This is a genomic window from Bradyrhizobium sp. dw_411 (assembly GCF_018449695.1).
Taxonomy (GTDB): Bacteria; Pseudomonadota; Alphaproteobacteria; order Rhizobiales; family Xanthobacteraceae; genus Bradyrhizobium.
This window is the reverse complement of sequence record NZ_JAAVUY010000020.1, coordinates 1-115,343: the sequence shown is the minus strand read 5'-3', so window position 1 is coordinate 115,343 and position 115,343 is coordinate 1. Positions and strand designations below refer to the sequence as shown.

Below are 115,343 nucleotides of genomic sequence, written 5' to 3'. Positions count from 1 at the left end.
TCGTGCGACTTCGAGTATCGCAAAACCGGCCGAAGACGCCGCGCCATCGGCGACCACATCGACGCCCTCGGTATCGAACCATCGGCGTGCGATCGATGCCGCTATATCGGGCTTGTTTTGGTGATCCGCGGAAATGACTTCGATCTTCTGCCCCAAAATTTCGCCGCCAAAATCTTCAGCCGCGAGTTTTGCGGCTGCCACCGAGCCGACACCACCATTGTCGGCAAACACGCCGGATTGGTCGTTCAGTACGCCAATCCTGATGGTTTCAGCGGCTGCCGCCGTTTGCATGAACAAAGCAAGCGCTGCACAAACGTAGATACCTCGCCCGAATACCCTCGCCATGGATCGCCCTTCCCTAAAATTTCTTTTGCCGGATTTTCTCGAGTACGGGTGCGATGTAGCGCCGGAACTGCATCGGATTTTCGCTCATGGGAAAATGACCGACTTGCTCCATGACCGTGACTTCAACACCGGAAATCTCGGCTGCGGTGCGCACAGTGTCTTCCGGCATGCAGGAAAAATCATATTCGCCGGTCAGAAGATAAAGTGGACAGACACTCGTATCGATCGCTTTCGTCCGCCCCCGCAGGTCGCCGTCGACGCGATAAAAATAGAGGTCGCCCTTGAACACGCCAGGGCCGCCTTGCTTGTAGGCCCACAGCGTTTCCATACGTGCTTCCGCCGGACTCTGCGGTGCGACAAGCCCGGAAACCAGCGCAGCACAGACTTCGCCACCATGAACATCCGGCCGATTGAGCCAGGTGGTGTCGTACCAGGGCGCCTGGAAATCTGCCGCCTCAAGTCCGACCAATGCGCGGAATTCGCTGGCATGATCGATCGCCAGGTTGAGCACGATACGACCGCCGATCGAACAGCCCATCACCACGGGCTTGTCGAGATCAAGCGCCGCGCAAAAGGCGCGGATCGTCTGCGTGTAGCGGGCGGTGGTGAGCTGATACTCAGTTCCGTCCCAGCTCGCAGGCGGATTGGACTTGCCATGCCATGGCATATCGAAGGCAATGATCCGGAAATATCTTGTGAACTCCTCATCTGCAAGAAGATGACGCCACTGCCGTCCGTCAGAGCCAGCGGTATGCAGACAGACAAGCGGAATGCCCTGCCCCGCTTCTTCGAAATAGATACGGTGCGGCGTGCCGTCGATCTCGACATGCACGTAGCGGCCGACCATTGGCTCGATCCGGCCGGTCATCTTGCACCTCCTGACATACGCGGTAGCGCGAGCAGGTCCTTGAAATATTGCAAGTTCGTGATGAAAGGCTGGATGTCGCCTTCCAGCATGGCTTCTCCACGCTTGGTGAGCGAGAGGAGATCATGCCACCCCGCTTTCGGCAGCGGCTGCCAAAACGCCGTCCAGGCTTGCGGCGTTGCGCGGTAGGCGAAGCGCCAAGAGCGCATCAGCACCGGCGCCGGCGCCGTGTCGATGATCCGGCCCGCGCGTATCGATATATGGAACGCCTGCTCCGTCGAGCCAAGCAGACAATCCACGTCGAGAAACCGTCCGCGCTGGATCAGAGCAGCATCCCTTTCAAGCAGCATCGCAAGCCGCGCAAAGGCCTCACTAACAGGATCAGATTTTTTCAAGGCCCGACTCCTTGATGAGGCGTCCCCACAACTCCGTCTGGGTTCGGACGTGCTCGGCAAGACCTTCGGGCGTGCTGGTATCGGGCTCGAGACCGATACCCTCGAAGAATTTCCTTGCCTCCGGCGTCGCCATCACAGCCACAAAAGCCTTGTTCAAGACCTGAACGACCTCGCCCGGCGTGTTCTTCGGAGCGAATAACCCGCTCCAGGCCGCGAAGTCGTAGCCAGGCAATCCAACCTCTGCGATGGGGGCCACGTTCGGAAGCGAAGCAATCGCTTTGGCGGTGGTGACGCCAAGCGCCCGCAGCCCGCCCTCATTGATGAAATCGCGCGTCACCGCGACATCAGTGATGACAAATTCGATGCGGCCTCCGAGGAGATCGGTGATCGCTTGTGGCGTGCCTGGATACGACACCCGCACTGCGTCGATGTTGGCCATCGATTTGACGAGCTGTGCGGCCGCCATACTTCCGGTATTGCCGGTCCCGTAGCTCAGCTTGCCCGGATTGGCTTTCGCGTAAGCGATGAATTCGGTCAGGCTCTTGGCCGGAAAGCCCTTGGCAACCACCATCACGAGCGGATTGCGCGTCAGCCGCGCGATCGGCGTGAAATCGGCCACCGGATCGAATGGCATCGTGTTGTAGAGATGTACATTTGCCGAGTGCGTCGAATTGGTGGCGAGATAGAGCGTGTAGCCGTCCGGCGCCGCGCGCGCGACCTCGGAGGCGCCGATATTGCCGTTCGCGCCCGCCTTGTTCTCGACGACAAATTTCTGGTTCAACAGCGCGCTGACTTTATCGACGAGGAAGCGTGCTTCAACGTCGGTTGCGCTTCCCGCCGGAAACGGCACCACCAGCCGGATGAGCCGGTTCGGATAGGCATCGGCGGCCCGTGCCGACGGCGTAAAGACGGTCATGCCAATCAGAAGCGTGGCCAAAACAGCGCGCCGAGCCATCGTCAGTGCCGCGGCCTTCCGGCTTTTCATGACTTCCTCCGCTCAACATTTTTGTTCGATATCGGACGGTTCGCCACGACAACGGGCCCAAAGGCTGCCATTTCGAGCATTCTGTCTGATAGAACGATTGTTCTATTAATTCGATCATATGGCCGGATGAGACGCAAGGGAAGCGGAGATGACTTAAACCCCGAGCGGCGTCTCGCTTCTCTGGTGGACCGACTTGCCGAGCGGCGAAAGCAATGGCTGCCACGACTTCGTCGAAAACCTCATGAGTCGGAAGTTGAGTCCGTTTTGCTGAAGCGCTTGCCTGTGACGACAACTGACAAGGAAAGACTGAAAACCTTATCGGTCGGCGCGCCAACTTGACCGAACATCGAAACGAGAAGAAAAAGCCCAATGGCAGGATTTGGCCGCATTTTAATCAGACTTCGTCAGTCCGCGAACTGCCGCGACGGAAGACTGTGACGATTATCGGTGAATTCCATCATGCGACGAGAAACAGGACCTCTGCAGGTCCAAAGCCATTTTAAACCGTTTATCCAGACAAAAGAAATTCAGTCGAGTGGCATTTGAATTTTCGACACGGACTTTCGTGCCCTCTCTTCAATTTGTTGCCATCTATTCAGCCGTATATCCTCCGCAGATGCGAGCCATGATCCGCCAACAGAAAGCACATTAGGCATAGCGAGATAGTTCGCGAAATCTTGTTCCCCGATGCCGCCGGTTGGACAAAAAAGAGCGTCAGGGAACGGGCCGGCCAACGCTTTAATGGCCGAGATTCCTCCGAGTTGTGCGGCTGGAAATAATTTCACGACATTGAAACCTCGATCTCTCGCAAACATCAATTCCGACGCCGTCGCAACACCGGGGATAAACGGATGATTTTCACGCGCCGCCGCGTCAAGTAGCTCCGGAGTCGCTCCCGGCGAAAAAGAAAAGGCACAGCCGATATCGCGGGCCAGTTGCAGATCCCGCACGGCGAGAACGGTGCCCAATCCGACAACAGCTCCCGGAACCGATGCCACGATTGCTTCAGCTGCTTTAGCCCCTGCCGCAGTCCTGAGCGTTATTTCGAGCGTGCAAATGCCCCCAGCGACAAGCGCCTGCGCCAACGGCACCGCGTGAACAAGTTCGTGTATGGTAAGAACCGGCACGATGCGCGCCGCGCGCATCAGGCCTTCGATTGAACTTGTTGGTGTCATGATTGATCCAAATTCGACGGCGTGCCAAACAAATCGGCCGGCATCGCATCTTGAGGAAGAATTGCGCCAGAATGACGAATGACCACACTGGCAAGTGCGTGGCCGGCAATTGCAGCCTTGGCTGGACGCATGCCCTTGAGACGAGCTGCCAGGTAAGCCGCGGCAAAGCTATCTCCGGCGGCAGTCGTGTCCAATGGCTGCACGACCGCAGCCACCGGCACGTCCGTGCGACTACCTTCGGCTAACACGACACAGCCGGGCTTCATCAACTTGACGACAACTTCTGGCAGTTCGTAACGCGCCAGGAAGTCGATCAAGGAAGCTCCCGTCGTTTGATTCAACAATTTGAAATCGTCTTCCCCGGCCAGCACCATATCCGCCATTCGGAGAATTTGATCGTAAGCCTCAAGTGCATCGGAAATATCCCGCCATCCACGAGGCCTGAAGTTGGAATCAAACACGATGCGCCGTCCACCCTGACGTAAACGTCCGAGTGATCCGAATAAACGACCCCGCGCCTCACCGCTGAAGAGCGAGAGACTGATCCCCGAAAGATATATGACACTGGCAGCAGCAAGTGCTTTTTCAGCCGCTTGGGCACTTGTCTCATCGAACAATTGCCGCACGGGCGCGCTGTCGCGCCAATAGGTGAAATGGCGCTCGCCCTCGGAATCCGTCCTGATCAAATAAAGACCAGGCACCCGCCCCGGAACGCGAAATACGCTCGACACATCGATACCTTCTCTCGACCAGGCAGCGAGCATCGCGTCACTGAGATCATCGTCTCCAAGCGCTGTAACATATCGAACAGGCACGTCCAGTCGAGCAAGATAGACCGCGGTATTTAGCGTATCGCCGCCATAGCCCCGGGCCAGCAATCCGTCGGGTCGCTCGACGAGTTCGACCATACACTCGCCGAGGCAGGCGACGTTACCTTGCCCAAGGCCCGCAAATATCTCGTTGCCGGCCATTAAATCCACACCCCGTCCACTGCACCGATTGCTGCCATCTACGCCGCCGGACAGCCCGACTTTTTACCGGAGGAAATGCCGCAGCAAACGATTTGCGATCATAACGCTCTTCTATCGCGTCTCCAAATCGTAAACCCAAGGCCTTCGGATTCTGTCGGCAGAGCGGAAGTCGCGTATCGCATCGATGGAAAGCATGCTCGTACCAATTTCGTCCAATCCCTGAAGCAGCGCGTCTCGTTTTCTGGGAGGCACATCGAAACCGATCTCCAACCCGCCGGCGCGAATGATTTGCGCGTCCAAATCGATTTCGATTTTAAAATTCGACAATTCAACTTCGGCGGCGAGCTTCTTGTGATCTGCGGCATTCAAAACGATCGGAAGAACACCGTTTTTGAAGCAGCTGTCATAAAAGATTTCGCCGAAACTCGGCGCGATGACGCAGCGAAAGCCGAAACGCTTCAGGGCCCATACCGCCTGCTCGCGCGAACTTCCGCAACCGAAGTTTAACCCTCCGATTAAAACCTTCGCCGAACTGAATGGCGCGCGATTTAGAATAAATTCTTCAATCGGCTTTCCATTTCCGTCAAATCTTCGATTGAAGAACAAGCCGTTCGCCAGGTTGAGCGAGGGGGATCGCAAGAACGGCGCCGGAATTATGGCGTCGGTATCGATATTCGGCTCGAGCAGCGGCGCTGCGATACTGACCAACTTGACAAATTTTTCCATTTTAGATGTACCTCCGCACATCGGCGATCTTGCCTTCGAGCGCCGCGGCCGCGACTGAAGCGGGGCTGGCGAGATGGGTTCTGCTGTTGGGTCCTTGCCGATGCTCGAAGTTGCGGTTGGACGACGAAATACAACGCTTTCCCGCGGGAACCTGATCGTCGTTGACCGCAAGGCACATCGAGCAACCGGACTCGCGCCATTCAAAGCCGGCGTCCTTGAATATCTGATGGAGGCCGAGCGCTTCCGCCTCGCGCTTCACCGTCGATGAGCCAGGCGCGACGAGGGCTCGAACATGCGGAGCCACTTTTCGTCCCTTGATGACGCTGGCGGCGGCCTGCAGATCGCTCAAGCGACTGTTGGTGCACGATCCGATAAAGGCGTAATCGATCGCGATATCGCTCAACATCTGGCCGGGCTTCAGATCCATATACTCCAGAGCTTTCTCGGCATTCTCGCGCTGCAGACTATCGGAAAAGGACGAGGGATCCGGAACTCTGCCTTCAACTCCGGTCACTTCAGCGGGCGTGATACCCCAGGTAATCTGAGGTGCAAGATGGCCGCAGTCGATTTTCATCGTCTTGTCGAACGTCGCGCCGGGATCACTCGGCAGCGTGCGCCAATAGTTGACCGCCTGTTCCCATAACGCGCCGGCGGGCACGAACGGCCGTCCGGCAAGATAGTCAAAGGTCTTTTGATCCGGCGCGATCATGCCGCACCGACTTCCGAGTTCGATCGACATGTTGCAAATCGTCATCCGGGCTTCGATGGGGAGACCTCGTATCAGCGAGCCGGAATATTCGACAAAGTAACCCCGGCCGAGCTGCGTGCCGCCTTGGCCGATGACATGAAGAATAACGTCCTTGGCGAAAACCCCAGGCGACAGGCTACCTTCGATGACAAGGTTCATGATCTTGGGCTTTTTCAGCAGCACGGCCTGCGTCGCCATAACGTGCTCGACATCGCTCGTGCCAAATCCCCAGCTCAACGTTCCGAACGCGCCGTTGGTCGCCGTATGACTGTCCGCGCAAACGATGGTGCAGCCCGGAAGGACAAAGCCTTGCTCGGCTGCAACCACATGCTCGATACCTTGCCGGGGATCAGTGATATCGAACAGGCGGATGCCGTTCTCAAGGCAGTTGCGGGACATCAGATCAAGGGCTTCGCGCCCACCTTCGAATGACCCGAAATTCCGGCCAGCCTTGGTCGATACGATGTGATCGGTAACTCCAAGCGTCAGTCCCGGACACTCGATTTTGCGGCCGGCTCTTTTCAGACCATCGAAAGCCTGCGAGCAAGCCATCTCCTGAATGATGTGCCGGTCAACCTGGAGAAGGTAGATGCCATCGCCGGTATCCCTGATGGCGTGCATATCCCAGATTTTTTCGAACATTGTTGCGGGTTGCGGCATCCTGCTTCTCCGACGCTAGTTATGATGCTGTGGCGATCTGCTCGAGAGGCCGATTTTTGGTTTCCACGCCAAAGATCAACACGACTATGCAAAGGAGAAGGTACATCGCTGAAAGCGAATAGACCACGCCTCCGATGCCGAATTCGGCGAACAGATAGACAATCAGATACGGACTGAAGATCGTCGCGACTCGTCCCGAAAACTGAGTAACGCCGGATGCCCGCAGGCGAATCTTGGTGGCAAACAATTCAGGCACATAGGTTCCGAGCCCGAGCGCAACGAGCAGCAGAATGGCCGACACCATGAAGAACCCGCAAATCGCCAATGCGGCCATGGAATGCACATTCGGATAAATCGCGCCTGCAATGGCCGCGAATGCAGCAACCAGCGCGATGCTATATTTTCGTCCGAACCGGTCGGAAATCCAGAAACCCACGATCGGACCGAACACGCCGCCGCCCGACATCAGCGTTGTGAACCAGAGCGACGAAACCATGTTGACGCCCTGCTTGACCATGAAGGACGGCACCCACGTGATGAATCCGTAAGTGCCAACCAGGGCAATGACGGTAATGAACATCCCCAGCAGCGTGCGTCCGACGAGGGGCGGCTGAAATAATTCGATAACCGATGATTTTTCTATTTTTGGCTCGGGGAGGACATCAAGAGGGACGTCGGCAAAGCCTGACTCCTCCTCGATCTTCTTCACGATAAGATCGGCTTCGTCGTACCTTCCGACCGATTCGAGCCAGCGCGGCGACTCCGGCATGTTTTTGCGGAGTATCCAGACAAAAACGGCCATCACGCCCGCGATCACGAACATCCATCGCCAGCCCAACGTTGGAATGACGATGAGACCTACCAGTGAAGACAGCATCACGGCAAAATTGCTTCCAAGTGCGACAATGGCGATACACCGGCCGCGCAACGGAGGTGGTGCGAACTCGGAGATAAATCCATATCCAATGACATACTCCGCGCCGAGCCCGATCCCCATGATGAAGCGCGCGGCAATCAACCACCACATGTCGGGCGCGAAGGCGGCAAGAATTGAGAACGAACCGAACAAAATCAGATTGAACTGATAAGACACCTTTCGGCCCAACCGGTCGCCGATCGCTCCGGCAAACAGCGCGCCGACCGAGAGGCCCGCAAACGTCGCGGAGATGAATTTGGCGTTCATCGCCATATCAGACATACCGGTCTGGACCAGCGCGCCGAGGACGCCAGCCATCAATGTGACTTCAAAGGAATCGAGAAATAGCCCCGCACCAATCAGAGCCAGCATGCGGCGGTGAAATCGGGACAGCGGAAGCCGATCCAATCGGGCGCCTATCGATGAAGCCGACATTTAGATATTCCCCCTGTAAGCGGCTTGTTGCTATTCTTGAATTGCCGTTCGCGGTCACCAGCTATCGCACCAAGCGTCTCATTTTCCATCTCACCTTGTTGTTGGATCAGACGAGTCCAATCTTTTTCCTGTCTCAGCATCGAACAAATGCATGAGTTTTGGATCGGGTTTGAGCCGGATCTTCTCGCCCGGCCTGAATTGGTGACGCTCACGGAATATGGCGACAACATCCTGGCCGCCCATTTTAGCGACGACGTGAGTTTCGGAGCCAGTCGGCTCAACGACTACAATCTCGGCCTCGGCGCCGTCATCCGCGATGGCGAAATTTTCGGGACGGATGCCGCAAACCACCGGTCTGTTGTCGGAGTTCGCCGGCACGTTGATCGCCGGCAGCTTGACACCGCCCGGTCCTGCGAATTCCGCGCTGCCATTGACGCGCAGGATTCCCTTCAACGTATTCATCGCCGGCGAACCGATGAAACCCGCGACAAACAGGTTGTGTGGCTTGTCATAGAGCGCCAGCGGCGCACCGATCTGCTCCACGACGCCGTCATGCATGACCACGATCTTGTCCGCCATGGTCATGGCTTCGATCTGGTCATGCGTGACGTAAACAGTCGTGGTCTTCAACCGTTGATGCAGTTCCTTGATCTCGGTGCGCATCTGGACGCGCAGTTGGGCGTCAAGGTTGGAGAGCGGCTCATCAAACAGGAAGACCTGCGGATCGCGCACGATCGCGCGGCCCATGGCAACGCGCTGGCGCTGCCCGCCGGAGAGCTGTCGCGGGTAGCGTTCGAGCAGCGGCACCAGGCCCAGGATCTCGGCGGCGCGATTAACGCTGGTCGAAATTTCGGATTTCGGTGCTCTGCGCAGTTTGAGCGAAAACGCCATATTATCGGCAACCGTCATGTGGGGATAGAGCGCGTAATTCTGAAACACCATCGCGATGTCGCGGTCCTTTGGCGCGACGTGATTCACAACGCGCGCGCCGATCCGGATCTCGCCGTCGCTGATGTTCTCCAGCCCCGCGATCATACGCAGCAAGGTCGACTTGCCGCAGCCGGAAGGGCCGACGAGCACGACGAATTCGCCATCGTTGATGGCGATATTAACGCCATGGAGCACATGCGTCGCGCCAAAGGCTTTGCGGACATTCTGGATTGCGACTGAAGCCACTGGCACTCCTTCGGATTTTTGCTCTGTATTTTCATCACTCGATCGCCTGCTTGATCAAGTCTACGAATGCGCGTTACGCCGCATGCAACTCATCACCGTCAAATATTTCTTCCGTGGTTACGCCGTACCTCATCCAAGGCTCGCCATACCCTTTCTGATGTCACCGGCATATCGATGCGCTTCACACCCAATGGTGCAAGCGCATCGTAAATCGCATTCATGATCGCAGGTAACGCGCCGACGCAGCCCGCTTCGCCAGCCCCTTTCACACCGAACGGATTGGCTTTAGTCAGAACTTCGTTGGTTTCGATGCGCATCGGGGGCATGTCACTCGCTCTGGGCATCGCGTAATCGGTGAACGACGCTGTGACCAATTGGCCCTCATCGTCATAAACTATTTTTTCCAACAGGATTTCTCCCAGACCCTGGGCAATGCCGCCATGTAACTGCCCATCCGCCAGAAGTGGATTGAGTACCTTGCCGATGTCATCGACCACCCAATAACCGACGACGCTGACCTCACCGGTCTGTTCGTCGATCTCAACTTCACAAACGTGGCAACCGTTCGGAAAAGTCGGCGCCGAAGGACGGGACACGACCATCGCGCCGAACCCGGGCTCGATTCCGGGCGGTAAGGCCATCAGTCGATAACTGGCTTTTGCCACATCACTGATCGACAATTTGCGATCCGTACCAACGACCGAAAATTCACCGGCCGAAAATTCGACATCGTCAGGCGACACCTCCATCAAATGCGACGCAATATCCTTCCCTTTTTTGATAAGTTTGTTGGCCACTTGCAGGATTGCGGTCGCCATGACGCTGGCTGAACGCGAACCGAATGTTCCTTTCCCGTGAAACACCAGGTCTGTATCGCCATAAACAACTTTCACATCCGACGGATTCACGCCAAGCGTCTCAACAATGACCTGCGTGAATGTCGTCTCATGTCCTTGCCCATGCGAATGCGTTCCGCTCAAAAGCGTAACTGAACCGCCGGGATCGAAACGAATTTCGGCAAATTCCTCGGCGGGCGCGGCCAACGGACCGCCTGCGATTTCGATGACGCTTGCGAGCCCGATTCCGCGCAACTTTCCCACTGTCCTGGACTGCGCACGCCGCCTCTCGAATCCTCTCCAATCGGAGATCTCGAGGACACGGTCAAGATTGCTTTCGAATTCTCCGCTGTCATACGTAAAGACCAGAGCGGTTTTATAAGGCATTGCACTGGACGGGATTAAGTTTCGCCGTCTAATTTCGGCGCGATCGACGCCCATTTCCCTGGCCGCAACATCGATGACCCGTTCGATCGCGAAGGAAGCCTCGGGACGACCGGCTCCGCGATACGAGCAGATCGGACTCGTGTTTGAAAAAACACCGGTAACTGCGGAATATATCGCGGGGGTCGTGTAGGTGCCGGCGAGCCCACCGAGATTGTTCGTCGAGGGATGCGGTCCATTGGCGTTGAGGTAGGCCCCCATGTTGGCGGTAGTGATCACGCGCAGCGCCAGAAAATGGCCCTCGGCGTCCAATGCGAGTTCGGCGGTCGTTTCATTATCGCGTGAATGATGATCGGCAGCGAATGCTTCGGTCCTTTCCGATTGCCAACGGACCGGCGTTCCGCAGCGTTTTGCAGCCCACAACACAAGCGCGGTCTCAGGGAAAATTCCGTCTTTCATGCCGAATGAACCGCCGACATCCGGCGAAATGACGCGGACACGGTTTTGTGGAACTTTCAGGACAAGTTCTGCCAATTCCGATCGGACCGCATGCGGCGCCTGTGTCCCGGAATATAGCGTGAAGCGATCCGCAGCCCGGTCGTAAAGGCCGATCGCATTGCGTGGCTCAAGGGCGTTGGTTGAAACTCTGGCTATCGTGAACTCTGTGCGAGCGACATGCGCTGCGCGGGAAAACGCCTCTTCGACCGCAGCGCTATCGCCGACTTCAAACACAAAACACACATTGTCCGGGCATTCATCCCAGACAGCCGGTGAACCGGGCTGGCTTGCAAGCGACGTTTCGGTCACCGACGGGAGCGGATCGTAAGCAATTTCGACAAGCTCACTCGCATCCTTGGCGATTGCCAGTGTATCGGCGATCAACGCGACGACTGCATCGCCGACGTGTCGAACACGGTCGATGGCAAGGGCATAATACGGTGGCTCGAAAGCGGGACTGCCGTCCACCTTGTGCCGTTTCACTCTGCACGGAAACGGTCCCAGGCCATCTGCGATAACATCCTTGCCGGTCAAGACAGCGCGGACGCCCGGCAACTCCAGCGCGGCAGTTATGTTGATCGAACGGATCTTTGCAGAGCCATGGGGTGAGCGGACAACGAACAGGTGCGACTGGTTCGGGAATGCAAAATCATCGGTATAGGACCCCATCCCCTGAGTTAGTCGAATATCTTCACTTCTCGGCACCGACTGGCCGATTCCGTATTCACGCATTGCCGTTCCAAAGCCGTTCAGGAAGCGAAGCAGTCATTGACTGCGGACTTCCCCGCATTCGCCTGCATGACGTCTGGACATAACTCGCCAAACCCATGTCTAGCGCACCCGCCCTAAAAATGTTCTGGCCCCAAGCCATTTAGTGTTATAACGATTAGAACATGGAGCGATTGACCGGTCAACATACGACGGATCAATGGCTTGTCATGTGAGTGGCAACACTCCGGCAAAAGATCCGGGATAATCACAACGGCAGATGACGGTCAGGTTTTGCTACAATCACCGCTTTAGCTCCGCAATTTACAAGCGTATGGTGGCTGGCAATTTCCCCTTCGCGATGAAGTTCTTACCGCATGAAGAGAATGAAGCATACCAAGCCCTCAAATGTCGCGATCCTGATTCCGCGGAAGCGGGCGTCCACTGAGCTTCGAACGAAAGAGGAGCAGGCATACGAGGACGTCAAGGCGATGATTTTGTCCGGCGGTCTACCAAAGGATGTTTTTCTTTCCCAGCGCATGTTGGCGGCCAAGGTCGACACCAATATTACGACCATTAGAACTGCCCTGCGGCAGCTTGAGAGAGATGGCCTGATTGAAAACGTCCCGCGATGGGGTGTCCGCATTCCGGTCGAAACTGAGGAAAGGCTGCGCGATTTATATTTTGTGCGGGATATTTTGGAAGTCGCCGCTGTTCGGCGCATCGTGCAATTGCGAGATACCGTGAATGCCGCCATCTTGCGTGAAAAGGCCAAGATAGCCGACGCGTTTGCGCGCAAACTGCCCGATAACGTCGTGGCTTTTTCGCAAGCGCATTTTGATTTTCATCTTGAAGTCGCAAAACAGAGCGGGTCGGAGCTACTTTTTCATAGTCTTAATCGCGTCCATTTCCGTAATTGGTTGTTATGGCACGACGTCAGACTTTGGAAGAATCGGCACCTGATCGATCACCAGAAACTCGTCGAAATCATTTTGAACGAATCCGAGGATGAGGTCATCAAATACATGCGCATCCATATCAATAACGGGCTCGAAAATGAACTTGCAGAGCTTCGGAAAGCTCAACTGCTCCCCTCCGGGAAAACGACATCAGCCGGCAACAAAGCCGGAAAAATATCGAAACCGCGTAGTGCCACGATGAAGGCCAGATAGGCCGCTTGGGCGTTAGAACCATTTCTCAAGCAACCTTCCTTCTCGCTCGTCCCGCCAACAAGAAACCGATCATGCCGACTTTACGTCAACTGCATCGCGAACAGCAGCCACTCATCAGCCCGCTTGCACACGATGCATTATCAGCGCGTGTCATTGAACGCGCCGGATTCAAGACCTTCAATATCGGCGGATCCTCTCTGCTCGCGGCGCGCCACGCATTGCCGGATCTCGGTCTCGCCGGGTTTGGGGAAATGGCGGCCGGCATCCGGGACATCGTTGAAGCGTGCAGAATTCCCTGTCTGGTCGATGGGGACGATGGGTATGGCGATGTCAAAAGCGTCACCCGCATGGTGCGGACCTATGAGTCCATGGGTGTTAGCGGCCTGCTGCTGGAAGATCAGGCGCGCGAGACAAAACAGCCTGGCGCCGCCTCGGCGCGCAACGTCATCCCGCTGGACATCATGGAGCAGAAACTGCGTGCGGCGCTTGAAGCTCGCAGCAACAGCGAATTTGTTATCATTGGTCGAACTGATGCTCTCGCCAGAGAAGGATTGGATGGGGCGATACGCCGCGCCGAACGATTCCTGAAGTTGGGAGCGGACGGCGTATTCGTCGCTGGACTGAAAACAGAACAACAATACGAGCGCGTAGGTGCGGCTTTTAAGGGCCACTGGAATGCTGCAGCGCTTTTCCAGAGTGCGCAAACGCCCTGGATTTCTCCGCAAATTCTCCATGCGATGGGTTTTTCGCAGGTTTGCTATCCAAATCTGCTTATTGGACGCATCGCGAAAGCGCTGCAGCAGGGTCTTGAGCGGCTGACGTCGCTCGCGAACGGAAATACCGGCGCGTTCGAAAACAGTGATAGCGAAATGGCGGTCGACGTTCTCAATGAAGCGATCGGCCTGAATCGCTGGAACGAGATAGAATCTCGCTTTCAGACCGTTTAGGAGCGCGCTTTCAATTCCCTTGCACCGAACTGAGTTCGCAACGGAGATCAAGAGCACGCTTTTCAGCTTGATGATCACTGGTTTGGCACAAGCCGAACTACAACCTGTTTGAACAACTTTTGCGCCGCAAAAAATCAAGCCTGACAAAGTCTGCCGTTTACGAACTGACTGACTGCGTGTTATAACAGTTCTTGCACACAAGCAGTTGAAGCTTGGAAGAAACAAGAAAACCCGGGAATAGCGCCGCAGATTTAACGAGAACGGCGTTTCCCGACCGACGATTGATCGAACGACATTACCGGACGACATCGTTTGGTACCCACGCTTTGGGCCGCGAAAGTTGATCTGCACGAAGGGGAGGAAACGCAATGAACCGCTACAGGCGATTGACGAAACGTGTACTGCCGCTGGCGATCGCGATCGGCTTTTGGACCGGCATGACCCTCTGCGCCTCCGCGCAGAAGGTGGTGAATATTTGGCACACCGAGCCGAACCCGGCCACCATTGCGGCGATGAACGAGATCATCGCGAAATTCGAAAAAGAGAATCCCGGCATCAAGGTTATTCAGGAAGCCGTCGGCTGGGCAGACCTCGATAAGAAGATGCAGACTGCCCTCGCTTCGGGCGCGCTACCCGAGGCCTCCCATGGACAAACCTATATTGAGCGCTCGCTCGCAGCGAAGGGATTGTTGCGTCCGCTGGACGATGTCGTTGCGTCGATCGGCGAGGACGATATTTTTGATGTGGTGAAGAAGCTCGACTACAACACGAAAGAGAAGAAATATTACGGTTTGGCTCACGCCGTGGGAGCGGACCTGATCGTCTATCGCAAAGATTTCCTGCGCGAAGCCGGTATTCCTGAACAAGCACCAAAAACCTGGCGTGAGTGGCTCGATCAGTTGAAAAAACTAACCGTCGATACACCCAAAGGCAAACGCTATGGACTGACGCTCGCCGGGCAAGGCTTCTGGGCGAACGAAGATTTGTATATGTGGGTTGGTTCGAATGGTGGACGCCTGTTCGCGGATAATGGCCGGCCAACCTTCACAGAAAAACCTGTTCTCGAAACGCTCGAGTTCTGGAAAGAACTCAGCGATTGCTGTGTTCCTCCCGATTGGCTCAGTCAGGACTATCTCGGCTCCGTCGCCGACGTTGCAGTTGGCAAGGCAGCGATGGTCATGAGTTGGGGCCGAGCCAGCGGCTACTTTGAGCAATACGCTCCGGACCAGGTCAAAAACAATGAATTCGGCGTGTTCAACGTCAAACCGCTGGGCCCGAACGGCAAGGAATTCCTGACACAATTCGATTGCGAGCCCTGGATGATTTTCAAGGACTCGAAAAATCCGGAAGAAGCCGCCGCGTTCCTGAAATTCTTTTTCCGGCCTGACAATTACCTGACCTACGTCAAGTCTGTGCCGATTCAACTTTTCCCGATCACGAAGTCGATGCAATCGAACCCCGGCTATCAGGCGCTTCCGGAAATTCAGAAATGGAAATTCTGGGTAGAAGCACAAAAGAATATTATTCAGAGTAATGAGCCGAAGCCGCTGTTGATCACGCGCTGGCAGGATCTGGATTTGCCATTCATTGCGGAAATTGCCGGCTCCGGCATTCTCTCGGACATGGTCATCGACGTCATGAAGAACGGCAAGACTCCGCTGGAATCGGCAACTCGCGCCCAGAAGCGCGCTGAAACGCTGATCGGCCAACTGGGCTACGCCAACTGGTAGACCTTCAGAACTACTCATCAGCGCCTCCGCGCTGATGAGTATCCTTGTTACGGCTCTTTTGACTTGAAGGCGAATAGCGCGTTGTCCGAGCGAATATCCCCAACCGCATCAGGGCTTGCACCTGACCGAAGGCGCATCCCCGAAAATTGGTGGGGTATCATTTTAATGGCTCCGGCGATCCTGCTGATCGCCGGTCTCGTTCTGTACCCGGTCCTTTATTCGATGTGGCTTAGCCTGCATGCCAAGCACGCCTATCTTCCGATCCAGCGCTTCATCGGATTCGAAAATTTCAAGTTTTTCCTGCTGGAAGACGAAGAATTCTGGCGCGCACTCAAGCTCGGATCCATTTTCACGTTCGGTTCTCTAACGCTCCAAATTGTGATTGGGATCGGCGCGGCGCTCGTTTTGAACGAAACATTTGTCGGGCGCGGCTTTGTTCGGGCGGTCACGCTGTTTCCCTATATGCTGCCAACGATCGTCGTCGTGATCCTGATGCGATGGATTTTCAACGATAGCTACGGGATCGCAAAATATCTCATTCAGTCCAGCGGACTGACCCAAACGCCAATCGTATGGTTCAGCTCCGGAATGGTGATGATCACCCTGATAATGGTCAGCACCTGGACCTTCTTTCCGTTTGTCGTCATCGGCACGCTATCAAGGTTGCAAACCATAGACCCCGAGCTTTACGCCGCCGCCAAGGTCGACGGCGCCGGAATATTTCGTCGTTTCTATCACATTACCCTGCCGCAACTCCGCAGCGTCATCTTTGTCGTCGTCCTGCTCCGCTTCATGTTCATGTTCACAAAATTCGACCTGGTCTGGCTTTTTGCCGGCGCCGGCGGCGTGGGATATTTCGTTCGGACGCTGCCGATTTACACCTATCTCAAGACATTCGGCGAAATGCAGGTGGGCGCAGGGGCCGCATTGTCCACAATGATGTTTGTGATGCTCGGAGTGTTCGCCTTTGCCTATTTTACTTTTTTCCGGCGGGAAGAGCACCTGTGATGGAGGACGGCGCACAAGAAGGCGACTGGGTCGTCAGAGCAGCGGTCTATGGTGCGGCGATAATGCTCGTCATCATCTGCGGATTTCCTCTTCTGTGGATGCTGCTGACTTCGATAAAGCCAGATCGGGAAATCCTGAGCCTCGTTCCCACCTTTTGGACCGACAGCCCCCATTTGCACGCTTACGAGCGTTTGTTCACAAAAACGAAATTCCTGACCTATTTTCGAAACAGCATCTTTGTTGCCGGCTGCACAACCATCCTGACAATCACCGTGGGTTCTCTTGCGGCCTATGGTCTGACTCGTTTTCGGTTCCGCGGAAAGGAATTCATCGCCGCGATCCTGCTGCTGACATATATGTTCGCGCCGATCATGATCGTTGTTCCGTTCTATATCATGATGCGCACCGCCGGCCTGTCTAATTCGCTGTTTGGCCTTATCCTGGCTTACACCGCATTCTCGCTGCCTTTTTGCCTCTGGCTGCTGCGCTCGTTTTTCCAATCCATTCCGATTGATCTCGAGGAGCAGGCAATGGTCGATGGTGCGACACGCCCGCAGGCCGTCCTTTTTGTAGTCATGCCCCTTGCGCTGCCCGGCATCATTGCGGTGTCCATCTTCACCTTTATCGTGGCCTGGAATGACTATCTTTTTGCGCGGGTGCTGATTGGTCTCGACGATCTCAAGACACTCCCTTTGGGTCTCCAGGACCTCTATGAGTCCTCCACGCTCGATTGGGGGATGATCATGGCCGCCGGCGTCATGATCACGATCCCGTCCCTGCTCTTCTTCCTCTTTGTCCAGCGTTACCTGATTGCGGGATGGGGCGCCGGCGGGGTCAAAGGCTAGAGCCTTATCGGTTCTGATTGAATCAGAACCGCGCTCCAGTCTTTTGTTTTGACGCATTTTCTTCACGCGAACCGGCATCCACCTCGCTCGAAAACGCTCTAGCGGCGCTGCCTCAAACCTGCGCCGGCTCAAGCATAGGCCGACCGCGAATTTGATCCGCAGCTTTTTCCGCGACCATGATGATAGTTGCGTTTGCTGCTCCAGCCAGATCCGGCAATACCGAACCGTCAACCACGCGCAATCCCTCTGTGCCTTTGACGCGCAGTTCACTATCCACAACGGCGCTCTCGTCGGAATCCGGTCCCATTTTACAGGTGCCGACGGGATGGTGCACCGTCAGCAGGCACGATCGGATATAGGCCTCTATCTCGGAATCCGAACTGCAATCGGGCCCGGGTGCAATCTCCTTTTCAATGAAAGGCGCAACGGCAGGCTGGCGCGCTAGATCGCGCAGCATGCGAAAGCCGGTTTTCATTGTGCGCCATTCTTCGTCAGTACCGAGGAAATTCTGACGAATTTGGACCGGCCTCGTCGGATCTGCGCTGCTAAGTTTAACTGAACCTCGGCTTGCGGGACGCAGCGGCATGATCCGGCAGGAGAACTGATCCTGAAATGCGCGCTTGAATGGCGGAAAGTAAGGTGCGGCCGTTCGCGTCGCGCCGAACCAGAAATGCATCTGGAGATCCGGCACATTCATTGTGCTATCGCTCTTGACGAAACCCGTGACACCAAGCGGTAGATCGGCAGCGAAACCTTTTCCCGAAATGAAGGCCTCCGCGAGCGCGACAACAATTCGGTCTGCCCGCATGTGTTTCAGGAACGGTCCCGGCGTCTTTCGGCGGTAGATAATGGTCGCGGCTGTATGATCCAGCAGATTTTTGCCGACACCTCTCAGAGGCACGTGTGACGCAATGCCATGCGATTGGAGTTCGTCGGGATCGCCGATGCCCGACAGCATCAAAAGTTGCGGCGAGTTGATCGATCCAGCAGTAAGAAGGACCTCTCGGCTTGCGTCGACTTCGGCTTTTTTTCCATTGTCGATATATTCGACACCGGTGACGCGGCGGCCATCAAATTTGAGCCGCGTAACAAGCGCTCCGGTTCTGATCGTCAGATTCGGGCGAGACTTGACCGGATGAAGATAAGCCACCGCCGCACTGCAACGGCGGCCATTCCGAATATTCATTTGCAGGGGTGTGAAACCGTCCTGCTTGGCCGCATTGTAGTCCGCGGTCGCGCCGTAACCCGCCGCGACGCCTGCCTCGACATAGGCCTGGCACAACTCATCCTGAAAACGATTATATTGCACGTGGAGCGGGCCGTCCCCGCCTCTGTATAACGTCTCCCCGTGCTCCCATTTTTCCTGACGGCGGAAATATGGAAGCACGTGAGCAAAGGACCAATCCGGCAGGCCCGACGCAGCCCAACGGTCATAATCGCTTCGATGCCAGCGGTAATGGGCCATCGCATTGATTGACGATGATCCGCCAATCACTTTGCCCCGCGCGCATTCGATCCAGCGATTGTTCATCTCAGGCGTTCGTTCAACGGAATAGCCCCAATCATGGAGCTCTTTCTGCATGATACGCCCCCATGCGAACGGGATATGAATCCAGGGATCTCGATCCCATCCTCCTGCTTCCAGGACAAGGACGGTCGCGGCGGGATCTTCGCTCAGTCGATGGGCAAGGACGCATCCCGCTGATCCCGCGCCGACGATTACGTAGTCAAACGTAGCCCGCTTCAACATTTTAAATTCCACGCAATGCCCACGACAGCGTAGTATCGAAAACTGAAAAGTCGAGTGATGCTTGCATCATATCGGCGGCCGTGATTTGCACCACTGACTTTACAAATCAAATGATGTTACCCTGCAGCGGCGAAGATGAAATGATATGTGTAGCGTCTACAAGACGCTTTGAGTTCGCTATCGTTAGAGCAAGGCGCAAAACGACGTTGGCCACCGCCTTGAGGCGTAAGTACTCTTTGCGTTCGATATCAAACCTAAAGCGATGCAATTTGCTGTTCTCGCGAAGAACGCGCAACGTATCGCGAAAACGCCAAGCGACTTGCGGAGCAGTCGATCGAGTTCGCGCTGGAAGTCTCCGACTTTGCGACCGTGCTCCAGGTCGGCAAGAGCGTGCCGTCAGGCACGGCCGCGGCGCTCGCTGAATATCCGCAGGTGCAGAAGGCCTATCTCGGGGTTGGCCGAGCCATTGCCATACGTGCCGAGACTAACATGCTACCGACAATCCGCGCGTCTATCGCCTCGTCGGGCCAAGCGCCTCGCTGTTCGCTCGCTTGACGACGATTCAAGCGCGTTTGGTCAACCGTGCCGTCCAAGGCACACATGTCACAAATGATCTGAATCAACGTGTCTTATTGTTGATAAGTGAAACGCATTGTTTACGAGTTCCCTCGGGCGCCTCATTTTTGATTCTGTTGCGTGAGGCAAGGTTTGGGTATCCCCTTCCGCAAGGACTATATCCCAAGGACTATATCCAGAGTGTTGTTGACCAGATCGAGGTCGACGGCCATGTCATCCGCATCGTCGGAGATAAAGCCACGCTGGAACAGGCCGTTGTGGGCCGCGTAGTGGCATCCGGCGGTGTTCGCAGATGTATACCGAAGTGGCGCTCCCTAGGGGAATTGAACCCCTGTTTCAGCCTTGAGAGGGCCGCGTCCTAACCGCTAGACGAAGGGAGCGTAGGGTTGAGGGAATAGCCTTGAAATCGGCTGGCTGCAAGAGAGGGTGGAGGGACGGAAAAGGGATGAATTGGCGCTGAACCTTAGGGTTCGTTGGCAAATTTCAGCTTTCCCGTGGGCTTGAGGGTATGGGCGTCGAAGGTGCGGATTTCCGTCATCCCACCTATATCCAGCGTCACCACCAGCCGGTCACCGGCGACGCCGGTCGAGACGATACGGGCCCCCTTCGGCAGGATCGACGTGGTATCGGTGGTGACGGCGCTTCCCTCGGCCCGGAAAAGACGATAGCCGATGGCGATCAGGACGGCCGCTACCGCCAGCGCCGTGGTAAGGCCCGCAATCATCATCATCCGCCGCACCCGCGCGAATAACGCGGCCTGCTCGGGGGTCTGTTCGGGCGCAACGGTCTCGGTCATCTCAAACTCTTGGCAAATTCTCGGTTGAAACAAAGGCTCTTCTTTGGAACAGGATTCACCCAGCGGTCAAACACTCGGCAGCCAAGCACTTGGCGCTCAGACCCTTGCCGTCACCGTTGCCGGCGACGAAGGGTCGGCCCGGCTCGACCGCGTGCTCGCTTTGCGCCTTGCGGAACTGTCGCGATCGCGGCTGAAAGCGCTGATCCTGGCCGGGCAAGTCACCGTCAAAGGCCTTCCCATTCGCGACCCCGCTTATCACGTCACATCAGGCGATACGATCACAATCGACGTGCCGGAGGCGGTCGCCGCGGAGCCCAAAGGCGAGGATATCGCGCTCGATATTGTCTATGAGGACGACGACCTTATCGTCATCGACAAGCCGAGCGGCCTTGTGGTGCATCCCGCCGCGGGCCATGAGACCGGCACGCTGGTTAACGCGCTGATCGCCCATTGCGGCGCGAGCCTGTCGGGGATCGGCGGCGTCAAGCGGCCGGGCATCGTGCACCGGCTGGACAAGGACACCACCGGCCTGATGGTGGTCGCGAAGAACGACCGGGCGCACCAATCGCTGAGCGCGCAATTCGCCGATCACGGCCGCACCGGCGCGATGCGGCGCGGCTATATAGCGTTCGCCTGGGAGGTGCCCGGCCGTGCGCGCGGCACAGTCGATGCGCCGATCGACCGGCATCCCTATGCACGGGAAAAGATGGCGGTGCGCGAAGGCGGCCGCGAGGCCATCACCCATTGGGAAATTCAGGAAGCGTTCAACGGGCGCGACGGCAAACCGGTCGCCGCGCTGTTGGCGTGTCAATTGGAGACTGGCCGCACCCATCAGATCCGGGTGCATCTGGCGCACATCGGTCATCCCCTGATGGGCGACAGCGTCTATGGCCCGCACTTCAAAACCAAGGCCAGCCACCTCGGCCCGGAAAGCCAGGCCGCCCTCGACGCCCTCGGACGCCAAGCGTTACACGCATACCTCTTGGCGCTTGAGCACCCCAAAACCGGAGAAATTCTGCATTGGGAACGCGGCCTGCCGGAGGATTTGCTTCTCCTGCAGAAAACCCTGCGAGCGACGCAATGACGCAGGCTCCTTAAGAAACTGTTGTTATGCCAACAGGTTATACCAGCCACACGGGGACGTGACGGCCGCTATCCTTCCAAATGCCCCTCGATTTGGTGTATGTTGCGCGTGCGTTGAATATCCAACGCGGAACATCGCAGAGCGAATGGCTTTAACTAAAGCTTCGTCTGCCTGGCCCGCCGCTATCGGGGGCCTGAACCACTGGAGGGCGCTACAATGGCCCGTACAGCTACCCTGCCGATTCTCAACGGAGAGTCCGGCCTTTCCCGTTACCTCGCCGAGATCCGCAAATTCCCGATGCTGGAACCCCAGCAGGAATACATGTTCGCCAAGCGTTGGCGCGAGCATGACGATCGCGACGCGGCACATCACCTTGTCACCAGCCATCTGCGGCTCGTGGCCAAGATCGCCATGGGCTATCGCGGCTACGGATTGCCGATCTCCGAGGTCGTCTCGGAAGGCAATGTCGGTCTGATGCAGGCGGTGAAGCGGTTCGAGCCCGAAAAGGGCTTCCGTCTCGCTACATACGCCATGTGGTGGATCAAGGCGTCGATACAAGAATATATCCTGCGTTCGTGGTCGCTCGTGAAGATGGGCACCACCGCGAACCAGAAGAAGCTGTTCTTCAACCTGCGCAAGGCGAAGAGCAAGATCTCCGCGCTGGACGAGGGCGACCTTCGCCCCGACCAGGTGAAGCTGATTGCCAAGCGCCTCGGCGTGACGGATCAGGACGTGGTCGACATGAACCGCCGTCTCGGCGGTGATGCGTCGCTGAACGCGCCGATCCGCGACGACGGTGAGGCCGGTGAATGGCAGGACTGGCTGGTCGATACTTCGCCCAACCAGGAAGCCATCATGGCCGAGCACGAGGAGTTCGATCATCGCCGGCAGGCGCTGAACGGTGCGATCGGCGTGCTCAACCCCAGGGAACGCCGCATCTTCGAAGCGCGGCGCCTGGCGGAAGAGCCGATGACGCTGGAAGACCTCGCCGCCGAATTCGGTGTGTCGCGCGAACGCGTGCGCCAGATCGAGGTTCGCGCCTTCGAGAAGGTGCAGTCGGCCGTCAAAGGCACGATTGCCCGGCAGGAACAGGCTGCCTTGGAAGCCGCATACTAATCAGCGGCTTCGAGATGAGACACGAAAGCCGGCGGCAACGCCGGCTTTTTTGTTGGGCGAAGCTGCGCGGGGACGTGTCGAGAGGCCTCAATAATAATCCCGGAAATATTCGGCGAGGCTGTCGGGATCGTTGAGCGAATAGAAGTCATAGGGATCGCCATACAGCAATGCGCTGGCCTGGGATTTGTAGTCCGGCGACACATCATCGGCCTGCGGCAATGGCCGCGAGAGAATGTCGCGGTAGTCTTCGTAATTCGCCTGCGTGCCGATGAAGACGCACACGCAATGGCTCGGCTCGGCATAGAGGTAGCGCACGTCATTGCCGAATTTGTGGATCACGAAACGATGCGCCGGCAGCGCGTGCATCGCTTTTTGCGCGGCGGGATCGTTGGCGAGCCGCACGCGAAATCCGGCCGACGACAGATAGAAGCTGTTCTTTTCGAGGAACGGCTTGCTCGGCGCCTCCAGCGCGACCAGCAGCGATGCCCCCAACAGCAGCACGGCAGCGGGAAGCATGCCGAGCGCCTTGGCGCCGCGACGACCAACTGAGACGAACATTTTTAACTTCCCCTGCCCAAGCACGCCTGCGGTCGAACGCCTTGCGGCGAAGGCTATAACGTCACTACCGGCCAGTCCAATGCGGAGCAGCGAGCCGGCGCCAGCCGCCCGGCAACAATGGCATTCTTGAACCTCCCGCCGCCGCCGTCCGACCAAACCAATGCGACACCATCCGGAGCATCCGATGGCCATCACCTTGCAATCAACCGTCGGCGGGTTTTCGCCGGAGTTCATCCGCAAACTGCCCGCGCTTGAGCAGGCCATGATCGCGCATGGGCTTGAGCCGTCGCAGTTCGTGATTTCAAAGGACTGGGCCACCCAGGCGGCGGTGCCCTACCCGTTCCTGAAACCGTTCTTCTATGACTATACGGTGTTCGTCGGCGATGAGAATTTTACGGTCACCGAGCCGAACGACATTCGCTTCCTGGAGTATCTCTACAATCGCTGTATCGCTGCAGATGACGAGAACCCGGAGCAGGCGCAGCGCGTCCGGCCGCCCAGCCTGATCAAGCGCTTCTTCACCTGGATGGCGCAACCGGCTTGAGCAGCGACGGGAATATGTAGTGTGGGCAAAGGCGCTCTTGCGCCGTGCCCACCATCGTCAACTCCGCAAAGAATGGTGGGCACGCTTCGCTTTGCCCACCCTACGGTCCAGAGAGACCACTACTCCCCCCATTGCTTCGCCAGCGTCGCGAGCGCGCAGCCTTCGCAATAACGCGCATCCTTGTAGTCGATCCAGTTGTGCGCATAGACCCGATCGAGCGGAATGCCGTAGCGCGCGCGCAGCACCTTGACCAGGATCCGCCACGCCGCGATCTGCTCTTGCGTGGCGCCGCGGGTGACATCGGGATAATTGCCGGCGAATTCCACCCCGATCGAGGTGACCGCGTTGACCTGATGAAAGGTCGGGCCGTTGTCGATGTATTTATTGTCGTTGCGGTCCGCGCCGTCGGTATGGGTCGGGACCAGTGTTTCGGATACCGCCCAATACACCGTGCCGTCGGTTTCCACCCAGACCGTGACGCCGCGCCGGGTCGGATTCTTCGCCTGCAGCGCCGCGCCGCCGCGGGCCGAGCCGGCCGGCCCCTCGGTCTGATGCACGATGATGTTACGCCACGGATGGGCTTTCGCGACGTCGCCCCACGGCGCCAGCCAGACGATCTTCAGACCGGGAATGTCAGGGGTGCCTGACGCGCGCGCGAGTGACGCGATGTCGGGCGATTGCGCAAGCGCCGGGGTCAGTAGCGCGAGCAGAACAAACGCTGCCGCGAGCAGGCGGGAATTCATCGATGGTGCGTCCCGTGAGAGAGTCTCGGATCGATCCGAAGGCGCACTCACAATATCATATTATCCCGCCAGCTTGCGCAGGGGCAGTTCGGCCACCGCATCGTGCCCGGGCACCAGCGGCGGGGAGAGCTCGTACACCGCATGGCGGTTACGGCCCTCCTTCTTGGCGACATAGAGCGCGTGGTCGGCGGCGGCGATCAGCCGGTCCGGAAAAATGCCGGTCTCCGAAGTCCATTGCGCGACGCCGATCGAGACCGAGATCGGGACGTCAGCCCCGACGCAGGCGGCGGCGTCTTCACGGCAGACGTCGATGATCCGGTGCGCGATCATGGAACCTTCGCGCAGCGTCGAGGCCGGCAGCACGACGCAGAACTCGTCGCCGCCGGTGCGCGCCAGCATATCGCCCGGCCGCAATCGGGTCTGCGCCATCAGCGTGAAATGCTGCAGGCAGGCGTCGCCCGCGGCGTGGCCATGGGTGTCGTTGATGGTCTTGAAGCCGTCGAGATCGATCACCAGCAGCGCGAACGCCTCGCGGTTGCGCTCGGACCGCGCGCATTCCTCGGTCAGGCGCTGCAACAGATGCCGCCGGTTGCCGACGCCGGTGAGATCGTCAAGCAGCGCCAGATCGGCGACCTCGTTGCGCAGCCGGTCGATCGCCATCAGCAGGAAGCCGAAATTCCAGGCCATCGACAGGAACATCAGCGCCAGGATCATGATCGACTGCGGCGCGTTGAAATGCGCGAACGAGACTTCGCCGCCGAACAGTTTCGACACCACGCGGGCGGCATAGATGGTGAGGATGATAATGCTGACCAGGCCGGCGAGCCGGGCGCCCGGACTGACCCGCCCCTCATGCTTCGACATCAATAGTTTCAGCGTCAGCGCCAGCGGCAGCGACTGGCCTAGCGAATAAATCACGACCCGCATCGTCTCGCTGTCATAGCCAAACAGGAACAACGCTGTGCCGGCAAACATCAACCCGGTGATCAGCGCGGTGCCGCGCCATTTCACTGGCTCATTGTAGAATTCCTTGATGCCCATCGCCGCCACGCAGGCGGCGAAAACCAGCATGGTGCCCCCGATCCACAGCGGCACCAGCGAATCCGTAGCCATCCGCAGCATCGCCGCCGCAGCACCGATCGCCGCCGCAAAGGCCGATCCGGTCCAGAACCGCGCCGCCGCGAAGGCAGGGTAGCTTCGCATGACATAGGCCCAGATCAGGCCCAGCGCGAGAAAATTAACGACGAACGCTGTCCAAAGCGTCGGAACGTTCAGCATCGTGAAACCAGCACACGCACGGTCCTGTCTCCCCTGTTACCCAACAACCCACCCATGACTATCCCCGTAGTCTTGCGGACAACATGCAGCCGCTTCGCTTAACGGACTCTCACCGCAGTCCCGACAATCCGCGCCGTGGTTTTGAATTAATGAAGACGGCGCATCGCAGCGCGCGATGAGGCAGAATGCGGCGATGATATTGGTGCATTGTTAACCCTGCCGGACCGGGCCTGGGGTGAGCGTGCCAGCGCGAGATTCGCCGGTGTGAGGGCGATCACAGCGCCGAAAACACGTCAAAACGCATAACACCTGTGGATAACGCGATGACGGCTATGTGACAGTGCGGGGCAGCGGCCTGCGAATCTGTTGGGATCGTAATCGAGGATGTTGCGAGGTCGGCCCTCCGCCAAGCATGCCTCGTGTCGCGTTTCCACCCATTAACCCAAAAGAGGATGCTATGGCTAAGAAAGCGAAGAAGGCGAAAAAGGCGAAGAAGGCCAAGAAGACAAAGAAGGCTAAGAAGTAGTCTTCAAGCCCGGGTGGAGTCTCAGCTCCGCCCGGGCACCCAACGACGTTTTTACAAAACAGCGGGCTTCGGTCCGCTTTTTGTTTTTGGGACTGGCGCAACGCGCAAGCTGTCATCGCCCGGCTTGACGATGCTCCTCATCCTGAGAGCCTGACTGATAATTCGCAGGAGCCACCGTGTGTGGCTTTAAGTACCGGTTCCCGCGCAACTTTAGAATCGATTGGCGTGTGGTTCTGAAATTTTAGAATCAAGAGAAGCGAAGCTAAATCGACTGCCGCAGGACAAAAATGCCAAAGTGCGGCCGTCCTGCGAATTATGAGTCAGACTCTGAGGAGCCGCGAAGCGGCGTCTCGAAGGATGGCGGCGGGATCGGGGCCTTCATGGTTCGAGACGGCGCAAGAGCGCCTCCTCACCATGAGGAATGGGCACCGTCCATCTTGCGCGAAACAGCGCGAACCCGCACAACGCAAACTCCCCTTCCCTATCAGGAGGTACCCCGCATGACCGAAATCCGTGGAGCCGCCGCCATCACCGGGGCGGCCAGTGGCATCGGCCGGGCGCTGGCACTGGAGCTGGCCGCGCGCGGCTGCGATCTGGCGCTGGCGGATCGTGACGAGGCCGGGTTGCAGGCGGTCGCTGCGGAAATTGCCAAGACTTCATCGCAAAACAAGGCTTCATCGCAGAAAGTCAGCGTCCACCGCGTCGATGTCAGCGAGCCCGCAGCTATTGCCGACTTTGCGCAGGCCGCCACCTCAACCCATCCCGGCCTTAACATCGTCATCAACAATGCCGGCGTCGCCCTGCTCGGCGCTTTCAGCGAGATCGACCAGGCGCAGATGGACTGGCTGATGAACATCAATTTCTGGGGCGTGGTGCATTCGACCCGCGCCTTCCTGCCGCATCTGGCGACTCAGCCCGAGGCGCACATCGTCAACCTCTCCAGCATTTTCGGTATCGTCGCGCCGCCCGGACAGACCGCCTATTCCGCGGCGAAATTCGCGGTGCGCGGCTTTTCGGAGGCGCTGCGCCATGAACTGCAGATGGCGAAGAGTCCGGTTCGATTATCGGTCGTGCATCCCGGCGGCGTGCTGACCAACATCGTGCGCAACTCCCGCGCCGGCGTCGGCGTTACCGACAATGCGCGCCGCGCGGAATCGATCGAACGCTTCGATAGCATCGCCAAGACCACGCCCAAGGCCGCGGCGCTGCGGATCATCGAGGGCATCGAGAAAAACCAGCCCCGCATCCTGATCGGCAACGACGCCCGCTTCATGGACCTGCTGCAACGGTTTCGGCCGGAGACTTATTGGGCCGTCATGGCGAAGCGGATCGAGAGGATGAGCAGGAAGGGGAAGTAGGCGCCGCCATACCCGCGCTCGCACGTCACACTCGATTGTCGTCCCGGCGAAGGCCGGGACCCATAACCACAGGCAGCAGGGGTCAGGCACAGTCGTCGAACAGCGAGTTTATAAGATAGGCCGCGGCGTATGGGTCCCGGCCTTCGCCGGGACGACGAGTTGTGGGTAGGTTACACAGCGCCATCCGCCAGCCACTTTAATGAAAGCAACCCAATGACAAGAAAATGGCTTCTGACCTTCCTGACCGGCGCGGCGATCGCGCTGGCGGCCTCGCCTGGCCGGGCCGAGATCGCGGCCAGCATCGAGTATGATTTCGTAGCCCCGCCGGCTTCGCTGCCGGCCGAGCTGCAGCCGCATGACGGGATGTCGCTGCGGTTTCTCGCGATCAAGGCGATCGACGGCTACGGCGTCGACGCCGCGCTGTGGCAGCCGGACGGCAAAGAACCAGCGGATACGACGCTGGTCGTGATGGTCCACGGCAGCGGCGACAATTACCAGCATGGGCCGCAAGGTGCGCTCGGCGTGTGGTTCGCCGCCAAAGGCTATGCCGCGCTGTCGATCTCGACGCGCCAGCATGACGCCAACATCAACACCGAGAACTTCTTCGATGTGCGCCGCGACATCGAGGCCGCCGTGCAAACCGGCCGCGCGCTAGGTTACAAAACGTTGGTCTTGCAGGGGCACAGCCTCGGCAATATTCAGGTGCAGTTTTATGCGGCGACCAATTGGGATGCGGATATCAAGGCGGTGATGCTGCTCGGGCCGTTCAGCAACCTGCCCTGGAAGACGCGCAACATTTTGGTCAAGAACGAAGACACTTTCAAAGCCTTGATCGATGCCGCGATGAAGTCGTTGCGCGACGGCACGCTCGACAAGGTGCTGCCGGTGAAGATGCATTATTTCACCGGCCAGGACGTGGCGGTCACCGGCCAGCATTTCCTCACCTACCGCTGGAGCGAGACCAGCGTCGCCGACGGCACGTTCTGGATTCGCCGCATTCCGAAACCGATCCTGATCGTCCGCGATCAATCCGACGCCCTGATCCAGCCGTTCGAACCGGAGCAACTGGTGGCCGCCGCCCACGCCGAGGGTTCGCTGGCACCTGTTATCGACTACGTGGTGTTATCAGATGCCCGACCGGTGAGCCTGAAAGCGCATTACTTCGACGGCAACGAGCAGCCGCTGGCGGATGTGATCACGAAGTGGCTGGCGGAACGGGGACTTTAGTTTTTCCCTCCCCCCGCGAAGCGGCGGGGAGGGATCAAGGGTGGGGGGTAGCGCCGCGAATACCGCTGTCCGCGAATATGCCGATAGACCCCCCACCCCCGACCCCTCCCCGCCACGCGCTACCGCGCGCGGAGGGAGGGGAGAAGAAGACGAATTCAAATTTCAAACAGCCACGCGCGGCATTTTCGATCGTCATTGCGAGGAGCGATAGCGACGAAGCAATCCATGGCGCCGCGCAAAGAAAGAATGGATTGCTTCGCTGCGCTCGCAATGACGGCAAGGCACACCTACGCCTTCCCGCGACGCAATCCGCCCGAGTTGTGCCAAAAACTCCCGCCCTCTTCCGAGGGCGCAGGGAATACCGGGCGCCTGGTGCGCCCGCCGCCGCATGTGCGAAGATCGTGGGTAGAAAGCACACGCGTTAAACAGGTCACACCGAAAACACCCGGCATTCCCCGCGCAATGGTTTACGGCTTACTTCGCGCTCTCCCCGGCGATCGGGCTGTTTTGCCACCGTCGCTCCGCAGGTAAACCCGCGAAACTTGACGCCAGCGTCGAGGCGTCAGGACCACACGACTTTGCCGTCCGCTTCAGTTGCTCTCGTCAGAAGCACCATCCGCGTCCACCGCATCCCGCCTCACGTCCGTGACGATCGCGAAACGCCCCTCAGGGAGGCGGGACGGCGGAATCAATATTCCTGTTTCTACCGGGGCGTCAAGTTTATTTCGGAAAATCGGAAATTATGGCGGCGCTGTCGCCGCCCCACCGGTCCGTAGGGTGGGCAAAGGCGCACTTGCGCCGTGCCCACCATGATGCGTCCGGTGCTTCTTGAGAGGGTGGGCACGCTTCGCTTTGCCCACCCTACGACGCGGCCTTCGCCGGGACGACGAGAACTACCGTCCCGTCAACTGATCCGCGAAATACCCGATCGTCTTGCGATAGATCACCGCGTGATTCCATTCGCGCATCGCTTCGAAATTCGCGGTGCCCTCGCCGTAGGGCGCACCCATCTTGAAGCCGTTGGTGTGCAGGAGGTTCGCGGTCGACGCCAGCACGTCGGGCACCGAGTGACGCAGATCGACGCGGCCGTCGCCGTCGAAATCGACGCCGTATTTGATGTAGGACGACGGCAAAAATTGCGTCTGGCCGATCTCGCCCGCGAACGCGCCGATCAGATCGCGCAGAGGCAGATCGCCGCGCTGCACGATCTTCAGCGCCGCGAGCAATTCGCCCTGAAACAATTCGGTGCGGCGGCAATCATGCGCCATGGTCGCGAGCGTGCGGATCACGGGCAGCTTGCCCATGTCGCCCTTGCCGAAATCGGTCTCCAGCCCCCAGATCGCCACGAGAATTTGCCGCGGCACGCCATACTTGGCCTCGATGCTCGCCAGCAGCGCCGCATGCCGCTGCAACATCGCCCGCCCGCCATTGATGCGGCCGGCGCCGACGCGGGTCGAGACATATTGCTCGAACGACTTGTTGAACGTGTAGCGCTGACGCCGATCGAAATTCAGCACCGTCATGTCCTCGCTCACGCCACCCAGCGCCTGCGACAGCACGCTTTGCGAGACGCCAGCCGCCGCAGCCTCCTGCGACATCGCCGCGACAAAGGTGTTGAAGTCGCCGCCGCAGCGGGCGGCGAAGGAGGGGGTGGAGAGGGTTAGGGCGGCGAGGAGGATTGTAGCGCGGAGCATCGGCGTTTCTTCCAAAAGTGCATGCGTTGAACGGTTGTCTTTAGCACCTTCCCACACATCATGATCCCCTTCCAACGTGCCTTAACCTAAGGGTGTCGCGTTATCTGTTAGCATCATTTTCGATTGGCTTTTGTTCTTATTTTGTTCTATGGTGATCAAATGGCATCCGCGACGCAAATCGAATGGACCGACGCGACATGGAACCCTGTTACGGGTTGCACGAAGATCACACGTGGCTGTGACTTCTGCTACGCGGAGCGTTTTTCAGAGCGGTTTCGAGGTGTACCCGGACATCCATTTGAAGACGGCTTCGACTTGAAACTGCGGCCAGACCGACTTGCGCAACCGTTAAATTGGCGGCAGCCGCGGCGCATCTTCGTCAATTCGATGAGCGACCTATTTCACAAAGAGATACCACGGTCGTTCATTGATTCCGTATTCGACACAATGGAAGCCGCCGACTGGCATACCTTTCAGGTCCTGACCAAACGTAGTTCGCTCATGGCCCGATATCTTCGCAATCGATATGGTATCGGCAAGGCGCCTTCGCATATCTGGATAGGCGTATCCGTCGAAGACGCGAAGAATGCAGTTCGACTGAAACATCTTCGCGTTGCACAGGCATCCGTTAGATTTGTCTCGTTCGAACCTCTGTTAGGTTCTGTGGGCAAGATTGATCTCAAGGGAATCGATTGGGCTATTGTAGGTGGCGAGAGCGGTCCCCACTCCCGACCGATGGCAGAAGAATGGGCGATTGAAATCCGGGATCAATGTCGGTCCGCCAAGGTCGCATTCTTCTTCAAGCAGTGGGGTGGTGTTCGGCCGAAGTCCGGCGGACGTCTTCTAAACGGACGCGAATGGAATCAATATCCTAAAATTCCACAAAAAGTGCATTTAGAGGCGGCGGAATAGAAAGGAAGAATTGTGACCGACCCATATTCTGGTCGCGAGCAAACGGGTGCCAAGCATTTTATTCTTAAGAGCTACCTTCAAGCGCTCGCGTTCAAAGTTCTAACGTTCTCGAATGTCACCTATATCGACGGGTTTTCGGGACCTTGAAAGGCTATTTCGAGAAACACTCAAGTCAGTAGGAAATTTCAACTACGTGATTTCAACTAGGATCGATAAAGCAACTGCCGAACGCCCTTATTTCTTCATCGCTTACGGAACGAAAAGCTCAGACGGCCTTAAAACATTTCGGCAGATCGAATATGACGCGCTGCGCAAGCATGCAAAAAACCGGGCCAATGCGATGGAGCAGAAACGAGAGCAGCGATTGAATACCGTCGACATGTTCGCAGGCCACCAAGCTTCGGTGCAAGAAGCTACAATCGATGAGATCGTTTCAGAACAAAAATCCCTAGCTTCAACTCGTCTGATGGAGGTACTTTCTCAGGGCCCCTTGAAGTTTTCTCGAGTTGTCGCCGGGCTACTTCAGCCCTTCATGCTGAGAGAAACTAACGTGAAAGACATCTGCGTTGATCTTGCTAAGACTGACAAAATTGAAAACACGTGGGGTAGCGGCAACCGAAAGCCTGCCGACGAAAATATTATAAAATTGAAAGTCAGTTAGTTTTAAAGATCACGTCAAATTCGGTTATGCCTACCTAAAAGCGATCCGCCTTACACCAATCACGCCTATCGCGCTGTATATTGCGTTCTGAGTTGAGTTCAGCAATTTGCTCATCTGCAATGCCGCATCGCAAAAACGAATCTTCATAACCATCGATTGCATTTGGAAGAGAATCGGTCACGATGAACGTGTACCGCTAATGGTATGCAACAAGTCTGGAGGGCGGTTATGACCCGCGAAAACCTCTCGGCTGTTGCGGATGCAGTGATAATCCTAACTGGAGCGCTCGCGTTAATCGAGGAGTTCCAAAGGTTATTTTAAAAATCCGCCCACTGGTTTTGCCAGGAAGGAAACTTGGAAACTTGCCGTTCGCAAACGGCCCAAGTTCTAGGGAGAGAAACGCTTCAAGAAGAAGTAGAGCCGAGGCATCGCTGCCTCGGCTCTTAAATTTCGTAGCCACCACCTATGTTCTGAAATCAGTTATCGAGAAAGCTCCGCAGCTTCCTCGACCTGCTCGGATGCTTCAGCTTGCGCAGCGCCTTCGCTTCGATCTGACGAATACGCTCTCTGGTCACCGAGAACTGCTGACCGACTTCTTCCAGGGTGTGATCGGTGTTCATGCCGATGCCGAAGCGCATGCGGAGCACGCGTTCTTCGCGCGGGGTAAGCGAGGCCAGCACGCGGGTGGTGGTTTCGCGCAGGTTGGACTGGATCGCGGCGTCAATGGGGAGGATCGCGTTCTTGTCCTCGATGAAATCGCCGAGATGCGAGTCTTCCTCGTCGCCCACGGGCGTTTCGAGCGACAGCGGCTCTTTGGCGATCTTGAGAACCTTGCGCACCTTCTCCAGCGGCATGCCGAGCTTTTCGGCGAGTTCTTCCGGGGTCGGTTCGCGGCCGATTTCATTCAACATCTGGCGCGAGGTGCGCACGATCTTGTTGATGGTCTCGATCATGTGCACGGGAATGCGGATGGTGCGGGCTTGATCTGCAATGCTTCGCGTGATCGCCTGCCGGATCCACCAGGTCGCATAGGTCGAGAATTTGTAGCCGCGGCGGTATTCGAATTTGTCGACCGCCTTCATCAGGCCGATATTACCTTCCTGGATCAGATCGAGGAATTGCAGGCCGCGGTTGGTGTATTTCTTGGCGATCGAAATCACGAGCCGCAGATTGGCCTCGACCATTTCCTTCTTGGCCTGGCGCGCCTCGCGCTCGCCCTTCTGCACGCCGTGCACGATCTTGCGGAATTCGCCGATCTCGAGCCCGGTCAGCGCCGCCAGCGACTGGATCTCGTGGCGCAGTTCCTTGATGCGGTCCTTTTCGTGATGCACGAAATTCTTCCAGCCTTTGGCCGAAAGCTTCGAGACACGGTTGAGCCAGCGCGGATCGAGCTCCGAGCCCTGATAGTTGCGCAGGAAGTCTTCGCGCGCGACGCCGTGGCTGTCGCCGAGACGCAGCAGGCGGCCCTCGAACGACACCAGCTTCTTGTTGATGTCATAGAGCTGCTCGACCAGTGAATCGATACGGGCCTGGTTGAGCCGCAGCGACTTCACCTCGACGATGATGTCGTCCTTCAGCTTCTTGTATTTGCGCTCCTGCGCCGGAGACAGCGTCTCGTTCTGGAGCTGGTTAGAAATGTCCTGTTCCTGGAGACGGCGCAGCTTCTTGTAGTTGTCGGCGATCTTGTCGAAAGTTTCGACCACCTTCGGCTTCAGCTCGGCCTCGATCGCCGCGAGCGACATCTGGTTTTCGAACTCGTCGTCATCCATGTCGCCGTCAGCGGCGCCTTCGGACGATTCCTTTTCGCCGCCTTCGGGCGCGGCCGCAGGCGCGGCGCGAAATGGCGTCGGCGACGGCGGGGCGGCCGGCGGCGCAATATGCGAAGGGGCTGCGGCAGCGGGCATCGCGCCGCCATTGCCGTTGGCCGCGCCGTTGGCATTGGGCAGCGGCTGGCCATCGGGGCCAAGAGGCGCCGCGAGCAGCGCGGGGTTCATGTTGTTCTTGGCGTCGGGGCCAGCATACGTGGCTTCGAGATCGATGATGTCGCGAAGGAAGATCTTTCCTTCGTTGAGTTCGTCGCGCCAGATGATGATGGCCTGGAATGTCAGCGGGCTTTCGCACAGGCCCGCGATCATCGCCTCGCGGCCGGCTTCGATGCGCTTGGCGATCGCGATTTCGCCCTCGCGCGACAGCAATTCGACCGTGCCCATCTCGCGCAGATACATGCGGACGGGATCGTCGGTGCGCTCGCCGGGTTCGGATTTCTTGACTTCGGTGACGGCCTTCTGCGTGACCTCGACCAACTCGTTGTCGGTCTCGTCCTCGGCCTCTTCCTTGTTTTCTTCCTCGCTGTCGGCGTCCTCGGCTTCGGAGACGTTGATGCCCATGTCGGACAGCATCGACATGATGTCTTCGATCTGCTCGGGCGAGGTGGTGTCGGACGGCAGGACTTCGTTGAGCTGATCGAAGGTCACGAAGCCGCGCTTCTTGGCCTGCTTGATCATCTTCTTGACGGCGGCATCGGACAGATCGAGCAACGGCGACGGTGCGTCCGGCGAATCCTTCTCAGGGGCGTCTGCTGCCTTGTCGTCTTTTTCCTTGTCTTTAACCTGCAGCGTCTTTGCCTTGGTGGCCATTCATTGCTCCTGAAACGCGCTCATGCAGGGTACGTCGCCGCGCCCGCCTTGGATTACTAAATGCCTTACGACGCGGAAAGGGCGGCGCAAACCCTCGCCACCCCCGAATCTTCGCTTGTTGGTTTCGAACTCGTAGCCCGCAGGCCCTTAAGCTTCGCTTAACCCTGTTTTTGCAGCCAAACCATGGATTTGGCGAGTCTTTTTGCGGTTCCGGCCCCCGCCATCCGCATCATTTTTTAATCAGACGCTGCGCTGGAACCGACCAGATGATTCTCCAAAACCCTCGATCAGGGCCTCGGTGCCATCCACTTCCGCCAGTCGTGCCTTGACGTCCCGAAGCCATGCCATGTTTGCCTCGCTCGGCTCGTCGCCCAGGGCGACCTCGGCATCCTTCAATTCCCTAAGTAAGGAGTGCCATTGGCGATGCAAGGAGACGAGCTGGTGCCAGGTGGAAAGAACGTCCTCCCGCGCCGCGCCGGTTTTCGTGCCCCACACCGCCGAGGTCGTGATCGCGCCTTCAACCCGTTGAAGTGACTGCGAAAATCCGCCCGCCTCCAGATCGGCCCGCATCTTCTCGCTCTGTTCTTCTGGGTCGGGGCTGTGGTGATGATCGTGGGCGAAAGCCGCGATGATGCCGGCGCGCAGCTTGTGGGCTTCCGGATGGGCCAATTCCAGGGCTGCTACTTCCTCCAGATGGTCGTGCAGCAGCCAGGGGTGATTGATCAGGGACTGCAGAATTAAGGCTTCCCGGCGCGACATCGCGCTGCGCTGGCCGCGCATAATCGGGCTGTTGGCGAGCTGGGAACTCGCGGCCTGATAGGGGCCGCGGTTGATGGTCTGGCTGCTGGCGGAGGCCTGGGACCGGCCGAATTTTGGTTCGATTCGGCCCGCCGCGCCCGGGGTGAATGAGGCCCGGGGGGTAAAAGCGCGGCCTGATTCGCGGCCGGAATTGCCGCCCTGGCCGCGAAAATTGCCGCGCGAAAAACCACCGCGACCGCCTTCCGGCGCGAAGGTGCGCTGCAGCCGCTCGGCCAAATCCTGGCGATAATAGCGCCGCACCACCTCGTCGCGGATCCCGTTCGACAATTCACCGATGCGCTTTTCCAGCGCCGCGCGCCGCTCCGGCGTCGCGTAGCTGCTGCCTTCGATTTCACGCGACCAGATCACGTCCGCGAGGCCGCGCGCGGCCGAGATCACTTCCTCGATCGCGGCACGGCCGCCGGAGCGCGCGAGATCGTCGGGGTCCTGGCCTTCGGGCAGCAATGCGAAGCGAAGGCTCTTGCCGGGCTGCAACAACGGCAGCGCCAGATCGGCGGCGCGCCACGCGGCTTTCTGGCCGGCCTTGTCGCCGTCGAAGCAAAGTATCGGCTCGTCCGCCATCTTCCAGAGCAGCATGAGCTGGTTTTCGGTCAGCGCGGTGCCAAGCGGCGCGACGCTGGCGGCAAAGCCGGCGCCGACCATCGCGATGACGTCGACATAGCCTTCGACCACCACCAGCGCCGCGCCGTTGTGGGTGGCGAGGCGCGCGGGGGCGAGGTTGTAGAGATTGTCGCCCTTGTGAAACAGCGGCGTTTCCGGCGAATTCAGGTATTTCGCGGCGACGTCCTTTTCCAGCGCGCGGCCGCCGAACGCGATGACGCGTCCGCGCAGATCGGCGATCGGAAACATCACGCGGTCACGGAAACGGTCGTAGGGAACCGGAATGTCGTCGCCGCCGATCAACAGCCCCGCCTCGACCATGTCGTCGACCGGAATGCCCTGCGCGCCGAGATATTCCTTGAGCGCGAAGCGTTCGCCGGGCGCATAGCCGATGCGAAACTGCAATTGCGTGGCCGGCGAAATCGCCCGGTCAGCAAGGTAGCCGCGCGCCTTGGCACCGTTGCGCGAAGCCAACGTGTCCGCAAAGAATTTCGCGGCGAGGTCCATCACATCATAGAGGGTCTTGCGGCGCTGCTCGTGCCGCGCCGCATCGGGCGTCACAGCAGGCAATGGCACCCCGGCCATCGATGCGAGACGCTCGACCGCTTCGGTAAAACCGACGCCTTCGGTCTCCATCAAAAACGAGATGATGTCGCCATGCTTGCCGGAAGAGAAGTCGTGGTAAAAACCCTTCTGGTCGTTGACCGTGAACGACGGCGACTTCTCCTGCTGAAACGGCGACAGCCCCTTCCACTCCCGCCCCGCTCTCTTCAACTTCACGCGCCGGCCCACGACTTCCGAAACCGGAAGCCGAGCCCGCAGTTCTTCGAGAAATTGAGGCGTAAAGCGCATGGGTTGGTTATGTGACCGAGTCGGGTTAACCGACCATCGATATAGTGAGTAAGGTCTCACTTCTCTAGGATTGACAGATTTCGCCCGCTATACACAGGGCTCACAACCGTCATTCCGGGGCGCGTCGAAGACGCGAACCCGGAATCTCGAGATTCCGGGCTCGATGCTGCGCATCGCCCCGGAATGACAGCATAGGGAACCTACCCCTCCAGAAACCGCCCCGACTCGATCCGCGCCAAATGCGCGACCGGCCAGTTGTAGACGTAGGTCCACACCTCGCTTACCGCGCCGCCTTCCAGCGTCACGGATAACATCTGCCGCACATACTCGGTCGGTTCGGGAAAGCCCTCGCCGCAGGCTTCGTACATGTCGAATTCACGCAGCAGCTCGACCGGCTGGCGCAAGCGATAGACTTCGCCGAACACGACGTCATTGGGGTCGTCCGACAGCACCAGCCCGGGATAATGCTTCACGCGGTAGAGCCGGCCGCGGCAACGGGCCTCGCCGATGAAATCGGCGCTGCGCGACAGCAGCTTCGCCATCGGATGGTCGAAACCGCGCATCAGGGTGCCGTAGACGAAGAGACGATCGGAGGTCATGGGCGGTGTATAATCGTCATTGCGAGCGAAGCGAAGCAATCCATCCTTGCTTCCGTCATTCCGGGATGGTGCGTTAGCACCAGACCCGGAATGACGACGTCAGATCAAGCCGCCACCACCTCATCGCTGATCACCAAAAACTTCACCAGGTCCATCCGCCCGAAGCTCGTGGTCAGCGCGACGTCGGCGGCGTCGCGGCCGGTGCCCATCAGGATGCGGCCGATGCGGGGATGATTGTGGCGCGCGTCGAAGGTGTACCATTGGCCGGAAAGATAGACCTGAAACCAGCCGGAAAAATCCATCGGCGCCGGATCCGGAGGAATGCCGATGTCGCCCATGTAACCCGTGCAATAGCGCGCCGGGATGCCCATGCAGCGGCAGAAGGTCAGCGCCAGATGCGCGAAATCACGGCAGACGCCGGTGCCCTGCTCGTAGACATCCTGCGCGGATTTCATGTGATGCGCGTGTTCATAACCGAACGTGACGTGGTTGTGCACAAACGTTGAGATCGCCGCGACCCGCTCCCAGCCGGGCTGCGTGTTGCCGAACAGCGACCAGGCGATATCGGTGAGCTTGTCGGTCTCGCAATAGCGGCTCGCCATCAGGTACATCAGCACTTCGTCGGGCAACTGCTCGATCGGCACTTGCTGTGCAGTCGGCATCACCACATCGGGCAATCCGGAATCGCGCACCAGCGCGTGGCCGCGAAACGTCACGCCGCCGGCGGGCGCTACCAGCCGGCCGCAGACATTGCCAAAACTGTCGCGGTAGAACCCGATGGGAACATTGGGATCGGCGACAATGCTTTCGGTGCCGACGATATCCGAAAAGCGCGAAGGATGAATGCTGAGCATGATCACCATCGGCGTCGGCTGCACCGCCGCATAGGTGATCTCGAAACCCACTTTGATTTCCATGATTACACCCTCACTTCTTCACCGGTTGCGACCACATCGATGCTGACATGCATGCCGACAAACGCATCGGCTGAACCCAGATACGTGCCGTGCAGCGGGATGGCCTGGCGTGGATCGCGCGCGACCGCGACGCGCACGAGGTCGCGGGTGCCGATAATGCCGTTGGTCGGATCGAATTCGATCCAGCCCGCGCTCGGCAGATAGACCTGCACCCAGGCGTGGGTGGAGCCGCCGCCGGCATAGCCGTGGGCGCGGTCGCCGGGAATGAACAGATAGCCCGATACGAAACGCGCGGCGATGCCGAGCCGGCGCAGCGCCTCGATCATGAACAGCGCATAGTCGCGGCAGGTGCCGGATTTGGTCTGCAGCGTATCCAGCGGGTGTTGGGTGCCGTGTTCATGTCGCTTGCGATAGCTGAACTGCTCGCGGATGCCATGGGTCATGCCGGAGAGAATGTTGAACGTTGGCGTCGGCCCCTCCGCATCGAGAAAAGTCCGCGCCCAGGCCGACAGCTCGCCGCCGGGATCGCCATATTGCGGCGAGATGTACTGCGCGAGGTCGGGAAACTCCTCCCGGTCGTACAGAAACGGATAGAAATAAGCCGGGTCGTCGGCGGTCAGCGCGAACTCCTCGGCCGGATTGTGCTCGACGACAGCGGTCGAGGAAAACGTCAGGGTTTGCGCCCGCGCGTCGAAGGTCGCGATCGCGACGCTGTTGCCGAACACGTCGTGAATCCAGCGCAGCGACATCGGCTCCGGCACGATGTCGAGATGGCCCGAAACCACGCGCAAATCGTGGCCGTCGCGCGGGCGCAGCATGATCCGATGTTCGCCGAACGCCACCGGGTGGGTATAGCGATATTCGGTCTTGTGATGGATCGTCAGCACAGGCATCGTCGGCGCAATCATCGTGATTTCCGGCAATCTAATCTATACCGTACCCTGCTTATTTATGGGTCGGCATGCTGCTTCGATAGGCAAAGAGTAAAGAAATGGCTTCAGACAATGCCGGCGGCTCATCTTTACTCCTGAGCCAACAAGATGTTCCGCCGGTCCATGAAGATAATACGCTGGGCGCCTCGCCCTTTCTGCTCACATCTGACCATTACGGCCGGCTGATTCCGGCCACGCTCGGCGATCTCGGACTAGCCGCCAGCGAGATGACGCGGCATATCGCCTGGGATGTCGGCATCGCCGGCGTCGCCGACGCGCTTTCGAAACATCTCGGCGCGCATCTGATCGCGCAGCGTTATTCGCGGCTCGTGATCGACTGCAATCGCCCGCCGGATGTGCCGAGTTCGATCCCGCGCATCAGCGAAGCGACGGTCATTCCCGGCAATGAGGCGATCACGCGCGAGGCCGCGCAGACCCGCAAGCAGACGATCTTCGATCCCTATCACCGCCGCATCGCCGAGGTGATCGAAACACGCCTGCGAAACTCCATTCCGACCGTGCTGGTGTCGCTGCATAGCTTCACGCCGGTTTATGCAGGGATCATCAGGCCCTGGCATATCGGCACGCTCTATCACCGCGACACGCGCCTGCCGCCGCTACTGTTGAAAATGTTGCGCGCGGAAGCCGATCTGGTGGTCGGCGACAACGAGCCCTATGCGGTCAGCGACGAGACCGACTACACCATCCCGGTGCATGGCGAAGCGCGCGGGCTGATGAACACCGGCATCGAAATCCGTCAGGATCTGATCACTGAACCCTCGGGGCAGATGGAATGGGCGGATCGATTGGCGCGCATTTTTGGTGAGATTGAAATTGCGATGCGCGCGCAGGGGCTGATTTAGTTCACCTTGGCCCGCGTCAGCGCCAGCCAGATGCCGCCGCCGATCATGAAACCGCCTGACACGCGCGACAACAACCGCGTCCGCCGCACCGAGAAAAAGCGCCGCACCCGGCCGGCCAGGATCGCATAGGTCGCATCCGTCATCGCCGCCGTGATCATGAAGGTGACTCCGAGCAGCGCGACCTGCGAGAGATGATCCTGATTCATGTCCATGAACTGCGGAATGAACGCCCCGAAAAATACCAGCACCTTGGGATTGCTCAGCGCGACCAGAAACCCCTGCAGGAAAAACCCGCCGCGCGGCGGCGGTGGCGGCGCCTCATCGCTGACGCCCTCGACCGGCGCGCGGATCAGCTTGATGCCGAGCCACACCAGATAGGCCGCGCCGGCGAAGCGCACCCAGTTGAACCAGTAGCCCATCGTGGCCATCAGCGTGGTCAACCCGATCGCCACGATGCCGATCACGATGGCAAGCCCGGCCTGCACGCCCAAAATATTGATCAGCGCCGCACGGGTGCCATAGCGCAGCCCGTTGGCGATCATCAGCGTAACGATCGGCCCCGGCAACAGCGCGAGCCCGATGCAGGCGGCGACAAAAGCGAGATAGAGTTGAAGGGACATGGGAGACGCTTTCGTGAATTAGCGGGCGACTGAATTATGCATCAAATGTAACAACAGAAAAGCCGCGCTCTTCCCCTCCCCTTGTGGGAGAGGGTGGCTTCGCGAAGCGAAGACGGGTGAGGGGTTCTCTCCGCGGATAGAGACCCCTCATCCGGCGCTGCGCGCCACCTTCTCCCACAAGGGGAGAAGGGAAGTAAAAACTCACCCGCCGTCGATCGCGGCGGTCATCCATTTCTTCATTGCGATGGATTTTAGAAACTCCAGCGCTGCGCGCTGAACGCCCCCCGCTTCGCCGCGGCCTTTCGCGACCGCCACCAGCAAATCGCAATGCTTCGACACCGCGATGCCCACTGCTGTATGCCGCGAACCGTCCTGCATTCGCAGATCGTAACTGCGCAGACGCCCGGCCATGTCGGCAACCTCGATAACGCCGCCCGGCGCCAGCGGCACGAAACGCTCGCTCATCAGATCGAGGTCGGCCACGCGGTCGACCTCGTCGTCATCGGCGACTCCAGAGTCGCAGTTGCAGAAGCCGATCTTGGGCCGCACGTAGACCTCGACCTCGCCGCCGCAGGCCTCAGTGGCGCAACGGAATGCGCGGCCCGCGGGCCATGCGTCGCGCGGAAACGGCCAGGCGATTTCTCGCCAGCCGTCACCGTTGGAGCGGACATGCTGATAGCCGGCGAGCGCCGATGCCGTGCAGATCGCAACAACTGAGGCGGTCAGCAGCCAGCGGCGCATCCGCATCACCTCATTGCGGCAAACCGGCCACGGCACGCGCCGGCCCGGTCAGTTCCAGAATGTGCAGGCCGGTGTTGGCGCGGTCGACGGCGTAGATATAGCCGCGCTCATCGGTCTCGACATTGTTGGTCTGAATCGCGACCTTGCAGCGGTCCTTGCCGTCGATCTTGACGCAGCGCTTGTCGGTCGCCGCCGTGATCGAGGGGATGAAATAGCCGACTTCGACCGGGTGGTAGGGATCGCGGATATCGAGCGCACGCACGCCGGCATTGAAGAAGGCGATGAAGGCCATCTTCTTGTAATAGACCGGCGCCATGCTCTCATTGGAGGAATGCGAGCCAAACCGCCCGCCACGGTCGCAGAACGCACCGGAGGCTTCCGGCACCGTGTAGCTCGAAATCACCATCGGGCGATTTTCCACGGTAACATCGGCGAACCACACCATCTGCCGCGGCTCGGCACATTCGTTGAGGATTTCCTCGTCGACGATCATGACGATGTCGCGTTCCTTGCCGTCCTTGTCCTTGGCGAATTCCGCGATCGGCATTTTCAGCATCGGGAACGTGGTGTGGGCGCCGTTGAACGCCGACATCGGCATCCGTGAGATTTCCGGGAAACGCAGATTGTCCGGCGTCGGCTCCTTCGGGCCGGTCAACAGCTTCTCGCGATCGATGATCTGCACGAAGCCGCCCTTGTCGGTGCCGTAGCCGAAATAGACCCGGTTGCCTTGCGGCCCGGCCGAGATCGGTCCGTGAACTTCAGTCGGCACAGCACCGGTCGCGCCCGGCTCCTGGCCCGGCAGGCCGAAATCCCTGATCTTCACGGGATGCGCGGGATCGCTGAGATCGTAAATCTGCGTCATCCGGCGCGTGCGCCAGTCGGGCGCACCCGACACCAGAAAGGCGATGCCGGTTTCGCATTCCCACCAGTTCTTGTGGGTGTCCTTGAGCCCGTCGATCCTGGTGATCAGCGACGGATTGGCGGGATCGGCGACGTTCCAGATTTCATGGGCTTCACTGCCGAAGGTGCGCAGCATGTACACCGCGTTCTTGTCACCCTTGGGCAGTTGCTTGCCGTCGCAGACGCGAACCATCTGCGCACCGCCGCTCTCGTATTTTCCTTCCTGCCCCGGAATGTGCCGCAGATATTTCGGATGCGCGGGATCGGTGACGTCGACAATCGAAGTCCCGTTCGGCTCAGCCTTGCCGGTCATCGGATTGACCGGATCTGGAATGTCATCGGTGCCGCCGTGATGGCCGATATAGGCGATCCAGCGATCGCCCTGATGATGGATGGTGGGCTGATAGGCGCTGCGCGCCTGCAGGTCGTTGCTGCCAACCAGCTTCATGTTGGACGCTTCCGGGGGAGCCCCGATCACCTGGCTCTTTATTATCTCGCTCTGGGCGTGGGCGCCGGAGCCGGCCGCGATCAAAATTACCGAGAAAGTCGAGAGAACTACTGAGACACTTTTTGCCAGTTTGAGACGACCGGTCATGTTTCTTCCACCCAGGTTTCCAAAACCAATCTGCGTTGGTCACAGCGACGCTAGCACGACAACATGACGCACCGAAACATCATCTTGGAAACACCCCCTTGCATGGAAACATCCGCTTGACATGCAACCATTTGGTTGCCTATTATGTTTGCTATGGATGAGGTCTTCAAAGCACTGGCGGATGCGTCGCGACGCTCTTTGCTGGACCGGCTTCACCTGAAAAACGGGCAGACCCTGAACGAGCTTTGCGAGGGCCTCGCGATGACGCGGCAGGCCGTGACCAAGCATCTGGTGATTCTCGAGGCCGCCAATCTCGTCACCGCGTTCAAGCATGGCCGCGAGAAGCTGCACTACCTCAACCCGGTGCCGATCCATCAGATCGGCGAGCGGTGGATCAGGAAATTCGAGCGCGGCAAGCTCACCGCGCTCAGCGAATTGAAACGGCAACTGGAGAAGCGTGATGAGTAAACCGGAATTCGTCTATGTCACCTATATCGAGACCACCCCAGAAAAACTCTGGCACGCGCTGACCGACGGCGACTTCACCCAGCGCTACTGGTTCGGCGCCCGGCTAAGATCAGATTGGAAGCCGGGATCGTCCTTCGAGATGGTGCGAAGCGACGGCAGCGTGTCCGATGCCGGCAAGGTCGTCGAATACGATCCGCCGCGACGGCTGGCCTATACGTTCGTGAATCAATCGGAAAAATATAAAAACGAACTCCCCGCACTCGCGACGTTCGTACTCGAGCCCTATGGCAAGCTGGTCAAGCTGACCTTGACGCATCAAGGCTTCGCCGACGGCAGCAAGTTCTTCCAGGGCATCTCCAAGGGATGGCCCGCGATCCTGTCCAGCCTCAAGAGCATCCTTGAAACCGGACAGCCGCTGGAGATTCCATATGCCGCGCTGAACATGTGATGCGTGAGAATTGAGGCGTCGCCGTCGTCCCGGCGAAGGCCGGGACGACGGTGTGGAGGCGATGTCGCTCGACATCTTCGGTCGTCATACGCGGGCTTGACCCGCGTATCCATCATGCTTCAAAAATCTTGTGAAGAGGATGGATTGCCGGGTCAAGCCCGGCAATGACGGATGAGGAAGGCGTTCGCCTCTCACCCCAGCTTCCGCAACTCCCGGCGCAACACTTTCCCCGTCGCGCCCATCGGCAAGCTTTCCGTGAACTGCACGAAGCGCGGATATTCATGCGCAGCGAGTTGTACTTTCACGAAGTCCTGGATCTCGCGTGCCAGGGCATCGCCGGGCGCAAAGCCCGGGCGCAGCACGATCCAGGCATTGATGGACTCGGTGCGGATCGGATCGGGAATGCCGACCACCGCCGACATCGCGACCGCCGGATGCTTCATCAGCGTGTGTTCGATCTCCGAAGGCCCGACACGGTAGCCGGCCGTGGTGATCACGTCGTCCTCGCGGCTGACATACCAGAAATAATCGTCCTCATCCTGGATGCCGAGATCGCCGGTTAACAGAAATGCACCGGCAAATTTTTTCGCAGTTGCTTCCGGGTTGCGCCAGTATTCGAGCATCGTGCACGGGTTCGGCTGGCGCACGCCGATGATGCCGCGCTGCCCGCGCGGCAATTCCTCGCCCGCTTCGTTGACAATGCGCACGTCGAAGCCCGGCGTCGCCTTGCCCATCGAGCCCGGACGGATCGGAAACAGATCGGCATTGTTGCCGACCACCAAATTGCACTCGGTCTGGCCATAGATCTCATGCGCATCGATGCCGAAAGTCGCGCGCACCCAATCGAGCAATTCACCGCCGAGCGACTCGCCGCCGGTCAGGATGCTGCGCAGCTTCACACCGGGATGCCTGACATCGGCCAGCCGCATCAGTTTGAGCGCGGTCGGCGGCAGAAACACATTGCGTACGCCGTGATCGGCCATCAACTGCATGGCCATCTGCGGTTCGAATTTCCGGGCGCGGTAGCCCACCACTGGAACGGCGTGATACCAGGCCGGAAACAGCGCATCGAACAGACCGCCGATCCAGGCCCAGTCGGCCGGTGTCCACATCACGTCATCCGGCTTCGGCAGGAAGCCATGCACCATCTCGACATTCGGCAGATGCCCGAGCAGCACGCGATGCGCATGCAGCGCGCCCTTCGGATTTCCCGTGGTGCCCGAGGTGTAGATGATGATGGCGGGATCGTCGGCCGAGGTATCGACCGTGGCGAATTCCGCGGAGGCTGATTTCAGCGACGACCAGAACGATTTGGCGCCGGCAGGAGCGCGATCGCCGGTGAGATAGATATTGGCGAGGTCCGGTAGCCGGTCGCGGATCTTTGCCAGTTTCTCCCAGCCGGTCTCGTCGGTGACGATGGCACGGGCGCCGGAATTCGATAACCTAAACTCCAGCGCGTCTTCGCCGAACAGCGTGAACAACGGCACCGACACCAGGCCGGAGCGAAACGCGGCCAGATGCGCGATAGGCAATTCCAGCGATTGCGACAGAAACACCGCGACGCGGTCGCCGTGCATGAGTCCATCGGCTTTCAGCACATTGGCAAAACGGCGCGACATCTCGCTGATGTCATCGAACGAGGTCCGCTGCGCCGTGCCGTCTTCATCGAGATAGATCAGCGCCGGACGTCCCGTGCCATCGGCATGGCGGTCGCAGCACGCGCTCGCGATGTTGAACCGCGCCGGGATGTCCCAGCGAAAGTCGTGGTAGAGCGCGTCGTAGTCGGTGGTTTCGGTGAGCATGTGTGGCCTTCGAGTTCTGCACCACCTCTGAGACGTCCTCGGTGTCCTCCCTGCGAACGCAGGGACCCATAACCACCGGCTTTAGTTATGGACCGTGACGCCTCAACATCCCGAACCAAATCGCGCTTTCACGGCGTATGGGTCCCTGCGTTCGCAGGGACGACGACCAACTTGAGTTGCGTCACCTCGAACTCGTTCACCCCGCCAGCGCCGCCTTCACCATTCCGCTGGCCTTGCCGAAATCCATTTGCCCCGCGTATTTCGCCTTCAGCGCGCCGATCACCTTGCCCATGTCCTTGATCCCGGCAGCACCGGTCTCGGTGATGATGGCCGAGATCGCGGCCGTGACTTCGGCTTCCGACATCTGCTTCGGCAGATAGGCCGAGATGATCGCGATCTCCTCGCGCTCCTGCGCGGCCAGTTCGGCGCGGCCGCCCTTGTCGTAGAGCTCGACCGATTCCTGGCGCTGCTTGATCATTTTCTGGAACACGCCGAGCAGGTCGGCGTCGCTGAGCGGCGGCTTGCCCTGCCCGCGCGCGTCGATGTCGGCATTCTTGATGGTCGAATTGACCATCCGCAGTGTGGAGAGCTTGCGCTCCTCCTTGGCTCGCATCGCGTCCTTGACCGCGTTGTTGATGTCATCGCGCAGCATTGCCGTATCCTTTATCTTTACGCTCCTGATCTAGGCGGTTCGCAGCCCCTTAACAACCAGTTCCGCAGCCGCTATGCCCGGCCAGGACGAAAGAAAACTGGTAAATATGCGGATTTTGCATGTGAATCCGCCACTTCCGGCTTTGACGCCCGAGGGGGCGACGACTATGTAATGCGCTCATGACAATACCTGAAAACAGCTCAGCCTGGCCGGATCACAAACCGACCGCGCTCCTCGTGCTCGCCGATGGCACCGTGCTGGAGGGCTTCGGCCTCGGCGCGGAAGGCCATGCGGTCGGCGAAGTCTGCTTCAACACCGCGATGACCGGCTATGAGGAGATCCTCACCGATCCCTCCTATGCCGGACAGCTCATCACCTTCACTTTCCCGCATATCGGCAATGTCGGCACCAACGACGAGGATGTCGAGACGGTGAACATGGCGGCGACGCCGGGCGCACGCGGCGTGATCCTTCGCGCGGCCATTACCGATCCGTCGAACTACCGCGCCTCCAAGCATCTCGACCAGTGGCTGAAGGCGCGCGGCATCATCGGCCTTTCCGGCATCGACACCCGCGCGCTGACCGCGCTGATCCGCAGCAAGGGCATGCCGAATGCCGTGATCGCGCATGCGCGCGACGGCCAGTTCGACCTGCATGGGTTAAAGGAAGAAGCCCGCGAATGGCCCGGCCTTGAAGGCATGGACCTGGTGCCGATGGTCACGTCTGGCCAGCGCTTTACCTGGGACGAGACGCCATGGGCCTGGGAAAAAGGCTTTGGCCGCCAGACCGCGCCCGAATTCAACGTGGTCGCGATCGACTACGGCATCAAGCGCAACATCCTGCGTTTGCTCGCCGGTGAAGGCTGCAAGGTCACGGTGGTGCCGGCGACCACGTCGGCGGAAGACATCCTGGCGATGAAGCCCGATGGCGTGTTTTTGTCTAACGGCCCCGGCGATCCCGCCGAGACCGGCAAATATGCCGTGCCGGTGATCCAGCAGGTGATCAATTCGGGCACGCCGACGTTTGGTATTTGTCTCGGCCATCAGATGCTCGGCCTCGCGGTCGGCGCCAGGACCATCAAGATGCATCAGGGCCATCACGGCGCCAATCATCCGGTCAAGGACGAGACCACCGGCAAGGTGGAAATCACCTCGATGAACCACGGCTTCGCGGTGGATCAGGCGACCTTGCCGAAAGGCGCGACCCAGACCCACATCTCGCTGTTCGACGGCTCTAATTGCGGCATCCAGCTCGAGGGCAAGCCGGTATTCTCGGTGCAATATCACCCCGAAGCATCCCCCGGCCCGCGCGACTCGCATTATCTGTTCAAGCGGTTCGCGGATTTGATGCGGGCGAAGAAGAGCGCGTAAGGCCACCTCCTCGCAGCGTCATTGCGAGGAGCGTTAGCGACGAAGCAATCCATTCTTTCTTTATGCCGCCGTGGATTGCTTCGCTACGCTCGCAATGACGTTGAAATATCGAGGTTCGAGGCGCTGGCAAAATAATGCGCCGCTTTGTATGATATTCGTCATTCTAAACAGGACCCCACCATGCCCGACACGTCAGCCCCCACGGTCGAATACGGCGTAACCCCGACGCAGGTCATGGCGTCGATGCCGGGCATCGATTTCGTCCGCGCCATTTTCGCGGGCAAATTGCCGACGCCACCGATCATGCAGACCGTCGAGCCGTTCGACTATGCGGCCGAACCCGGCGTGATCTCATTCCAGAGCGTTCCCGGTTTTCGGCATTACAACCCGATCGGGTCGGTCCATGGCAGCTATGCTGCGGCGTTGCTGGATTCGGCGATGGGGCTGGCGGTGCATTCGATGCTGCCGGCCGGGAGCGGCTACACCACGCTCGAATTCAAGATCAGCTTTATCCGCGGCATGACCAAGGATACCGGTCCGGTGCGGTCGGAAGGCCGCACGCTGAGCGTCGGCCGCCGCGCCGCCACCGCCGAGGGTCGCATCACCGACTCCAAAGGCCGCCTGCTCGCGCATGCGACCACGACGTGTCTGGTGTTCGAGATTCCGAAGGAAGGCTGACGCGGCCTTCTTCCCTTCTCCCCTTGTGGGAGAAGGTGCCCTCGCGAAGCGAGGGCGGATGAGGGGCCTGTATCCGCGGAAAGAACCCCTCACCCGTCCGCGATGCCCGGGGCATCGCGTCCACCCTCTCCCACAAGGGGCGAGGGGAAAAGGCGCTCGCGACCGCCGAACTACGCCTCGTTGCCGCCTTCCTGGCGGCTGGCTTCGAACAGGAACCAGGTGCGGCGTTCGGTTTCGTCGATGAAGGTTTCGAGCAATCCGGCGGTGCCGGAATCCTCGTGCTCATCCGCAAGCTTGTGGGCCTTTCGCATCGCAGCCGCGACATGCTTGTTGTCTTCCATCAATTCGCGCAGCATTTCGCGCGGCGGGACATAGGCCTCGTTATTGTCCTTGATGGTCTGGTGCTTGCCGATCTGCCCGATCGAGCGCAGCGTGGTGCCGCCGAGCTTGCGCACGCGCTCGGCCAACTGGTCCGTGGTCGCGAAGATCGCATCGGACTGCTCATCGAGCATCAGATGATAGTCGCGGAAATGCCGGCCGCTGACGTGCCAGTGGAAATTCTTGGTCTTTACATAGAGCGCGAAGGCGTCAGCCAATAGCGTATTGAGCGACGCCGAAATCTTCTCGACCGCCGCGGGCGGCAAGTCGGTCGGGGTATCGAGGTCGGGGGAAACTTTATCAGATTTGGCTTTGCTCACGATGCACCTTCCTGTTTGGACCCGGACACTTTAAGAACCGGAAGCGGCGGCAATGGACACGGCTCGCCGGACCCTCTAACGCATCATACGCGCACCGGTTCCATCCCCGGAACCCCTGTTTTACCGGACGCCTGAAATCATGGACGACTGGATCGATTATTACGATTCCACCCATACGATTTATGCCAGCAGGCTGCACCGTGACCTGCATTTCCAGCTCATCGCCAAGGATATCATCGGCTACATCACCTCCCCGGACGCCGTGGTGCTGGATTATGCCTGCGGCGAAGCGCTGTCGGCGGCAGAGGTCGCGGATGCCTGCGGCAAACTGTATCTGGCCGAACCCGCACCGGGCGTGCGCGGCCGGCTGATCGCGCGGTTTGCGCCGAACACCAAGATCAGGGTGCGCTCGCTGGATGATTTGCGGAAAATGGCGGAGAAATCGGTCGATCTCGCTGTCATGAATTCGGCCGCGCAATATATGACACCCGCGGAGCTGGATTCCGCCTTCGCGGTGATCCGGCGGCTGCTCAAGCCCAGCGGCCGGCTTGTTATAGGCGACATCCTGCGGCCGGAGGTCGGCATGGGCCGGGACGTCACAGCGCTGTTGCGGTTTGCGGGGACCCACGGCTTTCTTCGGGATGCGCTGATCGGGCTGGTCTCGACCGCGCTGTCGGATTACCGGCAATTGCGCGCACGCGTCGGCCTGCAGCGCTACGGCGAGGCCGAGATGATCGCGAAACTCGCCGCCAGCGGATTTTCCGCGACGCGCGCCCTTTCCAATATCGGCCACAATCCGTGGCGGATGACGTTTGTGGCGCGCCACGCGTTCTAAACTCATTAAAATTGGCCGCATTAGCGTTAATGCGCGGCAAGCGTGGCGCCTTGTCACAGGATCGGCGATGCTTGGATCGGCCCGGTGGCGGAAAGCGTCGACGCGGGAGCAGTGCATCGCTCTTTATCCTGGTTCAAATCCAGGCCGGGCCTCCAGCCTTCGCTGCTCCGCAGCTTCGGCTCGGCTGGCCATTAGCCGGCGAAGGCTGTCGCGCCGTAGCTCGAAGAGCGAAGGCGGACCCTGGCCCACCAATCCAGCCTCAAATATCGCTAAAATGCCGGTTGATGGGGCTTTTAAGCCCCTTTCGCGGTTGCGGAATCTGGTCTAAAGACCACCCGCGCGCAAGGGTAACCTGGCGCTTGCTGGTCAAGGGGACGCGCGGCTGCGCGCCCTTTTTTTGTGCCCAATTTCCTGTCCGTGAGACTTGATGCCTAAAAGAACCGACATCTCCACCATCCTGATCATCGGCGCCGGCCCGATCGTGATCGGCCAAGCCTGCGAATTCGACTATTCGGGCACCCAGGCGGTGAAAACGCTGAAGGACGAGGGCTACCGCATCGTCCTGGTCAATTCCAATCCGGCCACCATCATGACCGACCCGGAACTGGCGGACGCGACCTATATCGAGCCGATCACGCCGGAAATCGTCGCCAAGATCATCGAGAAAGAGCGCTACGTTATCCCGGGCGGTTTCGCGCTGTTGCCGACCATGGGCGGGCAGACTGCGCTGAACTGCGCGCTGTCGCTGCGCAAGCAGGGGACGCTGGCCAAATTCGACGTCGAGATGATCGGCGCTACCGCCGACGCGATCGACAAGGCCGAGGACCGCGGCCGCTTCCGCGAAGCCATGACCCGGATCGGGCTGGAGACGCCGCGCTCGATCCAGACCAAGAACCTGCCGGATGCACTGCGCGCGCTCGACGACATCGGCCTGCCCGCGATCATCCGCCCCTCCTTCACCATGGGCGGCACCGGCGGCGGCATCGCCTACACCAAGGCGGAATTCATCGAGATCGTCGAGCGCGGCATCGACGCCTCGCCCACCGACGAAGTGCTGATCGAGGAATCAGTGCTCGGGTGGAAAGAATTCGAGATGGAGGTGGTGCGCGACAAGAAAGACAATTGCATCATCATCTGCTCGATCGAGAACCTCGATCCGATGGGCGTGCATACCGGCGATTCCATCACGGTGGCGCCGGCGCTGACCCTGACCGACAAGGAATACCAGATCATGCGCGACGCCTCGCTGGCGGTGCTGCGCGAGATCGGCGTCGAGACCGGCGGCTCCAACGTGCAGTTCGGCGTCAATCCGGCCGACGGGCGCATGGTCGTGATCGAGATGAACCCGCGGGTGTCGCGCTCCTCGGCGCTGGCGTCAAAGGCGACCGGTTTCCCGATCGCGAAAGTCGCCGCCAAGCTCGCGGTCGGCTACACGCTGGACGAAATCGCCAACGACATCACCGGTGGCGCCACGCCGGCCTCGTTCGAGCCGACCATCGATTACGTCGTCACCAAGATTCCGCGCTTTGCGTTCGAGAAATTTCCCGGCGCCTCCACCACGCTGACCACGTCGATGAAGTCGGTCGGCGAAGTCATGGCGATCGGACGTACTTTCCAGGAAAGCCTGCAGAAAGCCTTGCGCGGCCTCGAGACCGGGCTGACCGGACTCGACGAGATCGAGATCGAGGGCCTCGGCCGCAGCGACGACAAGAACGCGATCCGCGCCGCTCTGGGCACGCCGACGCCGGACCGGCTGTTGCAGGTGGCGCAGGCGATGCGGCTCGGCTGGAGCAATGAAGAGATCTTCACCTCCTGCAAGATCGATCCGTGGTTCCTCGCCGAAATGCGCGGCATCGTCGAGATGGAGAGCAAGATCAAGGCGAATGGCCTGCCGTCGAACGCGTTCGGCATGCGCACGCTGAAAGCCATGGGCTTCTCCGACGCGCGCCTCGCGGTGCTGGCGCAGACCACCGAAGCCGAGGTAACTGCCAAGCGCCATGCGCTCGCGGTTCGCCCGGTGTTCAAGCGCATCGACACTTGTGCAGCCGAATTCGCCTCGCCGACCGCCTACATGTATTCGACCTACGAGTCGCCGTTCGCGGGCGCACTGGCGGACGAGAGCGCGCCGTCCGACAAGAAGAAGGTCATCATTCTCGGCGGTGGTCCCAACCGGATCGGCCAGGGCATCGAGTTCGACTATTGCTGCTGCCATGCCTGCTTCGCGCTGCATGACGCCGGCTATGAAACCATCATGATTAACTGCAATCCCGAAACCGTGTCGACCGATTACGACACCGCCGACCGATTGTACTTCGAGCCGCTAACGGCCGAGGACGTGCTCGAGATCATCGCGACCGAACGCAAGAACGGCACGCTGCATGGCGTGATCGTGCAGTTCGGCGGCCAGACCCCGCTCAAGCTCGCGCATGCGCTTGAGGATGCCGACGTGCCGATCCTCGGCACCTCGCCCGATGCGATCGATCTCGCCGAAGACCGCGACCGCTTCAAGCGCGTGCTCGACAAATTGCGGTTGAAGCAGCCCAAGAACGGCATCGCCTATTCGGTCGAGCAGGCGCGGCTGGTGGCCGCCGATCTCGGCCTGCCGCTGGTGGTGCGCCCGTCCTATGTACTCGGCGGCCGCGCGATGCAGATCATCCGCGAGGACAGCCAGCTCGGCGATTACCTGCTTGGCACCCTGCCCGAACTGGTGCCCGGCGACGTCAAGGCGCGCTACCCCAACGACAAGACCGGCCAGATCAACACCGTGCTCGGCACCAATCCCCTGTTGTTCGACCGTTATCTATCCGACGCGATCGAGATCGACGTCGACTGCCTGTGCGACGGCAAGGAGACTTTCATCGTCGGCATCATGGAGCATATCGAGGAAGCTGGCATTCACTCCGGCGACTCGGCCTGCTCGCTGCCGCCGCATTCGCTCGACGCGCAGATGATATCGGAGCTGGAGCGGCAGACCCGCGAACTCGCGCTCGGCCTCGACGTGGTCGGCTTGATGAACGTGCAATACGCCATCAAGGACGGCGACATCTACGTGCTCGAGGTCAATCCGCGCGCGTCGCGCACGGTGCCGTTCGTCGCCAAGGTGATGGGCATACCGGTGGCGAAGATCGCCGCCCGCCTGATGGCCGGCGAGAAACTCGCAGACTTTAATCTGACGAAGCGCAAGCCCGATCATGTTGGCGTCAAGGAATCGGTGTTCCCGTTCGCCCGCTTCCCCGGCGTCGATACCGTGCTGGGCCCGGAGATGCGCTCGACCGGCGAAGTCATGGGCATCGACCGTTCATTCGAAGTCGCCTTTGCCAAGAGCCAGCTCGGCGGCGGCACCCGCGTGCCGCGCAAGGGCACGGTGTTCGTCTCGGTCCGCGAGATCGACAAGACCCGTATCGTCGATGCGGTGCGGATGTTGCATTCACTGGGCTTCAAGGTGTTGGCAACCTCGGGCACGCAGCGCTTCCTGACCGACAACGGCGTGCCGACCGAAAAAGTCAACAAAGTGCTGGAAGGACGGCCGCATATTGTGGACGCCATCATGAACGGCGACATTCAGCTGGTCTTCAACACCACCGAAGGCCCGCAGGCACTGGCCGACAGCCGCTCGTTGCGCCGCGCTGCCCTCTTGCATAAAGTGCCATATTACACCACTCTTTCAGGGGCCGTGGCGGCCGCAAAAGGCATCCGCGCCTATCTGGGCGGGGACCTTGAGGTCCGCACCCTGCAGAGTTATTTTTCCGAAACCTGATCCCTGGGCCTGACGCAACGTCCGGCAATCGATCGGCAATGAAGCCCTCGTGACCGGAACTTCCCAGTCATGAGGGTATTCTGTTTCGGCCTTTGTGCGCGCTTCGAATTGCGCACTTGAACTGCTGACTTGGACTAAAGGACGAGAGCGATGATGGAAAAGGTTCCGATGACCGCGGGCGGCTATGCCGCCCTGGAGGTCGAGTTGAAGAAGCGCCAGTCGGAGGACCGTCCGCGCATCATTGAGCATATCGCCGAGGCGCGCTCGCATGGCGACCTCTCGGAGAACGCCGAATATCATGCCGCCAAGGAAGAGCAGTCGCATAATGAAGGCCGCATTGCCGAGCTCGAAGACAAGCTGGCGCGCGCCGACATTATCGACATCAGCAAGCTGTCCGGCGACACCGTCATGTTCGGCGCGACCGTGACGCTGGTCGACGAGGATACCGAGAAAAAAGCCGTGTGGCAGATCGTCGGTGAGCCCGAAGCCGATGCCAAAAGGGGCCGCATCTCCATCACCTCGCCGCTGGCGCGCGCGCTGATCGGCAAGAAGAAAGGCGCGTCGGTCGAAGTCGTCGCCCCTGGCGGCGCCAAGGCCTATGAGATCACCAAGGTCGAGTGGCGCTGATCCCGGCCATCAGGCGGCCGCACTGAACCCAGAATGATTGCATTGAAAGCCGCGCCGGTTGCGCGGCTTTTTGCTGCGCTGCGAGGAATATTTGTCGTGGAACAGTGTTTTCGTTGCTCGACAGCACCGCGCGTGCTGAGAATATAGCGGGCGCGGTTTGCCAAGCTCAATTTACCAACGGGGGATATGACGTGGATCAGACCTTTGCCAGATTTCAGCCGATCGCTTTAAGCTTGTTTCGGTTTATCACCGGCTTGCTGATGTTTCAGTTTGGCGTCGCCAAGATCCTGAAATTTCCGGCGGGAACACAGTTCGAAAAAGTCGAGCTGTTCTCGCTGATCGGGGCCGCCGGCACGCTCGAACTGGTGCTCGGCGCCATGCTGATGATCGGCCTGTGCACACGGATCGTCGCCTTCATCCTGGCGGGTGAAATGGCGTTCGCCTATTTCATCGGGCATTTTCCGCGCGGCTTTTATCCGGTGCTCAACAACGGCAGCCTCGCGATCGCCTTCTGCTTTGCCTGCCTGTATCTGGCGACCTCGGGCGGCGGACCGTACAGCGTCGATGCGGCGATGGGGAAGAAGAGTTAGTCTGGTTCGTCATTCCGGGACGCACGAAGTGCGAACCCGGAATCTCGAGATTCCCCGGTGCACAATTGTGCACCTGAGGTCTGGTGCTAACGCACCATCCCGGAATGACGGAGTGAACTTCACCCCGGCACTTTCAATTCCAGCGGCACCGCCGCCTCGTACTTCGAATTGTGCAGCACCAGCGACGTCCTGACATTGCGCACATGCGGTGCCGCTGTCAGGTGCGTCACGAAATCCTGAAACGTCGCCATGTCAGGCGCCACGCACTTCAAAATAAAATCCACCTCGCCCGACAGCATCCAGCATTCGCGCACCAGGGGCTCGGCGCGGACGAAATCCTCGAACGCGCGCAGATCCGCATCGGCCTGGCTGGACAGATGCACCGAGGCGAACACCGTGACGTCGAAACCCAGCCGGCGCGGATCGAGTAACCCGCGATAACCCTGGATATAGCCCGCTTCCTCCAGCGTCCGGACCCGCCGCAGGCAGGGCGGCGGCGAAATACCGACGCGTTTGGCCAGTTCGACATTGGTGATTCGGCCATCAGCCTGGATTTCGCTGAGAATTTTCAGGTCGATTTCGTCAAGATTCTTCGACACGCGGGGCTAGGTCCTGTCAATTTCCTGGGCTGAGGTAGCGGGGGCGGAATAACGGCAACACTCTTAGCGCAGCTAAGGTGCTGTGCGCAATTTTATTGCGCGTGCGGCGCGTCATTTATCGAACTCACGGGAAATTTTGCTGATTTGGATTGCAATTCTTGCATAGCTGGCCAGATACCTTAGACTTCGAAATGACACTTTCGGCGCCTCCGCGATGCCTTTCCGGGCGCCTTTCGCTCAAACACCGATCAAATTCCCTTAAGAGAGGGATCTACCCCATGGCTGCCCCCATTCACGCGAAGGTCGTCATCATCGGCTCCGGGCCGGCCGGTTACACCGCCGCGATCTACGCCGCCCGCGCGATGCTGGAGCCGGTGCTGATTCAGGGCATCCAGCCCGGCGGCCAGCTCACCATCACCACCGATGTCGAGAATTATCCGGGCTTCGCCGACGTCATCCAGGGCCCCTGGCTGATGGAGCAGATGGAGAAGCAGGCCGCCCATGTCGGCACGAAAATTGTCGTCGATCTCGTCACCACGCTAGATCTTTCACAGCGGCCGTTCCGGCTGAGCTGCGACAGCGGCGACGTCTATCTCGCCGAGACCGTCATTCTCGCCACCGGCGCGCAGGCGCGCTGGCTCGGCATGCCGTCGGAAGAAAAGTTCAAGGGCTTTGGCGTCTCGGCCTGCGCCACCTGCGACGGGTTCTTCTACCGCGGCAAGGAAGTCATGGTGGTCGGCGGCGGCAACACCGCGGTCGAGGAAGCGCTGTTTCTGACCAACTTCGCCTCGCAGGTGACGATCGTGCACCGCCGCGACCACTTCCGCGCCGAGCGTATCCTGCAGGAGCGCCTGTTCAAGCATCCCAAGGTCAAGGTGATCTGGGACAGCGCGATCGACGAAATCTGCGGCACCGAGAACCCGGGCAAGGTCACCCATGTCCGGCTGAAGAACGTCAAAACCGGCGCGCTCACCGATGTGCCGGCCGACGGCGTCTTCGTCGCGATCGGACATGCGCCCGCGACCGACCTCGTGCAGGGCCAGATCAAGCTGAAACCGTCGGGCTATGTCGAGGTGGCGCCGAACTCCACCGCGACTTCGGTGCCTGGCCTGTTTGCCGCCGGCGATGTCGCCGACGAAACCTACCGGCAGGCCGTTACGGCCGCGGGCCTCGGCTGCATGGCCGCGCTCGAAGCCGAACGCTTTATCGCCCTGCGCGCCAGCGACCGCGCGGCGGCGGAATAATCATGCCTCGAACCCGCGACGGATTTAAAGATATGGATTGGGATAAGCTGAAGGTGTTTCACGCAGCGGCCGAAGCAGGAAGCTTCACGCATGCCGGCGAGCAACTGGGCTTGTCGCAATCGGCCGTTTCCCGCCAGGTCAGCGCGCTGGAGCAGGAGCTCTCGGTGTCGCTGTTTCACCGCCATGCACGCGGGCTCATACTGACCGAACAGGGCGACCTGTTGTTTCGCACCGCGCATGACGTTTTCATGCAGTTGCAGGCGGCGCGCGCCAAGCTCACCGACAGCCGCGAGCGGCCAAGCGGCGACCTCAAGATCACGACCACGCCCGGCGTCGGTATCAACTGGCTGATCCCGCGGCTCGGCGAATTCACCGCGCTCTATCCTGAGATCAGGATCTCGCTGATCGTCACCGACGAAGAACTCGACCTTTCGATGCGCGAGGCCGATGTCGCGATCCGCACCCGCAAGCCGACCCAGCCTGATCTGATCCAGCGCAAGCTGTTCGCGATGGGCTTCCATGCCTATTGCTCGCCGGAATACATCAAGCGTTTCGGCACGCCGCGCACCCTCGACGAACTCGACGCGCATCGCATCATCACGCTGAGCGACGGGCAGGTCACGCCGCATCTGCAGAACCGCAACTGGCTGGTCGAGGCCGGCCGCAACGGATCGGGTCCGCGCGAGGCCTATTTCAAGGTCAACAATATCCTAGGCTTGGTGCGCGCGTGCCAGCAGGGATTGGGGATCGCCGCACTGCCCGACTATCTGGTCGAGGAGAACAATCGCCTGGTGCAACTGTTCGGCGAATCCGATTCGATCCAGCTCGACACGTATTTCGTCTATCCCGAAGAGCTGAAGACCGTGGCGCGGGTGCAGGTGTTCCGGGACTTCGTGGTGAGCAAGGCGCAGCGCTGGCCGTCTTAATTATCGCTCGATAAGCCCGCGGTACCCGCATGTCTGACATGCGGAGTGAACGGTTGCCGCAAGGCACCAACGCGGATCATACTATCTCTACGCTGAACATTCGGGTTGCGCATTTGTCCCCCTCCTCCAGCGGCGCGGGTGTTCAGTAATCCCTCTTGGAAGGTGATTGTGTCGGCCTCACGTGGCCAATACCTTAAGCCGGGCTCTTCTGAGCCCGGCTTTTTTTCTTCCTGTGAAAACCGCGGTTGAATCAGCGTCATTGCGAGGAGCGCAAGCGACCAAGCAATCCATCTTACTTGCCTACCTCGTGGCCCCGTGGATTGCTTCGCTGCGCTCGCAATGACGGCCGATTACGATTTGCTGCAGTGCGATTGCGTTGACAGAATCTGCATCAGCCACCATCATCGTTCCATGATCACGCAGCCGTGCACCGCAACATCGTCGAAAAAAGCCCCCCATCCGGGGGCCTCAGAGCGGCGCGCGCGATAGATTTCTCGCCTGATCCGACCTGCCAAAACCCCGCCGTCTGGACGGGGTTTTTTATTGCTCCGTCTCCGGCTCACCCCCTGAGGAGATGGACCATGACCGACAACAGAACTTCCGGCCTGCACTCTCTGCTGCACGGCCTGTGGCTGCCACTGATTACGCCGTTCTGCGACGGTGTCCTTGACGAGAACTCGCTGCGGCGGACGCTGCGGCACTATGCGACCCAGCCGATCGACGGATTGATCCTGGCCGCGACCTCTGGCGAAGGCCTGACATTGGGCATCGCCGAACTTGAATGGATCGTGACGCTGGCGCGGGACGAGATCACGCAAGGCAAGCGGTACATCCCGATCTGCCTCGGACTATCCGGCAGCGATACAAGAAAGATGTGCCACACCCTCGATGTGACGGCCGACTGGCCGATCGACGGCTACCTGATCTCGAGCCCTTATTATTCGCGCCCCTCGCAACGCGGCCTGCTGCAACATTTCACAGCACTCGCCGATCACGCTTCGTGGCCGGTTCTACTCTACAACATCCCCTACCGCACAGCGGTCAACCTGACCAACGACACATTGCTGGAGCTTGCGAAGCATCCGAACATCGTCGGCTTGAAGGATTGCGGCGCCGACCGCGCGCAGTCCATCGACCTGTTGCGCCGGCGGCCGGATGGTTTTCGGATCCTGACCGGCGAGGACGCGCTGTATTACGAAGCGCTGACCGACGGCGCGGATGGCGCCATCCTGCTCTCGGCCCATATCGAGACCGCGACGTTCGCCTCCGTGCGCACGCTGCTGCGAGAAGGCAAGCCTGACGCCGCGCGTGCACGTTGGGAAAGCGTTTCCGGTCTCACCAAGTTATTGTTTGCCGAACCTAGCCCGGCGGCGGCGAAGTACTGGCTGGCGCGCACCGGCCTGATCGACAGCGCCGAAGTCCGCCTGCCGATGGTGGAGGTGAGCGACGAACTGGCACGGCGGCTCGATGCGGAAATCGAGCGGCGGGTTTCGCTTTATGGAAGCCTAGGAGTCGAACGAACGCTCACCCGATGACGGGGCTCCGCGACGAAGCAGTGGTCTGCTTAACGGGGAAGATCGGAAATCATTCACGTAGCTCGGAATGCTGCGATTGTCCCAAAGCCGACATCGCGGCAGCCTTTTAGTCCGGCCAACGCTTGGCTTCTATCGCCGCGACCACATCACTCACTGTTAGACTTTCATATTGCGGGGGCTTTTTGCCAAATAATCTGCGGAGTGTCCGACGTAACCAAGGGAACGAATGTTCGGCCGGGGCATATCTGGTGAGATGAAAGTTTCCTTCCACACCGAATTCGCGTGTTGCCCAAATCACCACATCAAAAGCCAGATCGTCTCCATACATACCCAAGTCGCGATAGAGATTTGTCTCAGGCGTTAGCTGGCCGCCTCGCGCCCAAGGCCGCAGATGTTCCTCAACTCTGCGAAACACCTCGTTCATTGAGGTTAAGCCACCCAACCTAAATACTTGGTCGTTTGGAGAATCGGGCGGGCTATCCACGCCGCGTACTCCGGCATGAAGAAGAGAATAGCCTCCATTTCCAATTCACCGGTCATGTAAATTCCGATGTGCATGCCATTTTTAGGTCCATTGGGAATGCGGTTGAAGTCCATCTTGGATGCAGCCAGCCAGAGGCCGTAACCACCTTCCACAGCCTCATTTGTGTCGAAGTAAATACGATGCATGAAAAGGTCGCTTCGATTATCTGCCTCGATCATATCACACCAAGGCCGTGATGTGACGACATCCGATATCCCAGGTGGATCGGAAGTGGCTGGTACAGAGGCGCCTATCGCAGAAACCCGGAAATCATGACATCCAGTTCGCTCCGCACTCGCGCGACGACACTGCCGTAATCGCGTGTCGCGTCCTGCCTGAACAGGCGGACGGTCGGATACCACGGGCTGTCATCGCGACCCAGCAGCCAGCGCCAATCGGGCAAATAGGGCAGCAGGATCCAGGTCGGCCGTCCCAGCGCGCCGGCGAGATGCGCAACGCTGGTATCTACCGTGATCACGAGATCAAGCTGACTGAGCAGCGCGGCCGTCTCGGCGAAATCGGTGAGTTGCGCCGTCAGGTCGATGACGCCGGCCTGTTCGAGGATAACAGCATCATCGGGTTTCGGATTCTTCTGAAGGCTGACGAAGGCGGCATCGGCGCCAAGGAGGCCTGACAGCATTCGCAGTGGAAACGATCGGTTACGGTCGTTGACGTGGTTCGGATTACCGGACCAGACAAGACCGATCCGCAGTTTCCTTTCCGCGCCGAGGCGTTCGGAAAGCCGGGCTTCCCAAATCTGCCGGCGCGCTTCTTCCGGTTGCGGCAGATAACCCAATCCCGAAGGAATGGTATCGAGACGCGTCTCAAAGACCAGCGGCAGGGAAGTGATCGGGCAATGCAGGTCGTAAGCCGGCAGCGGCTTGACCGATCGCGAAACGCATTGCGCGACGCCAGGCATGCCCGCCAGCAAAGGAACGACGGGATCGGTCACGGATAGAATGACGCGGGCGCCGTGGGCCCTCAGCAGCAGCGGAACGTAACGCGCAAACTGAATGGTGTCGCCGGCGCCTTCATCCTCGAAAACCAGGATAGTCTTGCCCTCGATCGGTTCCTTTCCAAGCCACGGCGGCTGCGACAATCCGAAACGGTCGATCGGCAGACCAGGAACGGCCCAGCGAGCTTCCCGCCCCGCCCAACCCGCTTCGAAATTTCCGATCAACAGATGCACGAGCGACGCCTGAAAGACGCCTCTCATATTATTCGGATCGATCGTCCTGATCCTGTCGTAGATCGCCAGGCACTCGTCGAACCGGTGGAGATGATTGAGCGCAAACGCCCTGTTGCTCAAAGCGCCCACGGCATTGGGTTGCAACTGGAGTGACCGGTCGTACCACGACAGCGCCTTATCTTCTCTTCCAAGCCGCGCATGAAACATGCCGACAAAATTACAGATTTCGGCGTTCGTCGGATCAAGTGCGTGGGCATTGTTGATCTCGACCAGACCTTCCTCAAATCTGTTGAGAATGAACAAGGCAAGCGCGCGCATCAGCGGCTTGAGAGCGTTCCCATCCGGCATTCTCTCGTGCAGGCTAAAGCAGGCGAGCGCTTCCTCGATCTGCCCCCGTTCATGGAAAAGAAGGCCCGCTCTAAAAGCGGTGTCCCAATCGTCGGGATTGACCTTGAGCGCCTGCTGATAGCTCAGGGCCGCTTCTTGCCTCCGTCCGAGGCCGGCCTGGATGATGCCAAGAATCCTCCATGCGTTTGCGTCGTCCGGCTTCAGCTGCGCTGCCTTGCCAAACACCGCGAGGGCATCCGCGTGCCGCCCCAGGCTCGTAAGCGCCCCGCCGAGGGTCATGAAGTATTCGGCTTTCGGCTCTTGCTTGATCGCACGCGCGATCCACTCCGCCGCATGGTCGTATTGCCCGGCGTGAAGGCAGATTTGACCGGTCAGATGCAGTGTCTCTGCATGCGCAGAATCGAGCGCCAGCGCTTTCTCGCAGCACATCTGCGCGTCCAGATGCCGTCCTGCGGCAAAATGACGAAGTCCAGCCGCGTGCAGTGCGGCTGGTGTCGCAGCCGATGGCTCGGTCCCCGTACTTTCGGACTCTTTGGCAGCCAGCCTGCGCTCGTCAAGGTTCATCGGGATCTGACTTGGTTGATCGATCAACCGATAATTGATTCTGTTGCGAATTGACATGCGGCTTCATGCGGCAATCGAACCGCGGGTTTCCCGCCTAAAAAAGAGCACCGGCTACTTGTGCCAGCCAAACCAATAAGACTAGTTTTATCCCCAGCAAACGCGGTCGAAACAAAGAACCGCATCCCGGGGGAACAAACATGTCTTTTGTGATCAATCGCCGTGCGTTACTTCGCTCATCCTTCGCGCTCACTGCCAGCGGCCTCGCCGCGCCCGCGCTGATCGGCCGGGCGGAAGCGGCGGTTTTGAAACTCAAACTGTCGTCCTCGCAGGCCAACGACCCGAAATTTGCCAACGGCAGGGTCTATTACGACAACCTCGTCAAGCAAATCGCGGCCGGCCCCCTCGCCGGGCAGATCGAGGTGGCGTTCTTCCCCGACAACCAGCTCGGCCAAGAGATCGACGTCATCAACTCGGTCAAGCTCGGCGTGATCGACCTGATGGTGTCCGGCTCATCGATTGCGGCCAATCTGGTGCCGCTGGTTGGAACCTATGACCTCGGCTATCTCTTTTCATCGTTCCCGCAACAGACCAAGGCGTTCGACGCCGGCGCGGCCACGCCGATCGAACAGGCGCTGCTCAAGGGATCGAATATCCGCATCATCGCCTGGGCCTATAATTTCGGCGCGCGCTCGGTGCTGGCGCGCAAGGCAGTCAACACACCAGAAGACTTGGCCGGGCTGAAGATCCGCACCTTGCCTAATCCTGTGATCACCGAATGCCTGCGCCTGATGGGCGCGGCGGCGACGCCGATGGCGTTCGGCGAGATCTATACAGGCTTGCAGGCCGGCGTGCTCGACGGGATGGAGCACGATCCGCCGACCATCGTCGCCTCGAAATTCTACGAGACCGCGAAATTCTATTCGCTCACCCAGCATAATTTCTCGCCGCTGGCGATCTACTTTTCGGAAGCGACCTTCAACCGGATGTCGGCTTCGATGCGCGAGGGCTTCATCGACGCCGCGAAGAAAGCCGCCGCCGATACCCGCACCCATGGCCTCGATGTCGAAAAGGAAGCGCTGTCGCAGCTCAAGGACAAGGGCGTCACCGTGATCGATTGCGACCGTGAGGCGTTCCGCAAGCGCGTGCTTCCGCAGACCGACGCTTTCGTGAAAGCGCGGCCGGACGCCAAGCCCGTGATTGACCTGATCCGCGCCACTTCGGCCTGACGATGGCTGATGTCATCACCGGTGCGTACGGCGCCGATGCCGGCGAGCGGCGGGTGACCAGCATCCTGCTGCCGGTCACCGATGCCGTCGCGGCGGGTCTTCTCGCCGCCGATCTTGCGGTCGTGATCTATTCGGTGCTGGCGCGCTCGCTGTTCAATGCGCCGGTCGAATGGGCCGATGACATCGCGCGCGGGCTGATGGTGGCGTCGGCCTTTTTTGGCGCCGCGTCGGCGCTGGCACGTGGGGAAAATCCCGGCGTGGTGTTCTTCCGCTCATTGCTGCCGCCGGTCTGGCAGCGCTTCGCGGATGATGTCGGCGCGACGCTGGTGCTGGTGGTGGCGGCCTATGTCGCTTTCCACGCCATCGAACTCGGCACGATCACCGCAGGTCAGACCACCGGCTCCGGCCTGCCGCTTGAATTGACCTTCTATCCGATGGGGCTCGGCGCGGCGTGCATGACGGTGTTTGCCGCCGAAATTCTGCTTGGCCGAAGCTGGCGCAGTATTCTGCAAGCCATCGCTGCGCTGGCGGTCGTGTCCGGCATTTTTCTCGCAGGCATGAACTTTACCCCGGACGCGATGCCGTCCGCCGGCACGCTGATGCTGCTGGGCTTTGTCGTCACGCTCGCCGGCGGCCTGCCGATCGGCTTTGCGCTGGCGCTGGCCGCACTGATCTTCATCTGGGTCGAGGGCAATCTGCCCGGCGTGATCTTCGCCCAGCAGATGGCGCGCGGCATCGACAATTTCGTCCTGCTCGCGATCCCCTTCTTCATTCTGGTCGGCTATTTGATGGAAGCCAACGGCATGTCAGTGCGGCTGATCGAATTGCTGCAACGGCTGGTGGGGCGGATGCGCGGCGGCCTCAATGTGGTGATGGTCACCGCGATGGTGCTGTTCTCCGGCATCTCCGGCTCCAAGATGGCGGATGTCGCGGCGGTCGGCGCGGTATTAATTCCGGCGTCGCGCAAATCAGGCCAAAACCCCGGCGCAACGGTCGCACTGCTCGCCGCATCGGCGGTGATGGCGGAGACCATTCCGCCCTGCATCAACCTGATCATCCTCGGCTTCGTCGCCAACCTTTCGATCGGCGGCCTGTTCGCCGCTGGCTTACTACCCGCCGCACTGATGGCGGCAGCGCTCATTGCCGTGTCGATCCTGTTCGGCAAATCTTCGACCGCGCCGCCGCCGCCTCCCTTGGCCCACGCGGCGATGACGCGGATGTGGTTAGGGGCCGGTGTCTCGCTCGGCCTGATCGCGATGATCTTCATCGGCTTCAAATCGGGCTTTGCGACCGCGACCGAAATATCCGCCTTCGCGTCGCTCTATGCCATCGTGGTTGGATCGCTGATGTTCCGCGAGCTCAGTCCCGCCGCCGCGTGGCGCAGTTTCATCCATGCCGCCGCGCGTTCGGGCCTGGTGCTGTTTATCGTGGCCGCCGCGCAATCGCTGGCGTTTGTATTGACCTTGCAACAGGTGCCGCACGCAGTGGCCGAATTCATGGTGGGGCTGTCGCATGAGAGCGGCACATGGCTGTTCATCCTGCTCTCGGTCGGAATCCTGATCGTGATGGGCTCGGTGCTGGAAGGCGCCGCGGCGCTGATCATCTTCGGGCCGTTATTGGTGCCGGTGGCCGGCAAACTCGGGATCGCGCCGCTGCATTACGGCGTGGTGCTGGTGATCGCGATGGGCATCGGCCTGTTTGCCCCGCCGCTCGGGCTCGGGCTTTACGGCGCCTGCCTGATCGGCAAAGTGCCGGTGGAAGCCACGGTCCGGCCGATGCTCGGCTATCTTGGATTGCTGCTCGCCTGCCTGCTGGTGATCGCCTTCGTGCCCGCGATCAGCACGTTCCTGCCAAAGCTGATGGGATATTGAACGATGAAGATTCTGCTGACTCACACGCCGCATATGCGCGACAATTATTATGGCGCCCGCGCGCTGGCCGGGCTGCAGGCGCTCGGCGAGGTCGTGCTGCATCAGGGCCACGACACGCTGGAAGGACCGGCGCTGATCGCCGCCGCGCAAGGTTGCGATCTCATTGTCGCCGACCGCGCCACCGCATTGCCGGCGGCGATCTTCGATGGCCTCGGCACGCTGCGCGCGGCGCTGCGTTGCGCGGTCGACATCCGCAACATCGATGTGGCCACCGCCTCCTCGCACGGCATCCTCGTCACCCGGGCCAAGCCCGGCTTCGTCGAATCCGTCACTGAACTCGTGTTCGGCTTCCTGGTCGATCTCAACCGCGGCATCTCCGGCGCGACCGCTTCCTATCAGGCTGGCCGCGCGCCGGCCGCGCGGATGGGCCGGCAATTGGCCGGCACCACGATCGGCATTATCGGCTATGGCGCGATCGGCCGCGCCGTGGCGCCGTTGGCCGCCGCGATGGGGATGCGGGTGCTGATCTCCGATCCCCATGTGACCATCGATGATCCCAACTTCCGACAAGTCGATTTACCAACCCTGCTGGCGGAGTCCGATCATGTGGTCTGCCTTGCGATCGCGATCGAGGCGACCGAGAACCTGATCGATGCTAAAGCTTTGTCGCAAATGCGCCGCGACGCGGTTTTCATCAACGTCTCGCGCGGCAATCTGGTCGACGAGGCCGCGCTGGCTACCGCCCTCAAAGAAGGACGCATCGCCGGCGCCGCGCTCGATGTCGGCCGCGCGCCGGACCAGATGCCGACACCCGCGCTCGCGGCACTGCCCAACGTAATCGCGACGCCTCATGTCGGCGGTCTGACCCCGCCCGCGATCGAGGCGCAGGCGTTGCATACCGTGGAACAGGTTCGCGCGCTGGTGTCCGGCGCCGTGCCGGAAGGCGCCGTCAACACCGCGACATGGACGCGGCGGATGTGAGATAGCCGCTTAATAAGACCATGCGCTGATGGACGTACCGTAGCCGGAACCGCAGCGGTGGGAGCCGCAAGCGGCTGTTATCCCAAGCGGGCCGAGGCTGATAAAACCACCGTGATAACCTTGGCTGCTGCCGTCAGGGTACCAGCTCTCCGAGCCGCGGACGCCGGCAAGCCGACCGCCGCGCCTGACGTGATGCGTGTTGCCAAACGCGCCGGAGTGAAGACGTCCAACGTGAGCACCGCTCTTATAAGCTTTCCGGTCAGACGCGACAGCGCCAGTCGTCACCCCGGCGGCCAGCGCGAGCACTGTGCCCGCAAGAATAAGTCTTCTCATCATGGTCTCCTCCGCATTCCCTGGACCCCGCGACCGTAGCACAGGATTTAGATAGGCGTTGGGGTGCCGCGCGCAATGACGACAGTTCCACGCTAATCCAGCTTCGTCCGCGCCAACCGCAACGCGTTGCCGATCACGCTGACCGACGACAGCGCCATCGCGGCCGCGCCGACCATCGGCGACAGCAGGATGCCGAACACCGGATAGAGCACGCCCGCCGCGATCGGCACGCCGGCCGCATTGTACAAGAATGCAAAACCAAGGTTCTGGCGGATGTTGCGCATGGTCGCGACCGACAATCGCCGCGCCCGCAACAGGCCCGTCAGGTCCCCGGTCAGCAGCGTGACCCCGGCGCTTTCGATCGCCACGTCAGTTCCGCCGCCCATCGCGATGCCGACATCGGCCGCGGCCAGCGCCGGCGCGTCATTGACGCCGTCGCCGACCATCGCAACACGACGGCCTTCTTTGCGCAACCGTTGCACCACATCGCTCTTGCGCTCCGGCAACACGCCGGCCTCGATCTCCTCGATGCCGAGCGTCGCCGCCACCGCGCGCGCGGTGGTGATGTTGTCGCCGGTCAGCATCACGATACGCAGGCCATCGTCGCGCAACGCCTGCAGCGCCGCTTTTGCCGAGGGCTTGACGGGATCGGCGATCGCGAAGACGCCACAGGCGCGGCCATCGATCGCGACATAGATCACGGTCGCGCCGTTTTGGCGGGCGGCTTCCGCCGCGACATCGAGTTGCCCGGTCGCGATCTTCAGCTCGGCCATCAGCATCGCGTTGCCGAGCGCGACTGCCTTGCCGTCGATAATTCCCCGCGCGCCCTTGCCGGAGGGACTCGCAAAATCGCTGACCTCGCCGAGATCGAGTTTTCGCTCCGTCGCCGCATTGAGGATCGCCTGCGCCAGCGGATGCTCGCTGCCGCGCTCGACGCTGGCGGCGAGCCGCAGCAATGAATTCTCGTCAACGCCTTCCGTCGTGACGATCGAGACCAGTTTCGGCTTGCCTTCGGTCAGCGTCCCCGTCTTGTCGATCACGATGGTATCGATGGTTTCGAACTGCTCCAGCGCCTGCGCGTCACGGATCAGGATTCCCGAGCGCGCGCCGCGGCCGATACCGACCATGATCGACATCGGCGTCGCCAGACCCAGCGCGCAGGGGCATGCGATGATCAACACCGTCACCGCCGCGACCAGGCCGAACGTGAAGCGCGGCTCGGGCCCGAACAGCATCCAGGCTGCAAATGCCAACAGTGCCGTCGCGATCACCGCCGGCACGAACCAGCCGGCCACACGATCCGCCAGCCGCTGGATCGGCGCCCGCGAGCGCTGCGCCCGCGCCACCATGTCGACGATCCGCGCCAGCATGGTGTCGCGGCCGACCTTGTCGGCACGTATCACCAGGCCGCCGCTCTGGTTGACGGTGCCACCGATCACGCGATCGTCCTCAATCTTCGACACCGGCATCGATTCGCCTGTCACCATCGATTCATCGACAGCGGAGCGGCCTTCAGTGACGACGCCATCGACCGGAACCTTCTCGCCGGGACGAACCCGCAAGAGATCACCGACCGCAATGGCATCGATCGCGACATCCTCGTCGCCTTGCGCTGTAATGCGTCGCGCGGTCTTTGGCGCGAGGCCGAGCAGTGCGCGGATCGCGCCCGAGGTGCGCTCGCGTGCCCGCAATTCCAGTACCTGCCCCAGCAACACCAGCACCGTAATGACCGCCGCCGCCTCGAAATACACCGCGACCATGCCGTGCATATCCCGGAACGCAGGCGGAAACAGTTGCGGCGCCAGCGTGCCGACGACGCTGTAAAGCCAGGCGACGCCGGTACCCATCGCGATCAGCGTGAACATGTTGAGATTGCGCGTGACCAGAGATTTCCAGCCGCGCTCGAAGAACGGCGCGCCGGCCCACAGCACCACCGGTGTCGCCAGCACCAGCGAAATCCAGTTCGACCATTCGGGTGGCACCAGATGCATCAGGCCGAGATGGCTGCCCATCTCGATGACGAATACCGGAAGTGTCAGCACCAGCGCGATCCAGAATCGCCTGCTCATGTCGATCAGTTCGGGATCGGGCGCATCGTCGAGCGATATCTGTTCGGGCTCCAGCGTCATGCCGCAGATCGGGCAATTGCCCGGCCCGACCTGCCGCACTTCCGGATGCATCGGGCAGGTGTAGATGGTTCCGGCCGGCGCTTGCGGCTCCGACTGCTTCGGCTGCACGAATTTTTCCGGCTCGGCCTCGAAACGCTCGCGGCAACGCTGGCCGCAAAAGAAGTAATCCTGGCCGCGGTAACTGAGCCGGTGCTTGGCGGTCTCGATGGCGACATTCATGCCGCAGACGGGGTCGATCGCGACCGCCGCAGGGGCGGCATCGTGGCCGCCGCCGCAACAGGACGCGGCCGGCACCCCCGCCCCATGATCATGACCGGCGTGCGCGTCGGCGCCGTGGGCGTGCTTCATCTGCGTCACCAGTCTCTCCCCGCCTCTTGAACTATATACCCTAGGGGGGTATATGGACGACATGCGCAAAGAGATCAAGACGTCCTGCCTGAAAAGACTGAAACGAATTGAGGGCCAGATCCGCGGGCTCGCGGGGATGGTCGAGGACGACCGCTATTGCATCGACGTGGTGACGCAGATCGCGGCGGCGAAGGCCGCGCTGCGCCGGGTCGAGGAGGAGATCCTGCGCGACCACGTCGCGCATTGCGTCGAGCATGCGATCTCGTCCGGCGACAAGGCCGACCAGCGCCGCAAGATCGCCGAGCTGATGGACGTGGTCGGCCGCGCCGATCGATAATCCGCGTGGTTAAAGCCCGGTAAATCCGGTCATTCAAATCAGAAACATGCGGCGGCCGTAACTTTAAAAATTGAGGCTTATTGTTTTTCCCAATCAACAACGGACGGGGGAAACCAATGACCACTCAAACCATGCGCAACAAATACCTGACTTCCGAACACGCCGAGAAAATCCACGACGTTCTTCTGGTGGCGTCGTTCGGCCTGTGGGCGCTGGTGCTCGGCATGTCGCCGGTGCTGGCTTACAACATGCTGATGAGCGCCTGAGCAGCACCTCCTAAAAAACACGAGCCCCGGTTCTGTTGAATCAGAGCCGGGGCTTTTGTTTTGTCACGTTCTCCCTCTCCCCGCTTGCGGCAGGGCTATCGCATATGACTTTCCGCCGCGGTAATCGCCTGGGGCCTCATGGTTCGAGACGCCTCGAAGACGAGGCTGCTCACCATGAGGGTTCAAGATTTAGCCGCACAGAAAGTCCTCATCCTGAGGGGACGCCGTAGGCGGCCGTCTCGAAGGATGGCCGCACAAAGACTGCAGGCCCAATCTCTTTCTATGCGATAGCCCTACCGCTTGCGGGGCGAGGTCGGCAAAACCTCATCGATCCAACTCGGCTCCGGTCACCCGTGGTTAATCGCCGGTAGCACCTGTGTTCAAATGCGAGCGATGTTGCGACCGTCTTTTTAAAATCCGGCCCGTAGGATCACCGCGATAAAAGCAAAAACGCGGGGGCGTCGTGAAACTAGAGAACAATAAACTCCCTGAGCAGGGAGGCTTCCGCATGGAAGACATTCTGTGGGCTGTCGGCATCTGGTCGGTGATCCTGACCTTGTCGCCGGTCGTGCTGTTCTATGTGCTGATGGTGAATTGACGGTCTTGTTTTGACGCGTTTTCTCTACGTGAACCGGTATCCACTTCGGTCGAAAACGCTCTGTAATTGCGCACAAGCAACATCATCCCGCGTCAGCGTGACTGCTGACGCGGGATGATGTTTTCGTGACGCGAAAAACGCGCAGACTTTGCGCGTTTTCTGTCGGCCAGGCAGGTCAGCGAAATTACGCCGCCTGCTTGTGCATGGCGCCGGTCGCGGACGCGGTGCCGCGGATTGCCTTCACCGAACGTTCGATCGCAGCCCATAGCCGGCTGATTTCCGCCGCCGCACGGCCTTCGGCAAAATATTCGCGGGCGCCTTCGCCCTTGCCGAGCGCCATCAGAAGATCGGCACGGTTGGTGATCTGGCCGCCCCACACCGGTGCGCGGAACTTGGCCAGCGCTTCACGCGCGATGGTAACGATGCGGCTCTCCACATCATCCCGGCGTGCCGGCGCACCGTTGATGACGACCGCATAGGGCTTGCGCGCGGCGCGGCAGGTCGAAATCGTTTCCTGCACGGCGTTGACGTCGAAAACCCCCGGCCGCGCCGGAATGATCACCATGGTGGCGTTGCGGATGGCATCTTCCACGACAGCCGATGTATTCGGCGGCGTATCGATGAACACCCATTCAATACCATCACGCTTGGCGGCAGCGAGAATCCCGCTGACGGAGTTAACCGCGGTCTTGATCGGCGGTTCGTTGGTCCCGCGTAGCTTGTGCCAGAGTGTCAGCGATCCCTGCGGATCGGCATCGACGAGCAGGCATGGCTTGGTGGACTTATGGACGTGGGCGGCAAGATGAGCGGTCAGCGTACTTTTTCCTGAGCCGCCTTTACGCGATGCAAAAACAATGACGTTCATACCTTGGCCTCCAGATTGACCCCAGAAGGCGAAAATGAATCAGTGCGCTGATTCGTGAAAGAAAAATTTACAATCAAATGTGGCGAAAGCGCTGATTGATCGGCGAAGTTGGCTTTTGAGTCACACCATGCGCTGCGGCAGAACCTGAAATTGAAGCGGAAGGTATCTGAAGGACTCCGCGGACTCTGAAAAGACTCAGAAGAGACTTCCGGAGGTCATCTTCCTAAAGCTTTCACGATATCCGCCGTCGCTGCTCCCTGATGCGCATCGGCGCTCGGCGTTACGAAATCAGCGGCGCGATGCGAACAAACAGAGTCCGCAGCGCTGGAAGCCGCCTTCGAAGCAGGCAAAGAATACCGTTCGGAGTCATTCCAGGAAATTACAACCGAGAGGCCCCTCTCAGGACATCTGCGGCGCCCCCAGAAATGCGCAAACGCGTCAGGAGCGACGCCCTGCGATGCAACGCTCAGGCCTAGCCATGCTTCTTGGCGGGCTTCTTGTGCGGCTTGCCGCCATGATGCGCCGACGGCCTGATGCTGAGCGGCCGGCCGGCGGCGGGCCGCGCCTCCTGGGCATCGGGCCTGAAATAGACCCGGCAGGCGGGGCTGAGCCGGGACTTGTTTCTGACCATGCAGACCGTGACCCGCTCGACATCGGGAATTTCGGCACTGCACAACCGAAACGCATCACCGCTGCACGCCTGTTGCTCGTCGGCGGTATAGGCCCGGGCCGCCACCGGCCCAAGCAACAACGACAATGACAGCGTTGTCGCGAACATCAGACAAAGCTGAAAATGGCTGGATCGGATAGAAGACATGAAGCCCCCAAAGAATCCCCAACGCGCTGATTTGCGAAGTGTGGGTGAAGGCCGGGAGATTGGCAAGAACGCAGACGTCAATACACAGAGGTCCTGCGCTGCAGGAACCTGAAGCAGGGAACCAGATCGGAAGCAGTTACCTTCCTGATCAAGCCCTGCGCGAGCAGACCACATCGGCAAACAACGAAGGCTACTCGCCCTTCATGTTGGCGGCCTTGATGACCGGCCACCACTTCGCGATCTCGGCCTTCTGATAGGCCGCCAACGCTTCCGGCGTTTGCTGGTCGCGCGGCGGGATCACCTGGCCAAGCTCTGAGAGCTGCTGGCGCACCTTCGGGTCGGCAAGCGCTTCGACAACGGCGGCATTGAGCTTGGCCTTGATCTCCGGCGGCGTGCCCTTGGGCACCCAGAGGCCGTACCAGATATTGATGTAAAGCCCGGCCACGCCGGCTTCATCGACCGTCGGGATATCGGGCGCGGTGGGCGAGCGGGTATTGGCAGTCACGGCATAGGCCTTGACCTTGCCTTCCCTCACCTGGGGCAGCGCATTGGGCAGATGATCGAACAACAGATCGATACGGCCGGCCATCAGATCCTGCAAGGCAGGCGCGGCGCCGCGATAGGGCACGTACTCGAATTTCAAACCCTCGAGATTGGCGAAATACACCGCGGCGACGTGCGCGGCGCTGCCGACCCCGATGGTGCCGACGGAGACTTTCGCCTCGTTGGCCTTTAGCCACGCGGCCAGCTCCGTCAGGTTCTTCGCCGGCACCGCGTTCTTGGTGAGGAGCAGCATCGGATAATTGGTGAGCATCGCGATCGGCTCGAGGTCTTTGAGCAGATCATAGGAAAGCGGATACAACGCGCCGTTGATGACGTGGGTGCTCCAATGACCGACGCTGACCGTATAGCCGTCGGGCGCCGCGCACGCGACGCGCCCGACCCCGATCGTGCCGGCCGCACCGGTCACATTTTCCACGATCAGCGGCTGGCCCAGCGAATGCTGCATCCGCTCGCTCAGGGTGCGCACCAGTGCATCGGTGGGGCCGCCCGCGGTGAACGGGACCACGATCGTAATGGGTCGCGAGGGATAGACTTCTGCCGATGCCCCCTGCGATAGCACAATCGGCGCGGCAACGCCCAAAATGAGATTAAAGAACAGATGCAGGAGTGAGCGGCAAGGACGTTTCATCGCGTGGCGCGCTGCCACGCGGGCGCTTGAAATTCGCATTTCAATATCCCTTGAAAAAATCAAATGACGCGCAAGATGCTTTCGCAACCAAAAGGCGAAAGCAAGAACTGATTTGCGATTGCAGTGCGGCTGGCGTCGTCAAAGACGCGTCACGTGCATTTCACAAACTGGATTATCGGGGCGCTGGGGTACCGGGTCGCGTAAAGAAAACGCGTCAAAACAAAAGACCAGAGCCCGGTTCTGATTCAATCAGAACCGATAAGGCTTTAGTGCCGCGTAACGGCGTCTTTCCCTGAAGCGTTGTGTGCCCTTCGCTTCCTTCGCATCGCCCGCAAGTGAAGGCGACGCAGATGCAGGAAGCTGCGATCGACGCAGCGATACCGCGACCATGACATGCTTTTCATCGGACTCTCCATCGGTTGGGGATTAGTGGAGAGCCGCGTCGGCACGGTTCGAGGCACACGCATTACAAAGAGGAAAGCAAAGCTTTCCGAGCCGGCGAGAGGCACGCGGCGATGTCAGCCGGCGCCTTCGGCAGCAATCTCCTGGATGAAATCAAGGAAGGCGCGGACTTTCGCGGGCGGCAGATGGCGCGAGGGATGATAGGCGTAAAGCGGATAAAGCTCCTCCGACCAGTCGCTGAGCACCTGCACCAGCTCGCCGCGCCGCAGCCAGGGATCGAGTCCCAACGCGAGGCTTTGAAACAGGCCGTAGCCGGCGGCGCAGGCCTCGACGGCGGCTGAGGGATCGTCTGTCGTCATTCGGCCTCGCACGTCGACATCGATGGTCTCGCCGTTGCGAGAAAACGCCCATTCGAACGGCCGGCCAGTCTGCGGATCGCGAAACAACAGCGCTTCGTGATGGACGAGATCGTGCGGCGTTCGCGGCGTGCCATGGTGTTCGAGATAGGCCGGCGCGGCGCAGGTCACCACGCGTGTCTCCAAAAGCTTGCGCGCGATCAACGACGCGCCGTCCATCGGACCGAACCGGACCGCGACGTCGACGCCCGCCATCATCTCCTCGCGATGATTGCTGACCAGCAAGTCCAGCGACACTTTTGGATGACGCGGGAAAAACTCCGGCAGTCGGGGCGCCAGCACCAGCCGCGCGAACCAGGGATCGACATTGACGCGGAGTCTCCCGCTGACATCAGCCGCTGCGCCCGCGACTTCAGTTGCGGCCTGCTCGATCGAGGCGAGTAGCGGCATCACCTGGGCATGGAAACGACGACCCTCCTCGGTCAGCGTCACCGCGCGAGGGGTGCGATCGAACAACCTGATACCGACGCGCGCCTCCAGCCGGGCGACGGCGCGGCTGACGCCTGACGGCGTCAGGCCCAGACTTTCCGCCGCGCGCGCGAAATTACCGGATTCGGTGACGGCGGCCAGCACCCCGACCCCCGTCAATATGCGCGCATCAAAGCTCATCTCATCTAACCTTACGATGATCAATAATCATCATAGCACTGATCTTAATGCGCTTAAATCATCAAACGCGCTGGCTTACATCTTTGAGCCCTCAGCTACCCAACTGGAGGACGCCATGTACGCCATCACCGGAATCACTGGAAAAGTCGGCGGCGCGCTCGCCGCCTCGCTGCTCGCCGCAAGTCTGCCGGTTCGCGCCGTCGTCCGCGACGCCACCAAGGGCGCGGCCTGGTCCATCAGCGGCTGCGAGGTCGCGCTGGCCGACATGAACGATGCAACCGCGCTGGCCGCCGCCTTCGCCGGGGCCGAGGCGGTATTCATCCTGCCGCCGTCGGAGTTCGATCCGACACCCGGCTACGGCCAGGCGCGCCAGACCATCGACGCGATCGTTGCAGCTTTGCTCGCCGCCCGGCCCGGCAAGGTGCTTTGTCTCTCGACCATCGGCGCCGATGCGACACAGGACAATCTGCTGACCCAGCGCACGCTGCTGGAGCAGGCGCTCTCGGCGCTGCCGATCCCGGTGACTTTTTTGCGCCCGGGCTGGTTTCTGGAAAATTCGCTGTGGGACGTCGCGTCAGCACGCGAAGATGGTGTCATCCACAGCTTTCTGGCGCCGCTCGACAGACCGATCCCGATGGTCGCGACAAAGGACATCGGGACGCTCGCCGCGCGGCTGATCCAGGAGGACTTCAAAGGCCAACGCGTCGTCGAACTGGAAGGCCCGCGCCGCGTATCGCCGAACGATCTCGCCGCCGCCTTCGCGAAAGCGCTCGGCCGTCCGGTGCGCGCCGAGATCGTTCCGCGCGACAACTGGGAGACGATGTTTCGTTCGCAGGGCGCGAACAATCCCTATCCACGGATCCGGATGCTCGACGGTTTCAACGAGGGCTGGATCGAATTCAGCGACGGCGGCGCGAACGCGCTGAAAGGAAGCACTGACGCTGAAACCGTCATCGCCGCGCTGGTTCAGCGCGATGCGGCGTGAGCCCGAAGTCCGCTCTGAGGAATTAAAATTCGAGGTCAGGCAATAATTTCGATAATCCTACCTTGACTCGAAATTTATGATCGCCGTAGTCTTTGTGCCATGGCAAAGGCGCCAATTATCCAATTGAGCTCGGTTTCCCGCGTTTTTCGGGGACAACGAGAAGTAACAGCGCTCGCTGCGCTGGATTTGGATATCGCCGAAGGAGAGTTCGTTACGGTCGTGGGGCCGTCCGGATGCGGCAAGTCCACCTTGCTCAACCTCATCGTGGGCCTCCAATCGCCCACGACCGGCCAGAAGCTTTATCGAGGCCAGCCGTTTTCGGGGCTCAACCTCGACATCGGCTACGTCACCCAGTCGGACAATCTGTTTCCCTGGCTGACCGTGATCGAGAACGTCTGCTTCGGGCTCTCTCTGCGGGGAATTGGGTCGCGCGCGGAGCAACGCGACCGGGCTCTCGAGCTGATCGAGCGGGTCGGCCTCAAGGGTTTTGAAAATCATTACCGACACGAGCTGTCGGGCGGAATGCGACAGCGCGTCAATATTGTCCGGACGCTGGTCTACGATCCTCCGGTCATCCTGCTCGACGAACCTTTCGGACCGCTCGACGCGCAAACCAGACTGCAATTGCAGGACTTGCTGCTGACCCTCTGGCATGAGCGCCCGAAGACGACGCTCATCTTCATTACGCACGACCTGACCGAAGCGATCGCCCTTGGCGACCGGGTCATCATCATGAGCGCCCGTCCCGGCAGGGTCGAGGAGATCGTGCCGGTGGACCTGCCCCGACCGCGCGACATCTACACCATTCATACGGACGAGCAATTCCGCAGGATTTACGACCGGGTCTGGTTGCGGTTGGCCGAACAGATGAAGGCGCCCGTGTCGTGAAATCGAGAATAACGCTGTATCGGATCGCGCTGTTGCTCGCCGCACTCCTGTTTTGGGAGTTTGGCTCGGGTTACATCATCGATACATTCTGGCTTTCGAAGCCTTCGCTGATCGCAACTTCGCTGTGGGGCTCCCTGAAAAAAGGCGAGCTGCTCTCCGATCTCTACATCACGCTCGAGGGCGCGTTCTACGGATACGTTCTCGGATCGGTTGGAGGCCTGGCCTTTGGCCTGTTCCTCGGACAGAGCGAAACGCTCGCCCGCGTATTGCAGCCTTTCATTCTCGCGATCTACGGCATTCCCCGTATCGCCCTCGCCCCGATCTTCGTCCTCTGGTTTGGAATCGCCCTTCTGTCCAAAGTGATGATGGCGGGGATGATGTCTTTTCTGCTGGTTTTCTTCAGTACCTACGAGGGAATACGATCGGTCGATCTGGAATTACAAAATGTCGCGCGCGTCCTCGGCGCCAACCGGTGGCAACTTTTCACCCGCGTCACGATGCCCAATGCCAGCCCGTGGATCATCGCAGGCTTGCGTATCGCGATCCCGCAGGCGCTGGTCGCGGCCGTCGTCGCCGAATTCATCGCCTCAACGGCAGGTCTCGGCTATCGGATCATGGCGACCACCAACACCATGGATACCTCCGGCACGATGGCGGGGATTGTCGTGCTGATGGTCCTGGTCGTCGGTTTGAATACCATTCTGGATCGCGTGGAACATTCTCTTTTGAAATGGCGGCCGAAGGCCACCGACAACACCAACGTTTAGTCACTGCAGTCAGGAGCGCGTCGTGTCCGAGATGAAAATCAGATTTACATCGCAGCAGCTTAAACTGCTGCAAGCCGTTCTCGATGAAAAAGACCGTGGAACGAACATGAACGAGGTTGTCCTCGCGATTTTTCGTGAATTCGTCAAACAACAACTTGGTCGAGAGGCCGCCTGATGAGCAAAATTATCTATACAAAGACACTCGATCCGGTTTCGGGCAAAGCAATCCCGATGAAGCGCGGGCAGACGCTGACGATCACGCTGCTGGAAGGTCCGCAGTGCGTCGACTTCAATTGCTTTAACCTCCATGACTACAAGGAACGCATGTCTGTCGGCCACATGCGCCGGACCGGCTTCCGTTGCCGCCAGGGCAGCATCGTGTGGAGCGCCCCGCCCCGCTACAACCCGATGATGGTCTTTACCGAACTGCCGGCGACGTGCCGCACCGATCTTCTGGCGGCGCGCTGCCACGCCACGCAGTTTGAAAAAGAACGCGGATATCCCGGTACGCATACCAACTGCCAGGATACTCTCGCCGAATCGATCGCGGAATTCGGCCTGACGCCCGACGACGTGCACGATTCGCTTAATCTCTGGATGAATACCGGCTGGGACGATGAGGGCAATTTCATTCCCAACGTGCGCCGCAACCAGGGAAAAAAAGGCGATCAGGTCAAGCTGCTCGCTTTGATGGACGTTCTTGCCGTTCCCCTGATTTGTGGATCGGGCGATGTGTCCAACACCAGCAATTATTGGTTCCGCTCGGTCAAGGTTGAAGTGACCGACAGCACGCCGGAGAACGATGCAGTCGTCGCGACGCTGCTCAAGAAACACACCGGCTTCATCAATCAACGCACGCCGGATCAGTTTCGCGTCAAGGACATCAGGACGGAGCGCGACCTGACGGCAACCGACAAATTCGAACCCAAATTTACGTTATGCCCGGTTCCGGTCGAGACCGTGACGGTCGAGCTAACGGAAAGCGACAAGAAAAACCTCGCCAAGCTGGTCAAGCGCGGATTCGGCGAGGACGAGGAGGATGCACTGCGGTCGGCCGTCATGACCTGGTACACGCGCAATCGTACCGCGCAGATCGTGCCGGAAACGCTCGACATCGAATGAGAATCATCGCCGATCGGAGAAGCCAGATGAACAATGTTGCCCGCTTGTCGCTCGTTGCATCGCTAACGATGGCGCTGATGTTTCCCGCCGGCGCGCAAAGCCTCCGTAAAGTGAAGCTGACGCAATCGGTCGCGTCGTTTGACTTCATGTCGGCGGATTACGCTCGCCTGACCGGGATATTCGCGGCTGAAGGGCTTGAAGTCGAACAGATCGCGACCCGGGGCGCGGGTCCCGATCTGGCCGCGCTAGTGTCCGGCGATGTCGAATTCAACCTGTCGCCCGGCGTCAACCAGATCAATGCGATCATCGGCAAACGGGATGTCATCACGGTCGCGAATATCGTGAACCGCAGTCTGATCGGGGTCGTTCTAAGCAAGGAAGCCGCCGACAAATCAGGCGTAAAATCCGACGCCCCGCTCAAACAGCGCGCCGCCGCACTGAGCGGGCTGACACTCGGAATGACGCAGCCGGGCTCGCTGACCGATCGGCAATTCCAGCATCTGGGCCGCCTTGCAGGCCTCAAGGATGGCGAAATCAAAACAGTCGCTCTGGGCGGCGCACCCAGCATCGTCGCCGCCTTCGAACGCAAGCAGGTCGACGGTTATGCGATTGCCACGCCGTTCGATCGCATCGAGGTCGCCAAAGGCGCCGCGGTGATGTGGGTCGACAATGCCAAGGGCGATGATTCCTCGATCGATCCCTTCATGATGACCGACGTGCATACATCGAGAGCCTTTGCGGACAAGAACAAGGAAGTGGTCCGCGCGTTCATTCGCGCCCTCCGGCGCGCCACCCAGGAAATCAAGGATAAATCCACCGAGGACGTCATCAAGGCGGTGCAGCCCGCATTTCCGAACGTGACGCCGGAAGTCATGACGCTCGGGGTCAACGCGTTGAAACTGACACTCAATCCTTCGGGCACGTTCACGATGGAGATGGCCAAGAACACCCTGCGCCTCGATGGACGGCCGGATGTTACGCCCGAGCAATTGTTTGCTACTTACGACCCCTCATTCCAGAATTAAGTCACCCAAAAGTCGTCTTAACTCTAAAAAAATGGTCGGGAGAAAATGACTGCTATTTCAATCGAGCATGAAATGCCGGCGGTGCTCTAGTGGCAGAATCCTTTGCCATTTCCAGCGAGCTGCCCGCCAAATCGCTCAGCGAAGACGTAGGGAATCGCATTCGAACGGCGATCATCGAGTGCAAATTCAAGCCGGGCGAGCGGCTGCGCCTGGAGCATTTGTGCGAGATGTACGGCGTCGGCTTCAGTCCGGTGCGCGAGGCGCTCTCGCGCCTGTGCGGCAACGGCCTGGTGGTCAGCGAGAGTCAACGCGGCTTCAAGGTTGCTCCGATCAGTCTTGCCAACCTGCAGGACATTACATCGACCCGGCAGGATCTCGAGGCATTGATTTTACGGCGCGCGATCGAAGAGGGGGACGCGCTTTGGGAAGCCAACATCGTCGCCTCGTTCCATCTTTTGTCGAAAACCCCGCATCTCAGACCTGACGATGGCACGCTCAGCGAAAGCTGGGTGACGGCCCACAAGAATTTCCATTTTTCGCTCATCAGCGCCGCCCAAAGCAAATTGCTTCGGCAATTCTGGTTCATGACCTTCGATCACGCTGATCGCTATCGCCGCCTGGCCATGACTCTCGGCAGTCATCTTCGCGACGACACAACCGAGCACCGGAACCTGATGGAGGCCGTCATCAGCCGGGATGTCGCACGATCGTGCGAACTTAGCCGGCTGCATATCGATACAACGCTGCGCCTTGTTCTGACGACTTTATCAGACACGGATGCCTTTGGTGATTAGTCGCGGGCCTTGCGGCCGAGAGGAACTGTTATGACCGACAAAAAGAGCGCCCCGTTTCAACTGGAAGAGGCGACGATCTCCGATTTGCATGCGGCCATTCGCGCCGGAACAACCACGGTCGTGCAGGTCGTGCAGAAGTATATCGATCGCGCCCGCGCCTATAACGGCCCGGCCAGCCTGCTGCTGACGGAAGACGGAGCGCCGGTGCCGGAAGCGATCGGCACCGTGCGCGCGCAATCGCCATTGCGTTTTCCGACCGAAACCGTGAAGGCATCGACAGTCATTCCCGATCTCGACAAGTACAAGGGAACACCGCTGCAATACGGCCGCATGGAATTCACGGCGTCGGACCCGACCGTGCAACAGCAATTCGGCATGATCGTCGGCAAGCCGAACGCCGGCCAGGTCAACGCGATCGGCACCTTCAATATCCGCGGCGAACGCTCCGCCGTCTGCAAGGGTGACTTCGATCTGCATCCGTCGCTTGGCGCGCTGCCGAAGGGCGCGCCGCCGGCGTGCGAACATTTCCGCCAGTTGCCGGATGCGCTGGAGCGCGCGGCGGAGCTGGATGCCGAATTCGGAAGCAATCCCGATCTCGAGAAGATGCCGATGTACGGCGTCGTTTTCTCGTTCAAGGATCCGTTCGACACACGCGACATGCGCTCGACCGGCGGCGGCGACGCGGCCTATGATATGGATTTTCCGGCGCGCGACCATGTGCTGGTCGACCAACTGCGCAAGAAGGGCGCGATCATTTTCGCAAAGGCCGTCAACACGGAATATAACGGCCGCGCCGGCGATCCCGGCGGACGCAACAAGCCGGACATGGTGCTGGCTTCGACGCTCGGATACCAGCGCTCGACATGGGCCGGTAACCCATCCAACCCTTACGATACCACCCGCGCCGCCTCGCTCGGGTCGAGCTCCGGCTCGGCGTTGTCAGTCAGCACCAACCTCGTGATGGCAAGCCTGGGCGAGGAAACGCGCGCGTCCTGCCGCGGTCCATCGAACCATAATTCGATCGCCTTGATCCTGCCGCACAAGTCGATGATCGGCTTCGAGGGCGGCGCGATCGGCGCCGACATCTACTGCGACCGCACCGGCATCCATGCCCGTTCCATTGTCGATTGCGCCAAGATCCTCGATGCCCTCAAGGACCCCGTCGAGGGATATTACGATCGACGTGACCCGTTCACGGCGGTGCCGCGCTCCTCGGTGCTCAGCACGCCCTATGCCAGTCACGTCAATATGCCGGGCACACCAGGCGCGCTCGCTGGCATGCGCATCGGCGTCATCCGCGAATCCATGGTGTATCCCAAGGATTCCAAGACCGAAGAACCGATCGTCACGGCCGCCACGCGTGAGATCAAGGAGATGCTCGGCCACAAGCTGGGCGCGACCCTGGTGGAATCGACCGATCCGCTGTGGAAGCGTGATCCCGATATAGAGGTGATGACGCTCGATTATCGCCGCGCGCTGCACCAGTTGATCCCGCTTTTCATGCCGGATCTTCTGTTTCGCCTACGCCCGGACGGGCAGCCTCTTTACAAGGAGTTCGCAGCGGCGATCGTGCCGACGGAGTTTTTGCCGGGCAAGGTGTTCGGCACGGGAACGATGCAGCCGATGGATTATTTCGTAGCCCTGGCCGAAGGCAAAATCGAGGGCCCGGTCAATCTCGACATCGCCACGATCCAGCAACAGGAGTTGGCGCCGACTTTCCGCTACCACATCTCGCAATATCTGATGCGCCGCGCCGACGACTGGAAAGCGGCAGGCTTTGAAGAAACCCTGAAGGATTGGGCGTCGCTCAATGCGCGTTCAAAGTTCTGGGGCGACGACCAACGCGCCGCCTTCAAGAACTGGGAGGAAGTCAGCGACCCCCGCAACAGGCTTGATGGCCGCCAGGGCGTCAACGAGCGCGTCATGTTGCGCGAATTGTTGCGCCGCGCCGACATGATGGTGATTCTGGAGAACAAGCTCGACGCATTGGTGCGGCTGCATACGCCTTGGGCGCCGGGCCTGATCGGTCATCCGCATCAATACGACATCCCCAGCAATCTGCGCCCGGAATCGCTGATGGGCCCCAATGCGGGATTAACCGAAGTGCTGATTCCGGCCGGATTTGTCACCACCACCTACGATCCGGTGTTCAAGCTGACCGACGACGGCATGCGCTATGTTTCCGCACCCTCCGATGTGCCGACGGAACTGGCCGCGCCCGGCCTGCCGTTCTCGCTGGTGTTCCGATGCGAGCCCGGCAAGGAAGACATCATCCTGAAAATCGCGTCGGCGTATGAAGCGGCTTCGAAGCGGCGTATTCCGCCGCCGGCGTTTGGGCCGTTGCCGGGGTGAGCGAGTCATTCGGCGCATGACGAAGAGGTTGAGCCGCAGCAAGGTTGCGGCTTTTCATGCCCATGCGGCGGCGACCATAACAAATGGGAGCAATTTCAGGTGTCGCGAAACGGTTCTGACGCGGTTTCAGGAAATTTCGCTGGTACAGTTGGGTGGGCTCGAACCACCGACCTCCTGTTCCACAGACAGGCGCTCTAACCAACTGAGCTACAACTGCATCCTTTGCCGGCCACCCGAAAAGGGGGTCGCGAACGGGCGGAAACTAGGTGCAACGCCGCTCTTTGGCAAGGCGATAAACACCCAGTTTTCGTCGTCCCTGCGAACGCAGGGACCCATAACCACAGGGTTCAGTGGTTGGAAAAGAACCCCCGCAACAGCCACCGCCTGACACGCGCCGGCACCGCGTATGGGTCCCGGCTTTCGCCGGGACGACACGCTGAGAGTTCCGAGCCTCATGCCCCTAAAACAGCAAAAAGCCCGGGCTCATCGCCCGGGCCTTTTTAAAGCAAATACCCGAAAATCAGGCGGCCGGCTTGAACAGCTTGGACGCGCTGGCCTTGATCGGCTCGGCGGTCTCGGTCGCGATCTTCTGGGTCAGTTCGGTCAGGTCTTTGCTGTAGGCGGTGAACGCCTCGAACTGCTTCTTGGCGTGCGAGGTCCACAATTCCATCGCTTCCGACGGCGACTTCACGCCGAGCAGTTCCTGCGCGAAATCGAGGTTCGAAGTGGTGTTGGCCTTGAGGATTTCCATCAGCTTGGCCGAATATTCGCTGGCGCCCTTGCTGACGCTGGCGAACACCGCCTCGACGGTGACGTTGTGGGTTTCGGCGGCGTCCTTGAACTTGGCGTAGCCGTCGCGAGCCTGGGAAACACCCTTTTCGGCGAACGCACGCATCTGCTCGGGAACCTCGAACGGGATAACGGAAGCGGAGAAGGGATCGGTAGGATTGGCCATCGCATACATCCTTCGAAACGGGGTGATGATCGCTGTGACCGCTCGCGCGCCCGTGGCTGCTCGGGAACGCCGATAAGAGATCACATCACGGGAATGCCCTCCGTCGGGCAACCCACAGTAAACACCCATATCATGTCAATTTTGTGCAACGCAACGCGATTTAGGGTGCATTGCCATATATTTGTCCCGAAATGGGCTGCGACGCAACGTCCCGGGAGCCCAGACGAGCCGTCAGGGCTTGGGTGGGCTTTTTAGCGGGTCATCATGGCCGGGCTTAGCCGTCCGAAGGACGGCGTCGCTTCCGCTCGCCTATACCCGGCCATCCACGACTTTATAGGCTTGAACGGAGCAAGACGTGGATGCCCGGCGCAAGGCCGGGCATGACGAATAGTGGGGCGCTCCGGTCTTTCGAGCCTTCAAACCTTCGGCTTGGCGACATCCATCGCCGCACGGCTGACGATCTGGCCCATTTCGCTGGCCTGTTCGGCCAAAGAGCGCATCTGGGCCTGAACATATTCGCTGTGCAGGCGCATGATCTCGGTCAGATCCTTGGCGTGCAGCAACGACTGGGCATAGTCCAGCGAGGCCTGAACGTTCTTTTCGGCATAGGACATTGCCTTGGTGCCGATATCCTTGGCGCCGGCGCGAACCGTCGCACTGCGTTCTTCCAGCGATCCGGCGGTCTGCTGGGCGCTGGAGAGGAATTTTTCGAAGGCCTGGCGGGCCTGATCGAAGCTGGCTTCGGCCATCGACCGCATTTCCTTCGGAATCTCGAAATGTCCGTTCTCGTTCATGTCCCACTCCTCCTGTTTGTGATTGAAAGGGCCACCCGGCCCAAATTCTATGCCAAGTTTTCTACGCCAAGTTCCCCGCTGCCCGGATGCAGCCTATCGGCAAAACACTTCGCCGCCATGACGCGGCGGCCGAAACCTAGGGGATCGTGGACATTTGATGGCGCTTTGCAACAAACAACGCGGCAACCGGCACGGGGTTCGCCCCGATTAAGGTTATCGTGGCTTTCGAGGCGCAGAGGGCGGCCAGACCGTGGACCTGCCGCTCGCCGCGGGCGATACTAACGATCCGTTAAGGCTGTCATTGTTTGGCCGCCGCGATCTGACGCCATGTTCGAGCAACCACGAAGCCTACCGGTCATATCAGCACGATGAATAACGCGGAATTCCAGTTGCGAGGTGTCGGCGATCCCAGGCTGGCGGTCTATGCGACAAGCGCGCTGCCGGTGTGGCTGTGGTCGATCGACGGCACGCGGATTCTGTGGGCCAATCCGGTCGGCGCGCGGCTATTCGGCGCGGCCAATGGCGCGGCTCTCACGCAGAAATTATTCGGCCCGGCCGATCAGCATCGCCGGCAAGTGGCGCAACTCGCCAACCGATTGCCTGCCAACGGCACGATTCGATTGGAGCGCCTGCGCGGTTTTGGCGCGTCGCTCGGCGCGCTCGTCACCTGCGGCTGCGCGCGGCTTGATTTCGCCGACGGCAGCCATGGCGTGCTGGTCGCGGCGGCCGAGCCGATCGGGCGCGCGATGCCGCTGGCCGAACGGCTGGCACGGCTGGTCGATGGCATCGATACGCCGATCGCGGCGTTTCTGAGCGACGGCATGTTCATCGGCGCCAGCGCCGCGGCGCGCTCGCTGCTCGGTTTTCGCAATCTGAATGAAGCCGGCCTGGACGATGCGCGCAGCGACGCGCTGAAGCAGGGCCGCTCCGAGACGCCTGTCGGTATCGGCCACATGGTGTTGCAGCGTGTCGGCGCCGGCGCTGATATCGGCCTCGTCGCCCTGATCGCGCCGGGTGCTGTGCAAAGCGCGCCGGTCCACAAGACCGCGCCGCCTGCGCCGGAAGTGATCGCGACGGCACCCATTTTGCCGGAGCCTGTGCCGCAACCGGCCGCGCCGGCGGCAGAGCCAACACCAGATTACGAGCAACCGGCGATGTCGGGCGAAGCGCCGGCTGAATTCGCGTTGATCGATGAATTCGCCGAGCCGCCTGAAGAACCTGCGGTCGAGCGCACTGTCGCCGAACACGCGATCTCCGAGCCTGTCATCTCCGAACAGGCTGCCGAACCCGAACAGCCGGTTGCGGTTACGCATGAGCCGCCCACAGTTCCGATCGAAGCCGCAGCAGAAACCGTGGCGACAGAAATGGTGGCTTCAGAGTTCACACTTTCAGAGACGACGACATCTCCAACTGAAATCCAGCACGAACCTTCGCCTTACGTTGAGGCCGTCGCCGATGAGCCGGCCTCTCCCGCGGCCGAAGAGCCTTCCACCATCGAAACGCCGATCACGCCGCCGCCTGTCGCAGCAGCATCAGAGGCCGACGAATCGACAGCCGGTCCTCGCCGTCATCCGCTGCGCTTCATGTGGCAGATGGATGCCGACGGCCGCTTTACGCTAGGCTCCGAGGAATTCACTCGGCTGATCGGCGCCCACACCGCCGCGGGCTTCGGCCGGCCGTGGAGCGAAATCGCTGAACATTTCGGACTCGATCCGGAGGGCCACATCGTCAAGGCGATCGCGACGCGCGGCACCTGGAGCGGCATCACGCTGGACTGGCCGATCGACAGCGGCGGCCGCCTGCCGGTCGAACTGTCGGGCTTGCCGATCTATGACTACACCGGAAATCTGACCGGCTATCGCGGCTTCGGCATCTGCCGCGATCTCGATGGCCTGACGCGGCTTGACGAATTACGCCGCAACGAAACCTTCAGCGGCCCGGCGACGCCACCAACTATTTCAGCCGATCCTGTCGAAGCCGATGCGCAGGATTCCCTCGTAGAAGATTCCCACACGCCGCAAGACACATCGACAGAAGGTCCGCCGATACACGAAGCGCCGCCACATGAGGCGCTTGTCGCCGATGCGCCGACGGCTGAACCGCCTCCCGTACCCGATGAGACGGCATCCGAAGCGGAGGCAGAACCCTCCGCACCGATTGCCTTAGAGACTTCAGAGAATTCACCGCCAACCGATTTGGAACCCGCCGTGGAAACGCCCAACGAAATGCTGAGGAACGTCGTTCCGTTCCGGCCGATGAGCGAGCCGAAATCACCTGTCCTGACGCCGGTCGAAAACAACGCCTTCAACGAACTCGCCCGGCAATTGTCGGCCCGGCTCGAGAGCGAGAACATCACCTTCGCGCCGCCGGTCGAATCCAGCACGACAGATGTTTTTATCGAGCCGCCGGCCGCTGCGGAAATACCCGGGACAACCCATGAAACGATCCACGAGACGGCCAGCGAACAGCCGAGCTGGCTGACGCGCCCCGAGCCGCCGGCGCGCGGCGAAACCCGGCGCGACCGGGCACTGCTCGATCTCATCCCGGTCGGCATCCTGATCTATCGGCTGGATAGGTTGCTATATGCCAATTCGGCGTTTCTCACGCGCATGGGCTATGCGAGCCTGCATGCGCTCGAGCAGGCCGGCGGCCTGGATGCGCTCTATGTCGAGCCCGGCGTGTCCTCGACCAGCAGCACGTCGGACACCGGCACGCCGGTGACGATCAGCGCCAATCATGAATCGCCGGAGCATTCCTCCGCGCCCGCAACCGACGCGCACCTGTTCACGATTTCATGGGACGACGATTCCGCGCTGGCGCTGATCTTCGCCAATGCCGGCGTCCCCAACACCGAGATCGCCGCCGCGATGATTCCGGCTGTTGAAGCGCAGGAACCATCCGAACCCTCCGCCGTCGGCCACGCCAATGCCGAAGAACTCGGCGCCATCCTCGACACCACCGCCGAAGGCATCGTGATGTTCGACGCCGAGGGCAACATCAATTCCTGCAACCGCAGCGCCGAGGCGCTGTTCGGTTACGACGGATTGGATCTGATTCAGCGCAATCTCGTCGATCTGTTTGCGCCGGAAAGCCAGCCCGCGGTGATGGACTATCTCTCCAGCATCAGGAGCAACGGCGTCACCAGCCTGCTCGATGCCGGCCGCGAAGTGCTCGCCCGCGTCCACGGCGGCGGCCTGATCCCGGTGTCGATGACGATGGGACGAACCCGTCACGAAGGGCCGAATTTCTTCGCGGTGTTCCGCGACCTGTCGCAAACCAAGAAGAGCGAAAGCGAATTGCAGCAGGCGCGGCGCACCGCCGATCGCGCAGCCAACGCCAAGGCCGACATGCTGGCGCGGATCAGCCACGAGGTCCGCACGCCGCTCAACGCCATCATCGGCTTTGCCGAGGTGATGATCGGCGAGCGCTTCGGCGCGCTCGGCAATGAGCGCTATGTCGAATACATGAAGGACATCCGCGCGTCCGGCGAGCGCGTGATCGCGATCATCAACGACCTCCTTGATCTGTCGCGGATCGAGACCGGCAAGCTCGACCTCGCCTTTGCCAACCAGAACCTCAATGACTTGGTGGAAAGTTGCGTCGCGGTGATGCAGCCGCAGGCCAACCGCGAACGCATCATCATCCGCACCTCACTGGCGCATATGCTGCCGCCCGTGATCGCCGACGCGCGCGCGCTGCGCCAGATCACGCTCAATCTGATCGGCAATTCGATCCATCTCGCCAATGCCGGCGGCCAGGTCATCGTCTCCACGGCATTGTCGGATTTCGGCGAGGTGGTGCTGCGGGTCCGCGATACCGGCCACGGCCTCAACGACAATGAAGTCGCCGCCGCGATGGAGCCGTTCCGCACCCAACCGCCATCGGACAAAGCTTCCGACGGCTCCGGCGTCAACCTGTCACTGACCAAGGCGCTGGTCGAAGCCAACCGCGCCCGGTTCCAGATCAAGACCGGCCCGCGCTCGGGCACCCTGATCGAAGTGCTGTTCTCGCACGCGGTGGCGAGGGTGTAAGTCGTATTCTCGTTAAGTTCGTCATGCCCGGCCTTGTGCCGGGCATCCACGTCTTAGCTGCAGTCCAGCAAGAAAGACGTGGATGGCCGGGACAAGCCCGGCCATGACGAAAACTATCTACCCCTCCAGAAAATCCCCGATCGTCGCGAGAAAAAGCTCAGGCGATTGCAGTTGCGGCACGTGGGCGCAGCCCGGCAGGATTTTCAGGCGCGCGTCCGGCAGGCCGGCGGCTAGTTCGTGCGACATCGGCGGCGGCGTCGCCTCGTCATGTTCGCCGACCAAGACCAGAGCGGGCACCGTGACCTTCTTCAAGTCCGGCCGCAGGTCGAGTTCGGCCAGCGCGCCGCAGGCGGACCGAAACACGTTCAGATCGGTTTTCAGAAATGCCTTGCGGCGATCGGCCATCAGATCGGGATTCGCTCCCTGAAATTCCGGCGCGAACAGCCGAAGCATCGCGACGTCCGTGATCGCCTGCAATCCTTTGGCCTGCGCCGCCGCCGCCATGTTGCGGAAGGCCTGGCGCCCCGGTTCCGAAAACGCTGCGCCGCAATCCGCAAAGATGAATCGGCTGGCGATCCCGGGATGGCGGATCGCCATCTGCAGCGCGACGAAGCCGCCATAGCCATTGCCGAGCACGATCGCCTTGCCGGAACCTGTCGCCTCCTTCACCGCCTGCGCCATGCGGTCGGCCACCGCGGCAAGGCCGCCATCGACCGCCTTTGACCGGCCGAAGCCGGGCAATTCGGGCACGATCACCCGGAACGACTGCGACAGCATGGGCACCACGGCGTCGAAACTCGCCCGGTCCGACAGCAGCGAGTGGAACAGAAACAGCGCGGGTCCCTGCCCGAACTCCTCGGCATTGACGGTGCCGTCAGCGAAAAGTCGGTCCATGCCGGTCTCTCTTTCAGGGTTGCAAGTTCAGGGTTGCAACGTGCGCCGCTGGGCGGGCCGTGTCGGGTAGATCGATTGATAAATCAAAATTCACTGATTTCAAGCCTTTGTCGCTTGACGTGATATTTCACGACTGCAAGATTGAGATACCGTCGAGGAAAAATCTGATGCTTTTGCGCGACAATGTCTATGAAAGCCTGCGCTCTGATATTCTGACCTGCCGTCTGGCGCCGGGCGATGATATGCGCGAGCAGGAGCTGGCCGAACGCTATGCCGTCAGCCGCCAGCCGGTGCGCGAGGCGCTTTTGAGGTTGGAGCGCGAGCATCTGGTCACGGTGCAGCCGCGCCAGGGCTACCGGGTCAATCCGATCTCGCTGTCGGACGCGCGCGACCTCTTGCGATTTCGCCTCGCGCTGGAGCCGGCCTGCGTCGCCGAGGCGATCGAACATGCGCCGGATAGCGTGCTCAAGACGCTCGACGATTTCAGGCACTTCGCGGGCGACCATGAGGACTTCATCGCCTACAACCGCGCCTTTCACTCCGCGCTGGCGCATGCCTCAGGCAACCGCCGCATGGCCGGCGCGTTATGCGATCTGATCGGCCAGGCCGACCGGCTGGTCCGCGTCAGCGTCGCCAATATCAGGGATCACGATCCGACCCAACTGGTGGCCGAGCACGGCGCGCTGATCGAGGCGATGCAGCGGCGCGACGGACGAAGTGCGGCGCGCATCATCAAGGCGCATATCAGTCAAACCGAAAAACGCGTGCTGCCTGCGCTCAAGCGCAATGCGGTGATTATCTAAAGGAGAGAACCATGAATATTCCCGCAAAGCCCGGCGAGATCGAGGTCGAAGTCCACGGCAATTTTGTTGACGGCCGCGAGATCGAAGCCGGAGACGGCGAGATGCTGGATGTCCGCAATCCCGCCACCGGTGCTGTGATCGCGCGGATTCCGAATTCCACCGCGGCCGATGTCGACGTCGCAATGAAGAGCGCGCGCGCCGCGTTCGAGGGCAAGGCCTGGGGTGGCATGGACATTCGCTCGCGCGCCCGGCTGGTCAATCGCCTCGCGGATGCGTTCGAGGCCAATCTCGAAACGCTATATCGCCTCGAAACCCTCAACAACGGCCGCCCGCTCAACGAAACCCGCGCGCAGCTCTCGCGGCTGCCGGATTTCTTTCGCTACTTTGCGGGGCTCGCACTGGCGCGGCGCGATGCGGTGATTCCCGTCGAAGGCTCGTACCTGAATTACACGCTGCGCACGCCGATCGGCATCGTCGCCAATTGCACGCCGTTCAATCACCCGCTGATGATCATGTGCAAGTCGCTGGCCGCTGTCGTCGCCAGCGGCTGCGTCACCGTGGTCAAACCGTCGGAATATACGCCTCTCACCACTCTGAAGCTGGCGCAGATCTTCACCGAAGCCGGATTGCCGCCAGGCGTATTCAACGTCGTGCTCGGCCTCGGCCAGACCGCCGGCAAGTTGCTCGCCGAACATCCCGACATCAACAAGCTGGTGCTGACCGGCGGCACCGAAGCCGGCCGCATTGCCGGTGCGGCGGCCGCGAAAGTATTCGCGCACCAGACCATGGAGCTCGGCGGCAAGACGCCCGTCATGGTGTTCGGCGATTTCGATGTCGACCAGGCCGTCAACTACGCGGCGTTCGGCGCCTTCATCGGCGCCGGCCAGACCTGTGTCTGCGCCTCGCGCCATCTGGTGCAGGCCTCGATCTATGACGAATTTGTCGAGAAGCTGCAGGCCAAAACCAGATCGATCCGCATCGGCGATCCCTTCGATCCCGCCACGCAACTGGGTCCGGTGATCTCGGCGCGGCAGCGCGATCGCGTGCTGTCCTACTCGAAGTTCGGCCATGAAGACGGCGCGCGGCTGGTGGCCGGCGGCGTCGCCGCCAAGATCCCCGGCCATGAAGGCGGCTACTTCATCGAGCCCACGGTGTTCGCCGATGTGAAATCCGATATGCGCATTTTCCAGGAAGAGGTATTCGGGCCCTTTACGTCGGTCACGCCGTTCAAGGACGAAGCCGAGGCGCTGAAGCTCGCCAATGATTCACCGTTTGGCCTCGCCGCCGCGATCCGCACCCGCGACATCGGACGCGCGCACCGGATGGCGGCGGCGGTCAAGGCCGGCATCGTCTGGATCAACGACCATCACCGGCTCGATCCGGCATCGCCCTGGGGCGGCGTCGACGATTCCGGCGTCGGGCGCGAATTCGGCACCGAAAGCTTTGACGATCATTTCAACACCAAGAGCGTGATGGTCGCCACGCACGATCAGCCGTTCGACTGGTACCGCGACACGGCGGCACAGCGGCGCCTGAATTAAAACCGCGCATGAACGCACGCGAATAACAGCGGCTGCCCAAGGTCCTGAAGAAGACCGGCAGCCGCTTCAACGAACAAAACGATAAGGGGAAACACGCGCATGGTCACGTCAGTCAACGCCGGCAGCCGCCTCGATCGGCTCCCGATCGGCTCCTTTCATCGCCGCATCATGATGCTGATCGGCATCGGCATGTTCTTCGACGGCTTTGACATCTATCTCGCCGGCACCGTGCTCGGCGTCACCTTGAAAAGCGGTTTTTCCACGCTGCCGCAGAACGCGCTGTTCATCTCGGCGACGTTCGTGGGCATGATGCTGGGCTCGTTCGCGGCCGGCTTTCTCGGCGACCGGTACGGCCGCCGCTTCACCTATCAGTTCAATCTCCTCGTCTTCGGCCTCGCCTCGCTCGCGGCTTCCATCGCGCCCGATATGACCATCCTGATCGCCTGCCGCTTCGTGATGGGCTTTGGCTTAGGCGCCGAAAACGTTGTCGGCTATGCCACCATGACCGAATTCGTGCCGGCGCGCTCACGCGGCAAATGGTCGGGTTTCACCACCGTCTGCGTGGTGACGGGCCTGCCGATCTCGCTGCTGGTGGCCTCGTTGATCATTCCGCAATTCGGCTGGCGCGCGATGTTCGTGCTGGGCGGCATCGGCGCGCTGATCGTCTGGTATCTGCGCAAGGCGCTGCCCGAGTCGCCGCGCTGGTTAGAGGCCAACGGCCGCAGCGAGGAAGCCGAAGCCCTGATGCAATCGATCGAGCGCGAGGCTTCGCAAGGCCAACCTCTGCCGGCGCCCGCGGCCGCCTCAGGCGTCGCCGTATCCAGCGATCTCGCCACGCTATTCGCGCCGCCACTATTGTCGCGCATGATCGTCGGCGCGGTGTGCCTGATCACCATCAACACGCTGCTGTATGGGTTCATCACCTGGCTGCCGGTGTTCTTCATCAAGCAGGGCCTGAGCGTCGCGACTTCATTCGGCTATTCGCTGCTGATGGCGCTCGGCGCACCCGTTGGCTCCGCGATCGGCGCGCTGACCGCGGACAAATGGGGCCGCAAGCCGACCATCATCGGCGCCTCGCTGATTTCGGTCGTGCTCGGGATCATCTATCCCATGATCTCGGACCCGGTCTTGCTGCCCGCCGTAGGCTTCGCGCTGACGGTGCCGATCTATGTACTGGTGGCGCTGTTGTTCGGCATCTACATCCCCGAGCTGTTCCCGACGCAAGTACGCATGCGCGCGTCAGGAATCGTCAACACGCTCGGCCGCGGCGCCACCATCGTGACGCCGTTCCTGGTAGTGATGCTGTTCGAAGCCCGCGGCGTCGCCGGCGTGATGTCGCTGATGATCGGGTTGTTGATCGTACAGATCATCACGGTCTGGGCGCTCGGCATCGAGCCACGGCATCGCAGCCTGGAGGAACTCAAGGGCGAGGATGCGGCGCCGGCGTTGGCGAAACAGACGACGTGAGGGGCAACACTGTCATTCCGGGGCGATGCGCAGCATCGAACCCGGAATCTCGAGATTCCCCGATGCGCAATTGCGCATCTGAGGTCTGGTCCTTTGGACCATCCCGGAATGACGGCTTAAATCACGTATTCTTCAGCGCGACCCGAAACTCGGCTTCGGTCTTCGACTTCACCTCATCGAGCGTCACGCCGTCGGCGAGTTCGATCAGCGCCATGCCGTCCTTGCCGTGCTTGTCGATGGTGAACACGGCCAGATCCGTGACCACCATGTCGACCACCTTCTCGCCGGTCAGCGGCAGGTTGCACTCTTTCAGCAGCTTGGCGCCGTCCTTGGCAGAATGCTCCATCACCACCACGACGCGCTTGACGCCGGCGACGAGGTCCATCGCGCCGCCCATGCCCTTGACCATCTTGCCGGGGATCATCCAGTTGGCGAGATCGCCGTTCTGCGCCACCTGCATCGCGCCGAGGATCGAGAGATCGATGTGGCCGCCGCGGACCATTCCGAAGGACTCCGCCGACGAGAAATAGCTGGTGGACGGCAATTCGGAAACCGTCTGCTTGCCGGCGTTGATCAAATCGGCGTCTTCCTCGCCCTCATAAGGGAAAGGTCCCATCCCGAGCATGCCGTTCTCGCTCTGGAGATTGACGTCGATGCCGTCGGGAATGTAGTTCGACACCAGCGTCGGAATACCGATGCCGAGGTTGACGTAATAACCGTCGCGCAATTCCTTGGCGGCGCGGGCGGCCATCTGTTCACGGGTCCAAGCCATCAGATTTCTACTCCCGTTGAAGCCGCAGACGCCTCGGGACGCTTGCGGGTGTTGCGGAATTCAATGCGTTTCTTGCCGCTGCCGACTTCGATGATGCGCTTGACGAAAATGCCGGGCGTGTGGATGTGGTCGGGATCGAGTTCGCCGGCCGGCACCAGGTGCTCGACTTCGGCCACCGTCATCTTCGCCGCGGTCGCCATCATCGGATTGAAGTTACGCGCGGTCTTGCGATAGATCAGATTGCCTGCGGTATCGCCCATCCAGGCGTGGACGATCGCGAGATCGCCGAACAGGCCGCGCTCCATCAGATATTTCTCGCCGTCGAATTCCTTCACTTCCTTGCCTTCGGCAATCAAGGTCCCGACGCCGGTCTTGGTGTAGAAGGCCGGGATACCGGCGCCGCCGGCGCGAATGCGCTCGGCCAGCGTGCCCTGCGGAGTGAATTCGAGCTCTAGTTCGCCGGCCAGATATTGCTGGGCGAACAGCTTGTTCTCGCCGACATAAGACGAGATCATTTTCTTGATCTGGCGGGTTTCCAGCAGCCGGCTCAACCCGATGCCGTCAACGCCGGCATTGTTGGACACCACCGTGAGGTTCTTCACGCCGGAATCGCGGATCGCGTCGGACAGCGTTTCGGCGATACCGCACAGGCCAAATCCGCCGGACATGATCATCATGCCGTCCTTGAGAATGCCGTCGAGTGCCGATTTGGCGTCGGGGTAGACCTTGTTCATCGCAATACGACCTGATGGAGGGAGGCGCCGTGACGCTTTCAAGGGATTATTAGGCGAAATGTTTGCGACGCGTCAATGACGGGGGGAACATGATCAATGTCAGTTTCCGTTGGAGCGGAAGTCGAAAATGCGCCCCCTCTCCCGCTTGCGGGGGAGGGTTGGGGTGGGGGAGCTTCCGAGTCGCGCTCATCGAGGGGAGGATAGACTTTCCCCCACCCGCCACGCTTCGCGTGGCGACCTCCCCCGCAAGCGGGAGAGGTGCGACAGCCCCACCCCCTCAACACAGCCTTGAAAGCGTCAAGAAAACCGATCAAGTTGCGCGGGTTGGCAAGGCTTGGCATCGGTTCCCTTATCCCCTGCCCGCCTTTTCAGCAGTGACCCGCCGGCGCCGACGCGCCGCCGTCTCAGACGCCCTAACAAGAAGATTTGGATAACTCTTTGACGATAGCCCAAGGAATAAAGCGCCTGGGGATGCCGATTGCGGCCTTTCTCGGCGTGGCGCTGATCGGCCTGTTTGCGACGTCCTGGCTCTTGAACCGGGACGCGCTGCGCCAGGCGGTGGAGGCGCAGATCCGCGCCGTGACCGGGCTCGATCTGGTCGTCAAAGGCGCCACCGACATTTCGGTGTTTCCCGCCAGCTATGTCTCCTTCCATGATGTCGGGCTGCGCGGCGGGGCGGACGCCGATCCGGCCCTCGCGGTCGATGTGCTGACCGCCAATCTGCGCCTGCTGCCGCTGTTGCTGCAGCGCTTCGAGATCGCCGACGTCATGATGCTGCGTCCCCATATCCATGTGACGCGCGACGCCGAGGGCCTGAGCAACTGGACGCCCTTCATCCAGACCATCGCGCGCACCATGAAGCCCGGCGCGGATAATCAAGTGTCGTTCTCGGAAATCCGGATCCAGGACGGCGTGCTCGATTACGAGGATACCGGCCATCAATTCACCGATACGCTCGACGATATCGACCTGTCGCTGGCCTGGCCCTCGATCTCGCGATCTTTCGCGGCGACCGGGCAATTCAACTGGCGCGGCGAGCGCGTCGACGGCAGCATCAGCGCCAGCGATTTCATCGCGGCCCTGTCCGGCGATCGCTCCGGCCTCAAGGCGCGGCTGACCAGCGCGCCCCTGAAGCTGGCATTCGACGGCACCGTCGCCAACCGCACCAGCATGATGATGGAAGGCACGCTGACCATCGATACGCCCTCGCTGCGCAATGCGCTGCGCTGGACCGGGCAGCCGCCGCCGGGCAGCGGCGGGTTCGGCCGCTTCGCGCTGAAAGCGCGCGCCAATATCGTCGGTCCCTCGATCGCGCTCACCAACGTCAATGTTGAACTCGACGGCAATGTCGCCGAGGGCGTGATGACCTATGCCAATAACGGCCGCCAGTCGCTGCAGGCAACGCTGGCCGCCGACGCGCTCGACTTCACGCCCTATATCTCCACCTTCCGTCTGCTCGCCAGCGGCGCGCATGACTGGAACCGGCAATTGTTCGATCTCAACGCGCTGTCCTCGACCGATCTCGACATGCGGCTGTCGGCCGCCAAAGTGACGGTCGGCGCCTCGAAATTGGGACGCACCGCGATCGGCGCCAATCTGCGCGGCGGCGCGCTGGCGCTCAGTGTCGGCGAGGCGCAGATCTATGGCGGCATCGCGCGCGGCTCGTTCGGCGTCGCGCGCTCCGATGCGGTGGCGGATGTGAAGGCGCAGTTTCAGTTCACCGATGTGGACCTGCAGGCCTGCGCCAGCGAATTGTTCGGCGTCACGAAATTATCCGGCCGTGGCAATCTCGGCGTATCCCTGGTGGCATCCGGCTCGAGCCCGTTCGGCCTCGCGCAATCGCTCGATGGCACCGCGACCTTGACGGGCCATGATGGCGCGATCTCCGGCTTCAACGTCGAGCAATTGCTAAAACGCCTGGAGCGGCGTCCGCTGTCCGGCGGCGGTAATTTCCGCTCGGGCTCGACGCCCTATGACAACCTGACCATCGCGGTGAAATTCGCCGAGGGCATCGCGACCGCCGAAGACGTCCGCGTCGAAGGCCCCGCCGCGCGGCTGACCTTGACCGGCACGGCGTCGGTGCCCGCGCGCGAATACGATCTCAAGGGCGTCGCCAGCCTCGCTTCGGCGCCGAACACCCCGCCCGGCTTTGAGCTGCCCTTTGTGGTGCAAGGCCCGTGGGACGATCCGTTGATTTTCCCCGACCCCGAAAGCCTGATCCGCCGCTCGCCGGCCTCAGCGCCATTGCTCGATGCCGTGAAGGATCGCAAGACGCGCGATGCCGTGCGCTCAGTGCTGGAGCGGTTTACGGGTGGCGGCGCAAAGCCTGCACCGGATGCGGCGGAGACCGCGCCGGCGGCTGCGGGGAATGCGAAGGCGAATTGAGGGGGTCGTTCGTAGGGTGGGTTAGCGAAGCGTAACCCACCATTCTTCACCGACGATAATAACGCGATTACGCGCACTCACCATCCACCAACGGCAAAATGGTGGGTTACGCCTTCGGCTAACCCACCCTACGAAGCGTTACTCGCCGCCAGACTCAACACGTCATTGCGAGGAGCGAAGCGACGAAGCTAACTCAGAGCCGCGCGCATCTTACGGACTCGCACCCTGAATATGCTTCGTGAAAATCCTCACCACATATCCCTTGAACCGCGGCGCCTCATCGTAGAGGTTTGACGCAATGCGCTCGATCGCTTCGCGATGGGCGACGAATTGAGCCTGCCGTGCGATGCTGGGCGTGCCCTTGGTGCCGGCCAGTTCATCCATCGCGGCGTCGCTGATCTGGCAAGGCACGGCCTCGTCGCCGTTCATCATCGTAAAGGCGAACGCCAGCCGTTCGCTGTCGTATCCCGTGATCTGGCCACCCGTCAGCGGCATGGAGATCCCCATCCATTTGACGCGATCATGCGTCGTCCGGCCGATTCTGTCGACCAACTGAGACGCCAAGTAGGCCTCCCTGGTTTTGAACGGAAAATTTTACTCCGGCGACCAAGGTTGGAGCCAGCGCCCGGGCCGCATTTGCGCGGCCCGGCTGGGCTAGAGGCTATTCATGCTGCATCGCCAGGATGGGGCCGGAAAGTGAAGCGCGGGCAAATTTCTTGAGCCCCACCGGCTTGCCGAACAGGTAGCCCTGGACCCGGTCGAACCCCATCTCGATGGCCGCGGCAAAGTCCGCGCGGGTTTCCACGCCCTCGGCGACGACGCGGGCCCCGTGCTCCTTGGCCAGTTCGATGATGCGATGGCATACCGTGCGCTTGAGCCGGTCGTTGGCGCAGCCCGTGACGAACTGCCGGTCGACCTTCAGTTCGGCGAAGGGAAAATTTTCCAGCCCCATCAGGGCCGGCCAGCCCGTGCCGAGATTGTCGATCGAGACCGCAATATTCTTGAGCCGGATTTCTTTCGCGACATCGATCATGACATCCATGTTTTGAATGACCTCGGCGCTGTCGATCTCGATGAGCAATCCCCCGAATGCCGGATGCGACGGCATGCGCCGGCAGAAATCACGCACCGCCCAGCGATTTTTAAGAAAGGAGACCGGCAGGTTGATCGAGATGTCGGTCGTGTTTTGCGATCCGACCAGATAGCGCCAATCCTCGATGGCGCGGTCGATGACGAAGTCCGACAGCAGCAGCAGATCCGGATCTTCGGCTTCCGGTATGAAACAGGCCGGCGCCACAACGCCCCAGTTTGGATGCCGCATCCGGACCGATGCCTCCGCACCGCAGCGCGCCATTGTGCGCGCGTCCATCTTTCCCTCGTACCAAAGCTCGAGCCAGCCGGCGTGCAATGCTTCGCTCGCCCGAACGGCCGGACCGGCGGCCGGCTCCCTGGGGATCAGCATGGAAATCCGCTCGCGCAAGGTTTCGGCCGCGAACGGCGTGGTCAGCGGCGGCAACATGGCGAGGCCGTATTCCTCGCCGACCTGCTGCACCGCCTTGACGAGGATCGACTCGCGCGTGCCGATGGCGAGGACCTTGCCGCTGAACCGCTGGCGAACAAGGATCTGGAGCACGTTGCCGACCTCGACACCATCGGCGGACACGCCGAGTACGACAATATCCGGGAGGTGCTTCCCGAGCGTGGCCTCCAGCTCGTCTGCGTTTGCACATTGCGTGGTGACGAGGCCGAGATCGTCTTCAATGATTTCGCAAAGGAATGCGCGAAGATGTTTCTTGCCGTCCACAACGCAAACCCGCGGCACTACTTTTCGACGTCCAAAAGCTGCAGATCCTGCCCGATTGTCGTCAAAGCCCCGATTCATCATCGCTCCCTCCATCTGGTTCAAAGAGGGGTGCTTTAGCGGTGCGGATGGTTTCAAATATGAAGCTTGTTTGTCCGCCGGCTGAATATTCAAATAATGTTAAAGCCTACATCATGACTAAAATTTTTTGCAAACCATCGTGCCAACGATGTCGTTACGCCCCACGACGCCATCCCCGATGTCTCGCTATCCCCGATGGCTCGGCACCCGGCGCTACGGACTTGCGCGCTCCGAGCGCGCCCGGGCGTTTTGCGTTGCAGGGATGCGAAGGTGTGTCTGTCTCTCTCACCGCCGTCCCGGCGCAGGCCGGGACCCATAACCACAGGACATTGTGTCGCGCGAAGATCGTCCAACAGCATGCTTACAACGATGGGCCGCAGCGTATGGGTCCCGGCCTGCACCGGGACGACGAGTGTTTTTGTACGGCGGCTTCGGCTACACCCTAAACCACAGCCCCACCCCACTTCCGCGACTTATTGCCCAGAAGATGCCGCTAGCCGGCCCCTCGGGCCTGCGCTAGTCTTTTACCCAACCGGTTAAAAAAACCGGCAGATCAGGGAGAGACACGTGACACCAAGGGGAACGAGGGCGCTTGCGTTGGCTGCGGCGATCGGCCTGCTTTCGGCGGCCGGGCCGGCGATGGCTCAGGAAAAAATTACGGTGTGGTGGGGCAAGGGCTTCTACAAGTCCGAGGACGACGCCCTGCTGTCGACCATCAAGAAGTTCGAGACCAAGACCGGCATCAAGGTCGAGCTGTCGCAATACGCCATTCAGGACATGATTCCGAAGACGGTGGCGGCGCTGGATTCCGGCACGGTGCCGGACGTGGCCTATTCCGATACGTTCGACGTGCAGGCGTCCGGCAAATGGGCCTTCGAGGGCAAGCTGGAGGATCTCAGCGATATCCTTACCCCCATGAAGCCGCTGTTCGCGCCGAACACAATCGAGACCGCCTTTCTCTTCAACGACCAGGCCAAGAAGAAAGCCTATTACGGCTTTCCGTTGAAGCAGCAGAGCATGCATGTCGAGATCTGGAGCGACATGCTGGAACAGGCCGGCTTCAAGGTCAGCGACATCCCGACGGGGTGGGCGGATTACTGGTCGTTCTGGTGCGATAAGGTACAGCCGGCCAGCCGCAAGGCCACCGGCCAGCGCGTCTACGGCATCGGCCAGCCGATGGGCGTGGAATCCACGGATTCGCTGCAGTCGTTCTACACCTTCATGGACGCCTACAACGTCAAACTAGTCGATGATGACGGCAAGCTGCTCGTCGACGATCCTGCCGTGCGCAAGGGCCTGATCGGCGCGCTGAAGGATTACACCGACACCTACATCAAGGGCTGCACGCCGCCCTCGTCCACGACCTGGAAGGACCCCGACAACAACGTCGCCTTCCATAACAAGACGACGGTCATGACCCACAACTTCACGATCTCGATCGCGGCGAAGTGGTTCGAGGATTCCACCAATCCGGCGCTGACGCCTGAACAGCGCGCCGCCGGCAAGAAGGCCTATGAGGAAACCATCATCACCGCCTCGTTCCCGAACAAGCCGGACGGAACGCCGATCAAATACCGCTCCGACGTCAAGACCGGCGTGATCTTTGCGGCGGCCAAGAACAAGCCACAGGCGAAGCAATTCGTCGCCTTCCTGCTGCAGGAAGAAAACCTCGGCCCCTATGTCGAAGGTGCGCTCGGCCGCTGGTTCCCGGCTACAATCGAAGGCCAGAAGAGCCCGTTCTGGCAGGCCGACCGCCATCGCAAGGCGGTCTACACCCAGTTCATGGGCGGCACCTCGACGTTCGATTTCGTGAAGAATTACAAGTTCACGATTTTGAACAACGAGAACGTCTGGGCCAAGGCGATGAACCGCGTCGTCAGCGAAAAGGTGCCGGTGGAACAGGCGGTCGATGAACTGATCACGCGCATCAAGCAAGTGGCGGGGTGAGCGGGATGCGAGGCTTCGCTGCCGCATCCCCAGGGTCGTCGTCCCGGCGAAAGCCGGGACCCATAACCACAGGCCTGAGATGTTGCGCGAAAGTCCTTGAACAGCGTCTTCCACAACAACCGACACGGCGCATGGGTCCCGGCTCAAGGCCGGGACGACGAATTAGTGAAGCGCCGTCGAATCGTCGCCCTCGCCCCGCTTGCGGGGAGAGGGTTGGGGTGAGGGAGACTCTCGACAGAGACGGATTCGCGGAGAGTCCCCCTCACCCGCTCGCTTTGCTTGCGACCTCTCCCCGTAAGCGGGGCGAGGTGCACCAAACGCATATTGGCATGCACTAGGGATTCGCCATGGCGACGATGACCGTCACAACGGCAGACGATGCGGTGCCTCACCGGCCGCCGTCGGCCGGGCTGTCGACGCCGCAAATCTGGGGCATCCTGCTGCTGGCGCCCTATGCGCTCGTATTTCTGGCGTTCGTGGTCTATCCGGTGTGCTACGGGCTGTGGCTTGCGCGCCATCCGTCGAGTTATGTCGCGCTCACTCACGATCCGATCTTCGCCCGCGCCGCGCTCAATACGCTGGTGTTCCTGGTGATCGGCATCAATTTCAAGATGGTGGTGGCGCTGCTGCTGTCCGGCTTCTTCGTGCAGTCGCGGCCCTGGATCAAATGGCTGTCGGTGCTGTTCATCCTGCCCTGGGCGGTGCCATCGATCCCGACCATCCTGTCGGTGCGATTCATGTTCAATCCCGAATGGGGCATGGTCAATCACCTGATCTTCAAATTCACCGGCGAGGACGGCCCGAACTGGCTCAACGATCCCATCATCGCGCTGACCATGGCCATCATGGTCCATATCTGGAAGTCGCTGCCGTTCTGGACCCTGATCCTGATGACCGGGCGCCTTGCGATCTCGCAGGATCTGTTCGAGGCCGCCGATGTCGACGGCGCCAGCAAATGGCAGAAATTCCGCTACGTCACCTGGCCGTCGGTGCGCACGCTGTATCTGACTTGCACACTGCTCTCGATGATCTGGACGCTCGGCGATTTCAACAGCGTGTATCTGTTGACCGGCGGCGGCCCCGCCGACCTGACCCATGTGCTCTCGACGCTCGGCATCCGCTATCTCAGGCTCGATCAGCTCGACCTGTCGATGGCGTCGATCGTCTGCGCACTGCCGCTGGTGTTGCCGCTGGTCTATTTCATGATGAAACGGTTGTCGCGATGAAGCTTTCAGCCCTGAGGCTCCCATCCCTGCAGGAGGCCGGCACCGAGGCGCGGCTGCTCTTGATCGGCATTCCCGTGTTCATCTGGACCATGCTGCCGATCTATCACATGTTCCTGTTTGCGATTTCGCCGAAGGAAGACGCCTTCTCCGGCAAATTCTGGCCTGATCATCCGACGCTCCATAATTTCGAGATCGTGTTTCGCCAGCAGCATTATTTCCTGCGGGATTTCTGGATTCAATTCTGGAATTCGACCGTGATCGCGGTTTCGGCCGGCGCGCTGACGCTGTTCATTGCGACCATGGCCGCGTTCTCGATCTCGCGGCTGCGCGTGCCCGGCGGGCGCTTTGTGATGAATCTCGCGCTCTTCACTTACTTTATTCCGGCCGCGTTCCTCGCCGTGCCGATGTACCGGACCATGGCCACCTATGGCCTCCTGAACAATCACTGGTCGCTGATCCTGGCGATGGTCACGATCGCCTCGCCCTATGCGATCTGGGTGCTCAAGCAGGCGTCCGACAAATTGCCGGTCGAACTCGACGAAGCCGCCGTGATGGACGGCGCGACACCGCTGCAGATTTTCCGGCTGGTGTATGTACCGCTGATGATGCCGTCGCTGGTCGCGATCGGCACTTATGCGTTGTTGCTGGCCTGGAACGAATATCTCTACGCGTTTTTGTTGTTGTCCAAGGACACCGACATCACCCTACCGGTTGCGCTCGGCAATTTCCTCGCCGCCGACGATTCGCCGTGGGAACTGCTGATGACAACCGGTTTTATCTATGCGCTGCCGCCGGCGGCGATTTACTACGCGTTCCGGCGCTACATGGTGGGTGGGCTGACGGCGGGTGCGGTGAAATCGTGAGTTGGATTCCGTCATTCCGGGATGGTCCGAAGGACCAGACCCGGAATCTCGAGATTCCGGGTTCGATGCTCCGCATCGCCCTGGAATGACAAGATCACAACGGCGCGGCGCTCTCGCCCTGTTCGCGCGACAGTTTCGAGGCGAACGACGCCACCACGATGACCGCAGCGATCAGCGCGATGATCAGCGTGCAGATCGCGTTGATCTCAGGCTTCACGCCGAGCCGCACTTCCGAATAGATCCGGATCGGCAGCGTCGCCGAACCGGGGCCGGTGGTAAAACTCGCGATCACGAGATCGTCGAGCGACAGCGTAAAGGCCAGCATCCAACCCGCCGCGATCGAAGGCAGGATCAGCGGCAGCGTCACGCTCAGGAACGCGCGCGCGGGATCGCAGCCGAGATCCATCGCCGCCTCCTCGAGGCTGCGATCGAGCGCACCGAGCCGCGACTGCACCACGACCGCGACGAAGCACATGGTCAGCGTCGTATGCGCAATGGTCACGGTCCAGAAGCCACGCTCGGCATTAACAGCGACGAACAGCAGCAACAGCGACAGCCCTGTGATCACCTCCGGCATCACCAGCGGCGCATAAAGCATGCCCGAGAACAACGTGCGCCCCTTGAATCGCTCGCCACGCGACAGCGCCACCGCGGCCAGCGTGCCGAGCAAGGTCGCCAGCGTGGCGGACGTCACCGCGACGCGAAAACTCATCGAGGCCGCATCGAGCATCGCGCCGTCATTGAAGAATTCGCTGTACCACTTCAGTGACCAGCCGCCCCACACCGTCACCAGCCGCGAGGCGTTGAACGAATAGATCACGAGGATCACAATCGGCAGATACAGAAACGCCAATCCCAGCGCCAGCGAGGTGACGTTGAAGCGGGAGAGCCTGTTCGATGCACGTGCCATTATCGCGCTTCCAACTGCCGACGCTGCAGGCGGTCGTACAGCAATAGCGGCGCAAGCAATAACAGCAGCAGCACCACCGCCGCGGCCGAGGCGACCGGCCAGTCCTTGTTGGTGAAGAACTCCAGCCACAGCGTCTGGCCGATCATCAGCGAGTCCGAACCGGCCAGCAAATCAGGGATCACGAATTCGCCGACAATGGGAATGAAACACAGCAACACCCCGGCGCCGACGCCGGGCAGCGACAGCGGAAACGTCACCAGCCAGAACGCCTGCCGCGGCGAGCTGCCGAGATCGTTCGCCGCCTCCAGCAATGCCGGATCGATCTTGGCCAGCGTCGCATACAGCGGCAGGATCATGAACGGCAGATAAGAATAGACAATGCCGAGATACATCGCGCTGTCGGTCGACAGCCACACCACCGGCGTCGAGACCAGGTGCAGCGCGAGCAGGATCTGATTGAGCAGGCCGTCATGCTGCAGGATGTTGATCCAGGCATAGATCCTTATCAGGAAAGAAGTCCAGAACGGCACGATCACCAGCATCATCGCGACACTCTGCCAACGCGCCGGCAACCGCGCCATGCCATAGGCGATGGGGTAGCCGATCAGAAGCAGGATCGAGGTCGATACCACGGCCACCAAGAGGCTGCGCAGATAGGAGAAGACATAGAGATCGTCGGACAGCAAGAGCCTGAAATTATCCAGCGACAACGCCGCGAAGGCGGCCTTGATCGCCCCGGCTCCGCTGGTGAGATCAAATACCGGTAAGTACGGCGGCTGCGCGATCGCGGTTTGCGACAGGCTGATCTTCACCACGAAAATGAACGGCACCAGGAAAAACAATGCCATCCAGACATAGGGCGCGATCGCGGCCCGCCGCGCCGGTCGCGCGAAGATACGCCGCGCGCTCATTGCTCCAGCACCACGCAATCGTCAGGCGTGAACCACGCCGTCACACGCTGGCCCGCGCTATAGGCGTCGACATCAAGCCGGGCGGTATTGGCCATCGACGAGCGCAACATCGCACCAGAGTCGAGCTTCACTTTGTAGGTCGTGAAACCGCCGAGATAACTCACATCGCTCACGACGCCTTCGAGCCGATTGATCGCATGCGCATTGACGGCATCCGATGCCGGGCCGCGGCGCGACAGTTTTATCTTCTCGGGACGGATCGCAACGCAGACAGTCGCCTTGGCGACGGGATGGCGCGGCTCGGCGGTGAAGATGGTTCCGGCGTCGCGCGTCGCCACCGTCAGGCGATTGCTCTCATGCGGCTCGACCTGCCCGTCGAACAGATTGACCTCGCCGACGAACTCGGCGATCCAGCGCGACGCTGGCGCCTCGTAGAGTTCGCGCGGCGTTGCGACCTGTTGGAGCCGGCCGGCATCCATCACGCCGATCCGGCTCGCCATCGTCATCGCCTCTTCCTGATCGTGGGTGACGATGATGAATGTCATGCCGAGGCGCCGCTGCAATTCCATCAGTTCGAGCTGGGTGCTTTCGCGCAGCTTCTTGTCCAGCGCCGCCAGGGGTTCGTCGAGCAGCAACACCTGGGGTCGCCGCGCCAGCGAGCGCGCCAGCGCCACGCGCTGCTTCTGGCCGCCGGAGAGCTGATCGGGCTTTCGCTTCTCGAGGCCGTCGAGCTTGACCAGCGCGACCATCTCGGCGACGCGGGTCTTGATGTCAGACCGCGGCATGCCCGCACGCTTCAATCCGAACGCAATATTGTCGCGCACGTTGAGATGGGGAAACAGCGCGTAGTTCTGGAACATCATGTTGACCGGCCGCTCATGCGGCAGGACCTGTGCGATATCCTTGCCGTCGAGCAGGATGCGGCCCTCATCCGGGGTCTCGAAACCGGCCAGCATCCGCAACAGCGTGGTCTTGCCGCAGCCGCTCGGGCCGAGCAGCGCAAAAAACTCGCCAGCCCGGACATCGAGCGAGAGTTTGTCCACCGCCCGGAAGGCGCCGAATTTCTTCGCCACCGTATCGATGCGCAACAGCGGCATGTCGGTGGCGACCGCCGGCTGCGGTTCGGGTTTCGGCGAATCCGCAACCGTTGCGATGTTCGCTGCGTCCTCACTCATGATATCGGCCTGCCCCCAAAATGTCGCCGCAAGCTAACGGCCGATTGCCCCGGGCTCAACCGCCATGAACGCCGCCAGCGCCTCGCGATCCGCCGGTGGCATGGTCAGGCCGAGTTTCGAGCGCCGCCACAGAATATCGTCGGGAAAGCGGGCCCACTCCCTGGCCATGAGATAGCGCACCTCCGCAGCCGTCAATTCAGGCCCAAAGACAGCGCCGAGATCGGCCTTCTCCCTGGCATCGCCGAGCACGGCCGCAAGGCGCGAGCCATAGGCTTCGACCAGGCGCCGGGCATGGTCTTCGCCGAGAAACCGCCAGCGCTCGCGCGCTTGATCGACCTGCGCATCAAACCGCGCCCACTCGAAATCGCCGCCCGGCAACGGCGCGCCGGCGGTCCAGCGTGGCGACATCGGATAGAAGGGCGTGAGCCGGGAGACCGCCCACTCCGCGCGACGCCGCGCGGTCGTGACTTCGCCGCCACCGATCGTCAGCAGCGGCGCCTTGCCGCGCGTCGCATCGAACGTCACCCCGCCATGGCCGGAACGGGGTTGGTGCGCAGTGCCCATCACCATGTTGGCGCCGGCGACGGTCCTGATCACGTCGGAGGGATCGATGTGCTCGCGGAAATACCGGTTAGCCGCATCGCAGAGATAGGCGACCTCGTCCGCCGTCATCGACACGACAGCGGGATCTCCCTTGAACGGCGTCGCAATGGTGCCGATCAGCGTGAAGTCGCGCTGATAGGGACTGGCGAAGATCAGCCGCCGATCATTGTTCTGGAAAACGTAGACATTGTCGGTGTCGAACAGGCGCCTGACAATAATCTGACTGATCTTGCCCACCTCCGCACGCTGCAGCGGCAGACGCAGGATGGTTTCGGCGACCGACGCCGTCCAGGCGCCCGACGCATTGGCCAGCGCCCTCGCCGTGATCACCTGCCGGCGGCCGCGATCGATCACCGCCAGCCGCCAGGTATCGAGCCGATCAGCACGGACACAGCGCGCGCCGGTACGGATGTCGGCGCCCCGCTCCGCGGCATCGAGCGCATGCGCGATCACGAGGCGCGAATCGTCCACCATGCAGTCGGAATATTCGAAGGCCGTCCCGAACGGCCGCTTCAGCGCATTGCCGACGGGGTGATGCGTGACGTCGACCGCAGCCGATTCCGGCAAATCGCTGTGTAAAGCCAGCCGGTCGTACAGCACCAATCCCAGCCGCAACAGCCAGGGCGGGCGTTCTTCGGAATGCGCGGGGATGACAAAGCGGACCGGACGCACCAGATGCGGCGCGATCCGCTTCCAGATATCGCGCTCGGCCAGCGCGGTGCGCACGCGCCAAAAGCCCCGCCGCTCCAGCATCGCCAGATCGCCATTGATCATGCGCGGCGTGGCGGAGGATGCGGCGGCGCCGAGATCGCCCTGTTCGACAAGAATGACTCGAAGGCCGCGCCCGGCAGCATCACGCGCCACGCTGACGCCATTGAGACCGCCGCCGATAATCGCCAGGTCGTAGTCCGCCATTACGGAGAGCTATAGCGTTTTCAAGTGACGGGGGCACCGGTTCGCGTCAGGAAAACGCGTCAAACAAAAAATAAAGCTTCGGTTCAGAACCGAAGCTTCAGCCGATCTTGCGCGCGGGCTTCACGGCGCCGTCGTTGTTGCCGACCAGCGCGGCATACTGTCCGATCGGCAGCGGCCTGCCGATATAGTAACCCTGCACCGCGTCGCAGCCCACATCAGCGAGGAAACCGAGCTGTTCCTGGGTTTCCACGCCCTCGGCGACGATCGACATTTCGAGGCCATGGCCAAGGCCGATCACCGCCCGGACGATCGCGGCCGATTGCGGACTGCGCCCGAGATTCATGACGAACGCGCGATCGATCTTGATCTTGTCGAACGGGAACGCCTGCAGATAGCTCAGCGAGGAATAACCGCTGCCGAAATCGTCCATGGAGATCCGCACGCCGAGCGCCTTCAGCCGCCGCAGCAGCGCCAGACCGCGATCGAAATCCTCGATCAGCACGCCCTCGGTGATTTCCAGTTCGAGCCGGTCCGGCGCGAGGCCGGTTTCGAGCAGGATGGAATGCACCAGGCCGACGAGATCGCCGTGCATGAACTGCGCCGGCGACAGGTTGACCGCGATCTGCAGCGGCAGCGGCCACGACGCGGCCTCCCGGCAGGCTTCGCGCAGGATCCATTCGCCCATCGCGACGATCAGGCCGCTTTCTTCCGCGATCGGAATGAAATCACCGGGCGGAACGAAACCGCGCACCGGATGCAGCCATCGCGCCAGCGCCTCGAAGCCGATGATTTCGCTGGCGGCGACGGTGTCGCGCGCCATCGCCTGCGGTTGATAATATAGCGAGAGTTCGCCGTTCCTGATCGCGACCGAGAGATCCTGGTGCAGCACGCGGCGATCGCGAATCTGCTGGTCCATCTCCGGTTCATAGATGGAGATCGAGCCGCGCGACTTCGCCTTGGCGCGAAACAGCGCTGCGCCAGCATTGGCCAGCAGCGAGGCGGCATCGACGCCATTATGCGGGAAAATCGAGATGCCGGTGGTGACGCCGGTGCGAACCGATTTGCCGTCGATCACGAACTCTTCGGCCAGCGCTTCGGCGAGCTTTTCAGCCAGCATGACCCCCGCGACGGGCTGCTTGCCGTCGATGATCAACCCGAATTCGTCACCGCTGAGCCGGGCCACCACGCCGCCGCGCGCCGAAGTCTGCAGCCGGCGCCCCACTTCGATCAGCAATTTGTCGCCGATCGCGTGGCCGAACACGTCGTTGATTTCCTTCAGGCCGTCGAGATCGATCGACAGCACCGCGAATTCCTCATTGCTGCCTTCACAGGCTTCGATCATCTGCGCCAGCGCCTGCAGGAAGGCCGCGCGGTTCGGCAGATCGGTCAGACCATCATGATACGCCATATGCGCCATCCGCGACTCCGTCTGGCGGCGGTCGGTGACGTCTTCATGGGTCTTGATCAGATATTGCGGTTCGCCGTTGTCGTCGAGCACCGTCATGCGGCGGGTCAGGAACAGCCGCAACCCGTCCTTGGTGCTGATCGGGTGTTCCTCGGCAAGCAGACCGCGCTTCCTGATCGCCGCTTCGTCGCGCGCGATGATCAGCTTGGCTTCCCGCGGATTGAAGATATCCGCAGCGGTGAGGCCTGTGGCGTCTTCGCGGCGCCGGTTGAGGATGGTCTCGGCGCTGCGGTTGGCCAGGAGATATCGGCCGTCGCTGACCCGCTCGACGATCAGCGAAACCGGAATGTTGTCGACCACAAGCTCGAGAAATTTCTTGGTGCCTTCCAGTTCATGGGACAGCGACCGGCGTTCGGTGACATCGTCGAACAAGGCGATCAAAAATTCCGGCTGGTCCTTGTCGTTGCGCGCGAGCACGCGATTGCTCGCCAGCACGCGCTTCTGCGAACCGCGCTCGACCACGAATTCGTTGCGGTATTGGCTTTCAGGCGAATTGATCGCGGCCTGGTCCGCTGCCTCGATGCCTGCCGCCGTGTCGGGCCGGAAGATTTCGTCGGCGCGCTTGCCGATGATACTGTCGCGGGAAAACCGCGAGAAGCGTTCGAACGCGCGGTTGGCATAGATGTAACGACCATCCTCGATGTTCTTGGCGGCCACGCAGACCGGAATGTTCTCGAGCACCGTTTCCAGGAACTGCTTGGTCGATGCGAGTTGCCGCGAAAGTTCGCGTTGGGCGCTGCAATCCTCATGCGTCGCCACCGAACCGCCATTGGGCAGCACAAAATACTTTACCAGCACGGATCGTCCGCCGGGCAATTCGGTTACGAGGCCTTCCGACCTGCCGGCCCGGCCATAGAAATCCTCGACGCTGACGTCGAGGGTACCGCGCGCGCGCCGCAGTTCAGCGAGTCCGGGCCCGGTCATGTTCTCGGTGATGTCCGAACGAGCCAGGCCATAGATTTCGAGATAGCGATCGTTGCAAAACACGATCCGCTTTTTCGGATCGGTCATCACCACGCCCTGGTTAAGGTGGTTCAGGGCGGAACTGATGAAGGCATTGCGGCGCAGCCGCGAACCCTTGGCCCTGTTCAGCAAGGAAAATATCCACAGCGCGACCGATGCCAGGAACGCACAGACCACGATGCAGCCGATCAGCAATTCCCCGACCACATTGGGATCGACCGGACCGATAAAACTCGCCGCCGGCGAGTCATCGGACCATGCCAAGGCGGCTCCGAATGGCACAGCGGTAGCAACCAGGCACAGCACGGCCTGCCTCGGGATCGATACCAAGCCGCCCGCCTGCCAATTATTGCCAGCCATCAGTCACCTGCGGATTTCTGCGCTGGAGTGTCTGGCTTCACGGGTTTGGATCGGGTAAACGCGTACCCCTGCCAATCGAAAATGCTATTCAAAATTACGGCAATTGCCCTGACATGATTAATGCTTCACTAATAATCCGATTGGGAAAAGTTCCGAAACAAATCCAACGGGTTGTACGAAAACCAGCATTGCAACCAAAGCGTTAGTCAGCGCACATTTGCTCCTTAACGGGCATCAAGGTTCCGACAAACGCGCGGGGCCGAACAGCCAACAATTCCGGATCCGAACGGCGAATGGATAAAGTCGAGTGTGTTGTTATCGGTGCGGGCGTGATCGGTCTCGCGATCGCGCGGCGGCTGGCGCAGGCCGGCCGCGAGGTCATCATCCTGGAGGCGGCTGAAGGCATCGGCACCATCACCTCGTCGCGCAACAGCGAGGTGATCCACGCCGGCATCTATTACAAGGCGGGCAGCCTGATGGCGCGGATGTGCGTCGACGGCAAGCGAGCGCTCTATCGATATTGCGCGGAGCACGGCATTCCGCATCGCAATTGCGGCAAGCTGATCGTCGCAACGACATCAACCGAAACCGCAAAGCTGCAATCGATCAAGGCGCACGCCGAAGCCAATGGCGTGACCGATCTGCAAACGCTCGACGGCGATGCCGCCCGCGCGCTGGAGCCGGCGTTGAATTGCGACGCCGCCCTACTCTCACCCTCCACCGGCATTATCGACAGCCACGCCTATATGCTGGCGTTGCGCGGCGAGGCCGAAGATGCGGGCGCGGCCTTTGCCTTTCACACCCCGTTATTGGCCGCCAGGGCACGCGAGGGTCGGATCGAGATCGATGCCGGCGGCGACGCACCGATGTCGCTAGAATGCCGGCTTTTGATCAACGCCGCGGGACTTGGCGCCCCTGCGGTTGCGCGCAGCATCGACGGCATGCCGATCGATCTGATCCCGCCGGCCTATCTGGCCAAGGGCAATTATTTCAGTTGCAGCGCCCGGGCGCCGTTCTCGCACCTGATCTATCCGGTGCCCGAGCCCGGCGGCCTCGGCGTGCACCTCACCCTCGATTTGGCAGGACAGGCGCGGTTCGGTCCTGACGTGGAATGGGTCGATAGCATCGATTACGCCGTCGATCCGGCGCGGGCGGAGAGATTTTATCCGGCGATCCGGCGCTATTGGCCGACATTGCCGGACGGCGCGCTGATGCCGAGCTATTCGGGCATGCGGCCGAAAATCGTGCCGCCGGCGGTTGCAGTGCAGGATTTCCTGATCCAGGGGCCCCGCGATCATGGCATCGGCGGGCTGATCAACCTGTTCGGTATAGAATCGCCGGGGCTGACATCGTCCCTGGCGATCGCCGGCTATGTCGGCGAACTCGCTGAGGCATGAACATCTTGAGGCGTGACTTGTTGACGCGCGTCTTGCCGGGAACGGCAAGAAAAACGGCACCAGGAAAAACGGCAAGCTAAAACGGCAAGCTAATTCAGCAAAGCACAGCTCACGCCATCATTGGGTGGCGCGATGCGCCGACCCGATTGCGGATCATGATGGCGGCTGGCTTGTATTTGCTAGTGGATGGTTTCACTTGCGGTATGTCTCAACCGCTCGATCTCGTCTTTTACCATCAATTTCCGGCGCTTTAACTCGACAATTTGCAGATCGTCCGTTGACAGGTGCACGAGAGCTTCGTGCAATTCGTTTTCAAGAACCTTGTGTTTGCGTTCCAGTTCAACGAGATGCGCCTGAATTGCCATACGAAACCTCCTCCGTTGGATGAGACCTCAGTCCGGACAAGTGAGTGTACACAAGTCGCCGAATCTGTCGATGGGTATTGAAAATGGCGTCCTCATATTTCGGCAGTATCTGTAACGAATCGTGAGTATGGAACCGTGCTATGTATCGAACCCGAAGATCGCTCCAGACGGCCGTCCGCTCCAGCTTGCGGACCGGCCCGGCAGGGACGATATTCGGGCTTCGGCTTCCGCAACCTGTCCATCTCATCCGCGTTTTCCGGCTAACATAGATCATGACCGACGAAGATGAGCGCGAGCTCGAAGCCGAGCTTGCAAGGCTGCAACAGGAGCACCGCGATCTCGACGCGGCGATCGATGCGCTGCATCAATCCCCGGCGCCGGATTTGCTGCGGCTGCAGCGGCTAAAGAAGCGCAAGCTGCAACTGCGCGACCGCATTGCCTTCATCGAAGACCAGATCACGCCGGATATCATTGCGTAGATTTGACGCAGCTTTGGCGCCGTTGCGGTTCCCGCATGACGGATTTCTCGACTCGTCGTCGGGCCTGCGCTAGCGTTTCTTCGAGACACTCATAGAAAGCGGATCATGGCGACCGACTTCAGCGCGGATATCGCTGCCGTGCAGGGTATCTCGGCAGTTCCGCGCATTCTTGAAGTTGTCTGCCGGTCGACCGGCATGGGTTTCGCCGCGGTGGCGCGCGTCACCGAGCAGCGATGGATCTGCTGCGCTTCGCGCGACGAAATTGGGTTCGGCCTGGCGCCGGGTGGGGAGCTGGTGGTCGAAACCACCATTTGCCACGAGATCCGCAAGAGCCATGAAGCCGTCGTAATCGACCATGTCGCCGAAGATGCCGCCTTTTGCGGGCACCACACGCCGGCGCAATACGGCTTTCAAAGCTACATCTCGATGCCGATCGTGCTCAGCGACGGAACTTTCTTCGGCACCCTGTGCGCGATCGATCCCCAGCCGGCGCGCCTCAACACCCCGCAAACCGTCGGCATGTTCAAATTGTTCGCGGAACTGATCGCGACCCATCTCGAGGCGGTCGACCGGGTGGCCGCCAGCGAAGCCACGCTGCTCAGCGAGCGCGAAACCTCGGAACTGCGCGAGCAGTTCATCGCGGTGCTCGGGCATGATTTGCGCAATCCACTCGCGTCAATTGCGGCCGGCACGAAAATCCTTGCGAAGACGAATTCAAAGGACGCAGCGGACGAAATTCTCGGATTGATGCGCACCAGCGTGGCGCGGATGTCGGCGCTGATCGACAATGTGCTGGATTTCGCGCGCGGCCGCCTCGGCGGCGGGATTCCGCTGCGCCGCCTGCCTCAGCCATTGGCGCCGGTTCTAACGCACGTGATCGCAGAACTTCGTGCCAGCACGCCGGAGCGGAAAATCGAGGCCGAGTTCGATTTGACCGAACAGGTCGATTGCGACGCCGTGCGTATCGCGCAATTGTTTTCCAACCTGCTCGGCAATTCGGTCACCCATGGCAGCGCGGCAACACCGGTCCGCGTTCGCGCGACGACCACCGATGGCGCGTTCGAATTATCGGTCGCCAATTCCGGCGAACCGATCCCGGCCGATGCGATGGAGAGGCTGTTTCAGCCCTTCCATCGCATGTCGGCACAGGACACCCATCAAGGCCTTGGACTGGGGCTCTACATCGCGTCCGAAATCGCCCGCGCCCATGATGGAACCATCGACGTGATGTCATCGCAGCACGAGACGCGTTTCACATTCAAGATGCCGCTGCGCTGACGCCAGGATCGGTGCGCTCTGCCGGGCAAGGTGGCCGTTGCTTTAATTGGTTGGGGATTCGACGTCCGGAGCCTTCGGACTGAGATCGGATCGCGGCCTTGTCTCGTCGGCCTGCAATTTGAGTGCGGTTGCCTTCTCGACCAACGCCGTCAAAAGCCGGGGGTCCGAAGTCGATTGAGCGAATTTGACGAGCGTCATCGCCTGACGCGTCAGATAGTTTTTACTGACCATTGTTCCCCACAAAAAAAGTCCAGCCCCGCGAAGATCACGCGGGAACCGGCATTTCGTTCCAGAGGAACCGTCCAAAAGTGCACTTATAAGTCTTCTAATAAGGATTCTAGAGCCTTATCGGTTCTGATTGAATCAGAACCGGGCTCTAATCTTTTGTTTTGACGCGTTTTCTTCACGCGAACCGGTATCCACTTCGCTCAAAAACGCTCTAATTGCTGCCAATTGCAGCCTTTTGATCACAGTCGCGCAAAATCGAAACGCTGCGACCATTTTGCAGCTTCAAAGACTGATATTTCGCGATATTTCTGCGCCAGATTTTTTCGAATCTTCAATTAGGGGGAAATACCATGCGCCATTCAAAATTCATTATTTCTCTCGCCGTAGCCGCAGGCACTCTCCTCGGCATCGGCTCGGCTTCTGCCGCTGATTTGCCAGCCAAGGTTTACACCAAGGCCCCTCCGGTGGTGCCGATGTATAACTGGACTGGCTGCTATATCGGCGCCGTCGGCGGTGGAGAAGTTGGTCGTTCGCGCTCCGTGAGCAACGGCACAAACAACGGTGTTGCAAACGGTACTGCGGGCGCAACGAAAAACGATACCGACCTCAGCGGCGGCAATGTCGGCGGCACCCTCGGCTGCAGCTACCAGTCGGGCATCTGGGTCGTCGGCATCGAAGGAGACGATTCCTGGTCCAATCGCACCGGCAGTTCCAATCTGCTCGCACCCTTCAACACCACATTCACCGAAAACATCAAATCGAACTGGCTCGCAACGGTTCGCGGCCGTGTCGGCTTTACCACCGGTCCCACGGGCAACGTATTGTGGTACGGAACCGCAGGCGGCGCCTTCGCGGATATGAGAATCAACGAATTCAGCCCGACCAACGTTGGCGCGATCGAACGCCACACGTTTTCGGGGTGGACGGCTGGTCTCGGCGTCGAGTGGGGCTTCGCGCCGAGTTGGTCCGTCAAGTTCGAATATCTCTATGCTGACTTGGGACGCCAAGGCTACTTCCAGAACACGGCGACCGGGTGCTGTACCTTCCAGAACACCCACCTCACCGACAATCTGTTCCGCGTCGGCGTGAACTACCACTGGAACTGGGCTGGCCCGGTGGTCGCCAAATATTGATCGAGTACTGATCCCGGATCGGTCACCGTCTGGTTAGATTCTCTAAAGCCCCGGCATCGGCCGGGACTTTTTTGTGCCGGCGATTCGAAGCAATCCACGGCTGTGTAAAATTTCGCGACCAGTGACGAGCAAGCGGCCTTGACTCCAAAAGAACAAAATAGGAACATTGTTGCTATCGTCCTCCAAGCCGGGAATTCTGCCATGTCAGAGACTGCCGCACTGCCCGAGATCAGCCGTTACGAGCAGGCCTGCGATCAAGCGATCGCAAT

98 protein-coding genes and 3 tRNA genes (1 of these 101 running past the window's edge) are annotated in these 115,343 nt (G+C 60.6%); 50 read left to right on the top strand and 51 right to left on the bottom strand.

Annotation, left to right across the window (positions count from 1 at the left end; genetic code table 11):
- The 11 genes from HB676_RS28195 to HB676_RS28145 form a co-directional block, all read right to left on the bottom strand.
- Positions 1–345 carry the 5' end (the start) of an ABC transporter substrate-binding protein gene (locus HB676_RS28195; RefSeq protein WP_213741749.1) on the bottom strand. It extends 864 nt beyond the left edge of the window, so only the first 345 of its 1,209 coding nucleotides appear in the window; the start codon lies at positions 343–345; its stop codon lies off the left edge, out of view.
- Between the two features lie 13 nt (positions 346–358).
- On the bottom strand, positions 359–1,213 hold the full coding sequence (locus HB676_RS28190; RefSeq protein WP_213741748.1) for an alpha/beta hydrolase: 855 nt from the start codon (positions 1,211–1,213) through the stop codon (positions 359–361).
- Entirely contained in the window at positions 1,210–1,605 is a 396-nt protein-coding gene (locus tag HB676_RS28185) for a hypothetical protein (RefSeq protein ID WP_249780511.1), read from the bottom strand. Before HB676_RS28185 ends, HB676_RS28190 begins: the two co-directional genes overlap by 4 nt.
- A complete protein-coding gene (locus tag HB676_RS28180; protein WP_213741747.1) occupies positions 1,592–2,590 on the bottom strand; it encodes a tripartite tricarboxylate transporter substrate binding protein in 999 nt (332 codons plus the stop codon). The genes HB676_RS28185 and HB676_RS28180 overlap by 14 nt, the downstream gene beginning before the upstream one ends.
- A gap of 527 nt (positions 2,591–3,117) precedes the next feature.
- Positions 3,118–3,765 carry a bifunctional 4-hydroxy-2-oxoglutarate aldolase/2-dehydro-3-deoxy-phosphogluconate aldolase gene (eda, locus tag HB676_RS28175; protein WP_213741746.1) on the bottom strand — a complete coding sequence of 216 codons (648 nt, stop codon included), beginning with the start codon at positions 3,763–3,765 and terminating at the stop codon, positions 3,118–3,120.
- Positions 3,762–4,736 carry a sugar kinase gene (locus HB676_RS28170; RefSeq protein WP_213741745.1) on the bottom strand — a complete coding sequence of 325 codons (975 nt, stop codon included), beginning with the start codon at positions 4,734–4,736 and terminating at the stop codon, positions 3,762–3,764. Before HB676_RS28170 ends, eda begins: the two co-directional genes overlap by 4 nt.
- Before the next feature lie 111 nt (positions 4,737–4,847).
- A complete protein-coding gene (gene leuD / locus HB676_RS28165) occupies positions 4,848–5,462 on the bottom strand; it encodes a 3-isopropylmalate dehydratase small subunit (protein ID WP_213741744.1) in 615 nt (204 codons plus the stop codon).
- 1 nt (position 5,463) lies between these two features.
- Positions 5,464–6,870: a 3-isopropylmalate dehydratase large subunit gene (gene leuC / locus HB676_RS28160; protein WP_213741743.1), complete on the bottom strand. Its 1,407-nt coding sequence runs from the start codon at positions 6,868–6,870 to the stop codon at positions 5,464–5,466.
- 19 nt (positions 6,871–6,889) lie between these two features.
- Positions 6,890–8,158, bottom strand: coding sequence for an MFS transporter (locus tag HB676_RS28155; protein ID WP_213741742.1), 1,269 nt, complete (start codon positions 8,156–8,158; stop codon positions 6,890–6,892).
- Positions 8,159–8,311: 153 nt separating this feature from the next.
- Positions 8,312–9,397 carry a sn-glycerol-3-phosphate ABC transporter ATP-binding protein UgpC gene (ugpC, locus tag HB676_RS28150; protein WP_213741741.1) on the bottom strand — a complete coding sequence of 362 codons (1,086 nt, stop codon included), beginning with the start codon at positions 9,395–9,397 and terminating at the stop codon, positions 8,312–8,314.
- 98 nt (positions 9,398–9,495) lie between these two features.
- A complete protein-coding gene (locus tag HB676_RS28145) occupies positions 9,496–11,847 on the bottom strand; it encodes a xanthine dehydrogenase family protein molybdopterin-binding subunit (protein WP_213741740.1) in 2,352 nt (783 codons plus the stop codon).
- 362 nt (positions 11,848–12,209) lie between these two features.
- Here HB676_RS28145 and HB676_RS28140 point away from each other — a divergent pair, with 362 nt between their 5' ends.
- The 5 genes from HB676_RS28140 (at position 12,210) to HB676_RS28120 (ending at position 17,525) form a co-directional block, all read left to right on the top strand.
- On the top strand, positions 12,210–12,995 hold the full coding sequence (locus HB676_RS28140) for a GntR family transcriptional regulator (protein WP_213741739.1): 786 nt from the start codon (positions 12,210–12,212) through the stop codon (positions 12,993–12,995).
- Between the two features lie 5 nt (positions 12,996–13,000).
- Entirely contained in the window at positions 13,001–13,942 is a 942-nt protein-coding gene (locus HB676_RS28135; protein WP_213741738.1) for an isocitrate lyase/PEP mutase family protein, read from the top strand.
- A gap of 368 nt (positions 13,943–14,310) precedes the next feature.
- Entirely contained in the window at positions 14,311–15,672 is a 1,362-nt protein-coding gene (locus tag HB676_RS28130) for a sugar ABC transporter substrate-binding protein (RefSeq protein ID WP_213741737.1), read from the top strand.
- Between the two features lie 63 nt (positions 15,673–15,735).
- Positions 15,736–16,680: a sugar ABC transporter permease gene (locus tag HB676_RS28125; protein WP_213741736.1), complete on the top strand. Its 945-nt coding sequence runs from the start codon at positions 15,736–15,738 to the stop codon at positions 16,678–16,680.
- The gene (locus HB676_RS28120; protein WP_213741735.1) at positions 16,680–17,525 is read left to right on the top strand and encodes a carbohydrate ABC transporter permease; all 846 of its coding nucleotides are present in this window, start codon (positions 16,680–16,682) and stop codon (positions 17,523–17,525) included. The genes HB676_RS28125 and HB676_RS28120 overlap by 1 nt, the downstream gene beginning before the upstream one ends.
- A 112-nt stretch (positions 17,526–17,637) precedes the next feature.
- Here HB676_RS28120 and HB676_RS28115 read toward each other — a convergent pair whose 3' ends face one another.
- From HB676_RS28115 to HB676_RS28105, 3 genes are all read right to left on the bottom strand, one after another.
- On the bottom strand, positions 17,638–19,275 hold the full coding sequence (locus HB676_RS28115; RefSeq protein WP_213741734.1) for a choline dehydrogenase: 1,638 nt from the start codon (positions 19,273–19,275) through the stop codon (positions 17,638–17,640).
- Between the two features lie 881 nt (positions 19,276–20,156).
- Positions 20,157–20,231: transfer RNA gene (locus HB676_RS28110), tRNA-Glu, on the bottom strand.
- 83 nt (positions 20,232–20,314) lie between these two features.
- Complete coding sequence (locus HB676_RS28105) at positions 20,315–20,647, bottom strand: hypothetical protein (RefSeq protein ID WP_213741733.1); 333 nt, start codon at positions 20,645–20,647, stop codon at positions 20,315–20,317.
- Between the two features lie 43 nt (positions 20,648–20,690).
- Between HB676_RS28105 and HB676_RS28100 the strand changes: the two genes are divergently transcribed.
- Together HB676_RS28100 and rpoH are read left to right on the top strand one after the other, a co-directional pair.
- Complete coding sequence (locus HB676_RS28100; RefSeq protein WP_213741732.1) at positions 20,691–21,731, top strand: RluA family pseudouridine synthase; 1,041 nt, start codon at positions 20,691–20,693, stop codon at positions 21,729–21,731.
- Between the two features lie 216 nt (positions 21,732–21,947).
- Entirely contained in the window at positions 21,948–22,847 is a 900-nt protein-coding gene (gene rpoH, locus HB676_RS28095; protein WP_213741731.1) for an RNA polymerase sigma factor RpoH, read from the top strand.
- Between the two features lie 87 nt (positions 22,848–22,934).
- Here rpoH and HB676_RS28090 read toward each other — a convergent pair whose 3' ends face one another.
- On the bottom strand, positions 22,935–23,405 hold the full coding sequence (locus tag HB676_RS28090) for a hypothetical protein (RefSeq protein WP_213741730.1): 471 nt from the start codon (positions 23,403–23,405) through the stop codon (positions 22,935–22,937).
- A gap of 184 nt (positions 23,406–23,589) precedes the next feature.
- Here HB676_RS28090 and HB676_RS28085 point away from each other — a divergent pair, with 184 nt between their 5' ends.
- A complete protein-coding gene (locus HB676_RS28085; RefSeq protein WP_213741729.1) occupies positions 23,590–23,949 on the top strand; it encodes a hypothetical protein in 360 nt (119 codons plus the stop codon).
- A 119-nt stretch (positions 23,950–24,068) separates the two neighbouring features.
- Here HB676_RS28085 and HB676_RS28080 read toward each other — a convergent pair whose 3' ends face one another.
- Both HB676_RS28080 and HB676_RS28075 read right to left on the bottom strand, forming a co-directional pair.
- On the bottom strand, positions 24,069–24,692 hold the full coding sequence (locus HB676_RS28080; RefSeq protein ID WP_213741728.1) for a peptidoglycan recognition family protein: 624 nt from the start codon (positions 24,690–24,692) through the stop codon (positions 24,069–24,071).
- Between the two features lie 60 nt (positions 24,693–24,752).
- Positions 24,753–25,970, bottom strand: a complete 1,218-nt coding sequence (locus tag HB676_RS28075) for a GGDEF domain-containing protein (RefSeq protein WP_213741727.1) — start codon at positions 25,968–25,970, stop codon at positions 24,753–24,755.
- Positions 25,971–26,996: 1,026 nt separating this feature from the next.
- On the opposite strand from HB676_RS28075, the gene HB676_RS28070 reads away from it, so the two are divergent.
- Both HB676_RS28070 and HB676_RS28065 read left to right on the top strand, forming a co-directional pair.
- Entirely contained in the window at positions 26,997–27,854 is an 858-nt protein-coding gene (locus tag HB676_RS28070) for an SDR family oxidoreductase (RefSeq protein WP_213741726.1), read from the top strand.
- Positions 27,855–28,067: 213 nt separating this feature from the next.
- Positions 28,068–29,081, top strand: coding sequence for an alpha/beta fold hydrolase (locus HB676_RS28065; protein WP_213741725.1), 1,014 nt, complete (start codon positions 28,068–28,070; stop codon positions 29,079–29,081).
- Between the two features lie 893 nt (positions 29,082–29,974).
- Here HB676_RS28065 and HB676_RS28060 read toward each other — a convergent pair.
- On the bottom strand, positions 29,975–30,775 hold the full coding sequence (locus HB676_RS28060) for a lytic murein transglycosylase (RefSeq protein WP_213741724.1): 801 nt from the start codon (positions 30,773–30,775) through the stop codon (positions 29,975–29,977).
- Positions 30,776–30,934: 159 nt separating this feature from the next.
- Between HB676_RS28060 and HB676_RS28055 the strand changes: the two genes are divergently transcribed.
- Positions 30,935–31,687, top strand: coding sequence for a phage Gp37/Gp68 family protein (locus HB676_RS28055; RefSeq protein WP_213741723.1), 753 nt, complete (start codon positions 30,935–30,937; stop codon positions 31,685–31,687).
- 193 nt (positions 31,688–31,880) lie between these two features.
- On the top strand, positions 31,881–32,348 hold the full coding sequence (locus HB676_RS28050) for a hypothetical protein (RefSeq protein ID WP_213741722.1): 468 nt from the start codon (positions 31,881–31,883) through the stop codon (positions 32,346–32,348).
- Between the two features lie 476 nt (positions 32,349–32,824).
- Here the strand turns inward: HB676_RS28050 and rpoD are convergent, their stop codons facing one another.
- From rpoD to HB676_RS28025, 5 genes are all read right to left on the bottom strand, one after another.
- Positions 32,825–34,984, bottom strand: coding sequence for an RNA polymerase sigma factor RpoD (rpoD, locus tag HB676_RS28045; protein WP_213741721.1), 2,160 nt, complete (start codon positions 34,982–34,984; stop codon positions 32,825–32,827).
- 240 nt (positions 34,985–35,224) lie between these two features.
- Positions 35,225–37,255, bottom strand: a complete 2,031-nt coding sequence (gene dnaG, locus HB676_RS28040; RefSeq protein ID WP_213741720.1) for a DNA primase — start codon at positions 37,253–37,255, stop codon at positions 35,225–35,227.
- 200 nt (positions 37,256–37,455) lie between these two features.
- Positions 37,456–37,854: a gamma-glutamylcyclotransferase family protein gene (locus HB676_RS28035; protein WP_213741719.1), complete on the bottom strand. Its 399-nt coding sequence runs from the start codon at positions 37,852–37,854 to the stop codon at positions 37,456–37,458.
- Between the two features lie 104 nt (positions 37,855–37,958).
- Positions 37,959–38,771 carry a transglutaminase family protein gene (locus HB676_RS28030; protein WP_213741718.1) on the bottom strand — a complete coding sequence of 271 codons (813 nt, stop codon included), beginning with the start codon at positions 38,769–38,771 and terminating at the stop codon, positions 37,959–37,961.
- A gap of 2 nt (positions 38,772–38,773) precedes the next feature.
- Positions 38,774–39,664: a transglutaminase family protein gene (locus HB676_RS28025; protein WP_213741789.1), complete on the bottom strand. Its 891-nt coding sequence runs from the start codon at positions 39,662–39,664 to the stop codon at positions 38,774–38,776.
- Between the two features lie 98 nt (positions 39,665–39,762).
- On the opposite strand from HB676_RS28025, the gene HB676_RS28020 reads away from it, so the two are divergent.
- The gene (locus tag HB676_RS28020) at positions 39,763–40,566 is read left to right on the top strand and encodes an N-formylglutamate amidohydrolase (RefSeq protein ID WP_213741717.1); all 804 of its coding nucleotides are present in this window, start codon (positions 39,763–39,765) and stop codon (positions 40,564–40,566) included.
- Here the strand turns inward: HB676_RS28020 and HB676_RS28015 are convergent.
- From HB676_RS28015 to HB676_RS28005, 3 genes are all read right to left on the bottom strand, one after another.
- The gene (locus tag HB676_RS28015) at positions 40,563–41,186 is read right to left on the bottom strand and encodes a LysE family translocator (RefSeq protein ID WP_213741716.1); all 624 of its coding nucleotides are present in this window, start codon (positions 41,184–41,186) and stop codon (positions 40,563–40,565) included. The genes HB676_RS28020 and HB676_RS28015 overlap by 4 nt on opposite strands.
- A gap of 201 nt (positions 41,187–41,387) precedes the next feature.
- On the bottom strand, positions 41,388–41,927 hold the full coding sequence (locus tag HB676_RS28010; protein ID WP_213741715.1) for a hypothetical protein: 540 nt from the start codon (positions 41,925–41,927) through the stop codon (positions 41,388–41,390).
- Between the two features lie 10 nt (positions 41,928–41,937).
- Entirely contained in the window at positions 41,938–43,422 is a 1,485-nt protein-coding gene (locus HB676_RS28005; protein WP_213741714.1) for a hypothetical protein, read from the bottom strand.
- 153 nt (positions 43,423–43,575) lie between these two features.
- On the opposite strand from HB676_RS28005, the gene HB676_RS28000 reads away from it, so the two are divergent.
- Both HB676_RS28000 and HB676_RS27995 read left to right on the top strand, forming a co-directional pair.
- The gene (locus HB676_RS28000) at positions 43,576–43,890 is read left to right on the top strand and encodes a metalloregulator ArsR/SmtB family transcription factor (RefSeq protein ID WP_213741788.1); all 315 of its coding nucleotides are present in this window, start codon (positions 43,576–43,578) and stop codon (positions 43,888–43,890) included.
- Positions 43,883–44,338 carry an SRPBCC family protein gene (locus HB676_RS27995; protein WP_213741713.1) on the top strand — a complete coding sequence of 152 codons (456 nt, stop codon included), beginning with the start codon at positions 43,883–43,885 and terminating at the stop codon, positions 44,336–44,338. Before HB676_RS28000 ends, HB676_RS27995 begins: the two co-directional genes overlap by 8 nt.
- A gap of 191 nt (positions 44,339–44,529) precedes the next feature.
- Here HB676_RS27995 and HB676_RS27990 read toward each other — a convergent pair whose 3' ends face one another.
- Positions 44,530–46,140, bottom strand: coding sequence for an acyl-CoA synthetase (locus HB676_RS27990; protein ID WP_213741712.1), 1,611 nt, complete (start codon positions 46,138–46,140; stop codon positions 44,530–44,532).
- A gap of 196 nt (positions 46,141–46,336) precedes the next feature.
- The gene (locus HB676_RS27985) at positions 46,337–46,792 is read right to left on the bottom strand and encodes a GatB/YqeY domain-containing protein (RefSeq protein ID WP_213741711.1); all 456 of its coding nucleotides are present in this window, start codon (positions 46,790–46,792) and stop codon (positions 46,337–46,339) included.
- A 179-nt stretch (positions 46,793–46,971) separates the two neighbouring features.
- Between HB676_RS27985 and carA the strand changes: the two genes are divergently transcribed.
- Together carA and HB676_RS27975 are read left to right on the top strand one after the other, a co-directional pair.
- On the top strand, positions 46,972–48,162 hold the full coding sequence (gene carA / locus HB676_RS27980) for a glutamine-hydrolyzing carbamoyl-phosphate synthase small subunit (RefSeq protein ID WP_213741710.1): 1,191 nt from the start codon (positions 46,972–46,974) through the stop codon (positions 48,160–48,162).
- A gap of 180 nt (positions 48,163–48,342) precedes the next feature.
- A complete protein-coding gene (locus HB676_RS27975) occupies positions 48,343–48,840 on the top strand; it encodes a PaaI family thioesterase (protein ID WP_213741709.1) in 498 nt (165 codons plus the stop codon).
- Between the two features lie 170 nt (positions 48,841–49,010).
- Here the strand turns inward: HB676_RS27975 and HB676_RS27970 are convergent, their stop codons facing one another.
- Entirely contained in the window at positions 49,011–49,538 is a 528-nt protein-coding gene (locus HB676_RS27970; protein WP_213741708.1) for a DNA starvation/stationary phase protection protein, read from the bottom strand.
- Positions 49,539–49,677: 139 nt separating this feature from the next.
- Here HB676_RS27970 and HB676_RS27965 point away from each other — a divergent pair, with 139 nt between their 5' ends.
- The 5 genes from HB676_RS27965 to HB676_RS27945 all read left to right on the top strand — a co-directional run bounded on the left by HB676_RS27965 (position 49,678) and on the right by HB676_RS27945 (position 55,347).
- On the top strand, positions 49,678–50,373 hold the full coding sequence (locus HB676_RS27965; RefSeq protein WP_213741707.1) for a class I SAM-dependent methyltransferase: 696 nt from the start codon (positions 49,678–49,680) through the stop codon (positions 50,371–50,373).
- 78 nt (positions 50,374–50,451) lie between these two features.
- Positions 50,452–50,528: transfer RNA gene (locus tag HB676_RS27960), tRNA-Ala, on the top strand.
- Positions 50,529–50,800: 272 nt separating this feature from the next.
- The gene (gene carB, locus HB676_RS27955) at positions 50,801–54,130 is read left to right on the top strand and encodes a carbamoyl-phosphate synthase large subunit (protein WP_213741706.1); all 3,330 of its coding nucleotides are present in this window, start codon (positions 50,801–50,803) and stop codon (positions 54,128–54,130) included.
- Positions 54,131–54,283: 153 nt separating this feature from the next.
- On the top strand, positions 54,284–54,757 hold the full coding sequence (gene greA / locus HB676_RS27950) for a transcription elongation factor GreA (protein WP_213741787.1): 474 nt from the start codon (positions 54,284–54,286) through the stop codon (positions 54,755–54,757).
- Positions 54,758–54,948: 191 nt separating this feature from the next.
- A complete protein-coding gene (locus HB676_RS27945; protein WP_213741705.1) occupies positions 54,949–55,347 on the top strand; it encodes a DoxX family membrane protein in 399 nt (132 codons plus the stop codon).
- A 119-nt stretch (positions 55,348–55,466) separates the two neighbouring features.
- Here HB676_RS27945 and HB676_RS27940 read toward each other — a convergent pair whose 3' ends face one another.
- A complete protein-coding gene (locus HB676_RS27940; protein WP_213741704.1) occupies positions 55,467–55,946 on the bottom strand; it encodes a winged helix-turn-helix transcriptional regulator in 480 nt (159 codons plus the stop codon).
- 278 nt (positions 55,947–56,224) lie between these two features.
- Here HB676_RS27940 and trxB point away from each other — a divergent pair, with 278 nt between their 5' ends.
- The 3 genes from trxB (at position 56,225) to dapA (ending at position 59,651) form a co-directional block, all read left to right on the top strand.
- On the top strand, positions 56,225–57,190 hold the full coding sequence (trxB, locus tag HB676_RS27935) for a thioredoxin-disulfide reductase (protein WP_213741703.1): 966 nt from the start codon (positions 56,225–56,227) through the stop codon (positions 57,188–57,190).
- 2 nt (positions 57,191–57,192) lie between these two features.
- Positions 57,193–58,116 carry a LysR family transcriptional regulator gene (locus HB676_RS27930; RefSeq protein WP_213741702.1) on the top strand — a complete coding sequence of 308 codons (924 nt, stop codon included), beginning with the start codon at positions 57,193–57,195 and terminating at the stop codon, positions 58,114–58,116.
- A 581-nt stretch (positions 58,117–58,697) separates the two neighbouring features.
- A complete protein-coding gene (gene dapA, locus HB676_RS27925) occupies positions 58,698–59,651 on the top strand; it encodes a 4-hydroxy-tetrahydrodipicolinate synthase (protein WP_213741701.1) in 954 nt (317 codons plus the stop codon).
- A gap of 429 nt (positions 59,652–60,080) precedes the next feature.
- Here the strand turns inward: dapA and HB676_RS27915 are convergent, their stop codons facing one another.
- Together HB676_RS27915 and HB676_RS33960 are read right to left on the bottom strand one after the other, a co-directional pair.
- Complete coding sequence (locus tag HB676_RS27915; RefSeq protein WP_213741699.1) at positions 60,081–60,353, bottom strand: hypothetical protein; 273 nt, start codon at positions 60,351–60,353, stop codon at positions 60,081–60,083.
- 71 nt (positions 60,354–60,424) lie between these two features.
- Entirely contained in the window at positions 60,425–62,140 is a 1,716-nt protein-coding gene (locus HB676_RS33960) for a tetratricopeptide repeat-containing glycosyltransferase family protein (protein ID WP_346347441.1), read from the bottom strand.
- Positions 62,141–62,472: 332 nt separating this feature from the next.
- On the opposite strand from HB676_RS33960, the gene HB676_RS27905 reads away from it, so the two are divergent.
- The 3 genes from HB676_RS27905 to HB676_RS27895 are packed head-to-tail and all read left to right on the top strand — an operon-like array spanning position 62,473 to position 66,353.
- A complete protein-coding gene (locus HB676_RS27905) occupies positions 62,473–63,501 on the top strand; it encodes a TRAP transporter substrate-binding protein (RefSeq protein ID WP_213741697.1) in 1,029 nt (342 codons plus the stop codon).
- Between the two features lie 2 nt (positions 63,502–63,503).
- Positions 63,504–65,372, top strand: coding sequence for a TRAP transporter large permease subunit (locus HB676_RS27900; protein WP_213741696.1), 1,869 nt, complete (start codon positions 63,504–63,506; stop codon positions 65,370–65,372).
- A gap of 3 nt (positions 65,373–65,375) precedes the next feature.
- Positions 65,376–66,353, top strand: a complete 978-nt coding sequence (locus tag HB676_RS27895; protein WP_213741695.1) for an NAD(P)-dependent oxidoreductase — start codon at positions 65,376–65,378, stop codon at positions 66,351–66,353.
- 425 nt (positions 66,354–66,778) lie between these two features.
- On the opposite strand, the gene HB676_RS27890 is transcribed toward HB676_RS27895, so the two are convergent.
- Positions 66,779–69,163 (bottom strand): heavy metal translocating P-type ATPase, encoded by a 2,385-nt coding sequence (locus HB676_RS27890; RefSeq protein WP_213741786.1) that lies wholly within the window; start codon positions 69,161–69,163, stop codon positions 66,779–66,781.
- A gap of 61 nt (positions 69,164–69,224) precedes the next feature.
- On the opposite strand from HB676_RS27890, the gene HB676_RS27885 reads away from it, so the two are divergent.
- Complete coding sequence (locus HB676_RS27885) at positions 69,225–69,500, top strand: metal-sensitive transcriptional regulator (protein WP_213741785.1); 276 nt, start codon at positions 69,225–69,227, stop codon at positions 69,498–69,500.
- Positions 69,501–69,616: 116 nt separating this feature from the next.
- The gene (locus HB676_RS27880) at positions 69,617–69,766 is read left to right on the top strand and encodes a hypothetical protein (protein ID WP_213741694.1); all 150 of its coding nucleotides are present in this window, start codon (positions 69,617–69,619) and stop codon (positions 69,764–69,766) included.
- 782 nt (positions 69,767–70,548) lie between these two features.
- Here the strand turns inward: HB676_RS27880 and HB676_RS27875 are convergent.
- From HB676_RS27875 to HB676_RS27860, 4 genes are all read right to left on the bottom strand, one after another.
- Entirely contained in the window at positions 70,549–71,229 is a 681-nt protein-coding gene (locus tag HB676_RS27875) for a ParA family protein (protein WP_213741693.1), read from the bottom strand.
- Positions 71,230–71,701: 472 nt separating this feature from the next.
- Positions 71,702–72,046, bottom strand: coding sequence for a hypothetical protein (locus HB676_RS27870; protein ID WP_249780510.1), 345 nt, complete (start codon positions 72,044–72,046; stop codon positions 71,702–71,704).
- Positions 72,047–72,236: 190 nt separating this feature from the next.
- Positions 72,237–73,277, bottom strand: coding sequence for a tripartite tricarboxylate transporter substrate-binding protein (locus tag HB676_RS27865; RefSeq protein WP_249780509.1), 1,041 nt, complete (start codon positions 73,275–73,277; stop codon positions 72,237–72,239).
- Between the two features lie 479 nt (positions 73,278–73,756).
- Entirely contained in the window at positions 73,757–74,665 is a 909-nt protein-coding gene (locus HB676_RS27860) for a LysR family transcriptional regulator (protein WP_213741692.1), read from the bottom strand.
- 115 nt (positions 74,666–74,780) lie between these two features.
- Between HB676_RS27860 and HB676_RS27855 the strand changes: the two genes are divergently transcribed.
- The 8 genes from HB676_RS27855 to HB676_RS27820 all read left to right on the top strand — a co-directional run bounded on the left by HB676_RS27855 (position 74,781) and on the right by HB676_RS27820 (position 82,598).
- Positions 74,781–75,650 carry an NmrA family NAD(P)-binding protein gene (locus tag HB676_RS27855; RefSeq protein ID WP_213741691.1) on the top strand — a complete coding sequence of 290 codons (870 nt, stop codon included), beginning with the start codon at positions 74,781–74,783 and terminating at the stop codon, positions 75,648–75,650.
- 186 nt (positions 75,651–75,836) lie between these two features.
- Entirely contained in the window at positions 75,837–76,538 is a 702-nt protein-coding gene (locus HB676_RS27850; RefSeq protein WP_249780508.1) for an ABC transporter ATP-binding protein, read from the top strand.
- Positions 76,535–77,305: an ABC transporter permease gene (locus tag HB676_RS33950; RefSeq protein WP_213741689.1), complete on the top strand. Its 771-nt coding sequence runs from the start codon at positions 76,535–76,537 to the stop codon at positions 77,303–77,305. Before HB676_RS27850 ends, HB676_RS33950 begins: the two co-directional genes overlap by 4 nt.
- 22 nt (positions 77,306–77,327) lie before the next feature.
- Positions 77,328–77,480, top strand: coding sequence for a hypothetical protein (locus HB676_RS27840; protein WP_213741688.1), 153 nt, complete (start codon positions 77,328–77,330; stop codon positions 77,478–77,480).
- A complete protein-coding gene (locus HB676_RS27835; RefSeq protein ID WP_213741687.1) occupies positions 77,480–78,427 on the top strand; it encodes an urea carboxylase-associated family protein in 948 nt (315 codons plus the stop codon). The genes HB676_RS27840 and HB676_RS27835 overlap by 1 nt, the downstream gene beginning before the upstream one ends.
- A gap of 26 nt (positions 78,428–78,453) precedes the next feature.
- A complete protein-coding gene (locus tag HB676_RS27830) occupies positions 78,454–79,452 on the top strand; it encodes an ABC transporter substrate-binding protein (protein ID WP_213741686.1) in 999 nt (332 codons plus the stop codon).
- Between the two features lie 89 nt (positions 79,453–79,541).
- The gene (locus HB676_RS27825; protein WP_213741685.1) at positions 79,542–80,246 is read left to right on the top strand and encodes a GntR family transcriptional regulator; all 705 of its coding nucleotides are present in this window, start codon (positions 79,542–79,544) and stop codon (positions 80,244–80,246) included.
- Positions 80,247–80,276: 30 nt separating this feature from the next.
- Positions 80,277–82,598: an amidase family protein gene (locus tag HB676_RS27820; RefSeq protein ID WP_213741684.1), complete on the top strand. Its 2,322-nt coding sequence runs from the start codon at positions 80,277–80,279 to the stop codon at positions 82,596–82,598.
- A gap of 140 nt (positions 82,599–82,738) precedes the next feature.
- On the opposite strand, the gene HB676_RS27815 is transcribed toward HB676_RS27820, so the two are convergent.
- The 3 genes from HB676_RS27815 to HB676_RS27805 all read right to left on the bottom strand — a co-directional run bounded on the left by HB676_RS27815 (position 82,739) and on the right by HB676_RS27805 (position 84,347).
- Positions 82,739–82,815 (bottom strand) — tRNA-His (locus HB676_RS27815).
- Between the two features lie 303 nt (positions 82,816–83,118).
- Entirely contained in the window at positions 83,119–83,553 is a 435-nt protein-coding gene (locus tag HB676_RS27810) for a phasin (RefSeq protein ID WP_213741683.1), read from the bottom strand.
- 416 nt (positions 83,554–83,969) lie between these two features.
- On the bottom strand, positions 83,970–84,347 hold the full coding sequence (locus HB676_RS27805; protein WP_213741682.1) for a phasin: 378 nt from the start codon (positions 84,345–84,347) through the stop codon (positions 83,970–83,972).
- Positions 84,348–84,715: 368 nt separating this feature from the next.
- Between HB676_RS27805 and HB676_RS27800 the strand changes: the two genes are divergently transcribed.
- Positions 84,716–88,378 carry a PAS domain-containing protein gene (locus HB676_RS27800; RefSeq protein WP_213741681.1) on the top strand — a complete coding sequence of 1,221 codons (3,663 nt, stop codon included), beginning with the start codon at positions 84,716–84,718 and terminating at the stop codon, positions 88,376–88,378.
- A 117-nt stretch (positions 88,379–88,495) separates the two neighbouring features.
- Here HB676_RS27800 and HB676_RS27795 read toward each other — a convergent pair whose 3' ends face one another.
- The gene (locus HB676_RS27795; protein WP_213741680.1) at positions 88,496–89,272 is read right to left on the bottom strand and encodes an alpha/beta fold hydrolase; all 777 of its coding nucleotides are present in this window, start codon (positions 89,270–89,272) and stop codon (positions 88,496–88,498) included.
- Positions 89,273–89,439: 167 nt separating this feature from the next.
- Between HB676_RS27795 and HB676_RS27790 the strand changes: the two genes are divergently transcribed.
- The 3 genes from HB676_RS27790 to HB676_RS27780 all read left to right on the top strand — a co-directional run bounded on the left by HB676_RS27790 (position 89,440) and on the right by HB676_RS27780 (position 93,083).
- Positions 89,440–90,075 carry a GntR family transcriptional regulator gene (locus tag HB676_RS27790; protein ID WP_213741679.1) on the top strand — a complete coding sequence of 212 codons (636 nt, stop codon included), beginning with the start codon at positions 89,440–89,442 and terminating at the stop codon, positions 90,073–90,075.
- Between the two features lie 11 nt (positions 90,076–90,086).
- Complete coding sequence (locus HB676_RS27785; protein WP_213741678.1) at positions 90,087–91,616, top strand: aldehyde dehydrogenase; 1,530 nt, start codon at positions 90,087–90,089, stop codon at positions 91,614–91,616.
- A 99-nt stretch (positions 91,617–91,715) separates the two neighbouring features.
- Entirely contained in the window at positions 91,716–93,083 is a 1,368-nt protein-coding gene (locus tag HB676_RS27780) for an MFS transporter (RefSeq protein ID WP_213741677.1), read from the top strand.
- A gap of 121 nt (positions 93,084–93,204) precedes the next feature.
- Here HB676_RS27780 and HB676_RS27775 read toward each other — a convergent pair whose 3' ends face one another.
- Together HB676_RS27775 and HB676_RS27770 are read right to left on the bottom strand one after the other, a co-directional pair.
- A complete protein-coding gene (locus tag HB676_RS27775) occupies positions 93,205–93,855 on the bottom strand; it encodes a 3-oxoacid CoA-transferase subunit B (RefSeq protein WP_213741676.1) in 651 nt (216 codons plus the stop codon).
- Positions 93,855–94,589, bottom strand: coding sequence for a CoA transferase subunit A (locus HB676_RS27770; protein ID WP_213741675.1), 735 nt, complete (start codon positions 94,587–94,589; stop codon positions 93,855–93,857). Before HB676_RS27770 ends, HB676_RS27775 begins: the two co-directional genes overlap by 1 nt.
- 471 nt (positions 94,590–95,060) lie before the next feature.
- On the opposite strand from HB676_RS27770, the gene HB676_RS27765 reads away from it, so the two are divergent.
- Positions 95,061–96,974, top strand: coding sequence for an AsmA family protein (locus HB676_RS27765; protein WP_213741674.1), 1,914 nt, complete (start codon positions 95,061–95,063; stop codon positions 96,972–96,974).
- Between the two features lie 210 nt (positions 96,975–97,184).
- Here the strand turns inward: HB676_RS27765 and HB676_RS27760 are convergent, their stop codons facing one another.
- Entirely contained in the window at positions 97,185–97,538 is a 354-nt protein-coding gene (locus HB676_RS27760; protein ID WP_249780507.1) for a DUF1488 family protein, read from the bottom strand.
- Between the two features lie 97 nt (positions 97,539–97,635).
- Complete coding sequence (locus HB676_RS27755) at positions 97,636–98,856, bottom strand: EAL domain-containing response regulator (protein ID WP_213741781.1); 1,221 nt, start codon at positions 98,854–98,856, stop codon at positions 97,636–97,638.
- A gap of 567 nt (positions 98,857–99,423) precedes the next feature.
- Here HB676_RS27755 and HB676_RS27750 point away from each other — a divergent pair.
- The 3 genes from HB676_RS27750 (at position 99,424) to HB676_RS27740 (ending at position 102,892) form a co-directional block, all read left to right on the top strand.
- Entirely contained in the window at positions 99,424–100,803 is a 1,380-nt protein-coding gene (locus HB676_RS27750; RefSeq protein WP_213741673.1) for an extracellular solute-binding protein, read from the top strand.
- A gap of 356 nt (positions 100,804–101,159) precedes the next feature.
- Positions 101,160–102,029, top strand: coding sequence for a sugar ABC transporter permease (locus HB676_RS27745; protein ID WP_213741780.1), 870 nt, complete (start codon positions 101,160–101,162; stop codon positions 102,027–102,029).
- A gap of 11 nt (positions 102,030–102,040) precedes the next feature.
- Positions 102,041–102,892, top strand: a complete 852-nt coding sequence (locus HB676_RS27740; protein ID WP_213741779.1) for a carbohydrate ABC transporter permease — start codon at positions 102,041–102,043, stop codon at positions 102,890–102,892.
- A 94-nt stretch (positions 102,893–102,986) separates the two neighbouring features.
- Here HB676_RS27740 and HB676_RS27735 read toward each other — a convergent pair whose 3' ends face one another.
- The 5 genes from HB676_RS27735 to HB676_RS27715 form a co-directional block, all read right to left on the bottom strand.
- A complete protein-coding gene (locus HB676_RS27735) occupies positions 102,987–103,802 on the bottom strand; it encodes an ABC transporter permease (RefSeq protein ID WP_213741672.1) in 816 nt (271 codons plus the stop codon).
- Positions 103,802–104,713 (bottom strand): ABC transporter permease subunit, encoded by a 912-nt coding sequence (locus HB676_RS27730; RefSeq protein ID WP_213741671.1) that lies wholly within the window; start codon positions 104,711–104,713, stop codon positions 103,802–103,804. Before HB676_RS27730 ends, HB676_RS27735 begins: the two co-directional genes overlap by 1 nt.
- Entirely contained in the window at positions 104,710–105,810 is a 1,101-nt protein-coding gene (locus tag HB676_RS27725) for an ABC transporter ATP-binding protein (RefSeq protein WP_249780513.1), read from the bottom strand. Before HB676_RS27725 ends, HB676_RS27730 begins: the two co-directional genes overlap by 4 nt.
- A gap of 111 nt (positions 105,811–105,921) precedes the next feature.
- Positions 105,922–107,406, bottom strand: a complete 1,485-nt coding sequence (locus tag HB676_RS27720; RefSeq protein WP_213741669.1) for a glycerol-3-phosphate dehydrogenase — start codon at positions 107,404–107,406, stop codon at positions 105,922–105,924.
- 97 nt (positions 107,407–107,503) lie between these two features.
- Entirely contained in the window at positions 107,504–110,194 is a 2,691-nt protein-coding gene (locus HB676_RS27715; RefSeq protein WP_213741668.1) for an EAL domain-containing protein, read from the bottom strand.
- Between the two features lie 293 nt (positions 110,195–110,487).
- On the opposite strand from HB676_RS27715, the gene HB676_RS27710 reads away from it, so the two are divergent.
- A complete protein-coding gene (locus HB676_RS27710; RefSeq protein WP_213741667.1) occupies positions 110,488–111,591 on the top strand; it encodes an NAD(P)/FAD-dependent oxidoreductase in 1,104 nt (367 codons plus the stop codon).
- A gap of 179 nt (positions 111,592–111,770) precedes the next feature.
- Here the strand turns inward: HB676_RS27710 and HB676_RS27705 are convergent, their stop codons facing one another.
- A complete protein-coding gene (locus HB676_RS27705) occupies positions 111,771–111,956 on the bottom strand; it encodes a DUF465 domain-containing protein (RefSeq protein WP_213741666.1) in 186 nt (61 codons plus the stop codon).
- A 272-nt stretch (positions 111,957–112,228) separates the two neighbouring features.
- On the opposite strand from HB676_RS27705, the gene HB676_RS27700 reads away from it, so the two are divergent.
- The 3 genes from HB676_RS27700 (at position 112,229) to HB676_RS27690 (ending at position 115,074) form a co-directional block, all read left to right on the top strand.
- Positions 112,229–112,435 carry a DUF465 domain-containing protein gene (locus tag HB676_RS27700; RefSeq protein WP_213741665.1) on the top strand — a complete coding sequence of 69 codons (207 nt, stop codon included), beginning with the start codon at positions 112,229–112,231 and terminating at the stop codon, positions 112,433–112,435.
- A gap of 105 nt (positions 112,436–112,540) precedes the next feature.
- Positions 112,541–113,713, top strand: coding sequence for a GAF domain-containing sensor histidine kinase (locus HB676_RS27695; protein WP_213741664.1), 1,173 nt, complete (start codon positions 112,541–112,543; stop codon positions 113,711–113,713).
- A 578-nt stretch (positions 113,714–114,291) separates the two neighbouring features.
- A complete protein-coding gene (locus HB676_RS27690) occupies positions 114,292–115,074 on the top strand; it encodes an outer membrane beta-barrel protein (RefSeq protein WP_213741663.1) in 783 nt (260 codons plus the stop codon).
- Positions 115,075–115,343: the final 269 nt, after the last annotated feature.

Bases quoted from the DNA above. Each gene is read 5' to 3' on its own strand.
- HB676_RS28190 (WP_213741748.1), bottom strand. From the start codon at position 1,213: ATGACCGGCCGGATCGAGCCAATGGTCGGCCGCTACGTGCATGTCGAG.
- HB676_RS28180 (WP_213741747.1), bottom strand. From the start codon at position 2,590: ATGAAAAGCCGGAAGGCCGCGGCACTGACGATGGCTCGGCGCGCTGTT.
- eda (WP_213741746.1), bottom strand. From the start codon at position 3,765: ATGACACCAACAAGTTCAATCGAAGGCCTGATGCGCGCGGCGCGCATC.
- HB676_RS28170 (WP_213741745.1), bottom strand. From the start codon at position 4,736: ATGGCCGGCAACGAGATATTTGCGGGCCTTGGGCAAGGTAACGTCGCC.
- leuD (WP_213741744.1), bottom strand. From the start codon at position 5,462: ATGGAAAAATTTGTCAAGTTGGTCAGTATCGCAGCGCCGCTGCTCGAG.
- leuC (WP_213741743.1), bottom strand. From the start codon at position 6,870: ATGCCGCAACCCGCAACAATGTTCGAAAAAATCTGGGATATGCACGCC.
- HB676_RS28155 (WP_213741742.1), bottom strand. From the start codon at position 8,158: ATGCTGGCTCTGATTGGTGCGGGGCTATTTCTCGATTCCTTTGAAGTC.
- HB676_RS28145 (WP_213741740.1), bottom strand. From the start codon at position 11,847: ATGCGTGAATACGGAATCGGCCAGTCGGTGCCGAGAAGTGAAGATATT.
- HB676_RS28140 (WP_213741739.1), top strand. From the start codon at position 12,210: ATGAAGCATACCAAGCCCTCAAATGTCGCGATCCTGATTCCGCGGAAG.
- HB676_RS28130 (WP_213741737.1), top strand. From the start codon at position 14,311: ATGAACCGCTACAGGCGATTGACGAAACGTGTACTGCCGCTGGCGATC.
- HB676_RS28120 (WP_213741735.1), top strand. From the start codon at position 16,680: ATGGAGGACGGCGCACAAGAAGGCGACTGGGTCGTCAGAGCAGCGGTC.
- HB676_RS28115 (WP_213741734.1), bottom strand. From the start codon at position 19,275: ATGTTGAAGCGGGCTACGTTTGACTACGTAATCGTCGGCGCGGGATCA.
- HB676_RS28105 (WP_213741733.1), bottom strand. From the start codon at position 20,647: ATGACCGAGACCGTTGCGCCCGAACAGACCCCCGAGCAGGCCGCGTTA.
- rpoH (WP_213741731.1), top strand. From the start codon at position 21,948: ATGGCCCGTACAGCTACCCTGCCGATTCTCAACGGAGAGTCCGGCCTT.
- HB676_RS28090 (WP_213741730.1), bottom strand. From the start codon at position 23,405: ATGTTCGTCTCAGTTGGTCGTCGCGGCGCCAAGGCGCTCGGCATGCTT.
- HB676_RS28085 (WP_213741729.1), top strand. From the start codon at position 23,590: ATGGCCATCACCTTGCAATCAACCGTCGGCGGGTTTTCGCCGGAGTTC.
- HB676_RS28080 (WP_213741728.1), bottom strand. From the start codon at position 24,692: ATGAATTCCCGCCTGCTCGCGGCAGCGTTTGTTCTGCTCGCGCTACTG.
- HB676_RS28075 (WP_213741727.1), bottom strand. From the start codon at position 25,970: ATGCTGAACGTTCCGACGCTTTGGACAGCGTTCGTCGTTAATTTTCTC.
- HB676_RS28070 (WP_213741726.1), top strand. From the start codon at position 26,997: ATGACCGAAATCCGTGGAGCCGCCGCCATCACCGGGGCGGCCAGTGGC.
- HB676_RS28065 (WP_213741725.1), top strand. From the start codon at position 28,068: ATGACAAGAAAATGGCTTCTGACCTTCCTGACCGGCGCGGCGATCGCG.
- HB676_RS28060 (WP_213741724.1), bottom strand. From the start codon at position 30,775: ATGCTCCGCGCTACAATCCTCCTCGCCGCCCTAACCCTCTCCACCCCC.
- HB676_RS28055 (WP_213741723.1), top strand. From the start codon at position 30,935: ATGGCATCCGCGACGCAAATCGAATGGACCGACGCGACATGGAACCCT.
- rpoD (WP_213741721.1), bottom strand. From the start codon at position 34,984: ATGGCCACCAAGGCAAAGACGCTGCAGGTTAAAGACAAGGAAAAAGAC.
- dnaG (WP_213741720.1), bottom strand. From the start codon at position 37,255: ATGCGCTTTACGCCTCAATTTCTCGAAGAACTGCGGGCTCGGCTTCCG.
- HB676_RS28035 (WP_213741719.1), bottom strand. From the start codon at position 37,854: ATGACCTCCGATCGTCTCTTCGTCTACGGCACCCTGATGCGCGGTTTC.
- HB676_RS28030 (WP_213741718.1), bottom strand. From the start codon at position 38,771: ATGGAAATCAAAGTGGGTTTCGAGATCACCTATGCGGCGGTGCAGCCG.
- HB676_RS28025 (WP_213741789.1), bottom strand. From the start codon at position 39,664: ATGCCTGTGCTGACGATCCATCACAAGACCGAATATCGCTATACCCAC.
- HB676_RS28020 (WP_213741717.1), top strand. From the start codon at position 39,763: ATGGCTTCAGACAATGCCGGCGGCTCATCTTTACTCCTGAGCCAACAA.
- HB676_RS28015 (WP_213741716.1), bottom strand. From the start codon at position 41,186: ATGTCCCTTCAACTCTATCTCGCTTTTGTCGCCGCCTGCATCGGGCTC.
- HB676_RS28010 (WP_213741715.1), bottom strand. From the start codon at position 41,927: ATGCGCCGCTGGCTGCTGACCGCCTCAGTTGTTGCGATCTGCACGGCA.
- HB676_RS28005 (WP_213741714.1), bottom strand. From the start codon at position 43,422: ATGACCGGTCGTCTCAAACTGGCAAAAAGTGTCTCAGTAGTTCTCTCG.
- HB676_RS28000 (WP_213741788.1), top strand. From the start codon at position 43,576: ATGGATGAGGTCTTCAAAGCACTGGCGGATGCGTCGCGACGCTCTTTG.
- HB676_RS27995 (WP_213741713.1), top strand. From the start codon at position 43,883: ATGAGTAAACCGGAATTCGTCTATGTCACCTATATCGAGACCACCCCA.
- HB676_RS27990 (WP_213741712.1), bottom strand. From the start codon at position 46,140: ATGCTCACCGAAACCACCGACTACGACGCGCTCTACCACGACTTTCGC.
- HB676_RS27985 (WP_213741711.1), bottom strand. From the start codon at position 46,792: ATGCTGCGCGATGACATCAACAACGCGGTCAAGGACGCGATGCGAGCC.
- carA (WP_213741710.1), top strand. From the start codon at position 46,972: ATGACAATACCTGAAAACAGCTCAGCCTGGCCGGATCACAAACCGACC.
- HB676_RS27975 (WP_213741709.1), top strand. From the start codon at position 48,343: ATGCCCGACACGTCAGCCCCCACGGTCGAATACGGCGTAACCCCGACG.
- HB676_RS27965 (WP_213741707.1), top strand. From the start codon at position 49,678: ATGGACGACTGGATCGATTATTACGATTCCACCCATACGATTTATGCC.
- carB (WP_213741706.1), top strand. From the start codon at position 50,801: ATGCCTAAAAGAACCGACATCTCCACCATCCTGATCATCGGCGCCGGC.
- greA (WP_213741787.1), top strand. From the start codon at position 54,284: ATGGAAAAGGTTCCGATGACCGCGGGCGGCTATGCCGCCCTGGAGGTC.
- trxB (WP_213741703.1), top strand. From the start codon at position 56,225: ATGGCTGCCCCCATTCACGCGAAGGTCGTCATCATCGGCTCCGGGCCG.
- HB676_RS27930 (WP_213741702.1), top strand. From the start codon at position 57,193: ATGCCTCGAACCCGCGACGGATTTAAAGATATGGATTGGGATAAGCTG.
- dapA (WP_213741701.1), top strand. From the start codon at position 58,698: ATGACCGACAACAGAACTTCCGGCCTGCACTCTCTGCTGCACGGCCTG.
- HB676_RS27915 (WP_213741699.1), bottom strand. From the start codon at position 60,353: ATGATCGAGGCAGATAATCGAAGCGACCTTTTCATGCATCGTATTTAC.
- HB676_RS33960 (WP_346347441.1), bottom strand. From the start codon at position 62,140: ATGTGCTGCGAGAAAGCGCTGGCGCTCGATTCTGCGCATGCAGAGACA.
- HB676_RS27905 (WP_213741697.1), top strand. From the start codon at position 62,473: ATGTCTTTTGTGATCAATCGCCGTGCGTTACTTCGCTCATCCTTCGCG.
- HB676_RS27900 (WP_213741696.1), top strand. From the start codon at position 63,504: ATGGCTGATGTCATCACCGGTGCGTACGGCGCCGATGCCGGCGAGCGG.
- HB676_RS27895 (WP_213741695.1), top strand. From the start codon at position 65,376: ATGAAGATTCTGCTGACTCACACGCCGCATATGCGCGACAATTATTAT.
- HB676_RS27890 (WP_213741786.1), bottom strand. From the start codon at position 69,163: ATGAAGCACGCCCACGGCGCCGACGCGCACGCCGGTCATGATCATGGG.
- HB676_RS27885 (WP_213741785.1), top strand. From the start codon at position 69,225: ATGCGCAAAGAGATCAAGACGTCCTGCCTGAAAAGACTGAAACGAATT.
- HB676_RS27880 (WP_213741694.1), top strand. From the start codon at position 69,617: ATGACCACTCAAACCATGCGCAACAAATACCTGACTTCCGAACACGCC.
- HB676_RS27875 (WP_213741693.1), bottom strand. From the start codon at position 71,229: ATGAACGTCATTGTTTTTGCATCGCGTAAAGGCGGCTCAGGAAAAAGT.
- HB676_RS27870 (WP_249780510.1), bottom strand. From the start codon at position 72,046: ATGTCTTCTATCCGATCCAGCCATTTTCAGCTTTGTCTGATGTTCGCG.
- HB676_RS27865 (WP_249780509.1), bottom strand. From the start codon at position 73,277: ATGCGAATTTCAAGCGCCCGCGTGGCAGCGCGCCACGCGATGAAACGT.
- HB676_RS27860 (WP_213741692.1), bottom strand. From the start codon at position 74,665: ATGAGCTTTGATGCGCGCATATTGACGGGGGTCGGGGTGCTGGCCGCC.
- HB676_RS27855 (WP_213741691.1), top strand. From the start codon at position 74,781: ATGTACGCCATCACCGGAATCACTGGAAAAGTCGGCGGCGCGCTCGCC.
- HB676_RS27835 (WP_213741687.1), top strand. From the start codon at position 77,480: ATGAGCAAAATTATCTATACAAAGACACTCGATCCGGTTTCGGGCAAA.
- HB676_RS27830 (WP_213741686.1), top strand. From the start codon at position 78,454: ATGAACAATGTTGCCCGCTTGTCGCTCGTTGCATCGCTAACGATGGCG.
- HB676_RS27820 (WP_213741684.1), top strand. From the start codon at position 80,277: ATGACCGACAAAAAGAGCGCCCCGTTTCAACTGGAAGAGGCGACGATC.
- HB676_RS27810 (WP_213741683.1), bottom strand. From the start codon at position 83,553: ATGGCCAATCCTACCGATCCCTTCTCCGCTTCCGTTATCCCGTTCGAG.
- HB676_RS27805 (WP_213741682.1), bottom strand. From the start codon at position 84,347: ATGAACGAGAACGGACATTTCGAGATTCCGAAGGAAATGCGGTCGATG.
- HB676_RS27800 (WP_213741681.1), top strand. From the start codon at position 84,716: ATGAATAACGCGGAATTCCAGTTGCGAGGTGTCGGCGATCCCAGGCTG.
- HB676_RS27795 (WP_213741680.1), bottom strand. From the start codon at position 89,272: ATGGACCGACTTTTCGCTGACGGCACCGTCAATGCCGAGGAGTTCGGG.
- HB676_RS27790 (WP_213741679.1), top strand. From the start codon at position 89,440: ATGCTTTTGCGCGACAATGTCTATGAAAGCCTGCGCTCTGATATTCTG.
- HB676_RS27785 (WP_213741678.1), top strand. From the start codon at position 90,087: ATGAATATTCCCGCAAAGCCCGGCGAGATCGAGGTCGAAGTCCACGGC.
- HB676_RS27780 (WP_213741677.1), top strand. From the start codon at position 91,716: ATGGTCACGTCAGTCAACGCCGGCAGCCGCCTCGATCGGCTCCCGATC.
- HB676_RS27775 (WP_213741676.1), bottom strand. From the start codon at position 93,855: ATGGCTTGGACCCGTGAACAGATGGCCGCCCGCGCCGCCAAGGAATTG.
- HB676_RS27770 (WP_213741675.1), bottom strand. From the start codon at position 94,589: ATGAACAAGGTCTACCCCGACGCCAAATCGGCACTCGACGGCATTCTC.
- HB676_RS27765 (WP_213741674.1), top strand. From the start codon at position 95,061: ATGCCGATTGCGGCCTTTCTCGGCGTGGCGCTGATCGGCCTGTTTGCG.
- HB676_RS27755 (WP_213741781.1), bottom strand. From the start codon at position 98,856: ATGAATCGGGGCTTTGACGACAATCGGGCAGGATCTGCAGCTTTTGGA.
- HB676_RS27745 (WP_213741780.1), top strand. From the start codon at position 101,160: ATGACCGTCACAACGGCAGACGATGCGGTGCCTCACCGGCCGCCGTCG.
- HB676_RS27735 (WP_213741672.1), bottom strand. From the start codon at position 103,802: ATGGCACGTGCATCGAACAGGCTCTCCCGCTTCAACGTCACCTCGCTG.
- HB676_RS27730 (WP_213741671.1), bottom strand. From the start codon at position 104,713: ATGAGCGCGCGGCGTATCTTCGCGCGACCGGCGCGGCGGGCCGCGATC.
- HB676_RS27725 (WP_249780513.1), bottom strand. From the start codon at position 105,810: ATGCCGCTGTTGCGCATCGATACGGTGGCGAAGAAATTCGGCGCCTTC.
- HB676_RS27720 (WP_213741669.1), bottom strand. From the start codon at position 107,406: ATGGCGGACTACGACCTGGCGATTATCGGCGGCGGTCTCAATGGCGTC.
- HB676_RS27715 (WP_213741668.1), bottom strand. From the start codon at position 110,194: ATGGCTGGCAATAATTGGCAGGCGGGCGGCTTGGTATCGATCCCGAGG.
- HB676_RS27710 (WP_213741667.1), top strand. From the start codon at position 110,488: ATGGATAAAGTCGAGTGTGTTGTTATCGGTGCGGGCGTGATCGGTCTC.
- HB676_RS27705 (WP_213741666.1), bottom strand. From the start codon at position 111,956: ATGGCAATTCAGGCGCATCTCGTTGAACTGGAACGCAAACACAAGGTT.
- HB676_RS27700 (WP_213741665.1), top strand. From the start codon at position 112,229: ATGACCGACGAAGATGAGCGCGAGCTCGAAGCCGAGCTTGCAAGGCTG.
- HB676_RS27695 (WP_213741664.1), top strand. From the start codon at position 112,541: ATGGCGACCGACTTCAGCGCGGATATCGCTGCCGTGCAGGGTATCTCG.
- HB676_RS27690 (WP_213741663.1), top strand. From the start codon at position 114,292: ATGCGCCATTCAAAATTCATTATTTCTCTCGCCGTAGCCGCAGGCACT.